The 112,891-nt window shown below is 61.0% G+C and carries 110 protein-coding genes and 1 tRNA gene (2 of these 111 running past the window's edge); 66 read left to right on the plus strand and 45 right to left on the minus strand.

Annotated features, from left to right (window positions below; all coding sequences use genetic code 11):
* Window positions 1-389, minus strand: the start of a protein-coding gene (locus C9990_RS05815; protein ID WP_106802741.1) for an ATP-binding protein. The gene continues 1,648 nt to the left of window position 1, outside the view; only the first 389 of its 2,037 coding nucleotides appear in the window; its start codon is at window positions 387-389; its stop codon lies off the left edge, out of view.
* A 46-nt stretch (window positions 390-435) separates the two neighbouring features.
* Window positions 436-1,353 carry a putative 2-dehydropantoate 2-reductase gene (locus C9990_RS05820; RefSeq protein ID WP_106802742.1) on the minus strand — a complete coding sequence of 306 codons (918 nt, stop codon included), beginning with the start codon at window positions 1,351-1,353 and terminating at the stop codon, window positions 436-438.
* Window positions 1,354-1,476: 123 nt separating this feature from the next.
* Here C9990_RS05820 and C9990_RS05825 point away from each other — a divergent pair, with 123 nt between their 5' ends.
* Together C9990_RS05825 and C9990_RS05830 are read left to right on the plus strand one after the other, a co-directional pair.
* The gene (locus tag C9990_RS05825) at window positions 1,477-1,962 is read left to right on the plus strand and encodes a YajQ family cyclic di-GMP-binding protein (protein ID WP_003193880.1); all 486 of its coding nucleotides are present in this window, start codon (window positions 1,477-1,479) and stop codon (window positions 1,960-1,962) included.
* Between the two features lie 134 nt (window positions 1,963-2,096).
* Window positions 2,097-2,939 (plus strand): mechanosensitive ion channel family protein, encoded by an 843-nt coding sequence (locus tag C9990_RS05830; protein WP_106802743.1) that lies wholly within the window; start codon window positions 2,097-2,099, stop codon window positions 2,937-2,939.
* 191 nt (window positions 2,940-3,130) lie between these two features.
* On the opposite strand, the gene C9990_RS05835 is transcribed toward C9990_RS05830, so the two are convergent.
* Window positions 3,131-4,429 carry an OprD family porin gene (locus tag C9990_RS05835; protein ID WP_106802744.1) on the minus strand — a complete coding sequence of 433 codons (1,299 nt, stop codon included), beginning with the start codon at window positions 4,427-4,429 and terminating at the stop codon, window positions 3,131-3,133.
* A gap of 741 nt (window positions 4,430-5,170) precedes the next feature.
* On the opposite strand from C9990_RS05835, the gene C9990_RS05840 reads away from it, so the two are divergent.
* Window positions 5,171-5,596 (plus strand): HIT domain-containing protein, encoded by a 426-nt coding sequence (locus tag C9990_RS05840; protein WP_065908824.1) that lies wholly within the window; start codon window positions 5,171-5,173, stop codon window positions 5,594-5,596.
* A gap of 3 nt (window positions 5,597-5,599) precedes the next feature.
* Entirely contained in the window at window positions 5,600-5,806 is a 207-nt protein-coding gene (locus C9990_RS05845) for a SlyX family protein (RefSeq protein WP_015885618.1), read from the plus strand.
* Window positions 5,807-5,876: 70 nt separating this feature from the next.
* Here the strand turns inward: C9990_RS05845 and C9990_RS32915 are convergent, their stop codons facing one another.
* On the minus strand, window positions 5,877-6,479 hold the full coding sequence (locus tag C9990_RS32915) for a cold-shock protein (RefSeq protein WP_065908829.1): 603 nt from the start codon (window positions 6,477-6,479) through the stop codon (window positions 5,877-5,879).
* A 430-nt stretch (window positions 6,480-6,909) separates the two neighbouring features.
* Here C9990_RS32915 and C9990_RS05855 point away from each other — a divergent pair, with 430 nt between their 5' ends.
* From C9990_RS05855 to C9990_RS05940, 18 genes are all read left to right on the plus strand, one after another.
* Complete coding sequence (locus tag C9990_RS05855; RefSeq protein WP_003193874.1) at window positions 6,910-7,383, plus strand: Dps family protein; 474 nt, start codon at window positions 6,910-6,912, stop codon at window positions 7,381-7,383.
* 180 nt (window positions 7,384-7,563) lie between these two features.
* On the plus strand, window positions 7,564-7,905 hold the full coding sequence (locus C9990_RS05860; protein WP_106802745.1) for a ribbon-helix-helix domain-containing protein: 342 nt from the start codon (window positions 7,564-7,566) through the stop codon (window positions 7,903-7,905).
* A 170-nt stretch (window positions 7,906-8,075) separates the two neighbouring features.
* Entirely contained in the window at window positions 8,076-8,297 is a 222-nt protein-coding gene (locus C9990_RS05865; RefSeq protein ID WP_048727052.1) for an FmdB family zinc ribbon protein, read from the plus strand.
* A gap of 107 nt (window positions 8,298-8,404) precedes the next feature.
* Window positions 8,405-10,180, plus strand: coding sequence for an aspartate--tRNA ligase (gene aspS / locus C9990_RS05870; protein WP_106802746.1), 1,776 nt, complete (start codon window positions 8,405-8,407; stop codon window positions 10,178-10,180).
* A 135-nt stretch (window positions 10,181-10,315) separates the two neighbouring features.
* On the plus strand, window positions 10,316-11,062 hold the full coding sequence (locus tag C9990_RS05875; protein ID WP_065908837.1) for a YebC/PmpR family DNA-binding transcriptional regulator: 747 nt from the start codon (window positions 10,316-10,318) through the stop codon (window positions 11,060-11,062).
* Window positions 11,063-11,232: 170 nt separating this feature from the next.
* Window positions 11,233-11,757: a crossover junction endodeoxyribonuclease RuvC gene (ruvC, locus tag C9990_RS05880; protein WP_065908840.1), complete on the plus strand. Its 525-nt coding sequence runs from the start codon at window positions 11,233-11,235 to the stop codon at window positions 11,755-11,757.
* A 67-nt stretch (window positions 11,758-11,824) separates the two neighbouring features.
* A complete protein-coding gene (gene ruvA / locus C9990_RS05885) occupies window positions 11,825-12,436 on the plus strand; it encodes a Holliday junction branch migration protein RuvA (protein WP_025854761.1) in 612 nt (203 codons plus the stop codon).
* On the plus strand, window positions 12,437-13,495 hold the full coding sequence (gene ruvB, locus C9990_RS05890; RefSeq protein ID WP_065908846.1) for a Holliday junction branch migration DNA helicase RuvB: 1,059 nt from the start codon (window positions 12,437-12,439) through the stop codon (window positions 13,493-13,495).
* 139 nt (window positions 13,496-13,634) lie between these two features.
* Window positions 13,635-14,090 carry a tol-pal system-associated acyl-CoA thioesterase gene (gene ybgC, locus C9990_RS05895; protein WP_065908849.1) on the plus strand — a complete coding sequence of 152 codons (456 nt, stop codon included), beginning with the start codon at window positions 13,635-13,637 and terminating at the stop codon, window positions 14,088-14,090.
* A 1-nt stretch (window position 14,091) separates the two neighbouring features.
* Entirely contained in the window at window positions 14,092-14,787 is a 696-nt protein-coding gene (gene tolQ, locus C9990_RS05900; RefSeq protein ID WP_015885609.1) for a protein TolQ, read from the plus strand.
* A 23-nt stretch (window positions 14,788-14,810) separates the two neighbouring features.
* Window positions 14,811-15,263, plus strand: coding sequence for a protein TolR (gene tolR / locus C9990_RS05905; protein ID WP_161793227.1), 453 nt, complete (start codon window positions 14,811-14,813; stop codon window positions 15,261-15,263).
* Window positions 15,263-16,336: a cell envelope integrity protein TolA gene (gene tolA / locus C9990_RS05910; RefSeq protein WP_065908851.1), complete on the plus strand. Its 1,074-nt coding sequence runs from the start codon at window positions 15,263-15,265 to the stop codon at window positions 16,334-16,336. The genes tolR and tolA overlap by 1 nt, the downstream gene beginning before the upstream one ends.
* Window positions 16,337-16,353: 17 nt before the next feature.
* Complete coding sequence (gene tolB, locus C9990_RS05915; protein ID WP_065908853.1) at window positions 16,354-17,634, plus strand: Tol-Pal system beta propeller repeat protein TolB; 1,281 nt, start codon at window positions 16,354-16,356, stop codon at window positions 17,632-17,634.
* A 55-nt stretch (window positions 17,635-17,689) separates the two neighbouring features.
* Window positions 17,690-18,190 carry a peptidoglycan-associated lipoprotein Pal gene (pal, locus tag C9990_RS05920; RefSeq protein WP_003209827.1) on the plus strand — a complete coding sequence of 167 codons (501 nt, stop codon included), beginning with the start codon at window positions 17,690-17,692 and terminating at the stop codon, window positions 18,188-18,190.
* A 6-nt stretch (window positions 18,191-18,196) separates the two neighbouring features.
* Window positions 18,197-19,036, plus strand: coding sequence for a tol-pal system protein YbgF (ybgF, locus tag C9990_RS05925; RefSeq protein ID WP_106802747.1), 840 nt, complete (start codon window positions 18,197-18,199; stop codon window positions 19,034-19,036).
* 164 nt (window positions 19,037-19,200) lie between these two features.
* A complete protein-coding gene (gene queE, locus C9990_RS05930) occupies window positions 19,201-19,848 on the plus strand; it encodes a 7-carboxy-7-deazaguanine synthase QueE (RefSeq protein ID WP_106802748.1) in 648 nt (215 codons plus the stop codon).
* Window positions 19,849-19,864: 16 nt separating this feature from the next.
* Window positions 19,865-20,539, plus strand: coding sequence for a 7-cyano-7-deazaguanine synthase QueC (queC, locus tag C9990_RS05935; protein WP_162946163.1), 675 nt, complete (start codon window positions 19,865-19,867; stop codon window positions 20,537-20,539).
* A gap of 63 nt (window positions 20,540-20,602) precedes the next feature.
* Window positions 20,603-20,678, plus strand: a tRNA-Lys gene (locus C9990_RS05940).
* A gap of 137 nt (window positions 20,679-20,815) precedes the next feature.
* On the opposite strand, the gene C9990_RS05945 is transcribed toward C9990_RS05940, so the two are convergent.
* From C9990_RS05945 to C9990_RS05955, 3 genes are all read right to left on the minus strand, one after another.
* Window positions 20,816-23,185, minus strand: a complete 2,370-nt coding sequence (locus C9990_RS05945) for a TonB-dependent siderophore receptor (protein WP_106802749.1) — start codon at window positions 23,183-23,185, stop codon at window positions 20,816-20,818.
* Window positions 23,186-23,272: 87 nt separating this feature from the next.
* Window positions 23,273-24,241 carry a FecR domain-containing protein gene (locus tag C9990_RS05950; RefSeq protein WP_177410324.1) on the minus strand — a complete coding sequence of 323 codons (969 nt, stop codon included), beginning with the start codon at window positions 24,239-24,241 and terminating at the stop codon, window positions 23,273-23,275.
* Window positions 24,242-24,244: 3 nt separating this feature from the next.
* Window positions 24,245-24,769 (minus strand): sigma-70 family RNA polymerase sigma factor, encoded by a 525-nt coding sequence (locus tag C9990_RS05955; RefSeq protein WP_106802750.1) that lies wholly within the window; start codon window positions 24,767-24,769, stop codon window positions 24,245-24,247.
* A 386-nt stretch (window positions 24,770-25,155) separates the two neighbouring features.
* On the opposite strand from C9990_RS05955, the gene C9990_RS05965 reads away from it, so the two are divergent.
* From C9990_RS05965 to nadA, 4 genes are all read left to right on the plus strand, one after another.
* On the plus strand, window positions 25,156-25,365 hold the full coding sequence (locus tag C9990_RS05965; RefSeq protein ID WP_106802751.1) for a hexameric tyrosine-coordinated heme protein: 210 nt from the start codon (window positions 25,156-25,158) through the stop codon (window positions 25,363-25,365).
* A 211-nt stretch (window positions 25,366-25,576) separates the two neighbouring features.
* Window positions 25,577-26,863 carry an OmpP1/FadL family transporter gene (locus C9990_RS05970; protein ID WP_106802752.1) on the plus strand — a complete coding sequence of 429 codons (1,287 nt, stop codon included), beginning with the start codon at window positions 25,577-25,579 and terminating at the stop codon, window positions 26,861-26,863.
* Between the two features lie 128 nt (window positions 26,864-26,991).
* Window positions 26,992-28,563 carry a lactate dehydrogenase gene (locus C9990_RS05975; RefSeq protein ID WP_256595062.1) on the plus strand — a complete coding sequence of 524 codons (1,572 nt, stop codon included), beginning with the start codon at window positions 26,992-26,994 and terminating at the stop codon, window positions 28,561-28,563.
* A gap of 221 nt (window positions 28,564-28,784) precedes the next feature.
* Entirely contained in the window at window positions 28,785-29,843 is a 1,059-nt protein-coding gene (nadA, locus tag C9990_RS05980) for a quinolinate synthase NadA (protein ID WP_016973251.1), read from the plus strand.
* Between the two features lie 131 nt (window positions 29,844-29,974).
* Here nadA and C9990_RS05985 read toward each other — a convergent pair whose 3' ends face one another.
* The 12 genes from C9990_RS05985 to arcD (C9990_RS06045) form a co-directional block, all read right to left on the minus strand.
* The gene (locus tag C9990_RS05985) at window positions 29,975-30,463 is read right to left on the minus strand and encodes an RDD family protein (RefSeq protein ID WP_106802753.1); all 489 of its coding nucleotides are present in this window, start codon (window positions 30,461-30,463) and stop codon (window positions 29,975-29,977) included.
* Between the two features lie 94 nt (window positions 30,464-30,557).
* Entirely contained in the window at window positions 30,558-30,770 is a 213-nt protein-coding gene (locus tag C9990_RS05990) for a cold-shock protein (RefSeq protein ID WP_027902257.1), read from the minus strand.
* A gap of 389 nt (window positions 30,771-31,159) precedes the next feature.
* Complete coding sequence (gene gcvT / locus C9990_RS05995; RefSeq protein WP_065908883.1) at window positions 31,160-32,284, minus strand: glycine cleavage system aminomethyltransferase GcvT; 1,125 nt, start codon at window positions 32,282-32,284, stop codon at window positions 31,160-31,162.
* A gap of 39 nt (window positions 32,285-32,323) precedes the next feature.
* A complete protein-coding gene (locus C9990_RS06000) occupies window positions 32,324-33,700 on the minus strand; it encodes an L-serine ammonia-lyase (protein ID WP_106802754.1) in 1,377 nt (458 codons plus the stop codon).
* A gap of 189 nt (window positions 33,701-33,889) precedes the next feature.
* The gene (gene gcvP, locus C9990_RS06005) at window positions 33,890-36,730 is read right to left on the minus strand and encodes an aminomethyl-transferring glycine dehydrogenase (RefSeq protein WP_106802755.1); all 2,841 of its coding nucleotides are present in this window, start codon (window positions 36,728-36,730) and stop codon (window positions 33,890-33,892) included.
* 10 nt (window positions 36,731-36,740) lie between these two features.
* The gene (gene gcvH, locus C9990_RS06010) at window positions 36,741-37,124 is read right to left on the minus strand and encodes a glycine cleavage system protein GcvH (RefSeq protein ID WP_065908891.1); all 384 of its coding nucleotides are present in this window, start codon (window positions 37,122-37,124) and stop codon (window positions 36,741-36,743) included.
* Window positions 37,125-37,505: 381 nt separating this feature from the next.
* Window positions 37,506-39,014, minus strand: a complete 1,509-nt coding sequence (locus tag C9990_RS06015) for a sigma-54-dependent transcriptional regulator (RefSeq protein WP_106802756.1) — start codon at window positions 39,012-39,014, stop codon at window positions 37,506-37,508.
* Window positions 39,015-39,198: 184 nt separating this feature from the next.
* Complete coding sequence (locus tag C9990_RS06020; protein WP_065908895.1) at window positions 39,199-39,561, minus strand: DUF5064 family protein; 363 nt, start codon at window positions 39,559-39,561, stop codon at window positions 39,199-39,201.
* Between the two features lie 18 nt (window positions 39,562-39,579).
* Window positions 39,580-40,509, minus strand: coding sequence for a carbamate kinase (gene arcC, locus C9990_RS06025; RefSeq protein ID WP_065908898.1), 930 nt, complete (start codon window positions 40,507-40,509; stop codon window positions 39,580-39,582).
* A 173-nt stretch (window positions 40,510-40,682) separates the two neighbouring features.
* The gene (locus C9990_RS06035) at window positions 40,683-41,693 is read right to left on the minus strand and encodes an ornithine carbamoyltransferase (protein WP_003220053.1); all 1,011 of its coding nucleotides are present in this window, start codon (window positions 41,691-41,693) and stop codon (window positions 40,683-40,685) included.
* Between the two features lie 68 nt (window positions 41,694-41,761).
* On the minus strand, window positions 41,762-43,018 hold the full coding sequence (arcA, locus tag C9990_RS06040; protein WP_065908901.1) for an arginine deiminase: 1,257 nt from the start codon (window positions 43,016-43,018) through the stop codon (window positions 41,762-41,764).
* Between the two features lie 24 nt (window positions 43,019-43,042).
* Window positions 43,043-44,470, minus strand: a complete 1,428-nt coding sequence (arcD, locus tag C9990_RS06045) for an arginine-ornithine antiporter (RefSeq protein WP_065908905.1) — start codon at window positions 44,468-44,470, stop codon at window positions 43,043-43,045.
* 446 nt (window positions 44,471-44,916) lie between these two features.
* On the opposite strand from arcD (C9990_RS06045), the gene arcD (C9990_RS06050) reads away from it, so the two are divergent.
* Window positions 44,917-46,344, plus strand: coding sequence for an arginine-ornithine antiporter (arcD, locus tag C9990_RS06050; RefSeq protein ID WP_106802757.1), 1,428 nt, complete (start codon window positions 44,917-44,919; stop codon window positions 46,342-46,344).
* Window positions 46,341-47,204: a DNA-3-methyladenine glycosylase gene (locus C9990_RS06055; RefSeq protein WP_106802758.1), complete on the plus strand. Its 864-nt coding sequence runs from the start codon at window positions 46,341-46,343 to the stop codon at window positions 47,202-47,204. The genes arcD (C9990_RS06050) and C9990_RS06055 overlap by 4 nt, the downstream gene beginning before the upstream one ends.
* A 103-nt stretch (window positions 47,205-47,307) precedes the next feature.
* Here the strand turns inward: C9990_RS06055 and C9990_RS06060 are convergent, their stop codons facing one another.
* From C9990_RS06060 to C9990_RS06090, 7 genes are all read right to left on the minus strand, one after another.
* Window positions 47,308-48,657 (minus strand): CoA transferase, encoded by a 1,350-nt coding sequence (locus tag C9990_RS06060; protein WP_106802759.1) that lies wholly within the window; start codon window positions 48,655-48,657, stop codon window positions 47,308-47,310.
* 40 nt (window positions 48,658-48,697) lie between these two features.
* Window positions 48,698-50,041: a HAMP domain-containing sensor histidine kinase gene (locus C9990_RS06065; protein ID WP_106802760.1), complete on the minus strand. Its 1,344-nt coding sequence runs from the start codon at window positions 50,039-50,041 to the stop codon at window positions 48,698-48,700.
* 67 nt (window positions 50,042-50,108) lie between these two features.
* Window positions 50,109-50,573, minus strand: coding sequence for a Spy/CpxP family protein refolding chaperone (locus C9990_RS06070; RefSeq protein WP_106802761.1), 465 nt, complete (start codon window positions 50,571-50,573; stop codon window positions 50,109-50,111).
* 247 nt (window positions 50,574-50,820) lie between these two features.
* Complete coding sequence (locus C9990_RS06075) at window positions 50,821-51,498, minus strand: response regulator transcription factor (protein WP_003193803.1); 678 nt, start codon at window positions 51,496-51,498, stop codon at window positions 50,821-50,823.
* A 7-nt stretch (window positions 51,499-51,505) separates the two neighbouring features.
* Window positions 51,506-51,913: a translation initiation factor 2 gene (locus C9990_RS06080; RefSeq protein ID WP_065908920.1), complete on the minus strand. Its 408-nt coding sequence runs from the start codon at window positions 51,911-51,913 to the stop codon at window positions 51,506-51,508.
* A gap of 107 nt (window positions 51,914-52,020) precedes the next feature.
* Window positions 52,021-52,320 (minus strand): YciI family protein, encoded by a 300-nt coding sequence (locus C9990_RS06085; protein ID WP_065908922.1) that lies wholly within the window; start codon window positions 52,318-52,320, stop codon window positions 52,021-52,023.
* Window position 52,321: 1 nt separating this feature from the next.
* Window positions 52,322-52,918 (minus strand): septation protein A, encoded by a 597-nt coding sequence (locus C9990_RS06090; RefSeq protein WP_065908925.1) that lies wholly within the window; start codon window positions 52,916-52,918, stop codon window positions 52,322-52,324.
* Window positions 52,919-53,005: 87 nt separating this feature from the next.
* Between C9990_RS06090 and C9990_RS06095 the strand changes: the two genes are divergently transcribed.
* From C9990_RS06095 to rluB, 6 genes are all read left to right on the plus strand, one after another.
* On the plus strand, window positions 53,006-53,869 hold the full coding sequence (locus C9990_RS06095; RefSeq protein ID WP_106802762.1) for a PHP domain-containing protein: 864 nt from the start codon (window positions 53,006-53,008) through the stop codon (window positions 53,867-53,869).
* Between the two features lie 13 nt (window positions 53,870-53,882).
* Window positions 53,883-54,512, plus strand: coding sequence for an L-threonylcarbamoyladenylate synthase (locus C9990_RS06100; RefSeq protein ID WP_065908929.1), 630 nt, complete (start codon window positions 53,883-53,885; stop codon window positions 54,510-54,512).
* Between the two features lie 120 nt (window positions 54,513-54,632).
* On the plus strand, window positions 54,633-55,331 hold the full coding sequence (locus tag C9990_RS06105; protein ID WP_169851199.1) for a ScpA family protein: 699 nt from the start codon (window positions 54,633-54,635) through the stop codon (window positions 55,329-55,331).
* 12 nt (window positions 55,332-55,343) lie between these two features.
* The gene (scpB, locus tag C9990_RS06110) at window positions 55,344-56,312 is read left to right on the plus strand and encodes an SMC-Scp complex subunit ScpB (RefSeq protein ID WP_106802763.1); all 969 of its coding nucleotides are present in this window, start codon (window positions 55,344-55,346) and stop codon (window positions 56,310-56,312) included.
* 126 nt (window positions 56,313-56,438) lie between these two features.
* Entirely contained in the window at window positions 56,439-56,630 is a 192-nt protein-coding gene (locus C9990_RS06115) for a DUF1289 domain-containing protein (RefSeq protein WP_044267786.1), read from the plus strand.
* A 144-nt stretch (window positions 56,631-56,774) separates the two neighbouring features.
* On the plus strand, window positions 56,775-57,998 hold the full coding sequence (gene rluB, locus C9990_RS06120) for a 23S rRNA pseudouridine(2605) synthase RluB (RefSeq protein ID WP_106802764.1): 1,224 nt from the start codon (window positions 56,775-56,777) through the stop codon (window positions 57,996-57,998).
* A 1,563-nt stretch (window positions 57,999-59,561) separates the two neighbouring features.
* On the opposite strand, the gene C9990_RS06135 is transcribed toward rluB, so the two are convergent.
* Complete coding sequence (locus C9990_RS06135) at window positions 59,562-60,521, minus strand: leucyl aminopeptidase (RefSeq protein WP_106802765.1); 960 nt, start codon at window positions 60,519-60,521, stop codon at window positions 59,562-59,564.
* Window positions 60,522-60,594: 73 nt separating this feature from the next.
* Entirely contained in the window at window positions 60,595-60,732 is a 138-nt protein-coding gene (locus C9990_RS32420; protein WP_003175756.1) for a hypothetical protein, read from the minus strand.
* 640 nt (window positions 60,733-61,372) lie between these two features.
* On the opposite strand from C9990_RS32420, the gene C9990_RS06145 reads away from it, so the two are divergent.
* The 4 genes from C9990_RS06145 (at window position 61,373) to arfB (ending at window position 65,669) form a co-directional block, all read left to right on the plus strand.
* Complete coding sequence (locus tag C9990_RS06145; protein WP_065908943.1) at window positions 61,373-62,794, plus strand: amino acid permease; 1,422 nt, start codon at window positions 61,373-61,375, stop codon at window positions 62,792-62,794.
* A 105-nt stretch (window positions 62,795-62,899) separates the two neighbouring features.
* Window positions 62,900-63,583, plus strand: a complete 684-nt coding sequence (locus tag C9990_RS06150) for a pentapeptide repeat-containing protein (RefSeq protein ID WP_106802766.1) — start codon at window positions 62,900-62,902, stop codon at window positions 63,581-63,583.
* 136 nt (window positions 63,584-63,719) lie between these two features.
* On the plus strand, window positions 63,720-65,138 hold the full coding sequence (locus tag C9990_RS06155) for a type III effector (protein ID WP_106802767.1): 1,419 nt from the start codon (window positions 63,720-63,722) through the stop codon (window positions 65,136-65,138).
* A gap of 117 nt (window positions 65,139-65,255) precedes the next feature.
* Complete coding sequence (gene arfB / locus C9990_RS06160) at window positions 65,256-65,669, plus strand: alternative ribosome rescue aminoacyl-tRNA hydrolase ArfB (RefSeq protein WP_065908949.1); 414 nt, start codon at window positions 65,256-65,258, stop codon at window positions 65,667-65,669.
* On the opposite strand, the gene C9990_RS06165 is transcribed toward arfB, so the two are convergent.
* From C9990_RS06165 to C9990_RS06175, 3 genes are all read right to left on the minus strand, one after another.
* Window positions 65,666-66,862 carry an MFS transporter gene (locus C9990_RS06165; RefSeq protein ID WP_065908952.1) on the minus strand — a complete coding sequence of 399 codons (1,197 nt, stop codon included), beginning with the start codon at window positions 66,860-66,862 and terminating at the stop codon, window positions 65,666-65,668. The genes arfB and C9990_RS06165 overlap by 4 nt on opposite strands.
* Before the next feature lie 103 nt (window positions 66,863-66,965).
* Entirely contained in the window at window positions 66,966-67,148 is a 183-nt protein-coding gene (locus C9990_RS06170; RefSeq protein WP_065908954.1) for a hypothetical protein, read from the minus strand.
* A 361-nt stretch (window positions 67,149-67,509) separates the two neighbouring features.
* Window positions 67,510-67,821: a DUF962 domain-containing protein gene (locus C9990_RS06175; RefSeq protein WP_065909861.1), complete on the minus strand. Its 312-nt coding sequence runs from the start codon at window positions 67,819-67,821 to the stop codon at window positions 67,510-67,512.
* Window positions 67,822-67,981: 160 nt separating this feature from the next.
* Between C9990_RS06175 and C9990_RS06180 the strand changes: the two genes are divergently transcribed.
* The gene (locus C9990_RS06180) at window positions 67,982-69,040 is read left to right on the plus strand and encodes an AraC family transcriptional regulator (protein WP_106802768.1); all 1,059 of its coding nucleotides are present in this window, start codon (window positions 67,982-67,984) and stop codon (window positions 69,038-69,040) included.
* Here C9990_RS06180 and C9990_RS06185 read toward each other — a convergent pair.
* The 6 genes from C9990_RS06185 to C9990_RS06215 form a co-directional block, all read right to left on the minus strand.
* Entirely contained in the window at window positions 68,997-70,451 is a 1,455-nt protein-coding gene (locus tag C9990_RS06185; protein ID WP_065908958.1) for a TrkH family potassium uptake protein, read from the minus strand. The genes C9990_RS06180 and C9990_RS06185 overlap by 44 nt on opposite strands.
* 226 nt (window positions 70,452-70,677) lie before the next feature.
* Window positions 70,678-72,021 (minus strand): imelysin family protein, encoded by a 1,344-nt coding sequence (locus tag C9990_RS06190; protein WP_106802769.1) that lies wholly within the window; start codon window positions 72,019-72,021, stop codon window positions 70,678-70,680.
* Window positions 72,022-72,150: 129 nt separating this feature from the next.
* On the minus strand, window positions 72,151-74,202 hold the full coding sequence (locus tag C9990_RS06195; protein ID WP_106802770.1) for a bifunctional diguanylate cyclase/phosphodiesterase: 2,052 nt from the start codon (window positions 74,200-74,202) through the stop codon (window positions 72,151-72,153).
* 582 nt (window positions 74,203-74,784) lie between these two features.
* A complete protein-coding gene (locus C9990_RS06205; RefSeq protein WP_003175739.1) occupies window positions 74,785-75,381 on the minus strand; it encodes a superoxide dismutase in 597 nt (198 codons plus the stop codon).
* A 178-nt stretch (window positions 75,382-75,559) separates the two neighbouring features.
* Complete coding sequence (locus C9990_RS06210) at window positions 75,560-76,159, minus strand: LysE/ArgO family amino acid transporter (RefSeq protein WP_065908966.1); 600 nt, start codon at window positions 76,157-76,159, stop codon at window positions 75,560-75,562.
* A gap of 5 nt (window positions 76,160-76,164) precedes the next feature.
* Window positions 76,165-76,566: an ACT domain-containing protein gene (locus tag C9990_RS06215; protein WP_065908968.1), complete on the minus strand. Its 402-nt coding sequence runs from the start codon at window positions 76,564-76,566 to the stop codon at window positions 76,165-76,167.
* Window positions 76,567-76,665: 99 nt separating this feature from the next.
* On the opposite strand from C9990_RS06215, the gene C9990_RS06220 reads away from it, so the two are divergent.
* The 10 genes from C9990_RS06220 (at window position 76,666) to C9990_RS06265 (ending at window position 88,022) form a co-directional block, all read left to right on the plus strand.
* A complete protein-coding gene (locus C9990_RS06220; protein ID WP_106802772.1) occupies window positions 76,666-77,562 on the plus strand; it encodes a LysR family transcriptional regulator ArgP in 897 nt (298 codons plus the stop codon).
* Window positions 77,563-77,653: 91 nt separating this feature from the next.
* A complete protein-coding gene (locus tag C9990_RS06225) occupies window positions 77,654-78,652 on the plus strand; it encodes an NAD(P)-dependent oxidoreductase (protein WP_106802773.1) in 999 nt (332 codons plus the stop codon).
* Between the two features lie 127 nt (window positions 78,653-78,779).
* Complete coding sequence (locus C9990_RS06230) at window positions 78,780-79,625, plus strand: ATPase (RefSeq protein ID WP_106802774.1); 846 nt, start codon at window positions 78,780-78,782, stop codon at window positions 79,623-79,625.
* Between the two features lie 243 nt (window positions 79,626-79,868).
* A complete protein-coding gene (locus tag C9990_RS06235; protein WP_106802775.1) occupies window positions 79,869-81,128 on the plus strand; it encodes an AGE family epimerase/isomerase in 1,260 nt (419 codons plus the stop codon).
* A gap of 104 nt (window positions 81,129-81,232) precedes the next feature.
* The gene (locus tag C9990_RS06240) at window positions 81,233-82,519 is read left to right on the plus strand and encodes an ABC transporter substrate-binding protein (RefSeq protein WP_106802776.1); all 1,287 of its coding nucleotides are present in this window, start codon (window positions 81,233-81,235) and stop codon (window positions 82,517-82,519) included.
* A 164-nt stretch (window positions 82,520-82,683) separates the two neighbouring features.
* On the plus strand, window positions 82,684-83,592 hold the full coding sequence (locus tag C9990_RS06245; protein WP_017253695.1) for a carbohydrate ABC transporter permease: 909 nt from the start codon (window positions 82,684-82,686) through the stop codon (window positions 83,590-83,592).
* The gene (locus C9990_RS06250) at window positions 83,585-84,430 is read left to right on the plus strand and encodes a carbohydrate ABC transporter permease (protein WP_106802777.1); all 846 of its coding nucleotides are present in this window, start codon (window positions 83,585-83,587) and stop codon (window positions 84,428-84,430) included. The genes C9990_RS06245 and C9990_RS06250 overlap by 8 nt, the downstream gene beginning before the upstream one ends.
* Window positions 84,431-84,432: 2 nt before the next feature.
* Window positions 84,433-85,593, plus strand: a complete 1,161-nt coding sequence (locus C9990_RS06255) for an ABC transporter ATP-binding protein (protein WP_106802778.1) — start codon at window positions 84,433-84,435, stop codon at window positions 85,591-85,593.
* Window positions 85,594-85,678: 85 nt separating this feature from the next.
* The gene (locus tag C9990_RS06260; RefSeq protein ID WP_106802779.1) at window positions 85,679-87,025 is read left to right on the plus strand and encodes a carbohydrate porin; all 1,347 of its coding nucleotides are present in this window, start codon (window positions 85,679-85,681) and stop codon (window positions 87,023-87,025) included.
* Between the two features lie 151 nt (window positions 87,026-87,176).
* Window positions 87,177-88,022: a D-hexose-6-phosphate mutarotase gene (locus tag C9990_RS06265; protein WP_065909008.1), complete on the plus strand. Its 846-nt coding sequence runs from the start codon at window positions 87,177-87,179 to the stop codon at window positions 88,020-88,022.
* Window positions 88,023-88,429: 407 nt separating this feature from the next.
* Here C9990_RS06265 and C9990_RS06275 read toward each other — a convergent pair whose 3' ends face one another.
* Entirely contained in the window at window positions 88,430-89,290 is an 861-nt protein-coding gene (locus tag C9990_RS06275) for a MurR/RpiR family transcriptional regulator (protein WP_169856377.1), read from the minus strand.
* Window positions 89,291-89,509: 219 nt separating this feature from the next.
* Here C9990_RS06275 and zwf point away from each other — a divergent pair, with 219 nt between their 5' ends.
* The 3 genes from zwf to C9990_RS06290 are packed head-to-tail and all read left to right on the plus strand — an operon-like array spanning window position 89,510 to window position 92,359.
* The gene (gene zwf, locus C9990_RS06280) at window positions 89,510-90,976 is read left to right on the plus strand and encodes a glucose-6-phosphate dehydrogenase (protein WP_065909010.1); all 1,467 of its coding nucleotides are present in this window, start codon (window positions 89,510-89,512) and stop codon (window positions 90,974-90,976) included.
* Window positions 90,963-91,676, plus strand: coding sequence for a 6-phosphogluconolactonase (gene pgl / locus C9990_RS06285; protein ID WP_106802781.1), 714 nt, complete (start codon window positions 90,963-90,965; stop codon window positions 91,674-91,676). The genes zwf and pgl overlap by 14 nt, the downstream gene beginning before the upstream one ends.
* 17 nt (window positions 91,677-91,693) lie before the next feature.
* Entirely contained in the window at window positions 91,694-92,359 is a 666-nt protein-coding gene (locus tag C9990_RS06290; RefSeq protein WP_026013852.1) for a bifunctional 4-hydroxy-2-oxoglutarate aldolase/2-dehydro-3-deoxy-phosphogluconate aldolase, read from the plus strand.
* Between the two features lie 92 nt (window positions 92,360-92,451).
* Here C9990_RS06290 and C9990_RS06295 read toward each other — a convergent pair whose 3' ends face one another.
* Together C9990_RS06295 and C9990_RS06300 are read right to left on the minus strand one after the other, a co-directional pair.
* Complete coding sequence (locus C9990_RS06295; RefSeq protein ID WP_106802782.1) at window positions 92,452-93,627, minus strand: aminotransferase class V-fold PLP-dependent enzyme; 1,176 nt, start codon at window positions 93,625-93,627, stop codon at window positions 92,452-92,454.
* A gap of 10 nt (window positions 93,628-93,637) precedes the next feature.
* Window positions 93,638-93,874 carry a DUF3820 family protein gene (locus C9990_RS06300; RefSeq protein WP_003213031.1) on the minus strand — a complete coding sequence of 79 codons (237 nt, stop codon included), beginning with the start codon at window positions 93,872-93,874 and terminating at the stop codon, window positions 93,638-93,640.
* Between the two features lie 207 nt (window positions 93,875-94,081).
* On the opposite strand from C9990_RS06300, the gene C9990_RS06305 reads away from it, so the two are divergent.
* Window positions 94,082-94,549: a PA2169 family four-helix-bundle protein gene (locus C9990_RS06305; RefSeq protein ID WP_065909014.1), complete on the plus strand. Its 468-nt coding sequence runs from the start codon at window positions 94,082-94,084 to the stop codon at window positions 94,547-94,549.
* A gap of 87 nt (window positions 94,550-94,636) precedes the next feature.
* On the opposite strand, the gene C9990_RS06310 is transcribed toward C9990_RS06305, so the two are convergent.
* Both C9990_RS06310 and C9990_RS06315 read right to left on the minus strand, forming a co-directional pair.
* Window positions 94,637-95,107, minus strand: coding sequence for a MaoC family dehydratase (locus tag C9990_RS06310; RefSeq protein WP_003175719.1), 471 nt, complete (start codon window positions 95,105-95,107; stop codon window positions 94,637-94,639).
* Window positions 95,108-95,164: 57 nt separating this feature from the next.
* The gene (locus C9990_RS06315) at window positions 95,165-96,109 is read right to left on the minus strand and encodes an alpha/beta hydrolase (protein WP_106802783.1); all 945 of its coding nucleotides are present in this window, start codon (window positions 96,107-96,109) and stop codon (window positions 95,165-95,167) included.
* A 210-nt stretch (window positions 96,110-96,319) separates the two neighbouring features.
* On the opposite strand from C9990_RS06315, the gene fadD2 reads away from it, so the two are divergent.
* Both fadD2 and fadD1 read left to right on the plus strand, forming a co-directional pair.
* Entirely contained in the window at window positions 96,320-98,008 is a 1,689-nt protein-coding gene (gene fadD2, locus C9990_RS06320; RefSeq protein WP_065909020.1) for a long-chain-fatty-acid--CoA ligase FadD2, read from the plus strand.
* Window positions 98,009-98,398: 390 nt separating this feature from the next.
* Complete coding sequence (fadD1, locus tag C9990_RS06330) at window positions 98,399-100,090, plus strand: long-chain-fatty-acid--CoA ligase FadD1 (protein WP_065909023.1); 1,692 nt, start codon at window positions 98,399-98,401, stop codon at window positions 100,088-100,090.
* A 175-nt stretch (window positions 100,091-100,265) separates the two neighbouring features.
* Here the strand turns inward: fadD1 and C9990_RS06335 are convergent, their stop codons facing one another.
* Entirely contained in the window at window positions 100,266-100,643 is a 378-nt protein-coding gene (locus C9990_RS06335; protein ID WP_003193739.1) for a hypothetical protein, read from the minus strand.
* 201 nt (window positions 100,644-100,844) lie between these two features.
* Between C9990_RS06335 and C9990_RS06340 the strand changes: the two genes are divergently transcribed.
* From C9990_RS06340 to def, 3 genes are all read left to right on the plus strand, one after another.
* Window positions 100,845-101,030: a CsbD family protein gene (locus C9990_RS06340; protein WP_016973106.1), complete on the plus strand. Its 186-nt coding sequence runs from the start codon at window positions 100,845-100,847 to the stop codon at window positions 101,028-101,030.
* A 168-nt stretch (window positions 101,031-101,198) separates the two neighbouring features.
* Window positions 101,199-102,149: a YihY/virulence factor BrkB family protein gene (locus C9990_RS06345; RefSeq protein ID WP_106802785.1), complete on the plus strand. Its 951-nt coding sequence runs from the start codon at window positions 101,199-101,201 to the stop codon at window positions 102,147-102,149.
* A gap of 3 nt (window positions 102,150-102,152) precedes the next feature.
* Window positions 102,153-102,692 (plus strand): peptide deformylase, encoded by a 540-nt coding sequence (def, locus tag C9990_RS06350; protein ID WP_065909029.1) that lies wholly within the window; start codon window positions 102,153-102,155, stop codon window positions 102,690-102,692.
* A gap of 136 nt (window positions 102,693-102,828) precedes the next feature.
* Here the strand turns inward: def and C9990_RS06355 are convergent, their stop codons facing one another.
* On the minus strand, window positions 102,829-103,647 hold the full coding sequence (locus tag C9990_RS06355) for a class I SAM-dependent methyltransferase (RefSeq protein WP_106802786.1): 819 nt from the start codon (window positions 103,645-103,647) through the stop codon (window positions 102,829-102,831).
* Between the two features lie 94 nt (window positions 103,648-103,741).
* Window positions 103,742-104,158, minus strand: coding sequence for a GNAT family N-acetyltransferase (locus tag C9990_RS06360; RefSeq protein ID WP_106802787.1), 417 nt, complete (start codon window positions 104,156-104,158; stop codon window positions 103,742-103,744).
* A 301-nt stretch (window positions 104,159-104,459) separates the two neighbouring features.
* On the opposite strand from C9990_RS06360, the gene C9990_RS06365 reads away from it, so the two are divergent.
* The 8 genes from C9990_RS06365 to C9990_RS06400 form a co-directional block, all read left to right on the plus strand.
* On the plus strand, window positions 104,460-105,389 hold the full coding sequence (locus tag C9990_RS06365) for a fatty acid desaturase (protein WP_106802788.1): 930 nt from the start codon (window positions 104,460-104,462) through the stop codon (window positions 105,387-105,389).
* Window positions 105,390-105,398: 9 nt separating this feature from the next.
* The gene (locus C9990_RS06370) at window positions 105,399-106,190 is read left to right on the plus strand and encodes a phosphate/phosphite/phosphonate ABC transporter substrate-binding protein (RefSeq protein WP_106802789.1); all 792 of its coding nucleotides are present in this window, start codon (window positions 105,399-105,401) and stop codon (window positions 106,188-106,190) included.
* Between the two features lie 108 nt (window positions 106,191-106,298).
* Entirely contained in the window at window positions 106,299-106,808 is a 510-nt protein-coding gene (locus C9990_RS06375) for a sigma-70 family RNA polymerase sigma factor (RefSeq protein ID WP_106802790.1), read from the plus strand.
* Window positions 106,805-107,743: a FecR domain-containing protein gene (locus tag C9990_RS06380; RefSeq protein WP_106802791.1), complete on the plus strand. Its 939-nt coding sequence runs from the start codon at window positions 106,805-106,807 to the stop codon at window positions 107,741-107,743. Before C9990_RS06375 ends, C9990_RS06380 begins: the two co-directional genes overlap by 4 nt.
* 211 nt (window positions 107,744-107,954) lie before the next feature.
* Window positions 107,955-110,597 (plus strand): TonB-dependent receptor, encoded by a 2,643-nt coding sequence (locus C9990_RS06385; protein ID WP_106802792.1) that lies wholly within the window; start codon window positions 107,955-107,957, stop codon window positions 110,595-110,597.
* 165 nt (window positions 110,598-110,762) lie between these two features.
* The gene (locus C9990_RS06390) at window positions 110,763-111,776 is read left to right on the plus strand and encodes an ABC transporter substrate-binding protein (protein ID WP_106802793.1); all 1,014 of its coding nucleotides are present in this window, start codon (window positions 110,763-110,765) and stop codon (window positions 111,774-111,776) included.
* Window positions 111,776-112,702, plus strand: a complete 927-nt coding sequence (locus C9990_RS06395; protein ID WP_106802794.1) for an aliphatic sulfonate ABC transporter substrate-binding protein — start codon at window positions 111,776-111,778, stop codon at window positions 112,700-112,702. Before C9990_RS06390 ends, C9990_RS06395 begins: the two co-directional genes overlap by 1 nt.
* A gap of 73 nt (window positions 112,703-112,775) precedes the next feature.
* Window positions 112,776-112,891: the 5' portion of an ornithine cyclodeaminase family protein gene (locus C9990_RS06400; protein WP_106802795.1), read on the plus strand. It continues 889 nt past the right edge of the window; 116 of the gene's 1,005 nt are visible here — the first part of the coding sequence; it begins with the start codon at window positions 112,776-112,778; its stop codon lies beyond the right edge, outside the window.

A 112,891-nucleotide genomic window follows, 5' to 3' on the forward strand; every position in this document is an offset into this window, starting at 1 on the left:
TTACTGCGAAATTCAGTCACCCGCCAGGCCTCGATATGCCGGTAGTTGTCCGGCAGGTGCAGGCGGTCGCCGTGTTGCATCTGCGCCAGGCGGTTGCCCTCGCCGTCGTACAGCGCTGCGGCGCGCAACGGCGAATAGCTGGTCAGCTCATTCAGCAGCGCGTCGGCTTTAGCGGGGGATTCGAGAGCCTCGGCGGCGAGGGCCGGGTTGGACACCAGCCGGCCGATGGCCTGCAGGGCCTGGGGCGCCATGCTTTCCTGCGAGATCCAATAGGCGGCGCTGATAAAGGTCAGGTTGGCCACCAGCAATACGGTGGTCAGCAACACCAGCAAGGCGGCGAGCAGTTTCTGCCCGACCGGTAGGTTTTCTAGACGCTGGCGCAGCGGCATCAGGGTTTTCCCAGATAATAGACAGGCGGGCAGGGTAGCGCGTGCCTCAGTTGCGGGGCAATCCGCGTGCAAGCAACTGGTCGACCAGGCGTACCTGCAGTTGTTGCACATGGGGCAGATTCAACTGGTGACGTGTTGCCGCCTGGCAAGCATAGCCCAACAAAAAGCTGATTTCGGTACGGCGCCCGTTGGCCACGTCCTGGTACATGGAGGAGTAGTTCGCGGCGGTGGCCTGGATCACGCGCTCGACTTCGTGCTGCAGGTCGAGCGCGGCAGCCGGTTGGCCGCAGCATTCGAGCAGTTCGCCGAGTTCGGCGCACAAGGTTGCGACTTCACATTGATGGCTCTGCAGTTCGCCGTTGCGGCACTGGTACAGCACGGTCAGCGGGTTGATCGCGCAATTGAGCGCCAGTTTGCGCCACAGGCGCGTAAGAATGTCGGTGCTCCATTCGTGGGGGATGCCGGCAGCGTGCAGGTCATCCAGCCACAGCGGCGGGGTTGGCTGGCTCACGTCGCCCAGCCAGGTGTAGCCATGGCCTGCGAACACCGCGCGCCAGTCGCCATCGCGGAACGCACCCTCGGTGCTGGAGGCAAAGATGCAGCGCGCCTGGGGCAGTTGCGCGGCCACCGCGTCCTGGCTGCCGAGGCCGTTCTGCAGCAGGATCAGCTCCGCGTCGGGTGCCAGTCGGTGCTGCAGCTGTGCGACGGCGCTCTGGGCGTCGTAGGCCTTGCACGCCACCAGCAGACGATGAATCGGCTCCGGACTGTGGGGCGTTTCTGCGCTGACCGGGTAGGTATGTGCTACGCCGTGTTCCACCAGGGTCAGCCCTTTGCTCGACTGATAGCTCGCCAGGCGTGCTTCATCACGCAGGATCAACCGCACGGGCACGCCGGCGCGCGCCAGTCGGGTGGCCCAGAGTGTGCCCAGGCTGCCGGCGCCGAGAATATGCCAGGTGGTCGACATCAGTTTTTGCTCCGTAGGATCGCTCACAGTGAACGGGACGAAAGAACCGCTATAATGCCCCGGCATTTTAGCTCGGGCGCGCTCCATCTCTACTGAGCCCGCCCCTTATATTGGAGATATGACATGCCTTCGTTCGACGTGGTATCCGAACTGGACAAACACGAAGTCACCAACGCCGTCGAGAACGCCGTCAAGGAACTGGACCGTCGCTATGACTTGAAAGGCAAGGGCAGCTTCGAATTCAAGGAAAAGGAACTGACCGTCAACCTGACCGCTGAAGCCGATTTCCAGCTGGAAGCGATGATCGAGATCCTCAAGCTGGCCCTGGTCAAGCGCAAGATCGACGTGCAGTGCCTTGAAGTCAAGGACGCCTACGCCTCCGGCAAGCTGATGAAGCAGGAAGCCGTGCTCAAGGAAGGCATCGACAAGGAGCTGGCGAAGAAGATCGTTGCGCATATCAAGGATGCCAAGCTCAAAGTCCAGGCCGCCATCCAGGGCGAGCAGGTACGCGTTACCGGCAAGAAGCGTGATGACTTGCAAGAGGCAATTGCTGCCCTGCGTGCGAAAACCTTCGATATGCCGCTGCAGTTCAATAACTTCCGCGACTGATGGCCCCTTGGGGAACCTGCGGGGGTTTTTGACGTCCCACGCCCCAGAACCTGCGCCTACTCTTGAGCCCTCCGGGGCTCAATTGCATTTTGGGCACTTACTACGCCGAACATCCGGTAACCAGGAGAATGTAGATGGATTTGAATGCTGAACTGGATCACTTGATCAAGACCTCGCAGTCTTGGATCCCGATGATTATGGAATACGGCAGCCGCGTGTTGCTGGCCGTGATCACCCTGGCCATCGGCTGGTGGCTGATCAACCGCCTGACCCACCGAGTGGGGCGCTTGCTGGCCATCCGTAACGCCGACCTGGCCTTGCAGCACTTCATCACCAGCCTGGCGAACATTGCGCTGAAGGTGATGCTGATTGTCAGCGTGGCTTCGATGATCGGCGTGGCGACCACCTCGTTCGTCGCCGCGATTGGTGCCGCTACCCTGGCTATCGGCCTGGCATTGCAAGGCAGCCTGGCGAACTTTGCCGGCGGCGTGCTGATCCTGTTGTTCCGCCCGTTCCGCATTGGTGACTGGATCGAAGCCCAAGGGACCTCGGGTACCGTCGACAGCATCCAGATCTTCCACACGGTGCTGCGGACCGGCGACAACAAGACGGTGATCGTCCCGAACGGCATCCTGTCCAACGGCATCATCACCAACACCAACCGTCAGCCAACCCGCAAGGTGGTGTTCGACGTGGGTGTGGACTATGACGCGGACCTGCAGAAAGCCCGTGAAGTGTTGCTGGAGCTGGCAAAAGATCCACGCGTACTGGCGGATCCGGCGGCGGCGGCCGTGGTGTCGACCCTGGGTGACAGCTCGATCACCGTGTCCCTGCGTTGCTGGACCAAGACCGCAGATTATTGGGACGTGGTGTTTATGCTTAATGAAATGGCACGCGACCGTTTGAAGGCGGCGAATATTGATATTCCGTTTCCACAGCGGGTTATTCGCGTGATGCAGGAAACGGCGTCTAAGTAAGCACAAACAACAGCGTCGAACTTGGCGGATAGGTCAGGTTCGATGCAGAAACTGCAATCTCGTTAGTTAGCTTGCTAGTTATTTTCCCGGTGAAACAAAACTGCAATAAAAAAGCCGCTCCCCTGCAAACAGGGGAGCGGCTTTTTAGTTAAGGCCGAGGCCTTAAGTCATCACTGTAATCAAACTGCCAATTACAAGATGTTCAACGGGTATTGCGCGATCAGACGCAGTTCGTCGATGGACGCCGAACCGTAGTACACGCCGTCAGACGAACGGTAAGTTGCTTGACGTACGCGCAGGCTCAGGTCTTTGGCTGGGCCGCTCTGGATCACGTATTTGGCTTCGATGTCGCGTTCCCACTCTTTACCGTTCGAGGTGCTGGCGGTGTTAGCGCCGCTACCGGTTACGTAACGAGTCATGAAGCTCAGGCCAGGAACGCCAAAGGTTGCCATGTTGATGTCGTAACGTGCCTGGTAGGACTTCTCGTCTTCGGCGTTAAAGTCGGAACGAGCGATGGAGTTGGCCAGGAAAACCGAGCCGCCGCCGTCGATGCCGTAGCCATAGTCGCCGTCGCCGGTAACTTTCTGGGCTGCCAGGGTGAAGGTGTGAGCGCCGATGGTGTAGGCACCCTGCAGGCTGAACGCACGGTTATCAAGCTTGGTAGTACCGTCTTTTTCTGCGCGTTGCAGGCCGGCACCTTCGCTCTTGGTGTCGTAGATGTTGAAGTCGAAAGCCAACGACTGGTCATCGCTGAGCGCGTGAGTCCAGTTGACGTTGGCGTAGTATTTGCGCCAGTAGTCTTCGACTTTCGAGTAGTACAGGCTGGTGGTGAACTCTGGGGTCCAGGAGTAGACGCCACCGACGAAGTTAGCTTCTTTCAGGCCTGTATGGCTTGGGTCGTTGCTGTCGCTGATACTGTCTTTGTAGGTTTGAGACTGTGCGACGATCGACGTGAAGTGACCGGCTTCGAGTTTCAGGCCCTTGATCTCGTTGCTCGTGATCGACACGCCCTGTGGCAGCTCAGGAAGCAAGCGGCTGTCGTCAGAGGCGAATACAGGAGCAGTGGTGTACTGGTCGCCAATTTTCAAGACGGTATCGGAGATACGGAACTTGATGGCTGCGCCGCCCTTGGAGTAGTCGTCTTGCGAGCGACCGTCAGAACCGGCAGGGAACAGGCCGGTACCGGCGCGACCCTTGCCGCTGTCGAGCTTGACGCCCAGCAGGCCAATGGCGTCGACACCCACACCGATGGTGCCTTGGGTAAAGCCCGACTGGTACAGGCCGTTGAAGCCCAGGCCGGTTTCTTCGCTACGGCTCTGGCCAGTGTCATTGTTGCGCTTGTCACGGCTGAAATACAGCGCGCGAGTATTAATGCTGAAAGTGCTGTCTTCAACAAAGCCCTTGGCGTCGTCCTGGGAAGAGGCCATTGCGAACTGCGAGGTGCCTGCTGAAACAGCCAGGGCGATCATGCTCCACTTCATCACGCGCATCGTGATTTGCTCCTTTGGTTTAGGAAGAGTACTGCCGTCCCACCTGTATTTTTATCTGGGCGGCTCTTTCTTTTTTGTGTCGGCGCAAAGTTATATCACGCAGACTCTATTGACGATACTTGCCCATCTATCCTTTCAGCTTCTTTACGAGGCTGTCGTAAATTGCTATCTCCGTGTCGCAAATTCACAGTCCACCTGTAACCGGACTGACAACTTCAATACTGTTTTCAAACCCGTTTCAAAGTTTGAAGTCTTCCTTGATGCGTATTGAAACGCTTGTGTTTTTATCGCGAAACACCTGCTTCCAAACGGGTGCCGTTGCCGACGATGTGGGTGTGAATGCAACAAGCGTGCACAAAGCGGTAACCGAATGTCATTTTTTCGTGAAAAACGTTACGGCCGTGTAAAAACCGCATAAGCACGGGCTTTTTACGTCGTTTTGTTTGGCCTTGACGCTTTGGTGTCACACCTGTGAGAAGGCACAAAAACACACGGTCCGGGCAAAACGTTACCGGTTCACCCCCATGAGTGGGTAATCGGCGGATCCCTTTGATGCACAAGTGGGTCATTTTGGTGCATCCCGCTCAGGCCCGGATTAGCGTAGCTCAAATATCTGGCTGCCTCGAAAGGGTGCGTCTTTTTCTCCACTTGCATCGCGGCTCGCCGCATTCGCCGTGAAGCCTTGAGCATTCGAAGGTATGCTGGGCGTCTGAAATCGACCTGCAAAAACGGAGTGCCCGCGTGTTCGCCTTAGATCAACGCCTGCAACAAGACACACTGGCCATTGGGGACTTCCCGCTCTGCCGCCTGCTGCTGTCCAATGATTCCAACTACCCGTGGTTCATCCTGGTGCCACGCATCAACGGTATCAGCGAAGTGTTTCAACTGGATGTCGCCGACCAGCAGCGTCTATGGCAAGAAACCACGGCGTTGGCGCAGTTGCTCAATGAGGGCTTGAACGCCGACAAGATGAACATCGGCGCCCTCGGCAATGTGGTCAGCCAGTTGCACGTGCATGTGATCGTGCGCAAACGCGATGATGCCGCCTGGCCTGCGCCGGTATGGGGCAAGCATCCGGCGCAGCCTTATACTGCAGAGCAGGTCGCTGCTATCCGCACCCGCCTGCGCGAGCTGTTGCCCGCCGACTTCATCTTTACCCAGGGCTGAATCATGGACCTGCAAGACCGCGTCACCGACCTGGAAAGCCGCCTGGCCTTCCAGGACGACACCATCGAGACCCTCAATGACATCCTCGTCACCCAGCAGCGGGCCGTCGAACGCCTGCAGTTGCAGATGACCGCGCTGCTCAAGCGCCAGGAAGAAATGGGCGGGCAGTTCGAAACCTCGGAAGAAGAAGCGCCGCCGCCTCACTACTAAATAGCCGGCAATAAAAAACCGCGATCCAGTCAACGCTGGATCGCGGTTTTTTTTGCTGCGAAGGCTGGGATCAGCGACGCGGCAGGGCAGCGATCACGTCTTCGGCTTGCAGGCCTTTATCGCGATTCATCACGGAGAACTCCACGCGCTGGCCTTCCACCAGGACGCGATGGCCTTCACCGCGAATAGCCCGGAAGTGGACGAAGATATCGTCGCCCGAATCGCGGGAAATAAAGCCGAAGCCTTTGGACGTGTTGAACCACTTGACGGTACCGGTATCCCGATTGGTCATGTCATAAGTTTGCGACGCGGCCGCCGGGGACGAACGGTAGAAGCTGATGGCCAGGTGAAGAACGATGGCGACCACAGCAATCACCAGGCTGAGCAGGATGGCCGGGTGGCCGCCCACTTCAGGCATAGGTGCCAGGAGGGTGAGGGTTTGTACGACAACGGTCAGAACCAGCAGCGCGCTGACCAGGTTTTGCAGTTGATGACGAGTGCCTTTGTTCCAGTAAGGGATCACCGGTGCCAGCGTCAGGTTAAGAAGGCCGAACAAGGCCAGGTACAGAGCGTCGTGTTGTTCCAGGTAGGGAGGGCTTCCCTGTTGCAAGCTCGGTATAAAGGACAGCAGCAAAGCTGCAACGCCCGTTAGCAGGTGGACGATTTTCAACATTTTGATTAACTCACGTTAAGACGGATCACAAGGAAGAGCTGACTGGCACGGTTCGCTTCTGAACAATGGGAGGCGTTGGGCACGTGCGCGGGTATCAGCCTATGCCGGCTGCCGCGGAAATTAACGGCAGCGACACGCCGCCTATTTAACAGCAAAGGCTGTGCCTACTCAAATCAAGCATTTCCGGGTGTTGCAAGGGGCACGGCATTTCTGCGTCAAACGCTTGTCCTAGACAGGTGCAGGGTTTTCAAGCGGCGTGCGGGGAAGTTTTCCCGATGCGTGCGAAGGCTTGCGCAGCACCGGCTGGCAGGTTACGCAGGGGCGATTTGCCGCACCTCACCTGGGCGTGTCGGGCTGCGCACCACCGGTACTCTTGCTAGAGTGGAGCTGCACCTGATCAATGAATGCTTGTCAATTGAAGGGGATAAACATGGCAATCGATATCGGTATCAGTGAAGAAGATCGTAAATCCATCGTCGACGGGCTTTCGCGACTGCTTTCCGATACCTATGTACTGTACCTGAAGACCCACAACTTCCATTGGAACGTCACGGGGCCGATGTTCCGTACGCTGCACTTGATGTTCGAAGAGCAGTACAACGAGCTGGCGCTGGCGGTGGACTCCATTGCCGAGCGTATCCGTGCCCTGGGCTTCCCGGCGCCGGGCGCCTATTCGATCTACGCGCGCCTGTCTTCGATCAAGGAAGAAGAAGGTGTGCCCAGTGCCGAAGAGATGATCAAGCAACTGGTGGCGGGTCAGGAAGCGGTCACGCGCACCGCGCGCGGTATCTTCCCGTTGCTGGACAAAGTCAGCGATGAACCGACTGCCGATCTGTTGACCCAGCGTATGCAGGTTCACGAAAAAACCGCGTGGATGCTGCGTTCCCTGCTCGAAAACCAATAAACGCCGGCCTTGAGTGGCGCCGTCCTGGCGCCGCTCGCTTGTTTCCGTGCATTTCCTGGCGTTGTCCTACGTCGATCAACTCCGCGTCTTCTGGCTGCCTGTCTCTGCCTGCTGTTTTATAGGGCCACTGCCCAATGGGAGAACCCGTGGGCTGCTGTTTGGCAATGGAGTGTCAGGTGTATGTCACGTGGAGTGGGTAACGGAGTAATGGAAACCGGTGGTTTTCACAGGATAACGGTCGACCCCTTTGCGAAGGGGTTTGATATGGGGCTGGCCAAGCCATTGTCGCGGTCGGTGCGCCTGAATGGGTTTTCCACTTGCCTGCGACTTGAGCAGGTGTATTGGAATATCCTGGCGGAAATAGCCAGGATCAACGCCTGCTCGGTCAGTGCGTTGCTGTCTTATGTCGATCGGGAAGTGCACTTGCGCCATGGCGGGGTGAAGAACTTCAGCGGGTTGGTCAGGGTGGTGTGTGTCGTTCACGCCTTGAAAGGCCGGGTGAGTACGCCGAACCCTGAGTAATCGGCCGGCGCCGGGGCTGGCCTGCCGTCGAGGTGGGCAGGGCCCTGGTCAGAAAGCCGGCTGCGCTGCCTCGATTTACCAGATATAATCCCGCGCTTTGCTGCGCATGCCGGGGCTTCATCCCTGGGGCAGGCGTGGCGCAGTAACGTTCTGATCGCCGAGACATCTCCATGCCCATGTACGACTATCAATGTGCTTCCTGTGGTCATCAGTTGGAAGCCATTCAGAAGATCAGCGCCGCGCCGCTGGTCGATTGCCCGGCCTGCAAGGCGCCAGAGCTCAAGAAGATGTTGTCCATGCCGGGCTTCCGCCTGAGCGGCAGCGGCTGGTACGAGACTGATTTCAAGACCGGCTCGAAGAAGAATCTGGCCGGCGGCGACAAAGCAGACTGAGTTGAACTCCATGCGCAGGCTCCTGCATTATCCGTCCCCTGCTTAAATGTACGGTGACGAGGCAGGCCTCCACCGAATTTCGAATTACGAGAAGTGAAACCACTACCATGATGCGCAGCCACTATTGCGGCCAACTGAACGAGACCCTGGATGGTCAGGAAATCACCCTTTGCGGATGGGTTCACCGTCGCCGCGACCACGGCGGGGTGATCTTCCTCGATATCCGTGATCGTGATGGTCTGGCCCAGGTGGTGTTCGACCCGGACCGCGCCGAGAGCTTCGCCGCCGCCGACCGCGTGCGCAGCGAGTACGTCGTCAAGATCACTGGCAAGGTTCGCCTGCGTCCGGCCGGTGCCGTGAACGCGAACATGGCCTCCGGCGCAATCGAAGTGCTGGGCTACGAGCTGGAAGTGCTGAACGAGTCGGAAACCCCGCCGTTCCCACTCAACGAATACTCCGACGTCGGCGAAGAAACCCGCCTGCGCTACCGCTTCCTGGACCTGCGTCGTCCGGAAATGGCCGAGAAGCTGCGCCTGCGTTCGCGTATGACCACCAGCATCCGCCGCTTCCTTGACGAAAACGGCTTCCTTGACGTCGAAACGCCAATCCTGACCCGGGCTACCCCGGAAGGTGCGCGTGACTACCTGGTGCCGAGCCGTACCCACGCGGGTTCGTTCTTCGCCCTGCCGCAATCGCCACAGCTGTTCAAGCAACTGCTGATGGTCGCCGGCTTCGACCGCTACTACCAGATCGCCAAGTGCTTCCGTGACGAAGACCTGCGCGCCGACCGCCAGCCGGAATTCACCCAGATCGACATCGAGACCAGCTTCCTCGATGAAAAAGAGATCATGGGCCTGACCGAGCAAATGATCCGCAACCTGTTCAAGGAAGTGCTGGACCTGGAGTTCGGCGAGTTCCCGCACATGACCTTCGAAGAAGCCATGCGCCGCTACGGTTGCGACAAGCCCGACCTGCGTATCCCGCTGGAACTGGTGGACGTGGCCGACCAGCTCAAGGAAGTCGACTTCAAGGTGTTCAGCGGCCCGGCCAACGACCCTAAATGCCGTATCGCCGCCCTGCGCGTGCCTGGCGGCGCGAGCATGCCGCGCAAGCAGATCGACGACTACACCAAGTTCGTCGGCATCTACGGCGCCAAGGGCCTGGCTTACATCAAGGTCAACGAGCGCGCCAATGGCGTTGACGGCCTGCAATCGCCGATCGTGAAAAACATTCCGCTGGACAACCTGAACGCGATCCTCGATCGCGTCGGCGCGGTCGACGGTGACATCGTGTTCTTCGGTGCCGACAAAGCCAAGATCGTCAGCGAAGCCCTGGGCGCGCTGCGGATCAAGCTGGGCCACGACCTGGACCTGCTGACCTGCAAGTGGGCACCGATGTGGGTTGTCGACTTCCCGATGTTCGAAGAGAACGACGACGGCAGCTTCAGCGCCTTGCACCACCCGTTCACTGCACCGAAGTGCTCGCCTGAAGAGTTGGAAGCCAACCCGGCAGGCGCGTTGTCGCGCGCTTACGACATGGTGTTGAACGGCACCGAGCTGGGTGGCGGTTCGATCCGCATCCACCGCAAAGAGATGCAGCAAGCGGTGTTCCGCCTGTTGGGTATCAACGAAGCGGAACAGGAAGAGAAATTCGGCTTCCTGCTCGACGCCCTGAAATACGGCGCGCCGCCGCACGGTGGCCTGGCCTTCGGCCTGGACCGCCTGGTGATGCTGATGACCGGCGCCCAGTCGATCCGTGAAGTGATTGCCTTCCCGAAAACCCAGAGTGCTGCGGACGTCATGACCCAGGCTCCAGGTGTGGTGGATGCCAAGGCTCTGCGCGAATTGCACATCCGTCTGCGCGAGACGCCGAAGGCTGAGTAAGGCCGCTGCGTGAAAGCGCACTGAGGTTTACGCAGTCTAAAAAGGCGCATCTTCGGATGCGCCTTTGCGTTACAAGGGTTGTATCCCACCTGGGGTGGGGTTGATAAGGTTTCTACAGAATTTCGGAGTTGTGTTATGGCTGGCCATTCCAAGTGGGCGAACATCAAGCACCGCAAAGAGCGTCAGGATGCCAAGAAAGGCAAGATCTTCACCAAGTGGATCCGCGAGCTGACCGTCGCTGCCCGCCAGGGCGGCGGTGACCCAGGTTCCAACCCGCGCCTGCGCCTGGCGCTGGACAAGGCGCTGGGCGCCAACATGAGCCGCGACATCATTGATCGTGCGGTGGCCCGTGGCGCCGGTGCAGCCGATACCGACGACATGGTCGAGCTGACTTACGAAGGCTACGGCCCGGGCGGCGTGGCCGTCATGGTCGAGTGCATGACCGACAACCGCAACCGGACTGCTGCTGCCGTGCGCCATGCGTTCAGCAAGTGCGGCGGCAACCTGGGCACTGATGGCTCGGTGGCCTACCTGTTCGAGCGCAAGGGGCAGATCTCCTTCGCGCCGGGTGTGGACGAAGATGCGTTGATCGAGGCTGCCATGGAGGCGGATGCCGACGACGTGGTGAGCAACGAAGACGGCTCCATCGACGTGTTCACCTCCTTTGCTGGCTTCTATGCCGTGCGTAACGCGCTGGAAGCTGCTGGCTTCAAGGGCACCGACGCGGAAATCGTGATGTTGCCGACCACCAGCGCCGAGCTGGACCTGGACGGCGCGCAGAAAGTGTTGAAGCTGCTGGATATGCTCGAAGACCTGGATGACGTGCAGAACGTGTACTCCAACGCCGACATCCCTGAATCTGTAGCCGAACAGCTCTCTTAAGATCCAAGACAATCCAGTGTAGGCGCTGGTTGCCTGCGAAAGCATCACCGCGGTGCCACTGACACACCGAGGCGCGCGCATCGCAGGCAAGCCAGCGCCCACAGGGTTCTATGCTGTTACACACGATGTGTGCCTGGCACATACCGCTGTAAATCCAACCCGCAGGCGTTATGACTTTAATCCTAGGTATCGACCCCGGCTCGCGCATCACCGGTTTTGGCGTGGTGCAGCAGACGCCACGTGGCTGCATCTACGTTGCATCGGGGTGCATTCGTACCGGTGCGGGCGAGCTGGCCGAGCGCTTGCAGATCGTCTATCGCGGCGTGCGTGAAGTGATCCAGACCTATGGGCCGGTGACCATGGGCATCGAAAAGGTCTTCATGGCCAAGAATGCCGACTCGGCCCTCAAGCTCGGCCAGGCCCGGGGCGCCGCCATCGTGGCCGGTGCGGAGGAGGGCATGGAAATCGCCGAATACACCGCGACCCAGGTCAAGCAGGCCGTGGTGGGTACCGGTGCGGCCAATAAAGAGCAGGTGCAGATGATGGTCATGCACATGCTCAAGCTCACCGCCAAGCCGCAGATCGACGCGTCGGACGCCCTGGCTATTGCGATTTGCCACGCGCATACCCGTTCCAGCCTGCTGCCCCACGGCCTCGGTACGGCACGCAGTCGTGGCGGGCGCCTGCGTCTCTGATAGCATCAGCGCAATCGTTATTTCCGGTCAGGCCATGCTCTGACCCCAAGCTTTAAGGATCTGAACCGTGATTGGACGCTTGCGCGGCACCCTGGCTGAAAAACAGCCGCCGCACCTGATTCTGGATGTAAACGGGCTGGGGTATGAGCTGGAAGTGCCCATGACCACCCTGTATCGCCTACCGTCGGTCGGTGAGCCGCTGACGCTGCACACCCATCTGGTGGTACGCGAAGACGCGCAACTACTCTATGGTTTCATCGGCAAGCGCGACCGCGATTTCTTCCGCGAACTGATTCGCCTCAATGGCGTGGGACCGAAACTGGCCCTGGCATTGATGTCGAGCCTGGAAGTGGATGAGCTGGTGCGTGCCGTTTCAGCCCAGGACACCTCGGCGCTGACCAAGGTCCCGGGGGTCGGCAAGAAGACGGCCGAGCGCCTGCTGGTGGAGCTCAAGGACCGCTTTAAAGCCTGGGAAGTGGTGCCGAGCATGTTTGCGCTGGTGCCGAACCAACCGGATATGCCGGCGGGCCAGGTCGCCAGCGCCGAAAGTGATGCGGTCAGCGCACTGATTTCCCTGGGCTACAAGCCGCAGGAAGCCAGCAAGGCCGTATCGGCCATCAAGGACAAGAACCTGAGCAGTGAAGACATGATCCGCCGCGCCCTGAAGGGAATGATTTAAGTGATTGAAGCTGATCGTCTGATCGCGGCCACTGGCCCTCGCGATCGTGAAGAAATCCAGGACCGCGCCATCCGCCCCCTGAGCCTGGCCGACTATATCGGCCAGCCCACCGTGCGCGAGCAGATGGAGCTGTTCATCCAGGCAGCGCGCGGGCGCAGCGAGTCCCTGGACCACACCTTGATCTTCGGCCCGCCGGGGCTCGGCAAGACCACCCTGGCCAACATCATTGCCCAGGAAATGGGCGTGTCGATCAAGTCCACCTCCGGCCCGGTGCTGGAGCGCCCAGGCGACCTGGCGGCATTGCTGACCAATCTTGAGCCCCACGATGTGCTGTTCATCGACGAGATTCACCGGCTGTCGCCGATCGTCGAGGAAGTGCTGTACCCCGCGATGGAGGACTTCCAGCTCGACATCATGATCGGCGAAGGCCCGGCAGCTCGCTCGATCAAGCTCGACCTGCCGCCGTTCACACTGGTCGGCGCGACCACCCGTGCCGGGATGCTGACCAACCCGCTGCGAGACCGTTTCGGCATTGTTCAACGTCTGGAGTTCTATAGCACCGCAGACCTGGCGACCATTGTCAGCCGTTCGGCGAGCATTCTCGGCCTGCCCCTGGACCCGGAAGGCGCGTTTGAAATCGCCCGCAGGGCCCGCGGCACGCCACGGATCGCCAACCGCCTGCTGCGCCGCGTGCGTGACTTTGCCGAAGTGCGGGCCAAGGGGCATATCACCAAGGCCGTGGCCGACCTGGCCTTGAACCTGCTGGATGTCGACGAGCATGGCTTCGATCACCAGGACCGGCGTCTACTCTTGACCATGATCGAGAAGTTCGACGGTGGCCCGGTGGGGGTCGACAGCCTGGCGGCGGCCATCAGTGAAGAGCGCCACACCATCGAGGATGTGCTGGAGCCGTACCTGATCCAGCAGGGCTACATCATGCGTACGCCAAGGGGCCGGGTGGTGACGCGGCATGCGTATCTGCACTTCGGGTTAAACATTCCGTCACGATTGGGTGAGATGCCTGTGGTAGACGAATTCCTCGATGCAGTGGACGATTAAAAGCTTCACGCAAGTCGATTTATTCGATGTTTGTGCTGTCCTAGTGGCTGGCGTCGTCATTCAGTCACTGGAAATGTTTCGGTGGATGAAAAAACAGTTGCCCAGCCGGATTGGCAACCTGAGGAGTAAGCACTAGAGTATGCGCGCGCAAAACGGGGATCAGTCGTTCGCACATCGCTGTCGCGTTTATTACGAGGACACCGATGCTGGCGGCATCGTGTATTACGTCAATTACCTCAAGTTCATGGAGCGGGCTCGAACCGAGCGGCTACGGGAGCTGGGCTTTGCCCAATCCGAGCTGGCAGGGGAGGACCTGTTGTTCGTCGTGCATTCCAGCGAGGCGCGGTATCACGCGCCGGCGCGGTTGGACGATGAACTGCTGGTCAGCGCTGAAGTAATCGAATTGAACCGTGCCAGCCTGCGTTTCAAGCAACAGGTCAGGCGGGCAACGGATGCAACGCTGCTCTGTGAGGGGCAGTTCCTGGTGGCGTGTGTGCGCACCAACAGTTTGAAACCTCGGGCCATTCCCGAAACTCTACGTGCGGCCTTTGCCGCCGTGAGCGGCGCGGGTAAACAATCAAAGCAGGAGATTTAGCGTGGAACCTACCGTCGTCGACCATTCCTCCATGTGGAGCCTGGTCAGCAATGCCAGTGTTGTGGTTCAACTGGTCATGCTGACCCTGGTAGCCGCATCGGTTACCTCTTGGGTCATGATTTTTCAGCGCAGCAACCTGCTGCGCGCCGGTCGACGTGCCCTGGAGAGCTTCGAAGAGCGCTTCTGGTCGGGTATCGACCTGTCCAAGCTGTACCGCCAGGCCGGCAGCAACCCGGACCCGGATTCGGGCGTGGAGCAGATTTTCCGTGCCGGTTTCAAGGAGTTCTCGCGCCTGCGCCAGCAGCCGGGTGTTGATCCGGAAGCCGTGATGGAAGGCGTGGCCCGTGCCATGCGCGTGGCCATCTCCCGTGAAGAAGAGAAGCTGGAGCAGAGCCTGCCGTTCCTCGCCACCGTCGGTTCGGTCAGCCCGTACATCGGCCTGTTCGGTACCGTGTGGGGGATCATGAACTCCTTCCGTGGCCTGGCCCAGGCCCAGCAAGCGACCCTGGCCACCGTGGCCCCAGGTATTGCCGAAGCCCTGATCGCCACCGCGATCGGCCTGTTCGCCGCTATCCCCGCAGTAATCGCCTACAACCGCTTTGCTGCCACCAGCGAAACGTTGATCGGCCGTTACTACACCTTCGCCGATGAATTCCAGGCGATCCTGCACCGTAAAGTGCACACCAGCGAAGAATAAGCAGGTAATTCCCAATGGCTTTAATCGCTCGAGCTCGCAAAAAGCGCAAGCCGGTCGCCGAGATGAACGTAGTGCCCTACATCGACGTGATGCTGGTGCTGCTGGTCATCTTCATGGTGACCGCGCCGATGCTCAACCAGGGCGTGAAGGTTGATCTGCCCAAGGTTTCCAGTGAAGCCTTGCCGCAAGACAACAACACACAGGTCCTGACCATTTCGATCAAGGCTGACAAGACCTATTACTGGAACCTTGGCAGCGAAGTCGACACTCAGAAACAGCAAGACAAGGCCTTGACCCTGCCGGCGATGACCGATGCGGTGACCAAGATCATTCGCTCCGGCAACGAAGGCGGCAAGCACACCCAGGTGTTCATCCGGGGTGACAAGTCGGTCGACTACGGCTCTGTCATGGGCGCCATGGGCGGGCTGCAGAAGGCCGGCGTCGGCAACGTTGGCTTGATTACCGAGGCGCCCTGATGCAGCAACAGCGAGAGCCGTCCGCCTCGGAAAGCTTCTTCTGGCCTAGCGTCTGGGCAATTGCCCTGCACGTCCTGGTGTTTGGCATGCTGTTCGTCAGCTTTGCCATGACCCCGGATCTGCCGCCAGCCAAGCCGATCGTGCAGGCGACCCTGTATCAGCTGAAATCGAAAAGCCAGGCCACCACCCAGACCAATCAGAAGATTGCGGGTGAGGCCCAGAAGTCGGCTGCGCGCCAGACTGAAGTCGAACAGATGGAACAGAAGAAGGTCGAGCAGGAAGCGGTGAAGGCTGCTGCGGAACAAAAGAAAGAAGAGGCGGCTCAAAAGGCCGAGGAATCGAAAAAGGCTGACGAAGCGAAGAAGGCCGACGAGGCGAAAAAGGCTGATGAAGCCAAGAAAGCCGAGAAAGCTGCCGACGCGAAAAAGGCCGAAGAGAAACAATTGGCTGATATAGCCAAGAAGAAAGCCGAAGACGAAGCGAAGAAAGCTGCCGAAGAAGAGGCCAAGAAAAAGGCCGCTGAAGACGCCAAGAAAAAGATAGTCGAAGACGCGAAGAAGAAAGCCGCCGAAGACGCCAAGAAAAAAGCTGAAGCAGACGAGGCGAAGAAGAAAATCGCCGACGACGCGAAGAAGAAAGCTGCCGCCGATGCCACCAAGAAAAAGGCCCAGGAAGCAGCGCGTAAATCCGCCGAAGAGAAAAAGGCCCAGGCCTTGGCAGATTTGCTCTCCGACACGCCGCAGCGTCAGCAAGCCTTGGCCGATGAGCGTGGCGATGAAGTCGCGGGCAGTTTCGACGACCTGATTCGGGCACGCGCAGCAGAAGGCTGGACCCGTCCACCTTCGGCACGCAAAGGCATGACAGTAGTGCTGCAGATCGGCATGTTGCCGGACGGTACGGTGACTTCGGTCAGCGTGGCCAAGTCCAGTGGTGACGGTTCGTTCGACAGTTCGGCGGTTGCCGCGGTCAAGAACATTGGCCGGTTGACCGAGATGCAGGGAATGAAACCAAGCGACTTCGCTCCCTATCGTTCATTCAAGATGACATTCACACCTGAGGATCTAGCCTTGTGAGAAACCTTCTTCGAGGAATGCTTGTCGTTATTTGCTGTATGGCAGGGATAGCGGCGGCGGATGAAAAGAACATCCTGGTCACCAGCGGTAGCGATCGGGCCACCCCGATCGCAGTCGTACCGTTCGGTTGGCAGGGCGGCAGCGTGCTGCCGGACGACATGGCCCAGATCGTCAGCGATGACCTGCGCAATTCCGGTTACTACGCGCCGATTCCGAAAGGCAACATGATCAGCCAGCCTACCCAGGCCAGCGAAGTCATCTTCCGTGACTGGAAAGCCGTCGGCGCCCAGTACCTGATGGTCGGCAACATCGTTCCGGCGGGTGGTCGCCTGCAGATCCAGTACACGTTGTTCAACGTGGCCACTGAGCAGCAGGTCTTGACCGGCAGCGTTTCGGGGACTGCCGAACAGCTGCGCGACATGGCCCACTACATCTCGGACCAGTCGTTTGAAAAACTCACCGGCATCAAGGGGGCGTTCTCGACGCGCCTGTTGTATGTCACGGCTGAGCGTTTCTCCGTAGACAACACTCGTTACACTTTGCAGCGCTCGGACTACGACGGTGCACGCGCCGTGACCCTGCTGCAATCGCGTGAGCCTATCCTGTCGCCGCGCTTCGCGCCGGATGGCAAGCGTATCGCCTACGTGTCTTTCGAACAGAAGCGTCCGCGTATCTTCGTCCAGCACATTGATACTGGCCGTCGTGAGCAGATCACCAACTTCGAAGGCCTCAACGGTGCACCGGCCTGGTCGCCGGATGGTTCGCGCCTGGCGTTCGTGCTGTCCAAGGACGGCAACCCGGATATCTACGTGATGAACATGGCTTCGCGCCAGATCACTCGCGCAACCAGCGGCCCGGGTATCAATACCGAACCGTTCTGGGGCAAGGATGGTTCAACCATCTACTTCACCTCTGACCGCGGCGGCAAGCCACAGGTCTATAAGGCGAACGTGAATGGTGGTGGTGCAGAGCGGGTTACTTTTATTGGTAACTACAATGCCAATCCGAAGCTTTCGGCTGATGAAAAGACGTTGGTGATGATTCACCGTCAGGATGGTTTCACTAATTTCCGGGTTGCGGCCCAGGATTTGCAGCGTGGAACGGTAAAAATCCTCACGGATACCAACCTTGATGAGTCAGCTACTGTTGCGCCCAACGGCACCATGGTAATCTACGCCACCCGCCAGCAGGGCCGGGGAGTCTTGATGCTCGTGTCCATTAATGGACGCGTAAGGCTCCCGCTTCCTACCGCTCAAGGCGAAGTCAGAGAACCGTCCTGGTCCCCTTACCTGAACTGACGCGGCGCTACAAAAAGAAGTACTTAACACACTGGGGTTCATTAGGAGTTTCACGATGGAAATGCTGAAGTTTGGTAAGTTTGCTGCTCTGGCTCTGGCTCTGTCCGTAGCCGTTGGTTGCTCGTCTAAAGGCGGCGACAATGCCGGTGAAGGCGCAGCTGTTGATCCAAACGCTGGTTACGGCGCTAACACTGGTGCAGTTGACGGCTCCCTGAGCGAAGAAGCTGCTCTGCGCGCTATCACCACTTTCTACTTCGAATACGACAGTTCGGACCTGAAGCCAGAAGCCATGCGCGCTCTGGACGTTCACGCGAAGGACCTGAAAGCTAACGGCGCTCGCGTTGTTCTGGAAGGTAACACCGACGAACGTGGTACTCGTGAGTACAACATGGCACTGGGCGAGCGTCGTGCGAAAGCCGTTCAGCGCTACCTGGTACTGCAAGGTGTTGCTCCAGGCCAACTGGAACTGGTTTCCTACGGTAAAGAGCGTCCAGTTGCTACTGGCCACGACGAGCAGTCCTGGGCTCAAAACCGTCGCGTCGAACTGCGTAAGTAATTCGTCATGCGAACGTGCCGTCGTGCTCTAACTGTATTGGCTCTCAGCCTCGCCCCGCTTGCGGTGTGGGCTGCGGTTCCTGTGGAAGATAGCAACTCTGGCTATAACAATAGCGGGAGCAGCTATCCGCCAGCAGGTTATGGCACGAACGGCGCCTATGCGGGGGGAGCGGCTACGTCCGCTCCCTCGGCACAGGGCGAACTGTTCAACCAGCTGCAACGCATGCAGGATCAATTGTCGCAGCAGCAAGGCACGATTGAAGTACTGCAAAATCAAGTGAACCAGCTGAAGCAAGAAGGCCTGGAGCGTTACCAGGATCTTGACCGACGTATAGGAGCCGGCGTTACACCTGCCGCTACTCCTGATAATTCTTCTACCGGTGGCGCGCCAAGCGCTGCTGCCGGTGGTGCAGCAGCAGGGGCTGCGGCTGCCGCCCCTGCCGCCCCTGCCGCCAGCAGCGAACCGGGTGATCCGGCCAAGGAAAAGCTGTATTACGATGCCGCTTTCGACCTGATCAAAGCCAAGGATTTCGATAAGGCCAGCCAGGCCTTTAGCGCATTCCTGCGCAAGTATCCGAACAGCCAGTACGCGGGCAATGCCCAATACTGGTTGGGTGAGGTCAACCTGGCCAAAGGTGATCTGCAGGGCGCCGGCCAGGCATTTGCCAAGGTCAGCCAACTGTACCCCAAGCACGCCAAGGTGCCTGATTCGCTGTATAAACTCGCCGACGTAGAACGCCGCCTGGGTCATACCGACAAGGTCAAAGGCATTCTGCAGCAGGTTGTCGCCCAGTATCCGGGGACTTCCGCTGCCCAGTTGGCGCAACGGGATCTGCAACGCTTGTAAGCGATGCTGTCCGTTTAGAAGAAACCCGCGCCTGTCGCGGGTTTTTTCGTTAGAATCCACGCCCTTTTATGAAACACGCTTTTTGGGGGCTGCGCGTTGGCGGGGTCCCTTGAAGTGCCTGACGGAGGCGGACAGCCTGTTTAGCTGTTACGCCCGTGGCGACTATGCAAGACACATTACGTATCACCGAAGTTTTTTACTCGTTGCAGGGTGAAACGCGCACCGCTGGCCTGCCCACAGTCTTTGTGCGGCTGACCGGTTGCCCGTTGCGTTGCCAATACTGTGACAGCGCCTACGCCTTCAGTGGCGGTACGGTGCGCACCCTCGAAGACATCCTTGAGCAGGTTGCCGGTTACCGGCCGCGCTACGTCTGCGTGACGGGCGGCGAGCCGCTGGCGCAACCCAATGCCATCCCGTTGCTCAAACAGCTGTGTGATGCCGGTTACGAGGTGTCCCTGGAAACCAGTGGCGCCTTGGATATCTCTGCGGTGGACCCGCGCGTGAGCCGCGTGGTCGACCTGAAGACCCCAGGCTCCAAGGAAGCGCACCGCAACCGCTATGAGAACATCGATCTGCTGACGGCCAACGACCAGGTCAAGTTCGTCATCTGCTCCCGTGAAGATTACGACTGGGCGAACTCCAAGCTGATCCAGTATGGCCTGGACCGTCGCGCGGGCGAGGTGCTGTTCTCCCCCAGCCACCATGACTTGAATGCGCGTGACCTCGCCGATTGGGTGGTTGCGGACAATCTACCGGTGCGCCTGCAATTGCAGTTGCATAAATACCTTTGGAACGACGAGCCAGGACGCTGATATGACTGAACACACCATGGATCAAAAACGCGCGGTAATCCTGCTTTCCGGCGGCCTCGACTCCGCCACGGTGGTGGCAATGGCGCAGGCTGAAGGTTACACCTGCTACACCATGAGCTTTGACTACGGCCAGCGCCATCGCGCCGAGTTGAACGCCGCTGCGCGTGTCGCGCGGGACATGGGGGTTGCCGAGCACAAGGTGATCGGCCTGAACCTCAATGGCATCGGCGGCTCGGCCTTGACCGACAGCAGCATTGATGTGCCAGAAGCACCGAGCGAAGGCATTCCGGTGACTTATGTGCCAGCACGCAACACCGTGTTCCTGTCCCTGGCCCTGGGTTGGGCTGAAGTGCTGAACGCCCGCGACATCTTTATCGGCGTCAACGCCGTGGATTATTCCGGCTACCCGGACTGTCGCCCAGAGTTCGTCGAGTCGTTCGAGCGCATGGCCAACCTGGCGACCAAAGCCGGGGTAGAAGGGCAGGGATTCCGTATCCTCGCGCCGCTGCAAAACCTCAGCAAGGCCGATATTGTGAAGGCTGGTGTAGGACTTGGCGTAGATTATTCGCTGACTGTTTCCTGCTATCAGGCAGACGATGACGGCCGTGCTTGTGGGAAATGTGACAGCTGCCGACTGCGCGCAGAAGGCTTCCAAGCGGCCGGAATTGCGGACCCAACGCGTTATTTCTGATTTATTTCAAATAAGGTGTTGAATAATCCTTAGAAATCAGTATTATACGCGCCACCACACAGCGGGTCGTTAGCTCAGTTGGTAGAGCAGTTGGCTTTTAACCAATTGGTCGTAGGTTCGAATCCCACACGACCCACCATTTTTGGCGGTTTAGAAAATCCGGAAGGCCCACGCAAGTGAGGATTTCCGGGTTTTTTTTTGCCCGCAAGAAACCCATTCTCTCGCAGTCCACCTTATGCACAGCCCTCGCCTGGCTAACAGGCGAGGGCCAGCGCCTTAGAAGTTGTACTTCAGGCTGGTCATGACATTACGCGGCGCGCCATACATCCCTTCTGAATAAACGCGCGCGTAGTACTCGCGGTCGAACACGTTGTTCAGGTTGACGGTGGCACTGAGGTTTCTCGAGAGGTCGTAACGCGCCATCAGGTTGGCCACGGCGTAGCTGCCCTGCTGGTAATAGTGCAAATCTTCGCCGGTCTTGGTCTGCCAATTGAACCCGCCACCCACCGTCACTTTATCCAGCATGCCTGGCAAGCGATATGAGGTGAACGTCTTGAACATATGCCGAGGCAGGGTGGTGACGATGCGTTTGTCGTCCGCATCGGTGGTGACGCTGTAGGCATAGCCGGCGGATGCCTGCCAGCCTTCGGCCAATTCACCATTGATTTCCAACTCGACCCCTTGGGTCTTGGCGCTTTGCTCGATGCGGTAGGCCTGGGTATCCGATTGCCAGACAGCGAGGTTGTCCTGTTCGAGTTGGAAAAGTGCCAGGCTGGCGTTCAACTGTTCGTCGTAGAAGCTGCCCTTGATCCCCACTTCATAGCCTTTGCCCTCCAGGGGCGGCAAGGCCTTGCGGTTGATGTCGCGCACGTAGGACGCCTGCGGATTGAAGATCTTGGTGTAGCTGGCATACAACGCCCAATTTTCATCCAGGTCGTAGACCACGCCGGCATAGGGAATAAAGACGCCTGTTTCGCGTTCCTTGACCGAGGAGGTGCCTTCGCCATACACGTTGGTGTCGGTGTCACGCTTCCAGTCGGTCAAGCGCCCACCGAGGATCAGGCTCAAGTCGTCAGTGATGTGCAGGCGTGATGTCAGGTAGGCGGCATATTGCTTCTCGCGGATGCTGCCCTTGCCGAGTACCGGCGTCGCCGGCTTTGGCGAGTCGCCGTTCCAGGTGCGGTAGTCCGGCACCTGGAAGCCATAGTCGCGTAGCCAATCCCCGTAGTTGGGGGTGTGTTCTTCGTAGTCGGTCGCGGTAATGCCGGTGATCAGCTCGTGTTCACGGCCGAATGCCGAGAACGGGCCGGTGAGGTAGGCGTCCAGGTTGTCCTGGCGTGGTGTGCCCGACCAACGTACAGGCAGCAGGGTGCCACCCGAACCAGTGGCCTGGTCGAGGCTGCCGATGGTAAAGGAGAAAAACTCGTCGAACTTGTTCTCAGTGTGGCCGTACTCGATCTTGCCGCTCCAGCCGTTATCGAATTGATGCTCGATGGAGGTGAAGTAGTTGGTCTGGTCGTGATCGTTGTAGGACCATTTCGGTGCGGTATTGAGCGAGCGTTGGGCATGGGTTTTCTCGCCGTTGCTGAACAGCGTCTGGTAGCCGCCGCGCAGGGGCGAATCAACTTGGGTCTTCTGGTAGCTGAAGCCTGCGGTCAACAGGGTTGAATCGCTGAGGTCGAACTCGGTGATGCCGTAGATCAATTGCGAGTCTTGCTTGAAGCGGTCGATCCAGGCCTGCTCGGTCTTGTAGTCCACCACCAGCCGGCCGCGAACAGTGCCGGTTTCAGTCAGTGGGCCGGAAACATCAACCCCCGTGCCATAGCGGTCCCAACTGCCGGCTTCTGCAGTGAGGCTGACCTGGGCCTGCGCTGTCGGGCGTTTACGGATCAGGTTGATCGTCGCCGAGGGGTTGCCCATCCCACTGATCAGGCCGGTAGCGCCGCGTACGATCTCTACCCGGTCGTACATCGCGGTGCTTTGAGTGTAATTGTCCATGCGCGTGGAGGTGGGCACGCCGTCAATCTCGAAGTTCTGGATCTGGAAACCCCGGGACCAGTAGCTGTCATTCTCGGTGCCCAGGCCCGCGCGAGTCACCGCGATGCCGGGGCTGGCTTCAAGCACGTCCGTCAGGTTGTTGAGTTTCTGGTCGTCCAGGCGCTGGCGGGTCATCACTGTGACCGATTGCGGGGTTTGCTTCTGGGTCAGGTTAAGCCGGGTCGAGCTGCTGGAGGAGTAGGCGGTGTAGGAACCGGTGCCTTCAGTGGTCGAGCCGGGGGCCTTGCCGGAGATGGTCGTGCTGCTCAACTCCAGTCGTGAGGCCTCGCTGGGCGCTGCCTGCAATTGGTAGCGTTGGCCGCCCAACTGCACCGCAGTGAGGCCCGTGTTCAGCAGCAATATCTGCAAGGCCTGCTCGATGGAGTAGTTGCCGCTGAGGGCATGGCTGGTTTTTCCGGCCGTCAGTGCGGCATCGGCAGCCAGGTAAATACCAGCCTGGGCTGAGAGCAGGTTCAATTGGGTCGCCAATGGCCCGGCGGCGATTTCGTAATGTTGCTCCTCGGCCCAGGCGATGGGGCTGACGCTGGCCAGGGCGAGGGCGGCCGAGCAGGCGAAAAGATGCAGCGGAAGATGAGGGCTGAGTGACATCTTGAGGGTCCTTGTAGAGGTGGCTCGCGGCCATGTCACTAGCTAAATCGAATGAGAATTAAAATCAGGAAGTGGCGTCGGAAAAAATTAGCGAGGCTTCACCGTCGTCCAGCCCGCAAAGGTCTGTTCGATACGAACCGGCAACACGCCTTCGAGCATCGCCAGGGCCTGGTCGGTGTCGTGCAGGGGAAATGTGCCCATCACGCGTAACTGGGCGACACGCGGGTCGACGCCCAGGTGCCCACGGCGATAGTTGGCCAATTCGTGAATAAATTCCTCCAGCGGCATGTCTTCTGCCGGCAACACCCCGCGCGTCCAGGCTTGGCGTTCAAGCTGCGCCGGTGTTGTTTCGCTGATGCGCTGCGTATCGAACCACAGGCGTTCGCCAGCCGCGGCCACACGTACCTGGGGCGTGTCGATGCACCGCGCCTGCACCGCCCCTTCATACACATTGAGTTGAGTGCGTGATGCCTGCTCACGCACGCTGAATCGAGTGCCCAGTGGGGTAAGGCTGCCCTGGGCGGTCGTCACTACAAACGGGCGAGCGTCGGCCGCGGTCGCGATCATTACCTCACCCTGATATAAGCGGATGTTGCGTTGCCCTTTATTCATATCAACGTCCAGCGCGGTGGCGCTGTTGAGCCAGATACGCGAGCCATCGGCCAGGCGGCGTTCGAGGATTTGCCCGGTGACGGTGCGATAGCCGGCCTGCCAGGCCAGCAGTTGCTCGGTCAATGCGCCATGGCGCCAGGCCAGTCCTCCCAGCAGCAGCCCGCCGCTGATGATCGACAAGCTGCGCAGCACCTGGCGGCGGGACCGGGGCGAATGTTGCAGTGATTGCAAGGTGCGGCTGGCGGTATCGGCATCACCCTGCAGCGACGCGAAGCGCTGGCTGACCCGCTCCACGTAGCGCCAGGCCTGCTGATGACTGTCACTGCGCGCCAACCAACGTTGCCAGGCTTCCAGCTGCGCAGCATCGTTGGGCGCGCTACTCAGGCGGGCGAACCAGTCGGCGGCTTCCTGCAGCGTGTGATGATCGGGCTTGGACACGGGCATGATTCAGCTCAGGGCCTCGTCCAGTTCTGCTTCGAGCAGCAGGCACTGAAACATGGCCTTGGCCATGTAATGGGTGACGGTCCGCGCGCTGACACCCAGTCGCTCACCGATGGCCTGGTAACTCAACCCCTGCAGTTGCGCGAGCAGGAATGCCTCGGCTACTTTCGACGGCAAGCGTTCCAACATGGCCTGGACCTGTTGCAGGGCCTCGAGCACCATCGCACGGTGCTCTTCCGATGGCATGCAATGCTCTGGGCGACTGGACAGCACCTCCAGCCACGCGCGTTCAACCCGTTGGCGCCGCCAGAAGTCCACGCAGACATGCCGCGACATGGCGCTGAGGTAAGCACGTGCATGGCCTTCACTGTCAAACGCCTTGGGCTTGCTCAGCAATCGCACGAATACATCATGCGCCAACTCGGCGGCATCACTCGAATTACCCAGCTTCTTGTTCAGCCAGGCGCGCACCCAACCGTGATGCTCTTGGTAGAGCCAGCCGACATTGGACAGATCTGGAGAGATGGGCATGACGCAAGCGCACTCCGTCGTCGGGTTCAGTACCCGAACGGACTAATGGGAATTATTCTCAATATTAACCTTGGCGGCGCGCCTTCACAACCGCCAGGTACAAAGGCGCGCAGGCTCGCGCTGCACCCTCCGCGACTTCAGGGGCACGCTGTGGGTATCTGCTCGATAAAGTACTCGCAGATCAGCCGATCTTCGCGCAAGCACTGTTCTGTGGCCGGACGGCCTGTCGCCTCGGAAAAGAAGCCCGCCATCGCCCACGCACTGCTCCTCGCGCACCACGCTGCCCACCGGGCAGGTGAAGTTGCGCACCATGACCCCTCCGTCCTCGGCCGTGGCGTGGCGAAAGCTGATCCACGGTGCATGCACCTATAAAAAGGCACACCCTGATGAGTTTGATACCGAACAATTCCCTGATCACCGCGACGCCTGAAGAAGGGCGCGAACGGGCCATCAAGGCCACGCAGCCCGACGAGGCGGTACGTGGCCGGTTGCGCGATGTGTACGCCAATGACGCGGCCATGCTGATCAGCATTGGCCAGGTGGTAGCCACCGAATTTGCGACGATTGCGGCGGCGAACAAATACTGGAATCCATAAGGTTGCCGGGCAGCCAATGGCCCGCGTTGGCTGCCCGGAACCGGTGGGTCAGATTCGGGTCGTGAGGTCAGAAACAGACGCGAAAAATCGACCAAAGTCTTTGAAATACCTAAGATTGTCTGACAATCCAGCAGATGAAAAACTCTTCATAAACCGCTCGCTCGAACGTTGGTAGCTTCCTCGTCGCTGCCCCATAATTCGAGTCCTAATAATGAATAACAAAACTCTTAAAGGCGCCTTGGCGCTCGCCGTTTCACTTGCCTCCACCCCGCTGTTCGCCGGTGGTTTCGCGCTCAACGAACAAAGCATCAGTTCAATGGGCACGGGCTACGCCGGTCGTTCCTCCTCTGCCGACGACGCCAGTACGGTGTTCGGCAACCCGGCCGGCATGTCCCGCCTCAAACAGAATGAAGTGAGCATCGGGGCGACCTACCTCGATGCCAAGACGAACATCAAGGATGCCAGCTCGAGCCAAGGCGGTGCCGACAACCCGGGTACCAACAAAGGCGATATGGTCCCTGGGATTGCCGTGCCGATGGGCTACCTGGTCACGCCGATCGATGAACACTGGGCATTCGGCCTCGGGATCTACGCGCCGTTTGGCCTGGTGACCGATTACGAACACAGCTTCCAGGGCAACGCCTTCGGCAACAAGAGCAAGGTCCAGGTCATCACCGTACAGCCGACGGTCAGCTACGCATTCAATGACAAGGTCTCGGTGGGTTTCGGGCCGACGTTCAACAAAATCAACGGCGAACTCGACTCCAAAGTTCCAGCGTTTGGCCTGGGCACCGAGGCGGTCAAGATCAAGGGTGACGACACTGCGACAGGTTTCAACGCCGGTATCCTGGTGCAGGCGCTGGACTCTACCCGCGTCGGCGTGACCTACCACTCGCAAGTCGTCTACCACCTGAGTGGCCATACCAATGCCTCGGGCGTGCTCTCTGATCTGTTGGACGGCGGTTCGCAGCGTTATGACGCCAAGCTGAACGTCACCACGCCGTCGTCCGTGGATTTCTCGGTCACTCACCAACTGACGGATGACTGGACCCTGTATGTGGGGAGCACCTACACCCGCTGGAGCCAGTTGAAGAAAATCACCGTCAACAATACCGGTGTATCGGACATCACCAGTGAGCTCGCCGGCCTGGACTCCATCACCGAACAGCAGCATTGGCACGACACCTGGTCCCATGCGATCGGCGCGGCGTATCGCGTCAACAAGCAACTGGTATTGCGCACCGGGTTCTCGGTTGACCAGACCCCGACCAACAACACCGACCGCTCCGTACGCATTCCTACAGGGGACCGTACGGTTTTCAGCCTGGGGGCCGGTTGGACGCCAGTCGACAACCTGACTTTCGATGTGGCGTATTCCTACTTGAAGGAAGAGCCGATCAAGGTTCGTCAGACCCAACCTGCACTGGGCCTGACCTACGACGCCAAGTATGAAAACAGCGCCAACGGGTTCGGCGGTTCAGTGACTTACCGCTTTTAATCCGCGCCAGACAGCAAAGAGTCAGATTAACGTCGTGGCTCTTTGCTACTAATTTCCCCGCTGTCCCTGTCAATCATCCTGCGTCTTTGCTTAAATCAGAGGGTAAACATTCGCAGACAGGGATCGTCATGAGTACGCTGTTACCTATCAGTTCCGCTAATTCGCTGCCGATTCGGCCAGTGGAACCGTCACCCGTCACGCCGCCGCAGAGCAGCATTGTCAGCACACGACCTTCGTCGGTGGTCAGCTTGGGCAACGTCGTGTCCGACACCCTTGCCGATACCTATTCCCGCCGCGGGCAATTGCCGGGCCAGGACATTGTGCGTGCCTGGGAAAGTGACAGTCAGGACACACTCAGCCGCGCGATCAATACCAACTTCAATTCGCCGTCCACTGCCAACCGTTTCAATGGCCTGGGCGCCAGCCTGGTTGAGCAGTTCGCCAAGAATGGCGCGGGCATTTCTCAGTCCGTGCTCTACGCGAGCGCCGATCGAGCGGACAGCGCCGGCGAGATCAAGACGGATCAAACTTTGCTGCACAGCAAAGCCGACAACCTGGTCAGCCTCAGTATCAAGACGGCCAGCGGCAAGACCGTGACCTTCAGCCTGTCCAGCCAGAAAGATGGCCTGGGTGTGCAGGCCAACGTCGAAGGCGGTGCTCTGAGCGCCGACGAACTCAAGGCGGTCGGCCAACTGGGCAGTGCCTTCCAGGCTGCGGTGGATGGGCTCACCGCTGTTCCGCCGAAACTCGACCTGGGCAACCTGACCCAATTTGACAGCAAAGTATTGGCGTCGGTGGACCTCAACACCACGCTCAAGACGCTGAACGGGCCTGACCTGAAACTGGCCTTTCACGCCGACAGCCAGAGCCGTACTACGCGCATGAGCAGCCTGAGCGGCGAGCTCAACTTGAGCGTCGACCTGAAAAACGCCTCGATCCTTGGCAATGCGCAGCAACAGGCCAAGGCGCTGAAAAGCTACCTGGCCCAGTTTGACCGTGCCCAGGAACGTGGCAGCGCCAAGGCCGAGCTGATGACCCAGTTCAAAGACGCCTTCAGCGCCCTGAACAGCAACTATCCACAGGGCGCGAGTCTCCCCGAGGCGCTGACCCGCAACCCGACGGACCAGGGCCTGTTGACGGGCCTGGCGGACTTCAAGGCGTCGATCAAGCAGGCGGTCGATTCGTCTAACCCGATGCGCCCCTCTGAAGTCGACAGCTTCGCCTATGACGTGTCGCAGAAGACCCGCGTCGGCGGCAAAAGCGCGCTGGACCGCAGCGTGAGCCAAGACCAGCAATCGAGTCTTTCCGCCAGCTTCCACAAGGGGCTCAAGGGTGGGAAGGCGCCTGAGCTGAGCGGCGATCCAAACTCGCAGAATTATCTCTATATACAGGTGGATGATAAGGCCCGCAGCTCTGCCAACATCGCCTACAAGGATGGCCTGCTGACCAACGCCTCGGTCTCGCAAACGGCCAGCCAGAACACCCGCACGCAGCAATACGTGATGGGCAAGCTCGTGGATGAGACCAACGTGCCGAAGGCAGCCACTGTCCAGCGTGACTACCTGGTGCTGCTGGAGTACGCGGCCAAGGAAAGCAAAAAATCCAAGGACGCCCTGGAAGAGTCCACGTTAAAGGACGCCCTGGCCAACATGCAGGCCTCGGTTCTGCTGCAGAACGATCCTTCCGCCCTCGTTCGCTGATCCTTGTGCACGAGCCGGCTTGCCGGCTCGTGTGCTGGAGGTGAATCGCGTCGTCATTCCCGCCCCAGATTAGGCTTTTGAATCCATTCGATATTCTGTAGCCTTGCGCAGCTTCACCCGTGCTTGATGAACACAATCACTTCGTCCGGCGGCGCCCGTAGGGTTCCAGAGCCGGTGGTACACTCGACTTTCGCGCAACTGCGCCTGCAGGTCTTGCGAACATGACGCAAATTTCCGAACGCCTACTGGTTCAAGCCCACCTCGACGCCAAGCAGCCTAAAGCCCTCAGCGCCGATGAGGAGGCGAGCCTGCGTGCCGCCATCGCCGCCGAGCTCAAGGCTCAGGACGCGGTGCTGGTTGCCCACTTCTACTGCGACCCGGTGATTCAGGCCCTGGCCGAAGAAACCGGTGGCTGTGTCTCCGATTCCCTGGAAATGGCGCGCTTCGGCGCCGCTCACCCGGCCAAGACCGTATTGGTCGCCGGCGTGCGTTTCATGGGCGAGACCGCGAAAATCCTCACGCCGGAAAAACGCATCCTGATGCCGACCCTGGAAGCCACGTGCTCCCTGGACCTCGGTTGCCCGGTGGATGAGTTTTCGGCGTTCTGCGACCAGCACCCCGAGCGGACCGTGGTGGTGTATGCCAACACCTCGGCGGCGGTCAAGGCGCGTGCCGATTGGGTGGTGACGTCCAGCTGCGCGCTGGAAATCGTCGAAAGCCTGATGGACAACGGCGAAACCATTATCTGGGGCCCGGACAAACACCTGGGCACCTATATCCAGCGCCAGACCGGGGCCGACATGTTGCTGTGGGACGGTGCCTGCATCGTCCACGAAGAGTTCAAGTCCAAGCAACTGGAAGACATGAAGGCGTTGTACCCGGACGCAGCGATCCTGGTGCACCCGGAGTCGCCGACGTCAGTGATCGAATTGGCCGATGCCGTGGGGTCCACCAGCCAGTTGATCGCGGCGGCCCAGCGTTTGCCGAACAAGACGTTTATCGTGGCGACCGATCGCGGCATCTTCTACAAGATGCAGCAGCTGTGCCCGGACAAGGTCTTTGTCGAAGCGCCAACCGCCGGTAATGGCGCGGCGTGCCGCAGCTGCGCGCACTGCCCATGGATGGCGATGAACACGCTGGAGCGCACCCTGCAATGCCTGCGTGAGGGCAGTAACGAGATCTTCGTCGAGCCTTCGGTGATCCCCCACGCCGTGCGCCCGCTCAAGCGCATGCTGGACTTCACCCAGGCCGCGCGCCTGAAACTGGCCGGCAACGCCTGATCTTGAGCTGGCACGGTTAAAAATGTGGGAGCTGGCTTGCCTGCGATAGCATCACCTCGGTCTGCTGGATAAACCGAGGCGCTTGCATCGCAGGCAAGCCAGCGCCCACATTTGATTTTCGTCGTTGCGGATTACTTCTTTTTCTTCGGAATCTGCACCAGTTGGGTGTCGGAATAGATGTCATGCCAGCTGCGCTTGCGCTTGTCGAACACCGACCAGATAAACCCCAGCCCCACGCACAACCACGACGCAATCGACACCACAAAGCGCAGCAGCGCCTGCCACAGGCTGATGCGTGAGCCGTCGGCGTTCTGCACGCGCACACCCCACACCTGCATGCCCAGCGTCTGCCCCGAATGGGTCCAGAACTTGGCAAAAAAACCGAACAGCACAAAAAACAGAATCGTCGACAGCAACGGATCCCCATCCAGCGCGCCGGACTCGGTGAGGGTGCGCATCTTGGCTTCGCCGATAAACGCCATCCACACCAGCTTGTAGATGAACGCCGTGACGATCAGCAGCGCCGTGCACAACAGGAAGTCATAGAACATCGCTGCCAGACGACGGCCCAGGCCAACGGCGGGGAATTCGCCTTGGGGGCTCAGCAAGGGTTTGGACATGGCAGGCTCTCTTGGGAAAAAAGCCATTTTACGAGCAAACGCACATAAAAAAGCCCCTGATGTCACCATCAGGGGCTTTTTGTCGCAGCAGGGATCAGGCTTCTGCTTGTACTTCGTCAGCCTGCATGCCTTTCTGGCCTTGCACGGCAACGAAGGTCACTTTCTGGCCTTCTTTCAGGCTCTTGAAGCCGTTGCCCTGAATAGCGCGGAAATGCACGAACAGATCCGGACCGCTTTCTGGAGTGATAAAACCAAACCCTTTCTCGTCGTTAAACCACTTGACGGTACCGCTCTGACGTTCAGCCATTTTCTTATTTCCTTGACGCTAAAAATTAATGACAGCCCCTTTCACATGAAAGAGTACTGGGCTGGGTTGCAGGAAAGTAAGAGACGTCGAACGGGTTGTAGCAAACTTTGGCTACTGCCCAGGTCCAGGTTCCAAGCGACCCATGCAAACACAGTGAACAAACTCTACGCCAACTACTGGAGAAAAAACAAGCCCCGGGCAAGCCCTTGGTTTTGCTTGGCTGTATGACACTTCGGTCAACATTTGGGATCTGACTTATTCGATAGAGTTGTTCACTTGTTATAGGCCGGTGCTGATAACAATGACTATCGTCAATGCACTGTTTTATGGCGGTTGCGTTACAGTTTAGTGCACGTTAACGCAACCGCGTTACTTATAGGAACAGTCAATCAGCCACGATAGTAACGCTGTGGCACAAATGGCATTTTGCTTACACGAAGTGGCACTTTTTTCCCACGTACCAGCGCGAATACTTGGGTGTCGAGTGCGACGAATGCACTGTCCAGGTAACCCATGGCCAGCGGACCGCCCAGTGTCGGGCCAAAGCCACCGCTGCACACACTGCCAACCACGGTGCCGTGTTCGTCGACGATCTCGGCGCCTTCACGCACCGGTGTGCGCTCTTGTGGCAGCAGGCCAACGCGTTTGCGCGTCACTCCGGCCTGCTGCTGGCTGAAGATGCGGTCGGCGCCGGGGAAACCACCGGCACGCGGGCCGTCGGCGCGGCGGGCCTTGGAAATCGCCCACAGCAGGCTGGCTTCGATCGGCGTGGTCTCGGTGTTCATGTCGTGGCCGTAGAGGCACAGGCCGGCTTCCAGGCGCAGTGAGTCACGGGCGCCCAGGCCGATTGGCTGCACTTCGGTCTCGGCCAGCAGGCTGCGGGCCAGGCTTTCGGCGCTGGCGGCGGGCACGGAAATCTCGAAGCCGTCTTCACCGGTGTAGCCGGAGCGGCTGACGTAGCAGTCCACGCCCAACAAACGCAGGGAGGCGAACTGCATGAAGGTCATCCCGGTGACTTCCGGTGCCAGGCGCGCGAGCACCTTGACCGCCGCCGGGCCTTGCAGGGCGAGCAGGGCGCGCGCCTCGAACAGTGGCTCGATGCTGCACTGGTCGCCGATGTGCTGGCGCAGGTGGGCCAGGTCCTGGTCCTTGCAGGCGGCGTTGACCACCAGGAACAGCTCGTCGTTACCCAGGTTGGCCACCATCAGGTCGTCGAGGATGCCGCCCTGCTCGTTGGTGAACATCGCGTAGCGCTGCATGCCCACCGGCAGGTCGATGATGTCGACCGGCACCAGGGTCTCCAGGGCCTTGGCGGCATTGGCGCCAGTGAGGCGGATCTGGCCCATGTGCGACACGTCGAACAGCCCGGCCTGGTCACGGGTGTGCAGGTGTTCCTTCATCACGCCGAGCGGGTATTGCACCGGCATGTCGTAGCCGGCGAACGGCACCATGCGGGCGCCCAGTTCGAGGTGCAGGGCATGCAACGGGGTTTTCAACAGGGTTTCGGTGGACATATTCAGCTCCTGAAAAACGTGCTGGCGCGCTTGTCGGCGTCAGCACTCGATAATGTTGACCGCCAAACCGCCACGGGCGGTTTCCTTGTATTTGCTTTTCATGTCGGCGCCGGTCTGGCGCATGGTGCGGATGACTTTGTCGAGGGAGACGAAGTGTTGCCCGTCACCGCGCAAGGCCATGCGCACCGCATTGATGGCCTTGACCGAGCCCATGGCGTTGCGTTCGATGCAGGGCACCTGCACCAGCCCGCCGATAGGGTCACAGGTCAGGCCGAGGTTGTGTTCCATGCCGATCTCGGCGGCGTTTTCGACTTGCGAGACGCTGCCGCCCAACACTTCGCACAGCGCGCCGGCGGCCATCGAGCAGGCCACGCCGACTTCACCCTGGCAGCCGACTTCTGCGCCGGAGATCGAGGCGTTTTCCTTGTACAAAATGCCGATGGCGGCGGCGGTGAGCAGAAAGCGCACCACGCCATCCTCGTTCGCGCCGGGGATAAAGCGCATGTAGTAATGCAGCACCGCCGGCACGATCCCGGCCGCACCGTTGGTGGGCGCGGTGACCACACGCCCGCCGTTGGCGTTTTCTTCGTTGACTGCCAGGGCGTACAGGTTGACCCAGTCCAGCACCGACAACGGGTCGCGCAGCGCCGATTCAGGGTACTTGCACAGTTGCCGATGCAGGGCCGCAGCGCGGCGCTTGACCTTCAAGCCGCCGGGCAGAATCCCCTCGTTGCGACAACCGGCGGCCACGCAGTCCTGCATCACTTGCCAGATCTTCAGCAAGCCGGCGCGGGTTTCCGCTTCCGGGCGCCAGGCGCTTTCATTGGTCAGCATCATCTGGCTGATGGACAACCCGTAGGTGGTGCAATGGCCGAGCAAATCCTTGGCGTGCTTGAACGGGAAGGTCAGGGGGGTGGCGTCTTCGACGATCCGGTCGGCGCCGGCGGCGTCTTCATCCACGACAAAACCGCCGCCGACCGAATAGTACTCGCGGCTGCGAATCTGGATGCCGGCCGCATCAAAGGCACGAAAGATCATGCCGTTGGGGTGGTAGGCCAGGGGTTTGCGAATCATCGCCAGGTGTTCTTTCTCGTTGAACGCGATGCTGTGTTCACCGAGCAGGTTCAAGCGGCCGTCGCTGCGCATCTGCGCCAGGCGCGCGGCCACGGTTTCGGTATTCACGGTGTCCGGGTGTTCGCCTTCCAGGCCTAGCAACACGGCTTTGTCGCTGCCGTGGCCTTTGCCGGTGGCGCCGAGGGAGCCATAGAGTTCCACCTTGATGCCGGTGGTGGCGCCCAGCAGGTCGTCACGGCGCAGCCCTTCGACGAAACGGGCGGCGGCGCGCATCGGGCCGACGGTGTGGGAACTGGAGGGGCCGATGCCAATCTTGAACAGGTCGAACACGCTAAGGGACATGGTTGTTCTCCGGTTTCTTATTATTGATCGGATGTACGCGGCCCAAATGTGAGCGCCGGGCTTGTGTGGGAGCTGGCTTGCCTGCGATAGCATCACCTTGGCCTACTAGAAGACCGAGGTGCTTGCATCGCAGGCAAGCCAGCTCCCACACAAGCCAGCTCCCACAAAGACCGCGTTGTAGCCGTCGGGTTACGCGTAGCTCTCGATCGACGGGCAAGCGCACACCAGGTTGCGATCGCCAAACACGTTGTCGACGCGGCCAACCGGCGGCCAGTACTTGCCTTCGATCAGTGAAGCAACCGGGTACACCGCTTGTTCACGGCTGTATGGGTGGCTCCATTCGCCGACCAGTTCCGCTGCGGTGTGCGGGGCGTTTTTCAGCGGGTTGTCGTCCTTGTCCAGGGTACCGTTTTCCACCGCGCGGATTTCTTCACGGATGGCGATCATCGCGTTGCAGAAGCGATCCAATTCTTCCTTGGATTCGCTCTCGGTCGGCTCGATCATCAGCGTGCCGGCCACCGGGAACGACATGGTCGGCGCGTGGAAGCCGAAGTCGATCAGGCGCTTGGCCACGTCATCCACGCTGATGCCGCTGCTGTCCTTCAGTGGGCGCAGGTCGAGGATGCACTCGTGGGCCACCAGGCCATTGCTGCCGGTGTAGAGCACTGGGTAGTGCTCTTCGAGGCGACGGGAAATGTAGTTGGCATTCAGGATCGCCAGCTGCGAAGCGCGCTTGAGGCCCGCGCCGCCCATCATGCTGATGTACATCCAGGTGATCGGCAAAATGCTCGCGCTGCCGAACGGCGCCGCGCACACCGCGCCTTCCTTGCGTTCCATGGCCGCATGGCCAGGCAGGAATGGCGTGAGGTGCGACTTGACGCCAATCGGGCCGACGCCCGGGCCGCCACCGCCGTGTGGAATGCAGAAGGTCTTGTGCAGGTTCAGGTGGGACACGTCGCCACCGAACTTGCCCGGTGCGCACAGGCCGACCATCGCGTTCATGTTGGCGCCGTCGATGTACACCTGGCCGCCGTTGTCGTGAATGATCGCGCAGATTTCGCGGATGCCTTCTTCGAATACGCCGTGGGTCGACGGGTAGGTGATCATCAGCGCGGCGAGGTGCTCGCGGTGCTCGATGGCCTTGGCGCGCAGGTCTTCGATGTCGACGTTGCCACGTGCGTCGCACGCGGTGACCACGACGCGCATACCGGCCATGTTGGCGGTAGCCGGGTTGGTGCCGTGGGCCGACGACGGGATCAGGCAGATGTCGCGACGTGCTTCGCCACGGCTCTGGTGATACGCACGAATCGCCAGCAGGCCGGCGTACTCGCCCTGGGAACCGGCGTTCGGTTGCAGCGAGATCGCGTCATAACCGGTGGCCGCGCAGAGCATGGCTTCCAGCTCGGACGTCAGCTGCAGGTAGCCGGCGCTTTGCGAGGCTGGGGCGAAGGGGTGCAAGGCACCGAACTCGGCCCAGGTCACCGGGATCATTTCGCTGGCGGCGTTGAGCTTCATGGTGCACGAGCCCAGCGGGATCATGGTGCGGTCCAGGGCCAGGTCCTTGTCGGCCAGCTTGCGCAGGTAGCGCATCAGCTCGGTTTCCGAGTGATAACGGTTGAACACCGGGTGGCTGAGGATTGGCGACTGGCGCAGTTGCGCGGCAGGCAGGCGGCTTTCCACCTTGGCGGCGAAGTCCGGCAGGGCCTTGCCATCGGCGAAGATCGACCACAGGGTCTCGATATCGGCCTGGGTGGTGGTTTCGTCGACCGACAGGCCGACACGCTCGGCATTCACCACACGCAGGTTGATGCGCTGGGCGCGCGCCTTGTCGTGCAGGGCCGCGGTTTGGGCGCCGGTGTTGAGGGTCAGGGTGTCGAAGAAGTGTTCCTGCTCGACTTTCAGGCCCAGGGCGGTCAGGCCGCTGGCCAGGATCGCGGTGAGCTGGTGCACGCGCTGGGCAATCTGCGTCAGGCCTTTGGGGCCGTGGTACACGGCATACATGCTGGCGATGTTGGCCAGCAGCACCTGGGCAGTACAGATGTTGCTCGTGGCCTTCTCGCGGCGGATATGTTGCTCGCGGGTCTGCATGGCCAGGCGCAGCGCCGGCTTGCCGAAACGGTCGACAGAGACACCGACCAGCCGGCCCGGCATATCGCGCTTGAACGCATCTTTGGTGGAGAAGTACGCCGCGTGCGGGCCGCCGAAGCCCAGCGGCACGCCGAAGCGTTGTGCGCTGCCGATGGCCACGTCGGCGCCGAACTCACCCGGCGGGGTCAGCAGGGTCAGGGCCAGCAGGTCGGCGGCCACCGCCACCAGGGCGTTGGCGGCGTGGAAGCGTTCGGTCAGCTCGCCGTAGTCGAACACGTCACCGTTGCTGGCCGGGTATTGCAGCAGGGCGCCAAAGAATGCGCTGACGTCGGTCAGTTCGCGCTCATCGCCGACCACCACGTCGATGCCCAGGGGCTCGGCACGGGTGCGCAGTACGTCGAGGGTCTGCGGGTGGCTGTGGATCGAGGCGAAGAAGGCATTGCTGCCCTTGTTCTTGCTCAGGCGCTTGCAGAAGGTCATGGCTTCGGCGGCGGCGGTGGCTTCGTCGAGCAACGACGCGTTGGCGATCGGCAGGCCGGTGAGGTCGCTGATCAGCGTCTGGAAGTTCAGCAGCGCTTCCAGGCGGCCCTGGGAAATCTCTGGCTGATACGGGGTGTAGGCGGTGTACCAGGCCGGGTTTTCCAGCAGGTTGCGCAGGATCGGCGACGGCGTGTGGCAGTTGTAGTAGCCCTGGCCGATGTAGGTCTTGAACAGTTGGTTCTGGCCGGCGATGGTCTTGATCTTGGCCAGGGCCTCGGCTTCGCTGAGGCCGTCTTCCAGGCCGAGCACGCTGGTGCCCTTGATGCTTTCCGGGATCACGCTGGCGCTCAGGGCTTCCAGGGAGTCAAAGCCCAGGCTCGCCAGCATGAGCTGCTCGTCTTCCTGGCGCGGGCCGATGTGGCGGGCGATGAATTCGTTGGCGGTGCTCAAATTAACAGTCATGGCGCGCTCCTCAGGCTTGGGCGTTGGCTTTGATCAGACGGTCGTACGCGTCCTGATCCAACAGTTTAGCGACCGCCTCGGCATCGGCCGGTTTAAAGCGGAAGAACCAGCCTTCGCCCATCGGGTCTTCGTTGACCAATTCCGGGCTGGCGTCGAGCTTGTCGTTCACTTCGAGGACTTCACCGTCCAACGGCATGTACACGCCGCTGGCGGCCTTGACCGACTCAACGGTGGACGCTTCAGCGCCCTTGTCGTAGGACTGCAGCTCCGGCAGTTGCACGAAAACCACATCACCCAGCGCATTCTGCGCGAAAGCGGTGATACCCACGGTGACGCTGCCATCGGCTTCGGCGCGCAGCCATTCGTGATCTTCAGTGAAACGCAACTCGCTCATGGAAACTCCTCGGGGCCAGATTCGTCTGGTGGACGGGATTGGAATAATGAGGAGTTGCTTAGCAATATCGCGGCCAACGTCATTAAGTCGTTATAAATCAATGAATTAATAAAATTGATGATGACAATATAAAAATCGGCTGTAGCGATTTCGCTACAGTGCGACGCCAGAAAAAAAGCCTATGTGGATCAAAGCCTTGCATGGCGCGCAAAAAACAGGGTTGTATCGATATCGTTACGCTGTAGCGCTTTCAGTACAGGTGGGCGTCGCTTTTGATATCAACGTTGGAATGCAATCACTGTGGGGCTGCTTGCGATAGCGGTGTTGACTGACCCACCGCTATCGCAGGCAAGCCAGCTCCCACTTGTTCACTACGTTCAGTCAGGGCTTGTTGGGAATGCCGTACTTGCGCAGGCGATGGGCGATGGCGGTGTGCGAGGTTTGCAGGCGGCTGGCCAATTGGCGGGTCGAGGGGTAGCTGGTATAGAGCTTTTCCAGCAACCCGCGCTCGAAATCTTCCACCGCTTGCTCGAGGCTGTCGACTTCACCATCGCTTTGGCGGGCGACCGAGGTGCCGGCGATGTCCAGGTCGCCGATATCCACCAGGCTGCTTTCGCAGATGGCCGCGGCGCGGAAGATCACGTTCTGCAACTGGCGCACATTGCCCGGCCAGCGGTTGCCCAGCAGCGCGGGATAAGTGCCGGGTGCCAGGCGGCACACCGGGCGCTGGATCTGTGCGCAGGCCTGTTGCATGAAGTAGCGCGCCAGCAGCAGGATGTCCTGGCCGCGTTCGCGCAGCGGCGGTACTTCGACGTTGAGCACGTTGAGGCGGTAGAACAGGTCTTCGCGGAAGGTACCTTCGCTGACCATCTTTTCCAGGTCGCGGTGGGTCGCGCTGAGAATGCGCACATTGACCTTCACTTCGCGGTCGCCGCCGACCCGACGGAAGCTTCCGTCGTTGAGAAAACGCAGCAGCTTGGCCTGCAGGTACGGCGACATTTCGCCGATTTCATCCAGGAACACCGTGCCCTGGTTAGCCAGCTCCATCAGCCCCGGCTTGCCGCCGCGCTGCGCACCGGTGAACGCGCCGGGGGCGTAGCCGAACAGTTCACTCTCGGCGAGGTTCTCCGGCAGCGCCGCGCAGTTCAGCGCCAGAAACGGTGCACTGTGCCGCGCGCTGATGGCGTGGCAGGCCCGCGCCACCAGCTCCTTGCCGGTGCCGGTTTCGCCCTGGATCAGCAGCGGTGCATCCAGCGCCGCCACCCGTTGTGCGCGTGCCTTGAGCGTACGGATCACCGGAGACTCGCCCAGCAGCGCGTCAAAACCCTCGGCGTGGTCATGGTGCAGCGCCGACAGTTGTTCACCGATGCGGTTGGGCTGATAGAGGGTGAGCAGGGCGCCGGCGTCGGTGATCGGCGTGGCGTCGAGCAGCAAGGTCTGGCCGTTGACGCTGATCTCGCGCAGCGGCAGGCGGAAGCCGTGTTCCAGCAAGGTGTCGAGCAGCGGCGGGTCATTGAACAGCTCGGCGATGCTTTCCCCGGCCGGTTCGCGGCCGTACAGCGCGATCAACGCCGGGTTGGCCAGCAGGATCTTGCCCGCGCTGTCCAGCGCCAGTACCGGGTCGGTCATGGCCGCCAGCAGGGCGTCGAGTTGCAAGTGGCGGCGTTGGCCGGGAAGGATGTCCACCACGGTCACTGCCTGCACGCCATGCACGCTGAATAGCGCGTCACGCAGCTCTTCAAGCACCTCGGCGCTGAGGGTCGGCGCATCGATGTACACGTTGGGCGGGACCATCTCCACGGCATCCAGGTTGAGGTTGCGCCCACCGAGCAAGGCCAGGACTTCCTGGGTGATACCGACGCGGTCGATGAAGCTGACGTGGATACGCATGGGGCGAATGTTGGTTCTGGCGTACTGAGGGTGGCCAGTATGCCTGACAGGTGATGGAGATCAAAAATGTGGGAGCGGGCTTGCTCGCGAATACGGTGCGTCAGTGAAAAAAATGCTGACTGATACACCGCATTCGCGAGCAAGCCCGCTCCCACATTTGAGTGTTGGTGCCGGGGGCGTCGGGTTATTCCAGGTGTTCAGGTTTGATCGGGTCCCCGGGCTTCACATCCAGCTGATGCCGCACGTCCTCGAACATCAAGTCGTACTGCTTGTGCATCGAGCCGTTCAACACCGCGATCTTCGGCATCCCGTATTTCTGCGCGATGTTCATCGCATGCCGGGCAAAATCAAACGCTTGATCCTTGGGCAGGAAGAACTCTTCCTTGAGGTCCTTGCCCTGCACCGAACCGTGCAGCTTGAAGAGCATTCCCTTGCCTTCCTTTGGGTCCTGGCTGACCTCGTAGTCGATGCACAGGTTGTAGCTGTAGTCGTCCTTGTTGAGCGCGTGGCGTTCGACATGCAAGTGACCGGGTTCAAAGGTGGCCATAGGCGTTTCTCCTCTACTTCACTGGTAGGTGATGCCAGGTGTTGCCGTGCTGATGCGCGTACCGGCGCTGCCCTGGACGATGGCTTCGATGTCCGAGAGTGAACCGATCACTGCGGTTTTGCCAGTCTGGCGGGCGAACTCGCAGGCGGCTTGCACCTTGGGTCCCATGGAGCCGGCGGCGAAGCCGAGCTTTTCCATGGCGTCAGGATGGGCCTGGCCGATGGCCTTCTGGCTGGGCTTGCCGAAGTCGATGAAGGCGGCGTTGACGTCGGTGGCGATCACCAGCAGATCGGCGTCCAGCTGCGAGGCCAGCAGTGAGGAACACAGGTCTTTGTCGATCACCGCTTCAATGCCGCGCAGCTTGCCGTCTTCGCCATACATCGTCGGGATACCGCCACCGCCGGCGCAGATCACGATGGCGCTTTTTTCCAGCAGCCACTTGATCGGGCGGATTTCAAAGATGCGTTTGGGGCGCGGGCTGGCGACCACGCGGCGGTATTTATCGCCGTCCGGGGCGATGGCCCAGCCTTTTTCGGCGGCCAGTTTTTCCGCTTCGGCCTTGGCGTATACCGGGCCGATGGGCTTGGTGGGGTTCTGGAAGGCCGGGTCCTTGGCGTCCACTTCGACCTGGGTGAGCAGGGTGGCGAACGGCACTTCGAAGTCCAGCAGGTTGCCCAGTTCCTGTTCGATGATGTAGCCGATCATGCCTTCGGTCTCGGCGCCCAGCACGTCCAGCGGGTACGGCGAAACGCTGGTGTAGGCGGCCGCCTGCAACGACAGCAGGCCGACCTGCGGGCCATTGCCGTGGGCGATCACCAGTTCGTTGCCGGGGTGGATCTTGGCGATCTGTTCGGTGGCGATGCGGATGTTGGCGCGTTGGTTGTCCGCCGTCATGGGTTCACCACGGCGGAGCAGGGCGTTACCGCCCAGGGCTACGACGATGCGCATAAACAATGTCCTTCTAGAGTGCTATGTTGCGAACACAGGACCAAAGTGGGAGCGGGCTTGCTCGCGAAAGCGGTGGATCAGTGGATACATGTGCGGACTGACACACCGCATTCGCGAGCAAGCCCGCTCCCACAGTTTTGATCGCGTTTCAACAGTGGGAACGGTGTCGAGGGTTAGATATCCGCCAACGCCGACACCAGGATCGCCTTGATGGTGTGCATGCGGTTCTCCGCCTGCTCAAACGCGATGTTGGCCGGCGACTCGAACACTTCCTCGGTCACCTCCACGCCATTGGCCAGGTTCGGATAGCGCGCGGCGATGTCCTTGCCGACCTTGGTTTCGCTGTTGTGGAACGCCGGCAGGCAGTGCATGAATTTCACCCGTGGGTTGCCCGAGGCTTTCATCATCTTGGCATTGACCTGGTACGGCAGCAGTTGCTCGATGCGCTCGTCCCACGCCTCCACCGGCTCACCCATCGACACCCAGATATCGGTGTGGATGAAGTCGACGCCCTTGACCGCTTCTTTCGGGTCTTCGGTGATGGTGATGCGCGCGCCGCTTTCCTCGGCGAATGCCTGGCACTGCTTGATGAAATCAGCGTGCGGCCACAGGGCTTTCGGCGCGCCAATGCGCACGTCCATGCCCAGCTTGGCGCCGATCATCAGCAGCGAGTTGCCCATGTTGTAGCGCGCGTCGCCCAGGTAGGCGTAGCTGATGTCATGCAGCGGCTTGTCGCTGTGTTCGCGCATGGTCAGGGTGTCGGCGATCATTTGGGTCGGGTGGAATTCGGCTGTCAGGCCGTTGAACACCGGCACACCGGCGAACTTGGCCAGCTCTTCGACGATTTCCTGTTCGAAGCCACGGTACTCGATGGCATCGAACATCCGCCCGAGTACGCGGGCGGTGTCCTTCATGCTTTCCTTGTGGCCGATCTGCGACGACACCGGGTCGATGTAGGTGACGTGCGCGCCCTGGTCATGGGCTGCGACTTCGAAGGCGCAACGGGTGCGCGTCGAGGTTTTCTCGAAGATCAGCGCGATGTTCTTGCCTTTCAGGTGCGGACGCTCGGTGCCGGTATATTTGGCGCGCTTGAGGTCGCGGGACAGGTCCAGCAGGTAGTGCAGCTCGCGGGTCGTGTGGTGCATCAGCGAGAGCAGGCTGCGGTTGCGCATATTAAAAGCCATGATGGATCTCCTTGGGTTTCGGTTATCCCCCTGGCCACTGCCGGATAAGCAGTGGCCAAGGCCAAAAATTAATAGTCGATAGGGTCGCGGATGATCGGGCAGGTCATGCAGTGGCCGCCGCCACGGCCACGGCCGAGTTCACCGGCGCTGATGGTGATGACCTCCACACCGGCCTTGCGCAGCAGGGTGTTGGTGTAGGTGTTACGGTCGTAGCCGATCACCACACCCGGCTCCACGGCCACTACGTTGTTGCCGTCGTCCCATTGTTCGCGCTCGGCGGCGAAGCTGTTGCCACCGGTCTCGACCACGCGCAGCGCCTTGAGATTGAGGGCCGCAGCGACGGTCTCGAGGAAGTTGGTTTTCTCGCGTTGGATATCGATACCGTGCGGCTTGCTTTCATCGGGACGCAGAGTGAACGGTACGATCTGGTTGACCACTTCAGGGAAGATGGTGACCAGGTCGCGGTCGCAGAAGCTGAACACCGTGTCCAGGTGCATTGCCGCACGGGATTTCGGCAGGCCGGCAACGATCACGCGTTCCACGGCTTTGTTTTTGAACAGGTTGCGCGCCAGTTGGCCGATGGCCTGATGGGACGAGCGCTCGCCCATGCCGATCAACACGACGCCGTTGCCAATCGGCATGACGTCGCCGCCTTCCAGGGTGGAGGCGCCGTGTTCCTGGTCGGGGTCACCGTACCAAATCTGGAAGTCGGCGTTGGTGAACTCCGGGTGGAATTTGTAGATAGCGCTGGCCAGCAGGGTTTCCTGGCGTCGCGCCGGCCAGTACATCGGGTTCAGCGTCACGCCGCCGTAGATCCAGCAGGTGGTGTCGCGGGTGAACTGGGTGTTGGGAAGCGGCGGCAGGATGAAGCTCGAGTGGCCGAGGAAGTCGCGGAACATTTCGATGGTCTTGCCGCCGAAGCTGCTCGGCAGGTCCTCGGCCGACACGCCACCGATCAGGAACTCACTGATTTTGCGCGGCTCCAGGCTGCGCAGCCACGAGCTGACTTCATCGACCAGGCCCAGGCCCACCGTATTGGCAGTGATCTTGCGCTCCAGGATCCAGTCCAGCGCTTCGGGGATGGCGACGATGTCGGTCAGCAGGTTGTGCATTTCCAGCACATCAATGTCGCGCTCGCGCATCTTGGTGACGAAGTCGAAATGGTCGCGCTTGGCCTGGGCGACCCACAGCACGTCATCGAACAGCAGTTCATCGCAGTTATTGGGGGTCAGCCGCTGGTGGGCCAAGCCTGGGGAGCACACCATGACTTTGCGCAGTTTGCCGGCTTCGGAATGTACGCCGTACTTCACTTTTTCCGTGGTCATTACAGATCCTCCAGTGAACAACAGTTACAGAGTCAGGAAGCCGTCGTAGAGGCCATAGGCAGCCACCAGGGCGCCAACGACTACCGCGGCGAAAATCAGCTTCTCGACATTGGTGAAAATCGGTTTGCCCAACTCATGCTTGGCCTTGGCGAACAGAATCACGCCGGGGGCATACAGCAGGGCGGACAGCAGCAGGTATTTGACGCCGCCGGCGTAGAGCAGCCAGACCGCGTAGATCAGCGCAACGGCACCGATGAACAGGTCTTTCTTGCGCTCGCGCAGGGCGTTTTCGTAGGTCTCGCCGCGCACCGCCAACAACAGCGCGTAGGCGGCCGACCACAGGTACGGCACCAGGATCATCGAGGTGGCGAGGTAGATCAGCGACAGGTAAGTGCTGGCGGAAAACAGCGTGATCACCAGGAAAATCTGGACCATGGCGTTGGTCAGCCACAGAGCGTTGGCCGGCACATGGTTGGCGTTTTCCTTACGCAGGAACTCCGGCATCGTGTGGTCCTTGGCGGCGGCGAACATGATCTCCGCACACAGCAGCACCCACGACAGCAGCGCGCCCAGCAGGGAAATGATCAAGCCGACGCTGATCAGCACGGCGCCCCAGTGGCCCACCACGTGTTCCAGCACGGCGGCCATCGACGGGTTTTGCAGCTTGGCCAGTTCCGGTTGGGTCATGATCCCCAGGGACAGCACGTTCACCAGCATCAGGAACAGCAGCACGGTGATAAAACCAATCACCGTGGCCTTGCCGACGTCGGAGCGTTTTTCCGCACGGGACGAGAAGATGCTCGCGCCCTCGATGCCGATGAACACCCACACGGTGACCAGCATCATGTTGCGCACCTGGTTCATCACACTGCCGAGGTCAGGGTTTTTCACGCCCCAGATGTCAGCGGTGAAAATCTCCAGCTTGAACGCGAACAGCGCGATCAGCACAAACAGCAGCAGCGGCACCACCTTGGCAACGGTGGTCACCAGGTTGATGAACGCGGCTTCCTTGATCCCGCGCAGCACCAGGAAATGCACGGCCCACAACAGCACCGAGGCACCGATCACCGCTGCCGGGGTGTTGCCTTCGCCGAAGATCGGGAAGAAGTAACCCAGGGTGCTGAACAGCAACACGAAGTAACCGACGTTGCCCAGCCAGGCACTGATCCAATAACCCCAGGCCGACGAGAAACCCATGTAGTCGCCAAACCCGGCCTTGGCATAGGCGTACACGCCGCCGTCGAGGTCAGGTTTGCGGTTGGCGAGGGTCTGGAACACGAAGGCGAGGGTCAGCATGCCGATGGCGGTAATCACCCAACCGATCAACACCGCACCGACGTCGGCGCTGGCGGCCATGTTTTGCGGCAGTGAGAAGATCCCGCCGCCAATCATTGAGCCGACGACGAGTGCAACCAGTGCGCCCAATCGAAGTTTTCCGGGAGATTCAGACATTGCATGACTCCAATGCAGGAGAAGAGAGACCACAGAATAATTCCGTGCGCTAATCAAACAGCTGACTCAGATCACTTCATTGGCACATTCCATTGTGAATTAATGACTTAGGGGTAAAACACCCGGGCAATACTTTTCCTCGCAAAGGCGCTTTCCAGAGCGGTCTCTGCGTTGTGGTTAATCATTTAGTCAGGGGTATGGACGTTTGAAGCTAGTCCGTATTCCTGAATGTGCAAACTTTTCCCGACGCGGGGCGAAGTAGCACGGCAAACGTTAAGTGCCAGCGGTATTTAAATTCTAAATAAGCCTGAACGTTATAAATTGTCATGCGATTGCGTTATGAGCGTGGCGGTTTTATCGCGGTCTTTAATAAACGCTACACTCGCTGAGATAATTAGTTGAGTGCACGGTTGTCAGCTCAATTTAATAATTATCCAGGAGTATTCATGTCTCAACCGGCCCAGAAACTTAGGCTTGGCGCCCTGATTGCCCTGGTGGTGGGCTCGATGATCGGCGGCGGGATTTTCTCCTTGCCGCAGAACATGGCCGCGCGGGCCGAGGTCGGCGCGATATTGATCGGTTGGGCGATCACCGCCGTCGGCATGCTGACCCTCGCCTTCGTGTTCCAGACCCTGGCCAACCGCAAGCCGGAGTTGGATTCCGGGGTGTACGCCTACGCCAAGGCCGGATTCGGCGACTACATGGGGTTCTCGTCGGCCTGGGGTTACTGGATCAGTGCGTGGATGGGCAACGTCGGTTACTTAGTGTTGCTGTTCAGCACGCTCGGCTACTTCTTCCCGGTGTTTGGCCATGGCAACACGCCGGTGGCCATCGGCTGCGCGTCCTTGCTGTTGTGGGCCGTGCATTTTCTGGTGATGCGCGGCATCAAGGAGGCGGCGTTCATCAACCAGATCACCACGGTGGCGAAGATCGTGCCGTTGCTGATGTTTATCGTGATCGCCGGCGTGGCGTTCAAGGCCGATATCTTCACCCGCGATATCTGGGGCCTGGGCAACCCGCAGTTCGGCAGCGTGGTCGACCAGGTGCGCAACATGATGCTGGTCACCGTGTTCGTGTTTATCGGCATCGAGGGCGCCAGCGTGTATTCGGCGCGGGCGGAGAAACGCGCGGACGTGGGCCGCGCCACGGTGATCGGCTTTCTCGGCGTGCTGGCACTGCTGGTGCTGGTGAATGTGCTGTCCCTGGGGATCATGAGCCAGGCGCAGTTGGCGCAATTGCAAAATCCGTCCCTGGCCGGTGTGCTGGAGCACATCGTCGGGCCCTGGGGTGCGATGGCCATCAGCATCGGCCTGGCCGTGTCGTTGCTCGGCGCCTTGCTGTCGTGGGCGCTGCTGTGCGCGGAAATCCTCTACGCCACCGCCCATGACAAGACCATGCCGGCCTTCCTGAAAAAGGAAAACGCCAACCAGGTGCCGGTCAATGCGCTGTGGCTGACCAATGTGATGATCCAGGTTTTCCTGGTCATCACGCTGTTTTCCCACAGCACCTACACCACCCTGATCTACCTGGCTTCCTCGATGATCCTGGTGCCGTACCTGTGGTCGGCGGCCTATGCGGTGTTGTTGAGCGGGCGCGGCGAAACCTATGAGGGCGCCCAGCGCCAGCGTTTCAAGGATTTGCTGGTGGGCCTGGTCGCCCTCGGCTACGCGGTGTGGCTGCTGTACGCCGGTGGCTTGAAATACCTGCTGCTTTCGGCGCTGCTGTACGCGCCCGGTGTGGTGCTGTTTGCACTGGCCAAGCGCGAGCAGGCCCAACCCTTGTTCACCCACGTGGAAAAAGGCATCTTCAGCTGCGTGATCGCCGGCGCCAGCCTGGCGGCGTATGGGCTGTACAGCGGGGTGTTGTCGTTGTGAAAGTGGTGTATCAGCCGCCCTATGACTGGGCGGCAATGCTGGGTTTTTTATCGGCGCGGGCGATCACCGGGCTCGAGACGGTGGTGGCTGGCGTGTACCGGCGCAGTATCAGCGTGGATGGGCGACACGGCTGGATCAGTGTCGCGCCGGGTGACGGCTATTGGCTGGAGGTGAGCGTCGATTTTCCCGAGCCGGCGGCGTTTCCCGAGATCGAGCGGCGCTTGCGCCGGATGTTTGACCTGGACGCCCAACCGGCCTTGATCAACCGGCAATTGGCGAAGGACCCGTTGATGGCGCAGTTGGTTGCCGCGCGGCCAGGGCTGCGGGTGCCGGGCACTTGGGATGGCCTGGAACTGGCGATCCGTGCCGTGCTCGGTCAGCAGATCACAGTAGTCGCGGCGATCCGCCTCGCGGGCAAGTTGGTTGCACAATATGGCCAGCCCCTGGATACGCCGCACGTCGGCATCACCCACGCGTTCCCGACGCCGCAGGTGTTGGCGGCGGCGGACCTGGCTGCGCTGGGCATGCCCAAGGCGCGCGGTCGCACCTTGTCCGGCATGGCCCAGGCATTACTGGATGATCCGCAGGTGTTCGAGCCCAAGGCCAGCCTCAAGGACGGCGTGGCGCGGCTGGTCGCGCTGCCGGGGATTGGCGACTGGACGGCGCAGTACATCGCCATGCGCCAACTGCGCGAGGCGGATGCGTTTGCGTCGGGGGACATCGGCTTGATCAATGCGCTGGCGGCGCTGGAAGGCGGGCCGGTTTCGGCGCGGCAGCTGTTGGCGCGGGCCGAGGCGTGGCGGCCGTTGAGGGCGTATGCGGCGCAGCATTTGTGGACGTCGCTGCAGCGGGCGGATTGAGGGGGCGGGCAGGGCCTCTTCGCAGGCAAGCCAGCGCCCACATTTGAGGGTGTCTACCACTCAAATTGTGCAAGCTGGCCTGCCTGCGATAACGCTCGAAAGGCTACCACTGCGGCCGATGTGAGCCCAATTCCCCGGCCGGCAAATCCCACTGCAACGGCGTACCGCTGATGGTCACCGGCGCCAGCAGCCGATGGGCCTGACCCCAGGCGGTCTGTTCCACCACCAGCCCTTGATCGCCGGGTTCCTCAGCCCGCAACGCCACCTGTTCCGGCACCTGACCCGCCTCCACCAGCAACTTGGCCGTACGCGCCAACGACAACTGCGCCGATCCGCCACGCCCGGATTTCAACCGCTCACTCAAGGCTTGAATCGCGCTGGCCGCCATCAGATAGCCGGTCGCATGGTCGAGCGCCTGCAACGGCAGCGGCACCGGTTGATCCGCGTGTTTCCAGGCCATGCCCGCGTCGGCAATCCCGCTGCTCATCTGCACCAGGCTGTCGAAGCCGCGTCGATTGCGCCACGGGCCGCTCCAGCCATAAGCGTTGAGGCTCACGTCGATCAGGCCGGGCGCGATGCTTTGCAGCTCGGCGGCGCTATAACCCAGCTGTTCCAGGGCATCGGCACGGTAACCGTGGAACAGGATGTCGGCGTCCTTGAGCAATGCTTCGAATACCTGCCGGCCTTCGGACGTTTTCAAGTCAAGGCGCGCGCAGCGTTTGCCGAGGGTCATTTCCGGCACCACGCCCGGCTCGTTCCAGGTCGGTGAGTCGATGCGCAGTACATCGGCGCCCAACCCGGCGAGAAAACGACTGGCGACGGGACCGGCCAATACGCGGGTCAGGTCCAGCACCTTGATACCCGCCAGCGGGCGCGCTACCGAGCCTGTCCAGGTTTTTGCGGTGGTGGTGGCAAAGGTCTGGCGCTGCACCAGCGGCTCGGCATTCACCGCCAGCCCTTGCGGATGTTGCTGCCAGGCTTGCCACGAACGCATCTGTGCCGCACAGCCGCCGGCGTCGACAATCGCCTGTTCCAGCTCGGCGGCGTTCCATGCGGCGACCTTGCTGGCCATTTCGGCGCGGTCGGCGACCTTGCCCAGCACTTGCTCGGCGGCGGCCCGGTGGTGGGGCGCATTGGTGTGCAGGCGAATCCAGCCGTCGGCACTGGCGTAGTCGCCGGCCACCGGGTCCCACAGCGGTGGGGTTTGCCAACCCACCGGACGCAGGGACGACGAGAACCAGAAGGAGGCGAGGCGTCGGTCCACGCTCACGGCGGGCAAGCGGCCGGTCATTGCCAGCACCAGTTGGGCCACGGCCTGGCCGGCGGCACCGATACTGGCACTGGCCAGGTCGGTGACGGCGAAGGTCGAGGGCAGGGCGCCGGCCTCGGTCACGGTCAATGGAGTAGGCGGTAGATCGAGTGCGGCTTGGATGGGAGTCAGCAGGTCAGTCATCAAAGGCCCTCCTTAAGAGAAGGGCCACTATAGAAGATCATCAGGCCGATGTGGCAACCCCGGGCTCCAATGGCAGGTCGATGCTGGCGATAAACCCGCCCTCAGGATGATTGGCCAGGATCAGGCTGCCGCCATGGCGTTCCGCCGCACGCCGCGCAATCGCCAGGCCCAGGCCGTGACCCTGGGCGGTCTGGCCGGGGGCGCGGTAGAACGGCTCGCCCAATTGGCTGAGGTGTTCGGCATCCACGCCGGGGCCGTGGTCGCGCACGCTGATAAGGATGTGCTCGCCGTGGAGATGGGCGTGCAATTCGATCGGCTGGCCCTTCGGGTTGAAGCGCTGCGCGTTGCGCAGCAGGTTGTCCACCGCGCGTTCGATCATGGTCGGCCAGCCTTTGAGGCGCAGGTCGGGTTGGGCGGTGAGTTGCACCACCTGCTCCGGCGCGCTGAGCTGGGCGTCTTTTTGCAGGGTCTTGAGCAGGCTGTTGAGGTCGACGTCTTCGGCGCTGGCGTTATCGGCATCGACGCGCGCCAGCACCAGGATTTCACTGATCAACGCTTCCAGGCGATCGCATTCGCGGGTCAGGCGCGGCCAGAGTTTTTCGCGTTCTTCGGGGCTGGCGCGTTCGGCCAGGGCCAGCGCGATGCGCAGGCGGGCCAGCGGCGAGCGCAGCTCGTGGGAGACGTCGCGCAGCAACTGGCGCTGGCTGCCGATCAGGCTTTGCAGGCGGGCGCCCATGCGGTTGAAGTCAGTGGCCAGCACGCCGAACTCATCGCGGCGGTTGGCCAGGCGCGCCAGGCTGTTCTGCTGGTACGTGGCCTGGCCGAGGTCATGCACCGCGCCACGTAGACGGCTGAGGGGGCGGGTGATGGACAGCGTCACCAGCAGGCTGAACAGGGTCAGCACCACCAGGGCGATGGCCAATGCGCTCAACGGCCACAGCAGGCTGCTGCGGTGCCAGGCGTCCAGCTCGGGATGGGGGATGCGATAGATCAGCAGGTAGGTGTCGCCGGTTTTTTCGCTGGTGTACTCGGCGGTCAGGCGTCGCCAGGGCAGGTGGCCGTCCTGGCTGTCATTCTGGCGGGCTTCGAATGCGGCGGCGCGGCGCGGAAAGGTGCCCCGCACGACCGGCTCGCCGCTTTCGTTGAGCACTTGCACGTCGATGTGGTACTGGCGCTTGCGCTGTTGCAGCAAGTCCTGGGCGGCATCCTCGCCTTGGGCCTCGTAGAGTTGAGTCCACTCTTCGGCGAGGTTATTGAGGCCGGGGTGGCGGCTGAGAATCCAGGCATCTTGATTGAGCATGTGCCCAAGCAGGATCGACAACCCGGCAACCAGGGCGATGGCCAGCCAGAAACTGGCCAGGATGCGCCAGAACAATGAACGCACAGGAAACCCTCAAACAGGAAAAGCCCAGCGGCGCGAGCCACTGGGCTGGGGGAGTGAAGCTAGAACATTATTGCGCTTTTTGCGGCTGTTGCGCTTTCCAGGCCTGGAATTCCTTCCACTCGGCGCGGCGCTCGGCTTGCTTCTTGACGATCTCGTCGAACTTCTTCTGCTGGTCAGGCTTGAGGACTGCACGGATATCCGCCTGGGTTTTCTGCTTGCCGGCGGCGATTTCATCCTGCATGGCTTTCTGGTCGGCGGCCGGGAGTTTGTCCAGGTACTTTTTGACCAGGTCTTTGCGAGCGTGCCATTGGTCGCCCATCAGCTTGCCGATCTGCTGGCGCTGTTCCTTGCTCAGGTCCAGCTGGCTGAAAGGGCCGCCTTTGCCACGCGGACCGTGTTCACCGCAGTGGCCTGGGCCACCCATCATGTGGCCGGAAGGTTCACCCATCGGGCCTGGGCCGTCTGGCATGGCGGCCATGGCAACGGTCGGCAGGGCGGCGGCGAACATCAAAGCGATAAGGGTCTTGCGCATGGTGATTCTCCTGTCTCTATTCCGGTGAGTCCGGATGTGAGTAGATTACGGAGATCAAGGTCAGCGGCGGTCAGGTGTGGGTAAAGCTTGGGTAAAGAGGGTTTTGTTGCGAACTGACAAAACTGTGGGGATTTGGGTATTCAAATGTGGGAGCGGGCTGGATCGCGCATGCGGTGCGCCAGCCTATGCATGTGCTGACCCACCGCATTCGCGAGCAAGCCCGCTCCCACAGGAGAGTGCGTGAAACTCAGAGGCTGTAGTAATAGCCGCGGCTGCGCAACGCGACGATCCGTGGCCGTCCGTCCGGGTGCGGGCCGATCTTTTTGCGCAGGTTGCTGACGTGCATGTCCAGGCTGCGATCGTAAAGGGTCAGCTTGCGGCCCAGCGCGATCTGCGCCAGTTCCTGTTTGTCCAGTGGTTCGCCGGGCTGGCGCAGCAAGGCTTCGAGCAGGCGGCTTTCGGAAACGGTGAGGGCGAATTCCTGTTCGTCGATACTGACCACGCCGCGCACCGGGCTGAAGCACAGGTCGCCGAGTTCCAGCTGGGTGGACACGGCGGCCGGATGGCTGCGGCGCAGCACGGCGCGCAGGCGCGCGGTCAGCTCGCGCGGGTCGCAGGGCTTGGCCAGGTAGTCGTCGGCACCGAGTTCCAGGCCGAGGATGCGATCCAGCGGTTCGCCGCGGGCCGAGAGCATCAGCACCGGCAGCTCCGGGTGGTCGTTGCGCAGTTGCTTGAGCAGCTCCAGGCCACTGCCGTCGGGCAGCATCACGTCCAGCACCACCGCTGCCGGGGCGCTGTCGGCCAAGGCTTTGCGGGCGCTCAAGCCATCGTGGCAGGCGCGCACCTGGAAACCTTCCTGGCTCAACCAACTGGTCAGCAGCTCGCAGAGCTCCTGGTCATCATCTATCAGTAACAGCTCGCTCATGACTCACTCAATTTAGCCATTGTCGACGGCGACGGTGCCCACCGCTGGCGAAGATCCCGCACAGCAAGGCGATCAGGGCGACCGCCCCGCCGGTGACAAACCATTGCTGTTGCTCGGTCAGCCATCGGGTCAAGGCACCGCCTTGTGTCTCTTTGAGTTGCTGGGCCAGGCGTTGGTTCTCTTGGCGAAGACGACTCAATTGGGCGCTTTCGCGCGTCGCATCCGCACCCTGCAGTTGCTTGCTCAGTTCTTCCCGCAGCCGTTCGCTTTCTTTCAAGCGTTGCTGCAACTCGGTGATCTGGGCGCCGGCACTCAAGGACAGGGGCGTGGAACTGCCGGTGTTCGAGGTTTCTTCAGCGTGGGCCGTAGCCCCGATCATTACCACTGCCAACAGACACAACTGACGTAAGCGCATCGGAACTCCTGATTCCACACGAATATTCAGAACGTTGTCGGCAGGTTACCGAGAATAATGAGCAATTAGGAGTGTGCCGCACGTATTAGGTTCGACACACGCCTGGGTCAAGGCAGGACTTGCTTGAATGGCTTGATCACGACATCGGCGTAGACGCCTGCCGCAACATACGGGTCAGCCTTGGCCCAGGCCTGTGCATCGGCCAGGGAGGCGAACTCGGCAACCACCAGGCTACCGGTGAAACCGGCGGCGCCCGGGTCGTTGCTGTCGACGGCCGGGTGCGGGCCGGCGAGTACCAGGCGACCTGCGGCTTGCAGCTCGTTCAGGCGCTCCAGGTGTGCCGGGCGCACGGACAGGCGTTTTTCCAGCGAGTTGGCAACATCGGTGGCAATGATGGCGTAGAGCATGTCAGTCCTCGGTTTTTGGCGTAGTAGGGTCGGTGTCATGCAGGTGGCGCGACAGGTAGATACCCTGGCCGATCAGGAACAGCACGGTCATGCCCAGGCTGCCGAAGACTTTGAAGTCGACCCAGTAGTCCTGGAAGGTAAAGGCCACGAACAGGTTGGCAGCGCCGCAGAACAGGAAGAACACGATCCAGGCCACGTTCAAACGTGTCCAGACCGGCTCCGGCAGGGTCAGTGCGTGGCCCATGATCCGCTTGATCAGCAGGCGATCGCCGATGAAGTGGCTGCCGATGAAGGCCAGGGCAAACAGCCAGTTCACCACCGGGGCTTTCCATTTGAGGAAGGTCTCGCTGTGGAAGGCCAGGGTCAGGCTGCCGAATACCAGGCAGGCGACGAGGGTCAGCCATTGGCTTTTTTCCAGTTTGCGCTGGGAGATGAAGAGGGCGCCGTAGACTACGATGGAGCTGATGATCAGCACGGCGGTGGCGCTGTAGATGCCCCCGACGGTCAGTTCATGGCCGGCAATATCGATGACCCTGGGGTCGAGTTTGTAAACGATGAAAAACAGCAACAGCGGGATGAAGTCGATGAATTGTTTCACAGTAAGAGCCAGAAGCTGGATGTGGCGGCATAATAACAAACATCCTTGGTAGCGAAAGCGCCAGCTGACTTGAGGTTACACACTCCCGTGAATGTTGATTTGCACTGCCACAGCACGGCCTCCGACGGCGCCCTGGCGCCCGCGGTACTGGTTGCGCGTGCGTTTGAAAAAGGCGTGCGAGTCCTGGCGTTGACCGACCACGACACCCTCGAAGGCCTCGATGAAGCCCGCGCAACCGCGCATGCCCTGGGCATGCAACTGGTCAACGGGGTGGAATTGTCCTGTACCTGGGGTGGCGCCACCATTCATGTGCTGGGCTATGGATTCGATCAAAACGCCCCGCCCCTGGTCGAGGCCATCGCCCAATTGCACGATGGCCGCTGGCTGCGGTCCGAAGAAATAAGCCGAAAACTCGCCCTCAAGGGCATGCCCAACGCGCTCGACGGCGCCCGCGCCATCCAGCAGGAACTGGGCGACAGCGGCAATGCGCCGGCCCGTCCGCACTTTGCCGACTGGATGGTGCGCGAAGGTTTCGTCAAGGACCGCGCCGAAGCCTTTCGCAAATGGCTGGGCGCCGGCAAGTTGGGTGACGTCAAGCAACACTGGCCGACCCTGGAGGACACCGTCGAGACCCTGCGGGCATCCGGGGCCTGGGTCAGCCTGGCGCATCCCTGGCATTACGATTTCACCCGCAGCAAGCGCCGCAAGCTGATTGGCGACTATATTGGAGCGGGCGGCCACGCGATTGAGGTGGTCAACGGCTATCAACCCGCCGAACAGGTGGGCAGCTTGGCGATTCTTGCCCGCGAATTTGGTCTGCTGGTCAGTGCCGGCAGTGATTTTCATGGCCCAGGCGGCTGGTCCGAGATCGGCGAGTATCGCCCCGTCCCGGAAGACTTGCCGCTCTTGTGGGGGCGATTCAAGCATGACCCCATTATTGCCACCGTCTGAACAGGTAGAACACGTGAGTCAATTCTTCCAGATTCATCCGGAAAACCCCCAGGCGCGCCTGATCAAACAGGCCGTGGAGATCATTCGCGCCGGTGGCGTGGTGATCTATCCCACCGATTCGTCCTACGCCATCGGTTGCCAGATCGGCGACAAGGGCGCGGTCGAGCGTGTAAGACGCCTGCGCCAGCTGGATGACAAGCACAATTTCGCGCTGATCTGCAGCGACCTGTCCCAGCTGGGCCTGTTCGCCAAGGTCGACACCGGCACCTTCCGCCTGCTCAAGGCCCACACGCCTGGGCCCTACACCTTTATTCTCAACGCCACCCGCGAAGTGCCGCGCCTGTTGCTGCACCCGAAGAAACGCACCATCGGCCTGCGCGTGCCCGAGCATCCCATCGCCCTCGCACTGTTGGCCGAGTTGGGTGAGCCGCTGATGAGCGTGTCGCTGATCATGCCCGGCGACGCCGAGCCCCTGGAAGACCCGTACGAAATGCGCCAACTCCTGGAAAAACAGGTGGACCTGATCATCGACGGCGGCTTCGGCGGCGGCAAGGCCTCCACCGTGATCAACCTGGCGGACGGCGAACCCGAAGTGATCCGCGTGGGTTGCGGCGATCCGGCCCCCTTCATGGCCGAGGCCTGAATGTCGGCCGTGGAAACCGTCGACAGCCAGGCGGGCGCCCAGCAGGAACTGCCGTTTGCCATGGTGTATGGCCAGGCGGTCATGGAAATGCCGCTGGACCTGTACATCCCGCCGGACGCGCTGGAAGTCTTCCTTGAAGCCTTCGAAGGCCCGCTGGACTTGCTGCTGTACCTGATCCGCAAGCAGAACATCAACATCCTCGACATCCCGGTGGCGGAAATCACCCGTCAGTACATGGGTTATGTCGAGTTGATGCAGTCGGTGCGCCTGGAGTTGGCCGCCGAGTACCTGGTGATGGCCGCCATGCTGGCCGAGATCAAGTCGCGCATGCTGCTGCCGCGCTCGGAGACGATCGAGGCCGAAGAGGACGACCCGCGCGCCGAACTGATCCGCCGCCTGCAGGAGTACGAGCGCTTCAAGGCCGCCGCCGAAGGCATCGACGGCTTGAGCCGCGTGGGCCGCGATGTGGTGGTGCCCAAGCTCGATGCCCCCGAGGCCCGGGCGCGCAAATTGTTGCCGGACGTGAGCCTGGAAGAATTGCTGATGTCCATGGCCGAGGTGCTGCGCCGTGGCGATATGTTTGAAAGCCACCAGGTCAGCCGCGAGGCCCTGTCGACCCGCGAACGCATGAGCGATGTACTCGAACGCCTCAAGGGCGGCGGGTTTGTGCCGTTTGTCGAGCTGTTCACTGCCGAAGAAGGGCGCCTGGGCGTCGTGGTGACCTTTATGGCGATCCTCGAACTGGTCAAGGAATCCTTGGTCGAGCTGGTCCAGAATGAGCCTTTTGCGGCTATCCACGTGCGGGCGCGAGCCGAATAAAGAGCTGAATCGATGAATCTGACTGAACCCCGCGAACTGGCGCCGCTGCTGGAAGCCTTTCTCCTGGCCTCGGGTAAACCGCAATCCCTGGAGCGCCTGTTCGAACTCTTCGAGGAAGCCGAGCGCCCGGAGCCGCCAGTCTTCAAGAAAGCCCTGGAGATCTTGCGCAAGTCCTGCGATGGCCGCGCCTTCGAGCTGCGCGAAGTGGCGTCGGGTTATCGCCTGCAGATTCGTGAGAAATTTTCCCCGTGGGTGGGCCGACTGTGGGAAGAGCGCCCGCAGCGTTATTCACGGGCGATGCTCGAGACGATGGCGCTGATCGCCTATCGCCAGCCGATCACCCGCGGCGAAATCGAGGATGTGCGTGGCGTGGCGGTCAACAGCCATATCGTCAAGACCTTGCTGGAGCGCGAGTGGATCCGCATCGTCGGCTATCGCGATGTGCCCGGCAAACCGGCGATGTTCGCCACCACCAAGGTGTTTCTCGACCACTTCAACCTGAAGAACCTCGACGACCTGCCGCCCCTGGCCGAGCTGCGCGAAATGGAAGCCGAGCCGGTGCTCGACTTCGACGACGCGCCGGTCCCGGCGAGCCTGCAGGAACTGGCCGACGCCAGCGCCGAGCCGGAAGAACCCAAGGACGAAACCAGTTTCCACACCCTGTTGCTGGAACTGGACGACATGGAGCAGGGCATCAAGACCGACTTCGACGACTTGCTGCGTGATGGGGCTGCCGAGCCGCAAGCCCAAGTGGACGTTGATGTTGAGGCTGAAGCCCAAGTGAACGTTGAAGTTGAGGCTGAAGTCGAAGCAGAAGCTGAGCCTGAACCCGAAGAAGACATCCTCGGTGTCGCCGAAGCTCGCGAGAAGCTCCTGGCCGCCGTCGCCGCCCTCGAACAACCGTCGCTGAGCGACGAAGAAGCCGAAGCCCAGGCGCTGGCCGAAGCCATCGAAGCCGAGCGCCGCCAATTCGAAGACTGACGCCGCTTCAAAATGTGGGAGCTGGCTTGCCTGCGATGCAGGCGACTCGGTCTTTCTGCTATAGCGAGGTGATGCCATCGCAGGCAAGCCAGCTCCCACAGAAAACCAGTGCCTGGGAGGATTTCAATGAGTTCCACCAAAGACCCGTGCATCAGCATCTGCAAATTCAACGACGACATCTGTGTCGGCTGTGGCCGCAGCAAGCGCGAGATCCGTGCCTGGAAGAAACTCGACAAAGCCGACAAGCGCACGGTGCTTGCCGAAGCCGAGCTACGCCTGCTGGCGCTGGGGGCCACCGGTCGGCGGAAAAGCAAATGATGGCGGCCCAATCGACTAGTCTCTGATGCGCAACGCGCGCCATGCGCGTATGATTCGCGACCCTTTGGCGCGCTATTGCCCCAAAGCCCCGCTTTCAACACTCTTCAGGCCACGCCTGAATCGACCCACCGGGAGGTGCTTAAGATGAACGACCAAGACCAGAACGACAGCCAGGAAATCGGCCCAGCAGGCGAAAAACTGCAAAAGGTGCTGGCGCGTATCGGCGTGGGCTCGCGCCGCGACGTCGAAGCCTGGATCACCCAGAAGCGCATCAAGGTCAACGGCGTCGAGGCCACCCTCGGCCAGCGCGTCGACCTGCACGATGCAATCACCATTGATGGCAAGGTCATCAAGCGTGAAGAGGCCGCCGAATCGGTGCGCCGCGTGATCATGTACAACAAGCCCGATGGCGAGATCTGCACCCGTGACGACCCGGAAGGCCGTCCGACCGTGTTCGACAAGATGCCCAAGCCCAAGGAAGGCCGCTGGATCAACATCGGTCGCCTGGACATCAACACCACCGGCTTGCTGATGTTCACCACCGACGGTGAACTGGCCAACCGCCTGATGCACCCGTCCTACGAGATGGACCGTGAATACGCCGTGCGTGTACGCGGTGAAGTCGACGACGAGATGATCGAACGTCTGAAGGCCGGCGTGGTGCTGGAAGACGGCCCGGCCAAGTTCACCGACATCAAGCAGGCACCGGGCGGCGAAGGTTTCAACCACTGGTACCACTGCGTGGTGATGGAAGGCCGTAACCGTGAAGTGCGTCGTCTGTGGGAATCCCAGGGCCTGGTGGTCAGCCGCCTGAAGCGCGTGCGTTTCGGTCCGGTGTTCCTCAACTCCGACCTGCCGATGGGCCGCTGGCGCGAAATGAGCCAGTACGAAGTCGACATCCTCAGCGCCGAAGTCGGCCTGACGCCGGTCGCGATGCCGCAGATGAACGCCAAGAGCAAAGACAAGCTTGAGCGTATGCAGCGTAAATCCTCGCGTCCTGTTGCGCGTACCGAGCGCGTGGCGCGCACCTTGCGCCCGGCCCTGAATGCGCCGGCGACCGGCGGGCGTATCTCCCGTGAGCCGCACATCGAAGGCGAGCGTCGCCCGACGGCGCCGTCGCGTCAGGAAGGCGAGCGTGCTCCACGTGCGCCGCGTCCGGCCCGTGGTGAAGCGCCGAGCGGCGGTCGCAGCAACCGTGGTGAAGCCGATCGCCCAGCGGATAACGCCAGCACCAAGCGTCCAGCCAAGCCGGCGGCAAACAAGCGCCCCGGGCCGAAACTGGTCGCGGACGAGCCGTCCGGCAAGCGCCGTGGCGCCCCGGCCGGTTCGGGTCAGCGTCCAGGTTTTGGTCGCAAGAAGCCGCAGTGATACGCTAAGCGCTGCACACAAACGCCAACCCTAGGGTTGGCGTTTTTTTTTGGTCTGGATTTGCTGACCCGTTCCAATGTGTGTGTGGGCTTGCTCGCGAAAACGCTGTGTCAGTCGCTGGAGAAGTTGGCTGGTCTGCCGCATTCGCGAGCAAGCCCGCTCCCACATTTGGGGTGTATTTCAAGGTTGGAACCGAGTTGTACCGTCCGCTCAAATGCCGATGCAGCACCCCGAATCCCAAGCCCAACAGCATTCAAAACTGTGGGAGCGGGCTTGCCCGCGAAGCGGTGGATCAGTCAACCATGATTTAGCTGATCCACCGCCTTCGCAGGCAAGCCAGCTCCCACACTGATTGGTGTCTGGACTGAATGCTGTGCCTGGCTCAACTCCCACATTTGGGGTGTATTTCAAGGTTGGAACCGAGTTGTACCGTCCGCTCAAATGCTGGTGCAGCACCCCGAAGCCCAAGCCCAACAGCATTCAAAACTGTGGGAGCGGGCTTGCCCGCGAAGCGGTGGGTCAGTCAACCATGATTTAGCTGGTCCACCGCCTTCGCAGGCAAGCCAGCTCCCACACTGATTCGTGTCTGGACTGAATGCTGTGCCTGGCTCAACTCCCACAGTTTTGGAGGGGCTGGCCTGATTCCTGTGTCTGGCGCAGTTCCACTGTGGGAGCGGGCTTGCTCGCGAAAGCGGTGGGTCAGTTTCTGGAGAGGGTGGCTGGTCTACCGCCTTCGCGAGCAAGCCCGCTCCCACATTTGGGATGTATTTCAAGGTTGGAACCGAGTTGTACCGTCCGCTCAAATGCCGATGCAGCACCCCGAATCCCAAGCCCAACAGCATTCAAAACTGTGGGAGGGGGCTTGCCCGAGAAGGCGGTGGGTCAGTCAACCATGATGTAGCTGATCCACCGCCTTCGCAGGCAAGCCAGCTCCCACACTGATTTGTGTCTGGACTGAATGCTGTGCCTGGCTCAACTCCCACAGTTTTGGAGGGGCTGGCCTGATTCCTGTGTCTGGCGCAGTTCCACTGTGGGAGCGGGCTTGCTCGCGAAAGCGGTGGGTCAGTTGCTGGAGAGGGTGGCTGGTCTACCGCCTTCGCGAGCAAGCCCGCTCCCACATTTGGTATGTATTTCAAGGTTGGAACCGAGTTGTACCGTCCGCTCAAATGCCGGTGCAGCACCCCGAATCCCAAGCCCGAACAGCGATCAAAACTGTGGGAGCGGGCTTGCCCGCGAAGGCGGTGGGTCAGTTGCTGGAGAAGGTGGCTGGTCTACCGCCTTCGCGAGCAAGCCCGCTCCCACATTTGGGGTGTATTTCAAGGTTGGAACCGAGTTGTACCGTCCGCTCAAATGCCGGTGCGGCACCCCGAATCCCAAGCCCGAACAGCGATCAAAACTGTGGGAGCGGGCTTGCTCGCGAAAGCGGTGGGTCAGTCAACCATGATTTAGCTGATCCACCGCCATCGCAGGCAAGCCAGCTCCCACACTGATTTGTGTCTGGACTGAATGCTGTGCCTGGCTCAACTCCCACATCTGGATCTCCAGTGTGTCTGGATTTTGTGATCAGAACGCAAACCGTCCATCAAACACCGGCTTGTCATCCAGCGCCAAGACCCCGCTGGCGAAAATCAGGTCCAGGTGATGACTGCCTTTCTGCCCGCCGCCAAGGCCCAGGTGCAGCCCGCAATGGCGCTCTTCAAACCCGGCGTTGCGCGCGTACAGGTCCTTCACGCCTTCATTGGTGCCGATCCCCAACTCCTCCACCCGCCGGTTGGACGGGTTGGCGTTCAGGTATTTGTTGAAGTCATCCGCCAGCCCCGGCACGTCGCTGGCCACGCTGCAGATGGTTGAGTTCTCGATCCACAGCTCCAGCGGCGACTGCAGCACGCCGTACTTGCGCGCAAACGGGATGGTGCTCAGGAAGGTGCCGACAAAGCGCACCTGGCCACTGATGGCCTCGCTGTGGGTGGCGATCTCGCCGGGTGCCAGGTCGTGGTTGCCGATGCCGTTGATATTGGTCCACTTCTTGATGCTGCTCAGCGGCGCCTGCAGGCGTGAGCCGTGCTTGTCGGTGAAACTCAGCACGTTGGCCTGGGACATGCGCCGGATCAGCGTGGCGTTGAGGTCGGCGATGCGCTGCGGCTCGACGCTGAAGGTGTCGTAGAAATAGTCGCCGTAATCCTTGAACAGCAGGGACTTCTGCCAATGTTCGGCCATCACGCCGTGCAGTGCGCGGATAAAATCCGGGCCTTCGGCGCGTGGGTTGGGCAGCGTGGAGGCATCGTAGAGGAACAGGTACAGGTCGCAGCCTTCAATGGCCTGGGCCAAGGTGTCACTGGCGGCCAGGTCGAGGCGCTGCACCTGGAAATTGAAACGGGCGGCGCTGCTGTGGGTGATCGCCTGGGCAATGGCGTCGTAGCGCTCGGTATGGCCCAGTAGCACGGTAGGCTGGCTCAGCCCGCTGAGGGCCGGGTGGTGGGCGAGGTAGTAGAGAAAGTGTTCGACGGCGCGGGCCTTGTCCATGACGAGTGTCCTTCTGTGCCTTGGGTAAGGGAGCAGGTGCCGTGCACAGCACCTGCCGGTTGCCTGCCGGGTGTCAGAATGGCCACATCGCCGTGCCGAAGGGCACGACGGCGTCGGCTTGCATCATCTCTACGGCGGCCTCGTGGGTCGGCGCTTCAAACCAATCGTCGAGTTGCAGTTCGGTTTCCAGGTCGTTTTCCAGTGCTTGCATGGTGTATCTCCTAGAGGACGTTGTTTGAGGACGGCTTGCCAACGGGCTTCGCTGGGCAAGTGGGATGAACCTAGGAGAGAGTGTTTCAGAACGCAAAATATTTATTGACACCGTTGCATTTGGATTTTTTCTTCTGTTTTTCCGGCCTGGTTTTTTCTTGAGCAAATACAAGCAGCTGGCGATGCTGATGATGGAGAATTTTCCTACCGACAATTTTTCTTCACCGAACAGCTGTAACGCGAATTTTCCATGCTGTAACGATTAATTTACGACAATGTCGCGGCATTATTGACCCCTTTCCCGCTGTAAGGATTACCTGACAGATCGTCGCACGCCGGCTGAAGGGGCGGCCCCAAGCTGTCGAGCGGTGTACAATGCGCCGCGTTTTACTGTGACCCCCCTTGCGTAACCACGCAAAAGGCCAAGACCTCGGGGTTTACCTACCCTGATCACTCCGCCTGGCCACGAGCCGGACGGGTTCGATTTCGTCACAGATAAAAACAAACAGGTGACGCATGACCGTTAGAAAGACGCTGTACTCCTGGTGCCTGCGCTGGGGTTTGAGCGGCGCTGCTTGAGTCGGTAATTCAAGGCAGCAACCTGCAATCAACATCATCAAACCTTGCGTGAGACCCTTTTCATGAGTGGACCCCATTCCTCTTCAGGCGAGCTGAAACGCGGCCTGAAAAATCGGCATATCCAGTTGATCGCCCTCGGTGGCGCCATCGGCACCGGCCTGTTCCTCGGCTCGGCCGGGGTGCTCAAGTCCGCCGGCCCTTCGATGATCCTCGGCTACGCCATTTGCGGCTTCATTGCCTTCATGATCATGCGCCAGCTCGGCGAAATGATCGTCGAAGAGCCGGTCGCCGGCTCCTTCAGCCACTTTGCCCACAAGTACTGGGGCGGTTTCGCCGGCTTCCTGTCGGGCTGGAACTGCTGGATCCTGTACATCCTGGTGGGCATGTCGGAGCTGACCGCCGTCGGCAAATACGTGCACTACTGGTGGCCGGAGATCCCGACCTGGGTCTCGGCAGCGGCGTTCTTCGTGCTGATCAACCTGATCAACCTGGCCAACGTCAAAGTCTTCGGTGAAGCCGAGTTCTGGTTCGCCATCATCAAGGTCGTGGCCATCGTCGGCATGATCGCCCTGGGCAGCTACCTGCTGGTCAGCGGCAGCGGCGGACCACAAGCCTCGGTGAGCAACCTGTGGGATCACGGTGGGTTCTTCCCCCATGGTGTCAGCGGGTTGGTGATGGCCATGGCAATCATCATGTTCTCCTTCGGCGGCCTGGAAATGCTCGGCTTCACTGCCGCCGAAGCCGACCAGCCACGCACCGTGATCCCCAAGGCAATCAATCAGGTGATCTACCGCATCCTGATCTTCTACATCGGTGCGCTGGTCGTGCTGTTGTCGCTGACGCCATGGGACAGCCTGCTGGCGACCCTTAACGCTTCCGGCGATGCCTACAGCGGCAGCCCGTTCGTCCAGGTGTTCTCCATGCTGGGCAGCAACACTGCCGCGCACATCCTCAACTTCGTGGTGCTGACCGCTGCGCTGTCGGTGTACAACAGCGGCACCTACTGCAACAGCCGCATGCTGCTGGGCATGGCCGAGCAGGGCGATGCGCCGAAGGCATTGGCCAAGATCGACAAGCGCGGCGTGCCGGTGCGTTCGATCCTCGCGTCGGCGGCGATCACCCTGGTGGCGGTGCTGATGAACTACCTGATCCCGCAGCATGCGCTGGAACTGCTGATGTCGCTGGTGGTGGCCACGCTGGTGATCAACTGGGCGATGATCAGCTTCTCGCACTTCAAGTTCCGCCAGCACATGAACCGCACCGGCCAGGTGCCGTTGTTCAAGGCGCTGTGGTACCCCTACGGCAACTACATTTGCCTGGCGTTCGTGGCGTTTATCCTGGTGATCATGCTGATGATTCCAGGGATCCAGGTGTCGGTGTACGCGATCCCGGTGTGGGTGGCGTTCATGGCGGTGTGCTACTGGATCAAGAACAAGCGCAGTGCCGAAGCGGCGCTGGGTACGGCGAGTGCGGCGTTGAAGTAAGCCGTCCCACCCAAACGGAAAACCCGGCTGCGTGCCGGGTTTTTTGTGGGCGCCGACGGGGTAGACTCGCGCGTCGTGTTTAAACGTTCCAGGAGCGCAGACCCCATGCAACTCACTGATATCGACGGCGGCGCCTTGCAGCGTGACGCGCTGGAAGACCTGATCGACCAGCACGGCGGGCCCCTGCGCCTGATTGGCGTCGACCTGAGTGGCGCTGACCTCTCGCGCATGGCGCTGGATCACTGGGTATTCGAACGCTGCATCCTGGTCCAGACGTCTTTCCTCGGTGCGCGCCTGGAAGGCACGCAGTGGAAAAGCTGCCGGGCCGGCCACGCGATTTTCGAGGCGGCGAACCTGTTGGAGGCGCAGTTCCACAGCTGTGACCTGAACAACACCCGTTGGCAGCGCAGCAAGCTGTCCCAGGCGAATTTTGAACACTGCAAATTGACCGGCGCCAACTTCACCCATTGCGCCTCCCTGGGGCTGAGCTTCAGTGAAACCCGCCTGAACAGCGCGTTTCTGTCCGGGTTATCGTTTGCGCGCACCGTGTTGAATAACCTGGACTTCTCCGACAGCGATTTGTCGGAGGCTGATTTTCGCAAGGCCGAACTGATCGACTGCAGCCTCGCCCATGCCCGTATCCACGGCGCCAATTTTGCCGGTGCCGACTTGCGCGGCGCGGATTTGAGCGGGTTTCGCCTCAATGATGCCAAACTGTTCAAAGGCGCCGTGATTTCCAAAGCCCAGGCGTCGATGCTGTTATCCGAGTTGGGCTTGTCCGTTGCCTAAGGTTTTATGAGGGACGTGCCTGCTTTTCGAGGCCCCGCGTGTATCACGATGAATCAGAAAGCGACTACAGAAAAAAATGCTTTAGGGGCATTCACTCAACATTGAGATTTCATCTGTTCTCAATGAGGAGTTCGCCATGATCGAGATGCCACATCCTGCGCAACAGACTTTCAATGCGCCGGTGCTTTCCCCCGGCGTCCTTCAAAACAACAACGTCGCCGAAAACAGCCGGATTGAAGCCAACTTGGGACGGCTCGCCAGTGAAAGCGCTGCGGCCCATAAAACCATTGATGGCTTGCTTGCCAGCCTGATCAAGCTATCTACGTTGGTCGAGGGCAATGAACTCAAAGCCACGGCCAACCTGTTAAGCAGCTACTCCTCGGATCAGCCTCGCTTCGGCGTGATCGGTCAGTTAGGGGCCGGAGGCTTCAGTCGTATCCTTGATGAAGCACGACAGGGCGGCCCACGTGCCCACCGTTCGGGAGACGAGCCTCTGACATTGCGTGAAAAGGCCACGGCTTTTTTCAACTTGAGTAACTCGGCTTATTTTCGAGAAACCCTGGAGCGCATTCACAGTTCAACTGAGCTGAAAGAGCGTGTCGCACCGATTGTCGACGTGCCTTATTTGGAGTCCAAGCAGTTCGGACCTGCCCGAGGCGGCACTAAAGAGCATCCCTTGCCGGAGCAACTCGCGCTTTATACTTTTAGTAATGAAAACACTCAGGATGCCTCGCAGAATTGGCATCTTTATGAATCCATCAAGGATGTAAACGGGCGGCCTGTGCTGAGCAACCCAGCACGCGTGGGTGCCAGCCTGACTAAAGTACAGAACGACTTCCGTGAAGCAACTTCGCAGGGCAGCAACGTCTGGGTGTCGGCCGCGGACCTGAAAGCCGACGACCGGCTGAGTTCGCGGGAGCTTGATTTTGCGCGCTTTAACCCACGCAACCGTGTGGATCGAGATGATGGCCAGTTTGGCTATCAAGGACCGATAAAAAGCCAGGCGGCGCTGCCCTTGGAGCATACCGTGATCCCCCGAGGTAACGGCTTCGCCGTTTGGCAAGTCAAGCAAGGCACCGGCTTTGCCAAGGACGCGGCTTTGCAGCAAAAACCTGTCGTGGCGGGGCCTTCTGGAACCACGGACCGATTTATGACCGCAGCCCGGTTGCTGGGCACTGGGCTGGTCAATACGTTGGGGCTTAACCAGCCAAAGGCTGGCGAGTCGAATGAGCAGGCCGAAGTCAGGGCCCAGCGGGAAATGAAAGAGTTGGTCCGTTGGATGGCTACCGGTTACCTGGTGGATGACAATCATCACTCCATGGTCGAGGTCAACCTGGGTGCCGCCAACCATGGCCTCCCTACCCAGTGGGGGGAGTCGCTCTACCGTGAACCGTTCTCCGGCCCGATTGCAGCCCGCGATTTCACTATTTCCAATTCAGAGGTTATGAATGCCCTGAACAAGCAGGCGCCCGTGAGCACTCATTATGAAAAATTTCGTCATGACCTGCAGGGGGGGAGCCGAGCGAAGGTAATGCCGGACGGGCGGATCATTTGATATCGGGCGCTATAGGCCCTTTAGTCGGCTCAATGGGGTCATCGCAAGCGCCGGTTTACCGCGAGGGCCTTGTTTTGTTCGAGTATGCTGGCCGTTCTGAACAACGGACCTGTCCCAATGCTGGTAATTTCCAACAACGTGCACCTGCCCGATGCCGAAATCGAGCTGACCGCCATCCGCGCCCAGGGCGCCGGTGGGCAGAACGTCAACAAGGTGTCGAGCGCGGTGCATTTGCGCTTTGATATTCCGGCCTCGTCGCTGCCGGAGTTCTACAAGGAGCGGCTGCTGGCGCTGCGCGACAGCCGTATCACCAGCGAAGGCGTGTTGATTCTCAAGGCCCAGCAATACCGGACCCAGGAGCAGAATCGCGCGGATGCGCTGGAGCGTTTGGTGGAGCTGATCCTCAGTGCCACCAAAGTCGAGAAGAAGCGCCGCCCGACCAAGCCGACCCTCGGCTCGAAAAAGCGTCGACTCGAATCCAAGACCAAGCGCGGCAGTATCAAGGCCGGGCGTGGCAAGGTCGACTTCTAGGCGTCGCGCGCTTCGCGGGCCTTCGGCGCCTGGCGGTACAGGTACACGCTGAGCAGCAGGCCACCGAGGGCGGCGAGGGCGGCGAACAGGAAGATCGATGCAAAGCCGAAACCTGCCGCCACCGCTCCGGCCAGCGGCCCGGTGATGCCCAGCGACAGGTCGATGAACAGCGAGTAAGCCCCCACCGCCGACCCGCGGCTGGACGCCGGCACCAGATTGACCGCCTCGACTCCCAGCGCCGGAAACACCAGGGAAAAACCGAAGCCGCTCAACGCCGCGCCGGCCAGGGCCAAGTTCGCATCCGGTGCCAGCCACAGCAACAGCAACCCGAGGATTTCCACCGACAGGCACGCAATCGCCACGCGAAAGCCGCCAATCCGGTTGATCAAGTTGCCGAACAGCAGGCGCGCACCGATAAAACTGGCGCCGAACAGGCTCAGGGCCCACACCGCGTTATCCCAATGCTGGGTGGTGTAATACAAAGTGATAAAGGTGGCGATGGTGCCAAAGCCGATCGAGCCCAGGGCCAGCGCGCAGCCGTGCGGCAGGACCCGGCCCAGCACATTCATGAACGGCAGGCGCACGCCGGCCACGATCGGCGCCGCTTCCTTGTTCCAGGCCAGCAGCAGGCCGATCACCGCCAGCAGGATGATACTGACGCCCATGCTCCACAGCCCCAGGTGGCTGACCAGCAGCACCCCGAGTGGTGCGCCAACCGCCAGCGCGCCGTAGCTGGCGATGCCGTTCCAGGAAATCACCTTGGCCGTGTTCGCCGCCCCCACGCGGCCGATGCCCCAGCCGATGGCGCCCGAGCCGACCAGGCTTTCCGCACTGCCGAGCACCAGGCGGCCGATCAGCAGGCTGCCCAGGCTCACGGCCGGCAAGCTGGAGAACCACGCCGCGAGCAGCATGAACACGCCGCTCAGGCCGCAGCCCACCAGGCCGATCAGCACGGCGCGCTTGCTGCCCAGGTTGTCGATGATTTTGCCTGCGTACGGACGGCTCAGCAGCGTGGCCAGGTATTGCACACTGATCACCAGGCCGGCGATGACCGCGCCGTAGCCCAGCTCACTGTGGACATAGCCGGGCAATACGGCCAGCGGGATGCCGATATTCAGGTAGCCGATAAAGGTGAACAACACGATGGAAACGACTTGCAGCGTGACCGCCATGGGGCGCTGGGTATCTGGCATGGGAGAGGTCCACTGTCGCAGCAGGTAAAGATAGGCGGCTAATGATACCGGGCTTGGGCCGGCGCAGGGCGCTAAAACGCAAAAACGTCAGGTTGGCACTGCGTCAGGCTTGGGAAGGGGCCAGCAATTGCGTGGTAACCAGGGCCGCCAACGCGTTTTCCTGGGTGCCAAAGCGCTTGAGCAGCTTGGCTTGCTTGTCCGCGCTGAGGCGGTTCCACACTTCGACCATCTGCAAGGCAGCGTCGAGTACGGCGGCGTCCGGGGTGTCGGGGAGGGTATCGGTCATGGCAGGTATCTCGGGTGATTCAGGCAGTGTGGAAAGCGCTCAAAGCTGCGCTTTCCACACGGTCTGGTACGGCGTCAGTCCTGGCTTTCGCTGTCGACTGGTGGTGCTTCTTTGGCCTCAGGCTGCTGGTCGCTGGCCTGCTGCGGTGTTGGCTGCTCAGTAGGGTGCAGGCTTGGGAAGGGGAGATTAGGTATCTCGTGCATCGTCGTCGCTCCTCGCAAAGTCTGTTTTTTCAATCGCAGGTGATTCCGCGCTCTCAAAAAGCCTTGGCAGGATACAGCACTGAAAATGACAAAAAGAATTTAATCTCGACCAATGAACGAACTTTCATTGTTTTACGCAAGTGACACGGGGTCACACCTCAGAAGGGCACCTTGCCGAGAATCATGTCGCGGTACATCACAAAATCCCCCAGCAAGCTGTAGAACGGGTGCTGGAAGGTTGCCGGGCGGTTCTTTTCAAAGAAGAAGTGGCCGACCCAGGCGAAGCTGTAGCCGGCAATCGGCACGGCCAGCAGCAAGCCCAACGAGCCTCTGCCGATGGCATACGCGAGGATGCCGATCACCAGGGTGGTGCCGATAAAGTGCAGGCGCCGGCAGGTGCTGTCGGCGTGCTCAGTCAGGTAATACGGGTAAAACTCGGCAAAGCTGTTGAATCGCTTGACGTTTTCCACGGTGACCGGCCCTTTGATTGTTGTGCCGCCCAACAGATGTTCGGCGGGGAGCTTATTTGAGTCTAGAGTGATCAGTGGTAACAGCCAGTGACAATAGATGCCACTTTAGTATCCTTGGCTTCCTGGCTGCCGTTTGAGCCTGCTTTATTAAGAAGACGCCATGAGCGAACGAACAACTTCTGCAAGCTGGGCGATGGGGATAGTCAAGGCGTTGGAAATGGACGGCCTGGATTGCCGCGCCTTGTTCAAGCAACTCGGCCTGGACTACGCCGCGCTCAGCGACCCCGATGCACGCTTCCCACAAGATTCCATGACCCGGCTGTGGCAGCGGGCGGTGGAGGTCTCGGGCAACCCGGCGATTGGCCTGAACATGGGCAAGGTCGTGCGTCCGGCATCGTTTCATGTGGCCGGGTATGCGTTGATGTCCAGCAACACCCTCGCCGAAGGGTTTATGCGCCTGGTGCGCTACCAGCGGATCATCGCCGAAAGCGCCGACCTCAGTTTCCGCCTGCTCCCCGAAGGTTACGCGCTGATCCTCACCGTGCATGGCGATCACCTGCCGCCCACCCGGCAAAGCGCCGAAGCCTCGCTGGCGAGTGCCCTGGCGCTGTGTGGCTGGCTGACCGGGCGCACCCTGCAACCGCGCAAGGTGCTGCTGCAAGGCGATCAACCGGTGGACCTGGCGCCCTACAAACAAGCGTTCCATGCTCCGCTGGAATTCAATGCGCCGTATGACGCGCTGATCTTCGAACGCGCCGACATGGACGCGCCGCTGCCCACGGCCAACGAGGCCATGGCGCTGCTGCACGATCGGTTTGCCGGTGAGTACCTGGCGCGTTTCTCGGAAAGCCGTGTGACGCACAAGGCGCGTCAGGTGCTGTGCCGCCTGTTGCCACAGGGCGAGCCCAAGCGTGAAGTGGTGGCCCAGACCCTGCACCTGTCCCAGCGCACGTTGCAGCGGCGCTTGCAGGAAGAGGGCACCAGTTTCCAGACCCTGCTCGATGACACCCGCCGCGAATTGGCCGAGCAGTACCTCGCACAGCCGAGCATGACCCTGCTGGAAATCGCCTACCTGCTGGGGTTTGCCGACCCGAGCAACTTCTTTCGCGCGTTTCGCCGCTGGTTCGATGCCACGCCCGGCGAATACCGGGCGCGGTTGCAGGATGCGTCGACGGTCAGTGACGCCAAAATGCCGGAATGCACAGAACAAAGACTGTAATGATCTCCAGTCGGCCCAGCAGCATGCCCAGCGACAGGATCCATTTGGCCGCATCCGGCAGGCTGGCGAAATTGCCCGCCGGGCCGATGGTCTCGCCCAGCCCCGGGCCGACGCCGGACACGGTGCTGGCGGCGCCGGTCAGCGCCGTCATCCAGTCCAGGCCCAGCAGCGACAAGGCCAGGGCGATGGCGCAGATGGTGATGGCGAAGAAAAACGAGAACGTCAGGATCGAACGCACGATCTCTTCGTCGAGGCGGTGGCCGTTGTACTTCTGCTTGATCACCGCCCGTGGGTGAATCAGCTGGTTCAAGTTGGCCTTGAGCAGGATGTAGGCGACCTGGAAACGGAAGATCTTGATCCCGCCCGCCGTGGAGCCGGAGCAGCCGCCGACAAATCCCAGGTAGAAGAACAGCATCAGCGAGAAGTTGCCCCAAATGCTGTAGTCCCCCAGTGCAAAGCCGGTGGTGGTGACCACCGAGGTGACGTTCACCGCCACATGGCGCAGCGCGTCGAGCCAATGCAAATCGGTGGTCCACCAGTACCAGGTGCCGAGCACCAGCCAGGTCACCACCAGCAAACCGAGCAGGCCTTGCACCTGCTGGTCCTTGATCAACGCACGGCGGTTGCCGCGCAGGGTCGCCACGTACAGGGTGAACGGCAGGCTGCCGAGGATCATCACCACCACCGCGACCCAGTGCACCGCGGGCTGTTTCCAGTGGGCCAGGGATTCGTCGGAGGTGGAGAATCCACCGGTGGAAATCGCCGACATTGCATGGTTGATCGCGTCGAACAGGCCCATGCCGGCCCACCAGAACGCCAGGCTGCCAAGGATGGTGATGCCCACGTACGCCGCCACGATCAGCCGCGCCACCATGTGCGAGCGGGGCATGACTTTTTCCGAGCGGTCCGAGGATTCGGTCTGGAACAGGCGCATGCCGCCGATACGCAGCAGCGGCAGGATCGCCACCGCCATGCCGATAAAGCCGATGCCGCCGAGCCAGTGCAGCAGCGAGCGCCACATCAGGATGCCCGGGGACATGGTGTCCAGCCCGCTCAGCACAGTGGAACCGGTGGCGGTGATGCCGGACATGCTTTCGAAGAACGAGTCTGTGTAGCTGATGTGCTGGGTCAGCAGAAACGGCAGCGCGGCGAACACGCACACCACCACCCAACTGCTGACCGTGAGCAAGTACATGTCGCGCGGGCGCAGGTGCACATGTTCGGGGCGGCCGGGAATCACCAGGGCCAAACCGGCAATAAAGGTGATCAGGCTGGCCCAGAGGAACGAGGGCAGGTCACTGGTGCGTTCGAAGATCACCAGGGTGGCCATTGGCACGACCATGGCGATCGCGAGGGTGATCAGGAAGATGCCGATGATGAAACCGATGATGCGTAGGGTCGGCAACGCCATGAAGTTCGCTCGGGGGTTGAGGGTGGCGCCATTCTACCTGCGGTGCAGTGCATGTAAACCGGGGTACGCGCCGCAACGCGGTTCAACGGTGGAAGCTGGCTTGCCTGCGATAGTCGTGTATCAGTCGATCAAGGGATGACTGGCCCACCGCTATCGCAGGCAAGCCAGCTCCCACACGGGTATAAAAAAGGCGACCCGAAGGTCGCCTTTTTCACCACCGCACTGATCAGAACTCGTGATCAGCGTTATCCGGGTTCAGGTCGCTGATGCCCAGCTTGCCTGCGGCTGCTTCAATCGAACCGGTCTGCTTGACCAGTGCGGCGATCGCTTCACGCACGATCTGGTTGCCGGCTTCGTTGCCAGCGGCGATCAGTTGGTCGTAGTGCTCGCCGTTTTTGGCGTGGTCAACCATGACCTGGATCTTCGCTTCGGTCGCCGCCAGGTCCGCCTTCAGGGCGGTGTCGGCAGCTGGATCAGCCTTGGCCACCAGGGACGACAGGCTGGCGCCGGTCAGCTTGGTGCCATCGACGCGGGTGTACTCGCCCAGGTAGACGTTGCGGATGCCCTTGGCGTCGTAGAAATGCGAGTTGTGGGTGTTATCGCTGAAGCAATCTTGCTCGTCTTCCGGCGAGTTGGCTTCCAGCGAAACCTTCATGCGTTCACCGGCCAGCTCGCCCAGGGACAGGCTGCCCATGCCGAACAACATTTTGCGCAGGCCGTCGGTGGCAGGTTCTGCCTCCAGGGTGGCGCGGTAGTTGTCTTCGACGTTGGGTTTCCAGTTGCCGACCATTTCTTCCAGGTCGCTGACCAGCAGTTGGGTCACGGCGCTCAGGTAGGCGCGGCGACGCTCGTTGTGGCCGCCGGTGGCGCCGTCACCTGTCAGGTAGTCCGAGGCAGGACGGTTGCCGGCGCCAGGGCCGGTGCCGTTCAGGTCCTGGCCCCAGAGCAGGAATTCGATGGCGTGGTAGCCGGTGGCGACGTTGGCTTCGGAACCGCCCAGCTCATTGAGGCTGGCGAGTTTTTCCGGGGTGATGTCCTTCACGTCGACCTTGTCTTCGCCGACCTGGATCTCGGTGTTGGCGATGATGTTGGCAGTCGCACCCGGGTTACCCAGGGCGTGTTCGTAGGATTTGTCGACGTAGTCGATCAGGCCTTCGTCCAGCGGCCATGCGTTCACCTGGCCTTCCCAGTCATCAATGATGGTGTTGCCGAAGCGGAACACTTCGCTCTGCAGGTACGGCACGCGGGCGGCGATCCAGGCGTCGCGCGCGGCTTTCAGCGTGTCGGCGTTCGGCTTGGCGAGGAAGGCGTCGATGGCGGTTTGCAGGGTCTTCGCAGTGGACTCGGCATCGCTGTAGACCGCGAACACCATGTCTGCGTAATGCGCGACCACGGCCTTGGCGGCCGCTTCGTCGACCTGGCCGGCAGGGGTGGCAGCCGCTGGAGCGGTGGTGCTGGCAGCCGGGGTCGGCGCCTGGGGCGCTGCGGCCTTGTCTTTACCTTCGCCGCAACCGGCGAGAGAAATGGCAATGGCCAGCAGACTGGCGGTGGCCAGGGGCATACGAATCATGGCGAACATCCTGCTTCGGTTGTTGATAGGGCGCGCGGGGGAGCGCAAAAAAGCTGCGACATAATGCGAAAGATTTGCATTTTGTGTAAAGGGTTATACGAGGGAAATATTTAGTATCGATTCGAGCGCTCAGAGAATCACTTCGCTATTACGCTCCGACTGCTTCAAAAAAGCCGCCAACTCCCGGGCCTGCAAGGGTTTGCTGTAGTGATAGCCCTGACCTTCATGGCAGCCTTCGGAGATGATGTAGGCCTCCTGCTCGGCGGTTTCCACGCCTTCGGCGATCACTTGCATGCCCAGGCTTTTGCCCAACTGGATGATGGCCCGCACGATGGTGGCGTCGTCGTCATCGTCCAGCAGGTCCTGGACGAAGCTCTTGTCGATCTTGATTTTGTCCAGCGGCAGGCTCTTGAGGTAGCTCAGGGATGAATAGCCGGTGCCGAAGTCATCAATCGCAATCAACGCTCCGGAACGGCGCAGGCTCAGCAAGTGCTGGGCAGCGGTGCTGATGTCTTCCATCAGGCCGGTCTCGGTGACTTCCAGTTCCAGGCTGCGCGGCGGCAGGCGGTAGATCTGCATCAGGTTGTTGACCACCCGTGGCAGCTCGGCGTGGTGCAACTGCACGGTGGACAGGTTGACCGCCATGCGCAGGCCGATGAAGCCCAGGTCGTGCCATTCGCGCAACTGGCGGCAGGCCTGGTCCAGCACCCATTCACCAATCGGGATGATGGTGCCGTTCTGCTCCGCCAGCGGGATAAACAGGTCGGGCGGCACCAGGCCGTGTTCCGGGTGTTGCCAGCGGATCAGTGCTTCCACGCCGACCACGCGGTGGTCGCGGTAGCTGATCTGCGGCTGGTACACCAGGTGAAACTGGTCGCGACTGAGGGCGTCGCGCAGGTCTTTCTCCAGCTCGCGGCGGCGGCGCATTTCACTGTCGACGCTGGCGATATAGAACTGATAGCGGTTGCGCGAACGGCTCTTGGCCAGGGTCATGGTCTGTTCGGCTTTCTGCAGCAACTTCTCGGTGCTGTCGCCATCTTCCGGGAACAACGTGATACCGATGGTGGCGCGCAGGCGGATTTCCTCGTGATCGAGGGCGAATTCCGCCTCCAGGTCATCGAGGATACTTTGCGCCAGCTCCGCGGCTTCGTAGGGCTGGTCGATATCGGCCTGCACCAGGGCGAACTGGTCGCCACCCAGGCGGGCCAGGGCGCCGAGTCGGCCGCTGTGGGCGCGCAGGCGATCAGCCAGGGCCAGCAGCAATTTGTCGCCGGCCTGATAGGTGAACTGCTCGTTGATGCTTTTGAAGTCATCGAGGCCCACGCACAACACCGCCACGCGGCGTTGGCGACGACCGGCATCGATCAGGATTTTGTCCAGTTGCTCCTGCAGTTTCTGGCGATTCGGCAGGCCGGTGAGGAAGTCGTACTGGGCCATGCGCAGCAGGCTGCTTTCCGCTTCATGGCGCAGGTGGGTATTGCGTTCGATGGATTCGAGCAATTGGTTGGCGGTATTGATCCACAACCCCAGTTCGTTGCGCTCATGGCCCTTGAGCTGCGGGATCTTGTGCTCGCTGGGCCGGTCGGGGTTGATCGAGGTCAGGTGTTCGATAATCCGCGACAACGGTTTGGTCAGCAGCCAGTGATAGACCAGGTACAGCACCAGGCCCATGGCCAGGGCGCGCAGCACCCCGGAAATGAAGATGATCACCGAATTGACGATAAACCCCTGGCCATAGGTGGCGGTGTCGAGGGTGATACTGAGGTCGCCGTAATACTCGCTGTAGGGGCCTTTGCCGACCAGGGGCGTGGTGAAGGTGCGTTCCTGGCCCAGGATCAGGTCGGTAAGCCAGCGGCTGGGGGCCTGCTGCAGGGCGCGGCTCTTTTCGGCCAGCATGGTTTCGTTGGGGTGGCCGATGGACGCCATGCGCACCGCGTCGTCCTGGAACAGCCCCTCGATGACCTGCATGCCCATCTCGCGGTCCAGGCTGTAGACGGCCTGCGTCGAGGGGTCGCGAAACATGTCGAGGATGCGCTGGGCATCGCCGGCCACGGCCTGGCGCGTCTTATAGGCATCGAAAACGATCTGCGCCACGCTCAGCGCCACGCCCACGATCAATGCCGACAGCAGCACAACCCGTAGCAACTTCACCGACAAGCTGTTCTTGAGTTCCAGCTTCAAAGGGTCATTCCTTGTTCCATGCGGGTGGCCTCAATATGCCATGAGTATTGGCAATCCCGTGAGGGCAGTCAAAGGGACATTGCGGCTGACGGTACTTTGCGGCGTTGAGGGAGCCAGGGGCGGGGGATGTTGGCGGGTGCGAGGGGAAATGGAAGGCGGTCAATCAGGCGAGTGACGGGGACGGGGAGGGGCTGCGTTTTTCGCCTCCCTGGAAGCCCAGGGAAGCGAGCGCTGCGGCCTTTACCCGGCGGGTACCTGGTTTGGGTTGTCTTTTTGGGCGTCTGTCATGGATTGAGCCAGCGACGAGGCTGTATTCATTAACGTCCCCACGGCTTTGGTCCCGAGGTCTATTGCCATCGGGGCGGCGGTTGCGATTAGGGGGGCCGCCAATGCTGCTGCACCTACTCCTGCGATTGCCATGATTACACTCTCCAACATCAATCAAGAGGGACATTCCTCCTGCCGCCTGGGTGGTCATTGCGTGTCGTTGAGTTCCATGGGGCTTTGCCTGCCCTTGCGCTTGAACCAACGGCCACAAAAAAGCCCGGCACAGGGCCGGGCTTTTTCTACTGCAAGGGTTGCTTAGGCAGTGAAGGTCTTGCCTTCGAACTGCTCAGCCACGAACTTCCAGTTGACCAGGTTCCAGAACGCTTCCACATACTTCGGACGCACGTTGCGGTAGTCGATGTAGTAGGCGTGTTCCCAGACGTCGCAGGTCAGCAGCGGGGTGTCGCCGTTGGTCAGCGGGTTGCCGGCGCCGATGGTGCTGGCCAGGGCCAGGGAACCGTCAGCCTTTTTCACCAGCCAGCCCCAACCGGAACCGAAGGTGCCGACGGACGTCTTGGTGAACTCTTCCTTGAACTTGTCGAACGAACCGAAGGCTGCGTTGATGGCTTCAGCCAGTGCGCCGGTCGGTTGGCCACCGGCGTTTGGCGCCAGGCAGTTCCAGTAGAAGGTGTGGTTCCAGACCTGAGCGGCGTTGTTGAAGATGCCGCCCGAAGAGGATTTGACGATCTCTTCCAGGGTCTTGCCTTCGAACTCGGTGCCAGGCACCAGGTTGTTCAGGTTCACGACATAGGTGTTGTGGTGCTTGTCGTGGTGGTATTCCAAGGTTTCCTTGGAGATGTGCGGCTGCAGGGCATCGTGTGCGTAGGGCAGCGGCGGCAATTCGAAAGCCATGATGATTCTCCTAATCAGGTCAGTTGCGGTGAGCGCAAGGCCGATCACGGGCGGCCAAACAAGCGCCGGGGAGTTTGTACTCTTTGCGGCGCAGGGTCCGGATCATAGCACCGGGGGTGCGGCAAAACCACGCAACAACTGTGTGGGATAGAGGTTCCAGAGCGTTTTGGAATATTCCTCAAGCGCTGATCAATTGGTAGGCCACGCTGAACATCATCACCGCCACCAACAGGTCCAGCAGGCGCCACGTCGCCGGGCGTGCCAGCCAGGGCGCCAACCAGGCCGCGCCGAGTGCCAGCGTGGCGAACCACAGGAATGAAGCACTGGCGGCGCCGGCCACGTAGGCGCCCGGTTCGGTTTGTTGGGCGCCCAATGAGCCGATCAGCAGCACCGTGTCCAGGTACACGTGGGGGTTGAGCAATGTCACGGCCAGGGCGCTGAGCAATACCGCGCGTAACGAGCGCATCTTGACGTGATTGCCTTGCTCCAGGCTTTGCCTGGAAAACGCCCGACGCAGCGCCAACGTGCCGTACCACAACAGGAATGCCGCGCCGCCCCAGCGGGCGATGGCCAGCAGCAGCGGGTTTTGCGCGAGCACCGTGGCCAGGCCGAAGACACCGGCCGCAACCAGGATGGCATCGCATACGATGCAGAGCGCTGCTACGGGCAGGTGATGTTCGCGGCGCAGGCTTTGCGCGAGGACAAAGGCGTTCTGCGTCCCGATCGCCATGATCAGGCCGAGCGCCACCAACAGGCCATTCAGATAGCTTTGCCACATACGCTTTACTCCGCGTCCGTCGCCAACTGGCGCAGTACATTCATGGCGCGCTCGGCATCCGCGCGGCCGACAAACAGGTGATCGTGGTAGTAGCCGGCAATCACGTTGCAACTGATCCCGGCCTTGCCCAGGGCGCTGGCAAACGCGGCAGTCAGGCCCACGGCTTCGAGCGCCGAGTGCACATTCAAGGTGATCCACGCCGCCACATAGTCGAAGGCCAATCCTGCCGTTTCGGCCTGCTGGCGTTCCAGGATCAGCGTCAGGCCTTCCTGCTCGCGGAAGCTGCCAATCACCTCGCAACCCGCGGGGATGCGGTGATCGGGCAGGGTGCAGAATACGTAGTCACCCTCGTTCAGGTGCGGGCTCATGCTGCGCAACAGTGTTGCTAGGGCGGTTTCGCCGGCCATGGGAGGTTTCCTTATAAAGAGAGAAGCGATGCTGGCTATTCTCATGGCGCAGGCTGTATAAGAAAAACCAATATTGCTGATCGCTCATTAGAGAAACTGATGTTCGACTATAAATTGCTCTCCGCCCTGGCGGCGGTGGTGGAACAGGCCGGCTTCGAGCGCGGCGCACAAGTGCTGGGGCTCTCGCAGTCGGCGATTTCCCAGCGGATCAAATTGCTTGAGGCACGCATCGGCCAGCCGGTGCTGGTACGGGCCACGCCGCCGACGCCCACGGATGTCGGGCGGCGGCTGCTCAACCATGTGCAGCAGGTGCGGCTGCTGGAGCGCGATCTGCAGAGCCAGGTGCCGGCGTTGGACGAGGAGGGCATGCCCGAACGTCTGCGCATCGCGCTGAATGCCGACAGCCTGGCCACCTGGTGGGCCGAGGCGGTCAGCGGGTTTTGTGCCGAGCAGCACTTGTTGCTGGACCTGGTGGTGGAAGACCAGACCGTCGGCCTCAAGCGCATGCGTGCCGGCGAAGTGGCCGCCTGCATCTGCGCCAGCGAGCGCCCGGTGGCCGGTGCGCGCAGCCTGTTGCTCGGTGCCATGCGCTATCGGGCGTTGGCCAGCCCGGCATTTATTGCGCGGCATTTTCCTACGGGCGTACGCGCCGACCAGTTGGCGCGCACGCCCGCGCTGGTGTTTGGCCCGGATGATTTTTTGCAGCATCGCTACCTGGCGTCCCTCGGTGTGGACGGCGGTTTCGAACACCATTTATGCCCCTCGTCCGAAGGCTTTATCCGCCTCACTGAAGCCGGGCTTGGCTGGGGCCTGGTGCCGGAATTGCAGGTGCGCGACCAGTTGGAACGGGGCGTGCTGGTGGAGTTATTGCCAGATAAGCCCATTGATGTGCCGTTGTACTGGCATCATTGGCGCAGTGGCGGGCAGCTGTTGGGCCTGCTGACCGACCATCTGGCCCAGGCATGTGGGCAATGGTTGGTGCCCTATCAGCAGTAGCTGGCGTCAAGCTGCAAGAGAAAAGCTTGCAGATCGTATTTAATTTGCAACTGATAGCTTGAAGCTTGCAGTTGCATCCGTAGGAGGCTCCATGAAAGTTCTGGTCACCGGCGCAAGCGGCTTCATCGGCGGGCGCTTTGCGCGTTTCGCCCTGGAGCAGGGCCTGGACGTGCGGGTCAACGGGCGACGCGCCGAGGGTGTGGAACACCTGGTCAGGCGCGGCGCCGAGTTTATCCAGGGTGATTTGAATGATGCCGACCTGGTGCGCGACCTGTGCCGCGATGTCGAAGCCGTGGTGCATTGCGCCGGCGCCGTCGGGCTGTGGGGCAAATATCAGGATTTTCACCAGGGCAATGTGCTGGTCACGGAAAACGTGGTCGAGGCGTGCCTCAAGCAACAGGTCGGGCGCCTGGTGCACCTGTCCTCGCCGTCGATCTACTTCGATGGGCGCGACCATCTCGGGCTGACCGAAGAGCAGGTGCCCAAGCGCTTCAAGCATCCGTATGCCGCGACCAAATACCTGGCGGAGCAAAAAGTCTTCGGTGCCCAGGAGTTCGGCCTCGAAGTCATCGCGCTGCGCCCGCGTTTTGTGACCGGCGCCGGCGACATGAGCATTTTCCCGCGCCTGCTGAAAATGCAGCGCAAGAACCGCCTGGCCATCGTCGGCGACGGCCTCAACAAGGTCGATTTCACCAGCGTACACAACCTCAACGAAGCGCTGCTTGGCAGTTTGCTCGCGCCCGGTTCGGCGTTGGGCAGGGCCTACAACATCAGCAACGGCGCTCCGGTGCCGGTGTGGGATGTGGTGAATTACGTCATGCGCCAAATGCAGTTGCCCCAAGTGACGCGTTATCGCTCCTACGGCCTGTCCTACAGCGTCGCCGCGCTCAATGAAGCCTTCTGCGCGATGTGGCCGGGTCGACCGGAACCGGCGTTGTCGCGCTTGGGCATGCAGGTCATGAACAAAGATTTCACCCTCGACATCAGCCGCGCCAGGCATTATCTGGACTACGAGCCCAAGGTCAGCCTGTGGACTGCCCTCGACGAGTTCTGCAGTTGGTGGAAGGCCCAGGAACCGGGGTTGAAGTAAGCTCACAACCAGCAACACATCGGGAACCGAATTCGTGGTTCCGGGTCGATCAGTGCGGCGGGCCTGCGGTTTATACTCCCCACGCTCGGCTCCCCCGCTAGCCACCTCACCGATTCAGGGTTGATTCATGCGCAACGATGCCAACGACGACTTCGACAACGTTCCCAGCCTGCGGGCCGATCACGGGGATGACGATGATTTCGAACCGACTCCCGCCACCTCGGTGCGTTCGCGCAACACGCCCGTGGTCAAGGTCAAGAGCGCCAGCACCGGCCCGTTGTGGGCATTGATCGGCGCCCTGCTGATCGCCTTCGCCGGCCTGGCGTGGTGGAGCTTCCAGCAGATCTCATTGATGGGCCAGCAACTGGTCGCCACCCAGGAAAGCTTTGCGCGCATCAGCGAAGAAGCGGCAGGGCGGCTGCAGGATATTTCCGGCAAGGTCGTGGCCAGCGAGGCCAGCGTGAACAACGGCAGCGAAGCGCTCAAATTGCAGATCAAGCAGCTGGAAACCCAGTTGCTGGAGCAGGGCAAGCAGCAAGTGGGCGTGGCCGGCCAGGCCACCGAGCTGGACAAACGCCTGGCACAGATGACCGCGAGCACCACCGACCTGTCCAACGCCAACACCCGGCTGCAAGGCCAGGTGCAAGCGCTGACCGATGCCGTGGCGACGCTCAAGGCGGCGCAGGGCGATACCGGCAAGCGTGATGCCGAAATCAAGGAGCTCGCTGCGGACGTCGCGGCGCTGAAAAAGCAGGGCAGCCCGAGCGCCGCCATCGCGCGTATCGAGCAGGACCTGGTGGTGCTCAAGAGTGCCCAGGACAATCAGCCGGCCAACAGCGATGCGCCGACCAATAAAGAGTTCGACGTGTTCCGCATCCAGACCACGCGCAACATCACCACCCTGCAGAGCCAGGTGCAGAACCTGAACCAGCGCCTCAACGCGCCGGCGACTGCCACACCGCTCGGCCAGTAGACACCACCAGGGCTGGTCGGTTGTGAAACGGTTAAAACTGTAGGAACGGGCCTGTCAGCGATGGCGGTGCATCAGGGACCCGCCACCCTGCAGGCAACCCGGTTCCCACCGTCCATGCATGGGCTGATGGCTACCTCCGTGAATGTCACCACTTGGTGACATTTCCCTTCCCCTTCGTTACTTGCCCGTCCGTCACCCTTGTTTAGACTCCGGTCATCCCATAAAAAACAATAAGGGCCACCCATGAACACGCAACCACTGCCTGCCAGCAGTTGGCTGAATGCACCTGCCCATCACGCCTGGCTTGCCGCCGAAGGCCAGCGCCTGCTGACATTCGCCAAGGCCTCTCGCCTGCCCGAGGGTTTTGGCAACCTGGACGACAACGGCCAACTGCCGGCCAACGCCCACGCCGAAACCATGAACACCGCGCGCATGACCCACAGCTTCGCCATGGCCCATGCCCAGGGCCTGCCGGGCTATGCCGAACTCGTCGAGCACGGTGTCGCGGCCCTGAGCGGCCCGCTGCGCGACAGCGAGCACGGTGGCTGGTTCGCAGCGCCCGGTGCCCTCGATGGCAACCGTGGCAAGGCCGCCTACCTGCATGCGTTTGTCGCCCTGGCAGCCAGCTCGGCGGTGGTGGCCGGTGCTCCGGGTGCACAGACCTTGTTGAACGACGCGATCCACATCATCGAGCAGTTTTTCTGGAGCGAAGAAGAGGGCGTGATGCTCGAGTCCTTCGCCCAGGACTGGAGCGGTGTCGAAGCCTACCGCGGCGCCAACAGCAACATGCACGCCACCGAGGCCTTTCTCGCCCTGGCCGATGTCACCGGCGACACCCGCTGGCTTGACCGCGCCTTGCGCATCGTCGAGCGGGTTATCCACATCCACGCCGCCGGCAACCAGTTCATGGTCATCGAGCATTTCGACGCGCATTGGCAACCGTTGCTCGGCTACAACGAAGACAACCCCGCCGATGGCTTCCGCCCCTACGGCACCACTCCCGGCCATGGTTTTGAATGGGCGCGGCTGGTGCTGCACCTCGAAGCTGCACGCCTGTTGGCCGGGCTGGCCACGCCGGACTGGCTGGTGAGCGATGCCAGGGGCCTGTTCGCCAGCGCCTGCGAATATGCCTGGGCCGTGGATGGCGCGCCGGGCATCGTCTACACCCTGGACTGGAACCTGCGCCCGGTGGTGCGCGAACGCCTGCACTGGACCCACGCCGAAGCCAGCGCGGCCGCCCAGGCCTTGCTCAAGCGCACGGGCGAACTGCATTACGAAATCTGGTACCGACGTTTCTGGGAATTTTGCGAAACCCACTTCATCGACCGTGTCCACGGCAGTTGGCACCACGAACTCAACCCGCATAACCAACCCAGCAGCTCGATCTGGGGTGGCAAGCCGGACCTGTACCATGCCTGGCAAGCGGTATTGCTGCCTGCGCTGCCGTTGGCGCCAAGCATGGCCAGTGCCATCGGGGCTGGGCGCTATGTCACCAAGTGGTGACATTTGTCCATCCCTTTGTTACCTGCGTTTAAAACATCCATGTTTAAACTCCGTGCAGCGCAAGCTCTAGACTTGCATGCATAACAACAAGAAAAGGTACTCAGATGAACGCGATTAATCGCCTCGCCGTAGCTATTTCCGTTGCCTCGTTGTTTCCCCTCAGTGCTTTTGCCGCCGACTCGAAAGGGACGGTTGAAGTTGTGCATTGGTGGACCTCGGGCGGTGAGAAAGCGGCTGTAGATGTCCTGAAGGCCCAAGTCGAGAAAGACGGTTTCACCTGGAAAGACGGTGCCGTTGCAGGTGGCGGTGGCGCCACGGCCATGACCGTGCTGAAAAGCCGCGCGGTTGCCGGCAACCCGCCAGGCGTCGCCCAGATCAAAGGTCCGGACATCCAGGAATGGGCCTCCACCGGTCTGCTCGACACCGACGTGCTCAAAGACGTCGCCAAAGAAGAGAAGTGGGACTCGCTGCTCGACAAGAAAGTCTCGGATACCGTGAAGTACGAAGGTGACTACGTTGCCGTCCCGGTCAACATCCACCGCGTGAACTGGCTGTGGATCAACCCGGAAGTCTTCAAGAAAGCCGGTATCACCAAAAACCCGACCACCCTCGAAGAATTCTATGCCGCCGGCGACAAGCTGAAGAAAGCCGGCTTCATTCCGCTCGCCCACGGTGGCCAACCGTGGCAGGACAGCACCGTGTTCGAAGCGGTAGTCCTGTCGGTGATGGGCGCCGATGGCTACAAGAAAGCCCTGGTTGACCTCGACAACGGCGCCCTGACCGGCCCGGAAATGGTCAAGACCCTGACCGAGCTGAAGAAAGTCGCGACCTACATGGACGTCGACGGCAAAGGCCAGGACTGGAACCTGGAGGCGGGCAAGGTCATCAACGGCAAGGCTGGCATGCAGATCATGGGTGACTGGGCCAAGTCCGAATGGACCGCGGCCAAGAAAGTCGCCGGCAAGGACTATGAGTGCGTAGCCTTCCCAGGCACCGACAAGGCCTTCACCTACAACATCGACTCCCTGGCGGTGTTCAAGCAGAAAGACAAAGGCACTGCTGCCGGCCAGCAGGACATCGCCAAAGTCGTGCTGGGTGAAAACTTCCAGAAAGTCTTCAGCATCAACAAGGGCTCGATCCCTGTTCGTACCGACATGCTCAATGAAATGGACAAGCTCGGCTTCGACTCCTGCGCCCAGACCGCTGCCAAGGACTTCCTGGCAGACGCCAAGACCGGCGGCCTGCAGCCAAGCATGGCGCACAACATGGCCACTACCCTGGCCGTGCAAGGCGCGTTCTTTGATGTCGTGACCAACTACATCAATGACCCGAAAGCCGACCCGGCCGACACCGCCAAGAAGTTGGGTGCTGCGATCAAGTCAGCCAAGTAACGCCTGGGAGCGGTTTTGTGGGAGTCGGGCTTGCCCGCGATGCAGGCAACTCGGTGTATCGGTTACACCGAGGTGATGCTATCGCAGGCAAGCCAGCTCCCACATAAACCGCGCTCGACAAGAGACTCACCCTGTAGTCCTTTTTCCCTGTATTGGATTTCCCCATGAGTTCTGTTGCTGTGTTCAGCAAAGCCTCGCCGTTCGATGCACTGCAGCGCTGGCTACCCAAACTGGTGCTGGCGCCCAGCATGTTCATCGTGCTGGTGGGCTTCTACGGCTACATCCTGTGGACGTTTGTACTCTCGTTCACCAATTCCACGTTCCTGCCGAGCTACAAATGGGCGGGCCTTGCGCAATACGCGCGGTTGTTCGACAACGACCGCTGGTGGGTAGCGAGCAAGAACCTGGCTGTTTTCGGCGGGATGTTTATCGGCATCACCCTGGTGATCGGCGTGACCCTGGCGATTTTCCTCGACCAGAAAATCCGTCGCGAAGGCTTTATCCGCACCATCTACCTGTACCCGATGGCGCTCTCGATGATCGTCACCGGTACCGCCTGGAAATGGCTGCTCAACCCGGGCATGGGCCTGGACAAACTCCTGCGTGACTGGGGCTGGGAAGGTTTCCGCCTGGACTGGCTGATCGACCCGGACCGCGTGGTCTATTGCCTGGTCATCGCGGCCGTGTGGCAAGCCTCCGGTTTCATCATGGCGATGTTCCTCGCCGGCCTGCGCGGCGTTGATCAATCGATCATCCGTGCCGCGCAGATCGACGGCGCGAGCCTGCCGCGCATCTACTGGAGCGTGGTGCTGCCCAGCCTGCGTCCGGTGTTCTTCAGTGCGGTGATGATCCTGGCGCACATTGCGATCAAGAGCTTCGACCTGGTGGCGGCCATGACGGCCGGCGGCCCGGGCTACTCGTCCGACCTGCCGGCGATGTTCATGTACTCGTTCACCTTCAGCCGCGGCCAGATGGGCATGGGCTCGGCCAGTGCAATCCTGATGCTCGGTGCGATCCTCGCGATCATCGTGCCTTACCTCTACTCCGAGCTGAGGACCAAGCGTAATGACTAGTCTCGCTTCCAAACCTGCCATCAGCCTGAGCCGCGTCGCGATCTACGCGGTGCTGATCTTCGCCGTGCTGCTGTACCTGGTACCGCTGGTGGTGATGCTGCTGACCAGCTTCAAGACCCCGGAAGACATCAGCACCGGCAACCTGCTGAGCTGGCCGACCGTGGTCACCGGCATCGGCTGGGTCAAGGCCTGGGCCACGGTGGACGGTTACTTCTGGAACTCGATCAAGATCACCGTGCCTGCCGTGCTGATCTCCACCGCCATCGGTGCGTTGAACGGCTACGTGCTGTCCTTCTGGCGGTTCAAGGGTTCGCAGCTGTTCTTCGGCCTGCTGTTGTTCGGTTGCTTCCTGCCGTTCCAGACCGTGCTGCTGCCGGCGTCGTTCACCCTCGGCAAGATGGGCCTGGCCAGCACTACCACCGGCCTGGTGTTTGTCCACGTGGTCTACGGATTGGCGTTTACTACACTGTTCTTCCGTAACTACTACGTGAGCATTCCGGATGCGCTGATCAAGGCCGCACGCCTGGATGGTGCGGGATTCTTCACCATCTTCCGTCAGATCATTCTGCCGATGTCGACCCCGATCATCATGGTCTGCCTGATCTGGCAGTTCACCCAGATCTGGAACGACTTCCTGTTCGGTGTGGTGTTCTCCAGCGGCGACTCCCAGCCCATCACGGTGGCGCTGAACAACCTGGTCAACACCAGCACCGGGGCCAAGGAATATAACGTGGATATGGCGGCGGCGATGATCGCCGGGCTGCCGACCCTGCTGGTCTATGTGATCGCAGGCAAGTATTTCGTGCGCGGCCTCACGGCCGGCGCGGTCAAGGGGTAATCATGGCTACGCTTGAACTTCGCAATGTAAACAAGACTTATGGCGCCGGCCTGCCCGACACCTTGAAGAACATCGAACTGTCGATCAAGGAAGGCGAATTCCTGATCCTGGTCGGCCCTTCGGGTTGCGGCAAATCCACGCTGATGAACTGCATCGCCGGCCTTGAGACCATCACCGGCGGCGCGATCATGATCGGCGACCAGGACGTGAGTGGCATGAGCCCCAAGGATCGCGACATCGCCATGGTGTTCCAGTCCTACGCGCTGTACCCGACCATGAGCGTGCGCGAGAACATCGAGTTCGGCCTGAAAATCCGCAAGATGCCCCAGGCGGATATCGACGCTGAAGTGGCGCGCGTGGCCAAGCTGCTGCAGATCGAACACTTGCTCAACCGCAAGCCGGGCCAACTGTCCGGCGGCCAGCAACAGCGCGTGGCGATGGGCCGTGCCCTGGCGCGTCGGCCGAAGATCTACCTGTTCGACGAACCGCTGTCCAACCTCGACGCCAAGCTGCGCGTCGAGATGCGCACCGAAATGAAACTGATGCACCAGCGCCTCAAGACCACCACGGTCTACGTGACCCACGACCAGATCGAAGCAATGACGCTGGGCGACAAGGTCGCGGTGATGAAGGACGGCATCATCCAGCAGTTCGGCACGCCGAAAGAGATCTACAACAACCCGGCCAACCAGTTCGTGGCGAGCTTCATCGGTTCACCGCCGATGAACTTCGTGCCCCTGCGCCTGCAACGCAAGGACGGTCGCCTGGTAGCCCTGCTCGACAGCGGCCAGGCCCGTTGCGAGCTGGCGCTCAACGTGACAGATGTCGGCCTGGAAGACCGCGACGTGATCCTGGGCTTGCGTCCGGAGCAGATCATGTTGGCGGCAGGCGAGGGCGACGCTGCCTCGAGCATTCGTGCCGAAGTCCAGGTGACCGAGCCTACCGGCCCGGACACCCTGGTGTTCGTGCAGCTCAATGACACCAAGGTCTGCTGCCGCCTGGCGCCCGACGTGGCGCCGCAGGTGGGCGAGACCCTGACCTTGCAATTCGATCCGGCCAAGGTATTGCTGTTCGATGCCAAGACGGGCGAGCGCCTGGGCACTGCTGCTGCGTTGCCAGCACAGGGGCATGCCGACAACGTGGCCCAGTTCAAGGGTCGGTGAAAAATATAAGTTGTTGTTTTTGTTAAAAAAAGTAAACCGCGTTAGATAAAAACAGTTTAATAACAATAAAGACGAGGATGTAGGGATGAAAAAGCAGCACAACAACACTCGGCTGATCTGCCAACTGTCAGCAGCAGCAGCCCTTGTATTGTCCGCCAATGCGATGGCGGCCGATGCATTCAGCGCCGATTCCAAGTGGATGACCGGTGATTGGGGCGGTGAGCGTACCAAGCTGATCGAGCAAGGTATCGACATCAAGGCGGATTACGTAGGGGAAGTCGGTGGCAACCTGCACGGTGGCTACAACAACGACAAAACTGCCCGTTACGCTGACCAGTTCGGTCTGGGCGTAGCACTGGATCTGCAAAAGCTGTGGGGCTGGGATAACACCCAGGCCAAGATCCAACTGACCAATCGTAATGGCTACAACATCTCCAATGACCGCATTGGCGATCCGCGTGCCGGCACCTTGAGTTCGTCTCAAGAAGTGTATGGCCGTGGCCACATGGTGCGTCTGACCCAGTTCTGGATCCAGCACCAGATGTTCGACAACAAGCTGGATGTGAAGCTCGGTTACTTCGGTGAAGGCGAAGACTTCAACACCTTCCCATGCGACTTCCAGAACCTGTCGTTCTGTGGCTCCCAGGTCGGTAACTATGTGAACACCTGGTACAACTGGCCCGTCAGCCAGGCTGCGATCCGCGTGAAGTACAACATCACGCCTGAGCTGTATGCACAAATCGGTGCCTACAACCAGAACCCATCGCAGCTGGACCACGGCAACGGCTTCAAACTCAGCGGCAGCGGCACCAAGGGCACCGTGATTCCGGTGGAATTGGTCTGGTCGCCGAAGGTCAATAACCTGCCGGGCGAATACCGTGTGGGTTACTACAAAAGCGCCGCCGATGCGCCGGATGTCCGTGAAGACATCAATGGCAACGACGCTGCAACTACTGGCCAGCCGTACCGTACCCGCAGCAGCAAGAAAGGCTACTGGTTCGTTGCGCAACAGCAACTCACCACCCATAACGGCGACGCCTCCCGTGGCCTGAACATCGCGGCCAACGCGACCTTCCACGACAAGGAAACCAACCTGGTCGATAACTACCAGTCGATCATGCTGGTGTACAAGGGCCCATTCGACGCGCGTCCAAAAGATGACGTCGGCATTGGCGCTGCGCGTCTGCACGTCAACAATGACGTGAAGAAAAACGCCGAGCTGCTGAACGAAGACGGTGGTTTCACCGACTACAGCCAGGCCGGTTACTCGCCACTGCGGACCACCGAGTACAACTACGAAATCAACTACGGCTTCCACGTGACCAACTGGCTGACCGTGCGTCCCAACCTGCAATACGTTGCCCACCCGGGTGGCGTGGACAAAGTCGACAACGCGTTGGTAGCCGGCCTGAAAATCCAGTCTACGTTCTAACGCTGTTGCGATAAGCTCCTTCTCTCTGTGCGCATTTTGCGGGTAGCCATGGCTATCCGCTTTTTTTTGGGAGATGGCACCTGTAGGCGCCGGCAAGCCAGCGCCTCCAGGCAAGGGCGCATTTCAGACATGATTTTCAGGACCGTGGCACATGCATGAGCATCCGCTGCAACGTTTTTTCAAATCCCTGCGCGAACGTCCGGTGTTCGCCTGGGAGCGCTTTCAGATGCGCGACGTGTTGGTGATCGACCATCCGCTGTGCCAGGCGGTGTTCAGTCGCCAGGGCGCGCAGCTGTTGCATTTTCAGCCGCGCGGCCAGAAGCCCTGGCTGTGGTGCGCGGCCAAGTGGCCGCAAGTCGGTGCCATCCGTGGTGGTGTGCCGGTGTGCTGGCCCTGGTATGGCCGGCATCCCAGTGAGAACGCGTGGCCGTCCCATGGCTGGGCGCGGTTGATCGACTGGAAACTGCTCGACAGCAGCACCGACGACGACGGCGTGCGCCTGCACTGGCAATTGCAGTTGTGCGACTGGCAGGTCGACCTGCACGCGCACCTGGGCGACACCCTGGAACTGCGCCTGAGCACCGAGCATCAGGACGAACTGCCGTGCCAGCTGAGCCATGCTTTGCATGCTTACTGGCGTATTGGTCACGTCGATGAGATAGCGCTGTCTGGGCTCGACGGTGCGCACGGTTACGACCAACTCAATCGCCAGGTGTGCCAGCAGGAGGGCGAGTTGCGGGTGGAGGGCGGATGCCAACGGGTGTTCCAGCACGAGGGCGAATTGCACCTCAAGGACCACGCCTGGCAGCGCGAACTGTGCATCGACACCGGCGACAGCGCCGACACCGTGGTGTGGCACCCAGGCAGCCGGCCGCTTTTGGGCGTGAGCTTCAACGAGGCGGCGGGGTTTGTGTGTGTGGAGTCGGCGATGGCCGGGGCCAGCCTGGCGCCGGGGGAGCGGGCGCATTTGAGCCTGCAGGCCAGGGCTGGGGCCTGAAGTGAGTGCGGGTGTGTTCGTGGTGAGCTGACTAATTGTGGTGAACAGGTTTTTTAAGGTGAGCGTGCTTGTAGTGGTGAACAGGCTTCTTGTGGTGAGCGGGCTTGCCCCGCGTTGGGGCGCGAAGCGGCCCTAAAACCTGAGAACCTGATCTACCTGAAGGATCGCGGTGGTCTTGCTGGGGCTGCTGCGCAGCCCAACGCGGGGAAAGCCCGCTCGCCACAAGGAGCCCACATGCCACAGCAGTCCCACATGCCACAAGAAGCCCACATGCCACAGCAGTCCCACATGCCACAAGAAGCCCACATGCCACAGCAGTCCCACATGCCACAAGAAGCTCACATGCCACAGCGGTCCCACATGGCACAAGAAGCTCACATGCCACAGCAATCCCGCGGGTGCAGGCCTTAGTTGAACTCATCCCCCACCGGATACCGGCTGTCATTCAAGCTTTCTTTGATCTTGCGCAGGTGCGGTTGGAAATCCACCCCGCGACGCAAGGTCATGCCAGTAGCCAGCACATCCAGCACGGTCAACTGAATGATGCGCGACGTCATCGGCATGTAGATGTCGGTGTCTTCCGGCAGGGGAATGTTCAGGCTCACCGTACTGGCCTTGGCCAGGGGCGAGTTCTCGGCCGTCACGCCCAGCACCGAGGCGCCGTTTTCGCGGGCGATACGCGCCACTTCCACCAACTCGCGGGTGCGCCCGGTGTAGGAAATGATCACGAACAGCTCGCCTGTGTGCGCCACCGAGGCGATCATGCGTTGCATCAGCACGTCGGCATGGGCGGTAACGGCCAGATTGAAGCGGAAAAACTTGTGCAGCGCATCCATGGCCACCGGCGCCGAAGCGCCCAGGCCGAAGAAGTGGATCTGCCGCGCCTGGATCAACAAATCCACGGCCTTGCTGATCAGGGCCGGGTCCAGCGCCTGGCAGGCGCTGTCCAGGGACGCAATGGCACTGCCAAAGATCTTCTGGGTGTAGGCCTCAGGGTTATCATCGGCCTCCACGGCGCGGCTGACGTAGGCCGCGCCGCTGGCCAGGCTTTGCGCCAGTTGCAATTTAAGTTCAGGGTAACCACTGACGCCGAATGAACGGCAGAAGCGGTTGACCGTCGGTTCACTGACCGAGGCGGCCTGGGCGAGGGCGGCGATCGAGAAGCGGGTGGCCTGCTGCGGGTTGAGCAGGATGACTTCAGCGACTTTACGCTCGGCCTTGTTCAATTCTTCGAGGCGGTTCCGGATCTGTTCCAGAAGATTTCGCACGCGGTCCATTCAGTCTTTCCTTCGGGCGACGATGCAAATAAAGGGTGGCAACCAATCGACGAGTGGCCCTTTGCGGTGGCCTATCCTACTGAGGGTAGCTGAACACCACCACTCGGAATGCGTATTTCGGGAAAATGTTGTGGTTATTACTACATTTTTCCTTGAGTGATGCCTTGAAAAAAGGTATTTGTAGCTTAACTTGATAAAAGAACAAACATCATGCCTTCGATAACCGTAGAACCCTGCACCTTTGCCCTGTTTGGCGCCTTGGGTGATCTGGCGCTGCGCAAGTTATTTCCTGCCCTCTATCAACTCGATGGCGCCGCGCTCCTGCACGACGATACGCGCATCCTGGCCCTGGCCCGTGAAGCCGGTTCCGAGCAGCAGCACCTGGCCCACATCGAAAAAGAATTGCGTAAATATGTCGGCAAGGAACTGGACGAGAGCATCGCCCAGCGTTTCCTGGCCCGCCTGACCTATGTCCACGTCGACTTCATGAAGGCCGACGACTACGTGGCCCTGGCTGAAATCGCCGGCACCGAGCAGCGCCTGATTGCCTACTTCGCCACCCCGGCAGCGGTGTATGGCGCGATCTGCGAGAACCTGTCCAAGGTCGGCCTGGCGGAAAACACCCGAGTGGTGCTGGAAAAGCCGATCGGGTCGGACCTGGAGTCTTCGCGCAAGGTCAACGATGCCGTGGCGCAGTTTTTCCCGGAAAACCGCACCTATCGCATCGACCATTACCTGGGCAAGGAAACCGTCCAGAACCTGATCGCCCTGCGTTTCGCCAACAGCCTGTTCGAAACCCAGTGGAACCAGAACTACATCTCCCACGTGGAAATCACCGTGGCCGAGCAGGTCGGTATCGAAGGCCGTTGGGGTTACTTCGACAAGGCCGGCCAGCTGCGTGACATGATCCAGAACCACTTGCTGCAGCTGCTGTGCCTGATCGCCATGGACCCGCCGGCCGACCTGTCTGCCGACAGCATCCGTGACGAGAAGGTCAAGGTGCTCAAGGCCCTCGCGCCGATCAGCCCGGATGGCCTGACGACCCAGGTGGTACGTGGCCAGTACATCGCCGGCTACAGCGCGGGCAAAGCAGTGCCGGGTTACCTGGAAGAAGAGAACTCCAACACCCAGAGCGACACCGAGACCTTCGTCGCCCTGCGTGCCGATATACGCAACTGGCGTTGGGCCGGCGTGCCGTTCTACCTGCGCACCGGCAAACGCATGCCGCAGAAGCTGTCGCAGATCGTCATCCACTTCAAGGAACCGTCCCACTACATCTTCGCCCCCGAGCAGCGCCTGCAGATCAGCAACAAACTGATCATCCGCCTGCAGCCGGACGAAGGTATTTCCTTGCGCGTGATGACCAAGGAGCAGGGCCTGGACAAGGGCATGCAACTGCGCAGCGGCCCGCTGCAACTGAATTTTTCCGACACCTATCGCAGCGCCCGCATTCCGGATGCCTACGAGCGGTTGTTGCTGGAAGTGATGCGCGGCAATCAGAACCTGTTTGTTCGCAAAGATGAAATCGAAGCCGCGTGGAAGTGGTGTGACCAGTTGATCGCCGGGTGGAAAAAGTCCGGCGATGCGCCCAAGCCGTACGCGGCCGGGTCCTGGGGGCCGATGAGCTCGATTGCACTGATCACGCGGGACGGGAGGTCGTGGTATGGCGATATCTGAATTGAAACTGCCTCAGGGCGTGACACCCCATGAGTTCCGCACCCCGGTGCTGCTGGCCGAAGGCCTGGCGCTGGACGTGGCCGAGCAACTGCGCGCGGCCCTCAGTGCACGTGGCGCGGCGACCCTGGTGGTCTCCGGTGGCCGCAGCCCGGTGGCGTTTTTCCAGCACCTGGCCAAGCAGGGACTGGACTGGTCCAAGGTCACCATCACCCTCGCCGATGAGCGCTGGGTGCCGGTGGAGCACGCCGACAGCAATGCCGGCCTGTTGAAGCAGCACTTGCTGCAAGGCCCGGCGGCCAAGGCCAGGTTCCTCAGCCTGTACAGCGCCGCCGCCAACCTCGAAGACGCTGCCGAGCAGGCCGATCGCCTGCTGGCCGAATTGCCAGCGATTGATGTGCTGGTACTGGGCATGGGCGATGACGGCCACACCGCATCGCTGTTTCCCAATAGCCCGAACCTCAGCGAGGCCCTGCAGGCCAACGGTACCCGCCGTTGCTGGCCGATGCTCGCGCCGACCGTGCCACACCAGCGCCTGACCATGAGTCGCGCGTTGCTGGCCACGGCCCACTACACCGTACTGTCGATTTCCGGCAGTTCGAAATTGACCACCTTGAGCGCCGCGCTGGCCAGTGACGACGTTGCTGCCATGCCGATTCGCGCGTTTTTGCAACCTACATTAGAGATTTACTGGTGCCCATGAGCCAAGGATCAGCCGCTATGAAAAGCCCTCAACCGACCGTGTCCATGGCGGATAAAGTTGCCCTGATCGACAGTCTCTGCGCCAAGGCGCGGATCCTGCCGGTGATCACCATCGCCCGCGAACAGGACATCCTGCCGCTGGCCGATGCCCTGGCAGCCGGTGGTTTGACCGCATTGGAAGTGACCCTGCGTTCCGAGTTCGGCCTCAAGGCCATCCAGGTACTGCGCGAGCAACGTCCTGAATTGTGCACCGGTGCTGGCACCGTGCTCGACCGCCATATGCTCGAAGCGGCCGAAGTGGCTGGCTCGCAATTCATCGTCACGCCCGGCATCACCCGTGACCTGCTGGAAGCCTCGGTGCACAGCCCGATCCCGCTGCTGCCGGGCATCAGCAATGCCTCCGGGATCATGGAAGGCTATGGCCTGGGCTATCGCCGCTTCAAGCTGTTCCCGGCCGAAGTGAGCGGCGGCGTGGCTGCCATCAAGGCCTTGGGCGGCCCGTTCGGCGAAGTGAAATTCTGCCCGACCGGCGGCGTCGGCCCGGCCAACATCAAAAACTACATGGCGTTGAAAAACGTGATGTGCGTGGGCGGTAGCTGGATGCTCGACCCGGAGTGGGTCAAGAACGGCGACTGGGCGCGTATCCAGGAAGTCACCGCGCAGGCGCTGGCGCTGCTGGATTGATCTGATTCATCGAATCGTTGTTGCTGTGCTTAACGGCATTTTTGCGGTGCACTTGGTCGGTGTACCGCTTTTTTTTGCCTGCAGATTGGCTCCTATTGTGTGTCCAGCTCGGTAATGGCGTTGACCAGCACATGGATGTCCGCCGCCGACGTCACCAGCCCCGGCGTGACCCGGATGCAGGTACCAAATGCCGCGCCCGTGCGCGTGGTGGTAAACAGGCCGTAGTCCTGGAGAAATCGATCCGCCATCACCTGCTGGTCCCGCCCGACAAACTTGAAGGCCGTGATCCCGCAATACAGCCGTGGATCATCCGGTGTCAGCACCTCGATTCCCGGCAATGGTCGCACCTGGCTCACCCATAAATCCCGCAGGTAATTGACCCGTGCGCCCTTGGCCGCCGCGCCGCCGAGGGCCTGATGTTCCTGCAGCACCAGCGGCAGGGTCATCAGCGCCGGAAAGTTCGGCGTGCTGTAGGGCGTACGCGCGCGAATGTCGGTGGCGGGGTAGTGGAATTCGCCCATGTCCGGGTCGATATCGGCCAGGCGCTCGGGGGCGATGTACAGGAAGCCCAGCGTCAGTGGCGCACCGATCCATTTATGCAGGTTGAAGCCGGCGAACTGGATGCCCAGTTGGGCGAGGTTGAACTCGATCTGGCCCAGGGCATGGGCGCCATCGAGGATCACATCGACCGCATGCTCGCGCGCCGCCTTGGCAATGGCTGCGACCGGCATCACCAGGCCGGTGCGGTGGGTGACGTGGGTGAGCGCCATCAGCTTGAGGCGCGGATACTGCTCGAACGCTTGGCGATACGTCTGCAGCAGGCTGTCGAAACTGGCCGGATGGGTGTGGGAAAGCTCGATCACCTCCACGCCCCGGTAGCCGGCCAACCAGCGCATCGCGCCTTTGACCGTGTCGTACTCCAGGTCACTGATCAGGACCTGGTCGCCCGGTTGCAGGCGGTTGTAGTTGCGGATCAACGACTGCAAGGCTTCGGTGGCGTTGCGGGTGAAGGCGATTGCCTCCGGGGCGGCGTCGATCAACCCGGCCAGTTGGCGTCGGATCTCGTCGTTCTCACCGCTCTCGAAGCGTTGGCGCACATGCAGCGAATTGCTGCGATTGATAAACGCCACGTGCTCCAGGTACTGCCCCCGCACCTCGCGGCTCATGCGCCCGAAGTAGCCGTTTTCCAGGTTGATCGGACCGGGCTCCAGCTCGTAGCGCTGGGCGATGGTGTGCCAATGGTGTTCGTTGTCGGCATTCCTTGGCATGGCGAGGCTCTTAGTGGCGAGGGGCGGGTTTGCCGTGTTTGGCGCGCAGCGGTTCGAGCAATTCGGACAGGCCGTTGTGGTCGATTTCCTGCATCAAGGCCAGCAGCCCGCCCAGTTCGCCGTGGGGAAAGCCTTCACGGGCGAACCAATTCAGGTAGGGGCCTGGCAGGTCGGCGATGATCCGGCCCTTGTATTTGCCGAAGGGCATTTCGCGGGTGATCAGCAGTTCGAGTTTTTCGGGATTCATGGGATCGGCGCGGCGTAAGTCGAGACCTTGGAAAATACAGGCATTCTGCATGAAGGCCAAATGACAGATCATGCAAATAACGTACATACAGATGGTTCAATAATTTTCAAGCTATTGAAAATAAAGGGAAAAGTTATTTTTCATAACCTGGCACGGGCGCTGCAATCATTCATGCAACCTTCTTAAACCCGCACAAGGAAATGGAAAATGACTGACATCAATAAAGAATCGATCTCCGTACTCAACGACCTGATCGAGACCAGCAAAGACGGCCAGAAAGGTTTCGCAACTTGTGCCGAAGACATCAAGCACCCAGAACTCAAAGCCCTGTTCGTCAAGCGCTCCGCTGATTGCGCCGCTGCTGCAGCAGAACTGCAGACTGCAGTGAAAGCCCTGGGCGGCGATCCGGAAAAATCCGGCAGCGTTGCCGGCGCCCTGCACCGTGGCTGGGTCGACGTGAAGTCGCTGGTCACCGGCAAAGACGAAGAAGCCGTGCTGAACGAAGCCGAGCGCGGTGAAGACCACGCACTGAAGGCTTACAAGGAAGCGATCGAGAAGATCAACAAGCACAACCTGCTGGGGATTCGTGACCTGGTAGAGCGTCAGTTCCACGGCGCACAGCGCAACCACGACCAGGTGAAAGCCCTGCGTAACCAGGCTCGCGCTCAGTCGTAAGCCCTGCGCTGTACAGGCTGTAAAAAAATGTGGGAGGGGGCTTTTGCCCCCTCCCACATTTGCATTGTGTCGACGCTGTAACGGCTATCAGCCAATGCTGATCGGCGGCAACTCAGTCAAGGTCACGACCTGCTGCTTGCGTGGCGCGAGGATCTCCGCCTCACCGTCCACCACCAACTCATCGCGCTGGTTGAACACACGGGTGGCGATGCGCACGCGAAACTTTGGCAGCTTCTCGAGAATTTCCAGACGCACGGTCAGGGTGTCGCCGATTTTCACCGGCTTCTGAAAGCTCATCTGCTGGCCGATGTAGATCGTGCCGGGCCCAGGCAGCTCGCAGGCCACCGCCGCGCTGATCAGCGCGCCACTGAACATACCGTGGGCAATGCGCTCCTTGAACATGGTCGCCTTGGCGTACTCGGCATCCAGGTGCACCGGGTTGTGGTCGCCGGACATCGCGGCGAACAGCTGGATATCGCGCTCTTCGACGGTCTTGCTGTAGCTGGCGGTCTGGCCGACTTCGAGGGCTTCGTACGGGGTGTTGGTTACCTGGGTCATCTAAAGGTGCATCCTGTGGCTAATCGGTAATTTAACTTTCTGATTTTAAACGAAAAATTATTCGCAGCGGGTCGGCCGACGCGAGGTCAGGGCCTGGTCGAGCCACGTCAGCACATCCGCGGTGACTTGGTCGCGGTTGGTTTCGTTGAACACTTCGTGTCGCGCCTGGGGGTAAATGATCAGGTGCAGGTTCTGGCTGCCGGCCTCACGCAGAGCTCGGGCCAGGCTGTTGAGACGCTTGCCCTCACTCACCGGATCACATTCGCCGCCGATCACCAGGATCGGCAGGCCCGGATCGATCTGCGCGAGATTGGACGCTTTGCTGATTTGCTGCAAGCCGCCGAGCAGGTCGATCCACAGCTGGTTGGTGCAGCGGAAGCCGCAAAGCGGGTCGTTGATGTAGAGGTCGACTTCAGCCGGGTCGCGGCTGAGCCAGTCAAATGCAGTGCGATTGGGTTTGAACGCCTTGTTGAACGATCCAAACGAGAGGAAATCGATCAGCGCACTGCGCCCGCGCAACCCCTGGCGCAGGCGTTCGATGCGGGCGATCACCCGGGCGGCGCGGTACAGCGCCACCGGTTGGAAATTTGAACCGCTGAGAATCACCCCATTCAGGCTGGCGCTGTGATGCAGCAAGTAGGCCTGGGCGATGTAGCTGCCCATGCTGTGGCCCAGCAGGAGGATCGGCAACCCCGGCTGCTGCTGGCCGATGTGCTGGTTGAGGCTGGCCAGGTCGCCGACCACTTTGTTCCAGCCATCGCGCTCGGCGAACAGCCCCAGGGTGCCTTCGTCGGCGGTGCGGCCGTGGCCACGCTGGTCCAGCGCGTACAGGCCGTAGCCGGCGGCGCACAAGGCTGCGGCCAGGCGCGCATAACGACCGCTGTGCTCGGCCATGCCATGGGACAGCATCACCAGGGCCTTGGGCGGGCCTTCGGGCATCCATTGATTGACGTACAGGCGGCTGCGGTCATTCGCGGTCAGCCAGAAGGTGCTGTGGTTCATGGCGATTCCTTTGCTCAGGGTCGTTGCAGTGTATAGCTCATCCTCGAGGTTGCGTCTGATCAGTGCAGGCCCTTGTAGGAAGATTCACGCAATTAATGACGCTCTTTCCCTTATTTGCCTGTTTAGCCATAGCTGCTAACGTCCCCAAAGCTCCGCTTTCTATCGCAACACGAAAGTGGCCGGACACACTCAGGTAAGAGGACAAGAATAATGCAACCTGATTTCTGGAATGACAAACGCGCGGCGGGCGTCCCCAATGACATCGACCTGACGGCCTACAAGTCGGTGATCGAAGTCTTCGAGCGTTCCTGCAAGGCCTTTGCCGACCGTCCGGCATTCAGCAACATGGGCATCACCCTGACCTACGCCGAGCTTGAGCGCCAGAGTGCGGCGTTCGCCGGCTACCTGCAACAGCACACCGATCTCAAGCCGGGCGAGCGCATCGCGGTACAGATGCCCAACGTGCTGCATTATCCGATTGCCGTGTTCGGGGCGTTGCGCGCCGGGCTGATCGTGGTCAACACCAACCCGCTGTATACCCCGCGCGAGATGCGCCACCAGTTCAAGGACGCCGGCGTGCGTGCGCTGGTCTACCTCAACCTGTTCGGTTCGCGCGTGCAGGAAGTGTGCAGCGACACCGAGATCGACTACCTGATCGAAGCCCGGATGGGCGACTTCATGCCCGCCGCCAAGGGCTGGCTGGTCAACACCGTGGTCGACAAGGTGAAGAAGATGGTTCCGGCCTACAGCCTGCCACGCGCGGTGTCGTTCAAGCGCGCGTTGCGCCTGGGTGCCGGCCTGGGGGTGACCCGGCATCCGGTGACCCTCGATGACATCGCCGTGCTGCAGTACACCGGTGGCACCACCGGGTTGGCCAAGGGCGCGATGCTCACCCATGGCAACCTGGTGGCGAACATGCAGCAGGTGCGCGCCTGCATGTCGCAGACCGGCGAGGACGGCCATCCGCTGATCAAGGAAGGGCAGGAGGTGATGATCGCGCCGCTGCCGCTGTACCACATCTATGCCTTCACCGCGAATTGCATGTGCATGATGGTGTCGGGCAACCACAACGTGCTGATCACCAACCCGCGTGACATCGGCGGCTTTATCAAGGAACTGAAGAACTGGCGCTTTACCGGGCTGCTGGGGCTGAACACGCTGTTCGTGGCGTTGATGGACCACCCGGACTTCAAGAGCCTGGACTTTTCCCACCTCAAGCTCACCAACTCCGGCGGCACCGCGTTGATCAAGGCGACGGCCGAGCGTTGGCAGCAGCTCACCGGTTGCGCCATCGGCGAGGGCTACGGGCTCACGGAAACCTCACCGGTGGCCAGCACCAACCCGTATGGCAATAAATCTCGCCTGGGCACCGTGGGCATCCCGGTGCCGGCCACGGCAATGAAAGTGATCGATGACCAGGGCGTCGAATTGCCGCTGGGCGAGCGCGGCGAGCTGTGCATCAAGGGCCCGCAGGTGATGAAGGGCTATTGGCAGCAACCGGCTGCCACCGCCGAGGCGCTGGACGCCGAGGGTTGGCTCAAGACCGGGGACATTGCGGTGATCGATGACGACGGCTTTGTGCGCATTGTCGATCGCAAGAAAGACCTGATCATCGTCTCGGGTTTCAACGTGTACCCCAACGAGATCGAAGACGTGGTCATGGCCCACCCGGCGGTGGCCAACTGTGCCGTGATCGGCGTGCCGGACGAACGCACGGGCGAGGCGGTGAAGCTGTTCGTTGTGGCGCGTGCCGAAGGGGTGAGCCTTGAGGAGTTGAAGGCGTACTGCAAGACCAACTTCACCGGCTACAAGGTGCCCAAGCACATTGTGCTGCGGGAGTCGTTGCCGATGACGCCGGTGGGCAAGATCCTGCGGCGGGAGCTGCGCGACATCGCCTGACGATGAATTGAAATGCAATCAAAAATGTGGGAGCGGGCTTGCTCGCGAAAGCGGTGTAACAGTCGAAGTATCAAGTGACTGTAACACCGCTTTCGCGAGCAAGCCCGCTCCCACATTTGCAGTGTATTGGTCTGAAAGCCTTATTCCAGAGCCTTTGGCGCGGTAGTTTTAGCTTTGTTTAAACCGTGACCAATTATTGTAGGACAGTCGTGATTATGACCGCGGGGCCCTCTTTTGGCTCTAGGCGGCCCTTGGCAAAGCTGCTACTCTCGGCGCGCTTTGTGACGTCTAGGCCTGCTTGAAAGCGCCAGATTCACCTAAAAAAACATACACCAATAATAATCGCATCAAATGCGATGATGAATTCGCGTCGCTGAGGAGTGGGCTTCCATGAACGAAGACTTTTGGAAGGATAAGTACCCCGCCGGGATTGCTGCAGAAATCAATCCAGACGAGTATCCGAATATTCAGGCGGTATTGAAGCAGTCCTGCCAGCGCTTCGCCAACAAACCGGCTTTCAGCAACCTGGGCAAGACAATCACCTACGGTGAACTGTACGAATTGTCCGGTGCCTTCGCCGCGTACCTGCAACAGCATACCGACTTGAAGCCGGGCGATCGAATCGCCGTGCAACTGCCCAACGTCCTGCAATACCCGGTCGCCGTGTTCGGCGCCATCCGTGCTGGCCTGATCGTGGTCAACACCAACCCGCTGTACACCGCGCGGGAAATGGAACACCAATTCAACGACTCTGGCGCCAAGGCGCTGGTCTGCCTGGCCAACATGGCCCACCTGGCGGAAAAGGTCGTGCCCAAGACCGCCGTCAGGCATGTCATCGTCACTGAAGTCGCCGACCTGCTGCCGCCACTCAAGCGCCTGCTGATCAACAGCGTCATCAAGTACGTGAAGAAAATGGTCCCGGCCTATCACTTGCCCAAGGCGATCAAGTTCAACGACGTGCTGGCCAAGGGGCACGGCCAACCGGTCAGCGACGCCAGCCCGGACAGTGGCGATGTGGCCGTGCTGCAATACACCGGCGGCACCACCGGCGTGGCCAAGGGCGCGATGCTCACCCACCGCAACCTGGTGGCCAACATGCTGCAGTGCAAGGCCCTGATGGGCTCCAACCTCAATGAAGGTTGCGAGATCCTGATCACGCCGCTGCCGCTGTACCACATCTACGCGTTCACTTTTCATTGCATGGCGATGATGCTGATCGGCAACCACAACATCCTGATCAGCAACCCGCGCGACCTGCCGGCGATGGTCAAGGAACTGTCGAAGTGGAAGTTCAGCGGCTTTGTCGGCCTCAACACCCTGTTCGTGGCGCTGTGCAACAACGAGGCGTTCCGCAAGCTGGATTTCTCCGCGTTGAAAGTCACCCTGTCGGGCGGCATGGCCCTGCAACTGGCCGCTGCCGAGCGCTGGAAGGCCGTGACCGGCTGTGGCATCTGTGAAGGCTACGGCATGACCGAGACCAGCCCGGTGGCCACGGTGAACCCGATCCAGCATATCCAGATCGGCACCATCGGCATTCCGGTGCCTTCCACCGTGTGCAAGGTCATTGCCGATGACGGCACCGAGCTGGCGCTGGGCGAGACCGGTGAGCTGTGCGTCAAGGGCCCGCAAGTGATGAAAGGCTACTGGCAGCGCGAAGACGCCACTGCCGAGATGCTCGACAGCGAAGGCTGGCTGAAGACCGGTGACATCGCGATCATCCAGCCTGATGGCTATATGCGCATTGTCGACCGCAAGAAGGACATGATCCTGGTTTCCGGTTTCAACGTGTATCCCAACGAGCTGGAAGACGTGCTGGCAGGCCTGCCGGGCGTGCTGCAGTGCGCCGCCATCGGTGTGCCGGATGAAAAGTCCGGGGAGCACATCAAGCTCTTTATCGTGGTCAAGCCAGGCGCGACCCTGACCAAGGAGCAGGTGATGGAGCATATGCGCGCCAACGTCACCGGCTACAAAGTGCCCAAGGCCGTGGAATTCCGCGATGCACTGCCGACCACCAACGTGGGCAAGATCCTGCGCCGTGAGTTGCGTGATGAAGAGCTGAAAAAGCTAGGCCTGAAAAAGTAACCCTAAAAAACCCCGCGAATGCGGGGTTTTTTAATGCTTGCTGATTAGCGGGGGTGAAATGCAATCCAAAGTGTGGGAGTGGGCTTGCTCGCGAATGCGGTGTATCAGCGACTGATCATGCGACTGACACTCTGCATTCGCGAGCAAGCCCGCTCCCACATTTTAAACCGCATTCCTACAGTGCGAATTGCGCAAAGCTGACGCCGGCCCCGGCTGGACGTACATCCTTGAGGAACGAATCCTTGTCCGCGCTCAGCTCCAGGGTGATCTCCGGCTTGCGCTTGCCGGCATTGCGCACCACCAGGCCTTCGAGTTTTTCACGCAGGAACACCGTCGGCACCTTCAGGTGCAGCAACTGGTCGGTGTCGGCGTTATGCATCAACAGGTGAATCCACTCGTACTGGCCCACGGCAATCCGACCCACTGGCAGGTCGAACCACCAGATGTTGCGTTTGCGGTCCAGGTCAGTGAAGTGGCAGTTGTTGACGCCGAGTACGGCACCGCCCAGTTCCTGGTTTCTGCGGGCGATGGCCTGTGCTTTATTGAGTTTCATAACCTTCCTACGGGATCTGTTATTCAGCGTTATAGCCTGAATGTGCCGGGCATTCTCATGGGTTGGCCGCAAAACATAAAGCCAAACCTGCGGCTGGCGATGAAATGCTCGCGCAAAAATAATTGAAACTCTGCCGAACCGCCTCGGGTCAATCTTTACGTAATGACCAAAACCCTTTGATTGTTCTTTCGGAGAAATACCATGGGCAGCACAGCGGATAAGGCAAAAGGTTTGAAAGACGAAGCCGTCGGCAACATCAAGCAAGGCGTCGGCAAAGTCACCGGCAACGACAAGCTGCGCGCTGAAGGCGTGGTGCAGGAAAAGAAAGGCCAAGTCGAGAAAGCCGTCGGCGACACCAAGGACGCGGTCAAGAAAGCGACCAAGTAATACGGCGCTCGCGCAGTCTGACGGCCATCCACGGATGGCCGTTTTTATGTCACACCTCGTGATTAAAGTTTCGAAATTGTTTCGAGGTCGCCAAATAGGCTACCTTGATGTAGAAAACGGCCCCTGAGTCGCCCACGAACTCAACCTTTTGCGGCGAAAGGAGACGCTATGATTTTTCCGGTACTGCAAGGCCTCAAGCTTCATAAAGTGCTGGTGCGCACCGTCAAGGAATTCGTTGATGACGAGATGCCCACCTACGCCTCGGCACTGGCCTACCAGATGCTGTTTTCGCTGTTTCCCTTCCTGCTGTTCCTCATTGCCCTGATCGGTTTCCTGCACCTGCCGGACTTTTTCACCTGGCTGCGCATGCAGTCGGAGCTGGTGTTGCCGCCCCAGGCGCTGGAGCAGGTCAACCCGGTGATCGACCAGTTGCAGCAATCCAAGGGTGGCCTGCTCTCGGTGGGTATCGTGATCGCGCTTTGGACGGCTTCCGCCGGCGTGCGCCTGATGATGAGCGCGATGAATGCCGCCTACGACGTGGTCGAAGGTCGCCCGATCTGGAAGCGCTTCCCGCTGTCGATTTTCTACACCGTCGGCATTGCCGGCATGCTCCTGGCCGCCGCCGCGCTGATGGTGCTAGGCCCGCAGGTGATGGAGTGGCTGGCCGGGCAGATCGGCATGCAGGAATTCGTGGTCACCCTGTGGACCATCCTGCGCTGGCCGTTGATTGTGATCTTGCTGATGTTCGCCGTGGCCCTCATGTACTACGTGATGCCTGACGTCGAGCAGAAATTCCGCTTCATCACGCCTGGCTCGGTGCTGGCGGTGGTGGTGTGGATCGTCGCCTCACTGGGGTTTGGCTACTACGTCAAAACCTTCGCCGACTACAACGCCATGTATGGCAGCATCGGTGCGATCATTGTACTGCTCCTGTACTTCTACATTTCCGCCGCCGTGCTGTTGCTGGGCGCGGAGATGAATGCGGTGATCGAGCACATGTCCGCCGAAGGCAAGGACCCAGGCGAAAAGGAGTTCGACGAAGCGGGCGCCGCCGATGAAAAACAGCATGTCTCCGGCCTTGGCCGGGACCACTCCAAGCCCACTAACGACGAAGTCTGATCGATGATCCGTGAAATCCTGAAAATGGGCGACGAGCGCCTGCTGCGTATCGCGCCCCCGGTGCCGCCGGAAATGTTCGACAGCCCCGAGCTGTGGCAATTGATCGATGACATGTTCCAGACCATGGAGCATGTGGGAGGCGTCGGCCTGGCTGCGCCGCAGATTGGCGTCGACCTGCAACTGGTGATCTTCGGGTTCGAGGCCAGTGAACGCTACCCCGACGCGCCGCCAGTGCCGCAGACCATTCTGATCAATCCGTTGATCACACCGCTGAGCCCGGTGCTGGAAGAGGGCTATGAGGGTTGCCTGTCCGTGCCCGGCCTGCGCGGCGCCGTGGACCGTTACCAGCAGATTCGCTACGAAGGTTTTGATCCCAAGGGCGAGCCGATCGTGCGCTTTGCCGATGGCTTCCATGCGCGCGTGGTACAGCATGAGTGCGATCACCTGATCGGCCGGCTGTACCCATCGCGGATTACGGATTTCAGCAAGTTCGGGTTTATCGAAGTGATGTTCCCGGACATGGATCCTGCGGCTGACGAGTAAACCCCTGGCACAACCCATCAAAACGGTGGGAGCGGGCTTGCTCGCGAATGCGTTTTATCAGTCGATACATGAATGACTGATACACCGCCTTCGCGAGCAAGCCCGCTCCCACAGGTTGATGGCATTTCACGTCAGGTTATTGGGCGGGTTTGACGAACCGCAGGGTCATCCGATCCGACTCGCCAATCGCCACGTACCTGGCCTTATCCTGTTCTCCCAGCTTCAACGTCGGCGGCAAGGTCCAGACTCCGCCGGGATAGTCCTTGGTGTCCTTCGCATTGGCATTCACCTCACTTTGTCCCGCCAGCTTGAAGCCTGCATCGGTCGCCAGCTTCACCACTTGCGCAGTGGTCAGGTAACCGCTGTCCTTGATCGCTTCCAGGTCCGCGCCATCCTTGGCCCGGTGATCTTCCACGCCCAGCACGCCGCCCGGTTTCAGCACCGTGTAGAACGCACGGAAGGTGGCGTTGGCAGTGTCGGCCGCCACCCAGTTATGCACATTGCGGAAGGTCAGCACGGCGTCGGCTGAACCGGATTTGCCCAACACCGGCGCCTTGGGGTCGAACTCGACCACTTCAGCCTTGGCATAGCGCGCCGGGTCGGCAGCGAATTTCTTCTTCAGGTTCTCTTCCGAGGTCCGCGCATAGGCACTGCTGCTCGCCGCCTGCACGGCGGCAATGTAATGCCCGTGATCCTTGAGCAGCGGCGCCAGCAGTTCGCTGTACCAACCGCCACCCGGGGTGATTTCGATCACGGTTTGCCTGGCGCCGAGGCCAAAGAACTCCAGCGTCTGCTGCGGATGACGATAGCCGTCACGCGCACTGTTGGCGGGGTCGCGCCAACTGCCGGCGAGTACGCTGGCGTACTGCTTGGCGCTGATCGGTGCGTCGGCGGCCTGGCTGAAGGTAGGGGCGAGGAGGGCGGTGAGGGACAGCGCTGCAAGCGTCGTTTTCATGATCATCCTGTAGAGGGCTAGGGTGCCCCCGAGGCTAGCATGGGCCCTCTGCCGGCCGATCACACATTATCTGCGGTGAACCGCACCAAAGGTTCTAAGCACCGATTTTCAAGCCCATGGCGATCATCGGCTTGTTGCGTTTGTACCGCATCAGTCGTTCGCTGAGGGACTGCGGCAGCCGCGTGTCCTGGGTGAAGCCGATGCGCTGATACAGCCCTTCCAGGTCCGGATGGCACAGCAACCAGACCGTGCCGTCCACATCTGCCACGGCCTGTTCAATCAAGCGCGCCGCCAGCCCCTGGCCGCGATACGCCGGGTCGACAAACACCCCCGTCAGCCACTGCCCGCCGACCACCGGCGTGAGGCACAGGCCGGCGACAATCTCGCCATCGCGCGCCACCCACAAACGGCCGCCCTTGAGTGCCTTCATCGACGAATCGTGGCGGCGGTAAAACTTGTTCAGCAGCGGCCACAGCGGCTCTGCCAGCGGTTCGAGGTGCAGTTGGGGCATGGTGTTCGCGCAACATAATCCAGGGCCGGAGATTATAAGCGCCTTCTGTGGGGCAATAGGTGGTATACCCAGTGTTACATCCCCTGTAAGTGGAGCATGCATCATGGCCAAAGGTATGGATTCAAAGAAAGCCGCGAAGAAAAAACCGGCAAAGACCGCCGATGAAAAACGCGCTGACAAGAAAGCCAAGAAGTCCGAGACCGGCCTGTTCGGTCACTGAGTTACAAGCTTAGAACCAAACGATCTGCAAGATTTTTGCGCCTCATTGCACAGAGCAGGAAACACCTGCTCTGAGCTGCCGATGGCCAACTACCTTGATGAGACCCAACGCCGGGAAATCGAAGCTCTGGCGCACAGTTTTACCGCCCGCACCGAATGGCCGACCTGGCTGTTGTTGCTCGGCGTCTACGCCGGCTGGTTCGCCGTGGTCCTCGCCAGCCACTGGCTGGGTGTGGGGCTGAGTATCGTGCTGCTGATTCCCATTGTGACGCTGTGGCTGTCCGTGCAACACGAGCTGCTGCATGGCCATCCCACCCGCTCGCGCCGGCTCAACAAACTCCTCGGTTATGCCCCGTTCGCCGTGTGGTACCCCTACACGCTGTACCGCGACAGCCATCTGCTGCACCACAATGATGACGACCTGACCCTGCCCGGCATCGACCCGGAAAGCCGTTACCTCAACCAGCAACAATGGGACAACAGCTCACTGTTCGAACGTGGCGTGCATTGGCTGACCAAAACCGTGCTCGGTCGTTTTCTGCTGGCCGCGCCCTTGGCGATCACCCGCCTGGCGCGCCATGAATGGCAGCGCCTGCCACAGGTCTGGCCGATGTGGCTGGCCCACGGCGCGGTGACGCTGCTGATGCTGAGTTTCATCGCCCACTACAGCGCGCTGTCAGTCGTGCAGTACCTGCTGCTGGTCAGCGTGCCGGCCTTGTCGCTGGCGTCGATCCGTTCCTACTATGAGCACCGTCCGCATCCGCAACCGGAGCAGCGCACGGTGCTCAACGAGGCGTCGTGGCCGTGGACCTGGCTGTTTTTGAACAACAACCTGCACCTGGTGCACCACGACTTGCCGCAATTGCCCTGGTATTTGCTGCCCACCGTCTACCGCGCCCGTCGCGAGCAGTGGGTGGCGCGCAGCGGCGGGTTCCTGGTGCAGGGCTACGGCCAGTTGATCAGCCGCCACGGGCTCAAGGCCATCGACAGCCCGCGCCATCCCTTTGCCTGAGAGGCCCGCATGAGTGATCACTACGCCGAGCTGCTGATGTATGTCGCGCCGGACCCCATCCAACAGGCCAACCAACAGTGGTTGACGCGAATCCTGGAGCGCCTGGGCCTGGGCCGGCGCGACGCCGCGCATCTGGACCTGCTCGGCCTGTGGCTGGCCCCTGAACTGCTCGTTACCCAGACCTGCGGCTACCCGCTGATGACCCAGCTGCGCGGTCAGGTGCGCGTCATCGGCCGGCCACGTTATGAATTGCCGCACAGCAGCAACGGCGCCCATTGCAGCCTGCTGCTGGCCCGCGAGGACAACCCGCACACCGACCTGGCGCAGTTCTACAACAGTCGTGGCGTGATCAATGGCCACGACTCCAACAGCGGCATGAACCTGCTGCGCGAACGCTTGGCGCCGTTGCAGCAGGACGGTCGGTTTTTTTCCAGCGTCGGCATCAGTGGTGCCCATCGCGAGAGCCTGCGCTGGTTGCGCGAGGACCGTGCCGACCTGGCCGCCATCGACAGCGTCACTTACCACTACCTGGCCCGTTTCGCCCCGCAGGAAGTGGCGGGGCTGCGCGTGGTGAGCCACAGCGCGCCGAGCCCGACCTTGCCCTACATCGGCCCGCACAGCTTGAGTGAGGCGCAGGTTGCAACGATTCGTGCGGCCATGAACCTGGCGTTGCAGGACTTGCCGCACGTGGTGGAAACCCTCGGCTTGCATGCAGTGCTGCCGGCCAGCGAAGACGACTATCAGGTACTCCTCGGCTACCAGCAGTACGCGGCCCGCCTTGGCTACCCGGTGCTTGAATAAGGTTATATAAAAATACTTTTTAAATATTATTAAAGAATAAGCAGCCTTGCTAGGATCGCCCCACCGGAACACCGGACATAACGCGCAACCTACTCAGATGGAGCCACTATGTCCGGCGCCGACACTTCTCACAGCGATTACGTGGGCGGATTATTCCGCAGTCATTACGACTGGCTGTGCGGCCGTTTGCACCGCCACCTCGATTCGCGCGCGCACGCCGAAGACATCGCCGCCGACACCTTCGTCCAGCTCCTGAGTTCGCCGTCGGTGGAGCCGATCCGCCAGCCCCGCGCCTTGCTCACCACCATCGCCCAGCGCCTGATGTACCAGCTGTGGCGCCGTCGTGACCTGGAGCGCGCCTACGTCGACGCCCTCGATACCGACGACACCTGCACTGCGCCGTCGCCCGAAGACCTGGCGCAAATGCTCGAAGCCCTGCAAGCCATCGACCAGTTGCTCGACGGCTTGCCGGCGAAGGTCAAGGCGACCTTTCTGCTGTCGCAACTCAATGGCCTGACCTACCCGCAAATCGCCGCCGAGCTGGGCATTTCCCAGCGCTCGGTCAGCGACTACATGACCCGCGCCTTCAATCGATGCCTGCGGCTGTGCCTGGAATGAACGACGAACTGATCGACAGCGCCACGCAGTGGTACGTGTTGCTGCGTTCCGGCCAGGCCACGGCGCAGGATTGGCAGCGTTATCACCAATGGCGCGCGGCCGATCCCCGCCATGATGCCTTGTGCCGGCAGTTGGAAACCCGCCTCGGGGTGTTCCAGGTGCCGCAGGCGCAAGGGGTCAGCGGCAAAGTCGTGCAGCAGGCGTTGGAGGCGCCGTCCAGTCGCCGCCAGGTATTGCAGATCGCCCTGGCCGGCGCCGGCGTGGCCGTCGGCGCCGTGCTGCTGGCCAAACCCATGGGGCTGTCGGAGCTCACGGCGGATGTGCGCACCGGCACCGGCGAGCGGCGCACCGTGACCCTGGATGACGGCAGCGAATTGCTGCTCAACGCCCAGAGCGCGGCCGACATTCAGTTCGACCCGCAACGGCGCCTGGTGCGCCTGCGCGAAGGTGAACTGCTGGCCAAGGTCGCCAGTGATCGCCTGCGGCCGTTTCTGATCCAGACCGACCAAGCGCGCCTGCGTGCCTACGGCAACCGCTTTCTGGTGCGTGAGCGTGAAGGGCAGGGCCAGGTCGTCGCGCTCAACGGCGCCGTCGAAATCGATGGGCAGAACGGCGAGCGCCTGCAACTGGCCGCCGGCCATGAAGTGCATTACGACCGCACGGGCTTCGGCCCGATGCAGGCCAGTTCTTCCGGCGCCACTGCCTGGGTGGACGGCTTCCTGCAAGTGCGCGACCGCCCGCTGGCTGAAGTCATCGACGCGCTGCGCCCCTACCACCAGGGCGTGCTGCGCCTGGATCCGGCCGTGGCCGAGTTGCGCGTGAGCGGCCTCTACCGCCTGGACAACCCCCAGCAGATCCTCGACACCCTGGCGCGCACCTTGCCGATCCATATCACCCGCCGCACCGGCCTGTGGGTGACCGTTAGTGCGGCCTGATTTGCTGTGGGCGTTGGCTTGCTTGCGATGCCTGCCCGTTACAGCGCATCGATGCCATCGCAGGCACGCCAGCGCCTACAGGGTTTGCGCTTCGAAAGTGGGTTCTAAGGACATAACCAAACGATCTGCAAGTTTTCCCGCGGCCGTCCCACATCACTCCCGTAAGCGCTGCGGGGAGCAGCGTTCTCGAGTTTCCTTGGGGGGAGCCAAAGTGAATCAGTTCAACCGTGTGCCGCTGCGAACCTTTGCCCTGGTGCCGTTGGCCAGTCTGTTTTTTTCGTTTGCCGCCAGTGCCGAAGAGGCGCGCCAGGTCTACCACATCGCGCCCGGCCCGCTGGATGAGGTGCTGCTGGACATCAGTCGCCAGAGCGGCCAGGTGATTTCGTTTACGCCGCAACTGGGCAATTATTCCTCGGCCCGTGTCGACGGTTCGCTGTCGGCGCAACAGGCGGTCGACGCCGCGCTCAAGGGCACCGGCCTGCACGTGCAGGTCAGCCCGGACGGCGCCTTTGTGATCAAGGAAGGCGCGGCCAAAAGTGCCCAGGCCACCAGCAGCGTCAAGGCCCAGACCAGCGCCGCCCAGGCACCGACCCTGGACCGCGTGGTGGCCATCGGCACCCGCCGCAGCGACGCCACCGCCCTGACCAGCGCGGCGCCGGTGGACGTGATCAACGCCGCAGAACTCAAGCAAACCGGCGCCACCAGCCTTAACCAGGCACTGTTCCAGTTGCTGCCCTCGTTCAACTTTCCGCAGAACAACAGCGCCACGCGCGGGCAGGATCCCAAGGGGGCTTCGCTGCGTGGCCTGTCACCCGACCAGACCCTGGTGCTGATCAACGGCAAGCGCCGGCACACCTCGGCGGTGGTGAATATCTCCGGTGGCGTGCCGTTCATTGGCGCGCAGCCGGTGGACCTGGACATGATCCCCATCAGCGCCATCGACCATGTCGAAGTGCTGCGTGATGGCGCCTCGGCGCAGTACGGCTCGGATGCGGTGGCCGGGGTGGTCAACATCGTGCTCAAGGAGCGTGACAGCGGCGGTGGCATCAACACGCAATTGGGCAAGTACGCCCAGGGCGATGGCTTCAGCAAGACTACCGACGGCTGGTACGGCATCGGTTTGCCGGGGGATGGTTTTCTCACGCTGAGCTTCAACACCCTGAACAACAAGCCCGACGATATCGGCGACAAATACGTCGCCGACGGCCAGTTGCAAGACCCGCGTTGGGGCGGGGCCGGGCGCGACAAATACAACCTGGCGGCGAATGCCGAGATCGGCCTGAACGATCAATGGCGGCTCTACAGCTTCGCCACCTTCGGCCAGGACACCTCGGTCAACAACACGCCGCCGCTGTTGGCCAGCAGCCCGAACAACGTCGCGTCGATCTACCCCGGCGGCACGATTCCCAAGTACCGCTACCGCTATGAAGACGGCGCCGTCACCGTGGGCACGCGCTATGAAGACGAATCCATCGGCCGCTTCGACCTGAGCGCGACGTATGGCCGTGACGAGCACGACGAGTTGGCGTTCAACACCGTCAACCCGAGCTATGGCGCCAACAGCCCGACCAAATTCAACGTCGCGACGCTGGTCAACGATCAGACCAACATCACCCTCGACTACGCCAAGGACCTCGACGTGAACTGGTCCAGCCACCCGCTGACCGTCTCCGCTGGCGTGGCCTACCGGCACGAGCAATATCGTCTCGAGGCCGGGGACTATGATTCCTACTCCTACGGCGGTATCGACAACGTGCAGGTGGGCGCGGTGCAAGCGTCGGGCTTGACTCCGGACGATGCCGGCACCTTCAAGCGCGATGTCGGCGGCGTGTATTTCGGCCTGGAAAACCAGGTCACCGACAAGCTGCAAGTCGGCGTTGCCGGGCGCACCGAGCACTACTCGGACTTCGGCTCCGCCACCACCGGCAAGCTCTCGGCGCGTTATGACTTCACCCCGCAAGTGGGGCTGCGCGGCACGATCAACAATGCCTATCACGCGCCAAGCCTGGGCCAGATCGGCACGTCCTGGACCACCACCACCAACCTCGATGCCAACGGCAACCCGGTGCTGACCCGCATGCTGCCGGCCGACAACCCGGCAGCGCGGGCCCTCGGCGCACAGCCGCTCAAGCCGGAGAAGTCCACCAACTACTCGCTGGGATTGGTACTGCGTCCTACCGAGCATGCCTCGCTGACCATCGACGCCTACCAGATTTCGATTCGCGACCGCCTGTTGTTCAGCGGCGGTATCTCGGGGCCGTTGGCTGAGCAGATCCTCACCAATGCCGGCTACGGCCAGTACTCCTGGGCGCAGTTCATGACCAACGCCGCCGACACCCGCACCCGGGGCGTCGACATCGTCGGCAAGTACAACCTGGACCTGGCGCAGTTCGGTGACCTGAACCTGTCGGCCGGCTACACCAAGGCGCGCACCACCATCGAGAAAGTCCACGAGAACCCCAACGGTTTCGAGGTGCTGACCCGCGAAGCCCGGGGCTTTATCGAGCACGGCTACCCCGAAGACAAGCTGGTGTTCGGCGCGGTGCACACGCTCAACCAATGGACCATCGCCCTCAACCAGACCCGTTACGGCAAGTACCGCAAATACGCGGCCGCCGAAGCCAACGCCCAGTACGACCAGGTGTTCAGTGCGCAATGGACCACCGACCTGGACGTGAACTATGCGTTCACCAAACAGCTGCGGGTGTCGGTCGGTGTGAACAACCTGTTCGACAGCAAACCCGATGACTTCAACAGCCGCCTGCGTCAGACGCCGGGGCAGCAATACAGCTACCTGTCGCCGACCGCGCCGGAAGGGGCGTTCTACTACACGCGGCTCAGTTATGACTTTTAAACCCTGATCTTGAAGGGTGTGGAGATCAACTGTGGGAGCTGGCTTGCCGGCGATTGCATCACCTCGGTCTTCCTGAAAAACCGAGGTGTCTGCATCGCAGGCAAGCCAGCTCCCACACTGACACTGCCCACTCTGGATCTGTTTTGAATCTCCAAGAGGCTACTCATGAGAACACTAAAAAACCTGCTCGGTGGCTCGCTATTGGCACTCACCGTCCTGGCACAATCAGCCACGGCCGCCGAACCTGCCAAACCCATCCACTTCGGTGACATCACCTGGGAAAGCGGCAGCCTGATCACCGAGGTCCTGCGCCTTATTGTCGAGAAAGGCTACGGCCTGCCCACCGACACCTTGCCCGGCAGCACCGTGAGCCTGGAAGCGGCCCTGGCCAAGGACGATATCCAGGTGATCGGCGAAGAGTGGGCCGGGCGCAGTCCGGCGTGGGTCAAGGCCGAAAGCGAAGGCAAAGTGTTCGGCCTGGGCGACACGGTCAAGGGCGCGACCGAAGGGTGGTGGGTGCCGGAATACGTGATCAAGGGCGACGCGGCACGCGGTATCAAACCGTTGGCGCCGGACCTCAAGTCGGTGGCCGACCTGGCGCGCTACAAGGATGTGTTCCGCGATCCCGAAGACCCGACGCGTGGGCGTTTCCTCAACAGCCCAACCGGCTGGACCTCGGAGATCGTCAACAGCCAGAAACTCAAGGCCTATAAGCTCACTGACAGTTTCGTCAATTTTCGCACCGGCTCCGGCGCGGCGCTGGATGCCGAGGTCGCGTCGTCGATCCGGCGTGGCAAGCCGGTGTTGTTCTACTACTGGTCGCCGACCCCACTGCTGGGGCGTTTCAAGCTGATCAAGCTGGAAGAACCGCCGTTCAACGCCGAAGCCTGGAAGACGTTGTCCGACGCGAAAAACCCCAACCCGATCGGCACCCGTTCGATGCCGGCGCGCCTGGCGATTGGCGTGTCCGCGCCGTTCAAGACGCAGTACCCGCAACTGGTGAGCGTGTTTGAGAAGGTCGACCTGCCGATTGATCTGCTCAACGGCATCCTCGGGGACATGAGTGAGAAACGCACCCCGCCCCGCCAGGTGGCGGAAGCCTTCCTCAAGGACCATCCGCAGGTCTGGCAGCAATGGGTTCCGGCGGATGTCGCCGCCAAGGTCAAGGAGGCGCTGTGATGCTGAAGATGTTTGCTGGCGTCGTCCTCTCGTTGATCGCCGGCCAGGTGTTGGCCGCCGAACCCGCCACCTTGCGCATCGGCTACCAGAAAAGCTCGGTGAGCATGGTCCTCGCCCGTGAGCACAAACTCTTCGAAGCGGCGTTGCCGGGCACCCAGGTGCAGTGGATTGAATTCCTCGGCGGCCCGCCGCTGATCGAAGCCCTCAACGGCGGCAGCCTGGACATCGGCAATATCGGCGACATCCCGCCGATCTTCGCCCAGGCCGCCGGCATCGAATTGCAGTACTTTGCCGTCGAGCCCAACGAGGGCAAATCCGAAGCCGTGCTGGTGCCCAAGAACAGCAACGTGCAGAGCGTGGCCGAACTCAAGGGCAAGCGCGTGGCGTTGCTCAAGGGCTCCAGCGCGCACAACCTGTTCCTCAAGAGCCTGCTGCGCGCCGGCTTGCAATGGAAGGACGTCGACGTGGTGTACCTGTCGCCCTCGGATGGGCGCGCCGCCTTTGAACAGGGCAAGGTCGACGCCTGGGTGGTGTGGGATCCGTACTATTCGGCGGCGGTGGTCGACGGCTCCGCCCGCGTGCTCGGCGATGGCCAGGGCCTCAATCCTGCGGGCACGTTCTTCGTCGCCAGCAGCGCGTTTGTGAAACAGCACCCGCAAGCCATCGGCCCGATTATCCAGACCCTGTCCAAGGCGCAGCGCCTGTCCCTCGACCAGCCCGAGGAAAGCATCGCGCTGATGGCCAAGACCCTCGGCCTGCCACCGGCGGTGGTCAAGAGCTACTTCGAACACCGTTCGTCGACAGCGATCCGCCCGCTGCAAGCCAGCGACATCGCCACTCAGCAACGCACCGCCGACCTGTTCTTCGCCAACGGCCTGATCCCGAAAAAGGTCGATGTGCAGCAAGTCGTCTTCAAGGCCCCATGACCTTGCAGGGGCCCGGAAAACCGGGCTCCTACGCAGGCGGGCAGGCGCTATTCCCATTATCAGTGAGCAGACCATGCAACCGATCTACATCGACTTTCTCAACGGCCTCGACATCGACGAGCTGGGCCTTACTAACGATGAAATCCTCGCCGCCATCGAAGCCAGCCTGGGTATCCAGGGTCGGGGCGA

The organism is Pseudomonas sp. S5D5, from assembly GCF_003013355.1.
GTDB classification, from domain to species: domain Bacteria; phylum Pseudomonadota; class Gammaproteobacteria; order Pseudomonadales; family Pseudomonadaceae; genus Aquipseudomonas; species Aquipseudomonas aylmerensis.

What these genes read in the sequence shown, in the direction of transcription:
- C9990_RS05820 (WP_106802742.1), bottom strand. Translation starts at nt 1,353, where the DNA reads ATGTCGACCACCTGGCATATTCTCGGCGCCGGCAGCCTGGGCACACTC.
- C9990_RS05825 (WP_003193880.1), top strand. Translation starts at nt 1,477, where the DNA reads ATGCCTTCGTTCGACGTGGTATCCGAACTGGACAAACACGAAGTCACC.
- C9990_RS05830 (WP_106802743.1), top strand. Translation starts at nt 2,097, where the DNA reads ATGGATTTGAATGCTGAACTGGATCACTTGATCAAGACCTCGCAGTCT.
- C9990_RS05835 (WP_106802744.1), bottom strand. Translation starts at nt 4,429, where the DNA reads ATGCGCGTGATGAAGTGGAGCATGATCGCCCTGGCTGTTTCAGCAGGC.
- C9990_RS05845 (WP_015885618.1), top strand. Translation starts at nt 5,600, where the DNA reads ATGGACCTGCAAGACCGCGTCACCGACCTGGAAAGCCGCCTGGCCTTC.
- C9990_RS32915 (WP_065908829.1), bottom strand. Translation starts at nt 6,479, where the DNA reads ATGTTGAAAATCGTCCACCTGCTAACGGGCGTTGCAGCTTTGCTGCTG.
- C9990_RS05855 (WP_003193874.1), top strand. Translation starts at nt 6,910, where the DNA reads ATGGCAATCGATATCGGTATCAGTGAAGAAGATCGTAAATCCATCGTC.
- C9990_RS05860 (WP_106802745.1), top strand. Translation starts at nt 7,564, where the DNA reads ATGTCACGTGGAGTGGGTAACGGAGTAATGGAAACCGGTGGTTTTCAC.
- C9990_RS05865 (WP_048727052.1), top strand. Translation starts at nt 8,076, where the DNA reads ATGCCCATGTACGACTATCAATGTGCTTCCTGTGGTCATCAGTTGGAA.
- aspS (WP_106802746.1), top strand. Translation starts at nt 8,405, where the DNA reads ATGATGCGCAGCCACTATTGCGGCCAACTGAACGAGACCCTGGATGGT.
- C9990_RS05875 (WP_065908837.1), top strand. Translation starts at nt 10,316, where the DNA reads ATGGCTGGCCATTCCAAGTGGGCGAACATCAAGCACCGCAAAGAGCGT.
- ruvC (WP_065908840.1), top strand. Translation starts at nt 11,233, where the DNA reads ATGACTTTAATCCTAGGTATCGACCCCGGCTCGCGCATCACCGGTTTT.
- ybgC (WP_065908849.1), top strand. Translation starts at nt 13,635, where the DNA reads ATGCGCGCGCAAAACGGGGATCAGTCGTTCGCACATCGCTGTCGCGTT.
- tolA (WP_065908851.1), top strand. Translation starts at nt 15,263, where the DNA reads ATGCAGCAACAGCGAGAGCCGTCCGCCTCGGAAAGCTTCTTCTGGCCT.
- tolB (WP_065908853.1), top strand. Translation starts at nt 16,354, where the DNA reads ATGCTTGTCGTTATTTGCTGTATGGCAGGGATAGCGGCGGCGGATGAA.
- pal (WP_003209827.1), top strand. Translation starts at nt 17,690, where the DNA reads ATGGAAATGCTGAAGTTTGGTAAGTTTGCTGCTCTGGCTCTGGCTCTG.
- ybgF (WP_106802747.1), top strand. Translation starts at nt 18,197, where the DNA reads ATGCGAACGTGCCGTCGTGCTCTAACTGTATTGGCTCTCAGCCTCGCC.
- queE (WP_106802748.1), top strand. Translation starts at nt 19,201, where the DNA reads ATGCAAGACACATTACGTATCACCGAAGTTTTTTACTCGTTGCAGGGT.
- queC (WP_162946163.1), top strand. Translation starts at nt 19,865, where the DNA reads ATGGATCAAAAACGCGCGGTAATCCTGCTTTCCGGCGGCCTCGACTCC.
- C9990_RS05945 (WP_106802749.1), bottom strand. Translation starts at nt 23,185, where the DNA reads ATGTCACTCAGCCCTCATCTTCCGCTGCATCTTTTCGCCTGCTCGGCC.
- C9990_RS05950 (WP_177410324.1), bottom strand. Translation starts at nt 24,241, where the DNA reads ATGCCCGTGTCCAAGCCCGATCATCACACGCTGCAGGAAGCCGCCGAC.
- C9990_RS05955 (WP_106802750.1), bottom strand. Translation starts at nt 24,769, where the DNA reads ATGCCCATCTCTCCAGATCTGTCCAATGTCGGCTGGCTCTACCAAGAG.
- C9990_RS05965 (WP_106802751.1), top strand. Translation starts at nt 25,156, where the DNA reads ATGAGTTTGATACCGAACAATTCCCTGATCACCGCGACGCCTGAAGAA.
- C9990_RS05970 (WP_106802752.1), top strand. Translation starts at nt 25,577, where the DNA reads ATGAATAACAAAACTCTTAAAGGCGCCTTGGCGCTCGCCGTTTCACTT.
- C9990_RS05975 (WP_256595062.1), top strand. Translation starts at nt 26,992, where the DNA reads ATGAGTACGCTGTTACCTATCAGTTCCGCTAATTCGCTGCCGATTCGG.
- nadA (WP_016973251.1), top strand. Translation starts at nt 28,785, where the DNA reads ATGACGCAAATTTCCGAACGCCTACTGGTTCAAGCCCACCTCGACGCC.
- C9990_RS05985 (WP_106802753.1), bottom strand. Translation starts at nt 30,463, where the DNA reads ATGTCCAAACCCTTGCTGAGCCCCCAAGGCGAATTCCCCGCCGTTGGC.
- C9990_RS05990 (WP_027902257.1), bottom strand. Translation starts at nt 30,770, where the DNA reads ATGGCTGAACGTCAGAGCGGTACCGTCAAGTGGTTTAACGACGAGAAA.
- gcvT (WP_065908883.1), bottom strand. Translation starts at nt 32,284, where the DNA reads ATGTCCACCGAAACCCTGTTGAAAACCCCGTTGCATGCCCTGCACCTC.
- C9990_RS06000 (WP_106802754.1), bottom strand. Translation starts at nt 33,700, where the DNA reads ATGTCCCTTAGCGTGTTCGACCTGTTCAAGATTGGCATCGGCCCCTCC.
- gcvP (WP_106802755.1), bottom strand. Translation starts at nt 36,730, where the DNA reads ATGACTGTTAATTTGAGCACCGCCAACGAATTCATCGCCCGCCACATC.
- gcvH (WP_065908891.1), bottom strand. Translation starts at nt 37,124, where the DNA reads ATGAGCGAGTTGCGTTTCACTGAAGATCACGAATGGCTGCGCGCCGAA.
- C9990_RS06015 (WP_106802756.1), bottom strand. Translation starts at nt 39,014, where the DNA reads ATGCGTATCCACGTCAGCTTCATCGACCGCGTCGGTATCACCCAGGAA.
- C9990_RS06020 (WP_065908895.1), bottom strand. Translation starts at nt 39,561, where the DNA reads ATGGCCACCTTTGAACCCGGTCACTTGCATGTCGAACGCCACGCGCTC.
- arcC (WP_065908898.1), bottom strand. Translation starts at nt 40,509, where the DNA reads ATGCGCATCGTCGTAGCCCTGGGCGGTAACGCCCTGCTCCGCCGTGGT.
- C9990_RS06035 (WP_003220053.1), bottom strand. Translation starts at nt 41,693, where the DNA reads ATGGCTTTTAATATGCGCAACCGCAGCCTGCTCTCGCTGATGCACCAC.
- arcA (WP_065908901.1), bottom strand. Translation starts at nt 43,018, where the DNA reads ATGACCACGGAAAAAGTGAAGTACGGCGTACATTCCGAAGCCGGCAAA.
- arcD (WP_065908905.1), bottom strand. Translation starts at nt 44,470, where the DNA reads ATGTCTGAATCTCCCGGAAAACTTCGATTGGGCGCACTGGTTGCACTC.
- arcD (WP_106802757.1), top strand. Translation starts at nt 44,917, where the DNA reads ATGTCTCAACCGGCCCAGAAACTTAGGCTTGGCGCCCTGATTGCCCTG.
- C9990_RS06060 (WP_106802759.1), bottom strand. Translation starts at nt 48,657, where the DNA reads ATGACTGACCTGCTGACTCCCATCCAAGCCGCACTCGATCTACCGCCT.
- C9990_RS06070 (WP_106802761.1), bottom strand. Translation starts at nt 50,573, where the DNA reads ATGCGCAAGACCCTTATCGCTTTGATGTTCGCCGCCGCCCTGCCGACC.
- C9990_RS06075 (WP_003193803.1), bottom strand. Translation starts at nt 51,498, where the DNA reads ATGAGCGAGCTGTTACTGATAGATGATGACCAGGAGCTCTGCGAGCTG.
- C9990_RS06080 (WP_065908920.1), bottom strand. Translation starts at nt 51,913, where the DNA reads ATGCGCTTACGTCAGTTGTGTCTGTTGGCAGTGGTAATGATCGGGGCT.
- C9990_RS06085 (WP_065908922.1), bottom strand. Translation starts at nt 52,320, where the DNA reads ATGCTCTACGCCATCATTGCCACCGATGTTGCCAACTCGCTGGAAAAA.
- scpB (WP_106802763.1), top strand. Translation starts at nt 55,344, where the DNA reads ATGAATCTGACTGAACCCCGCGAACTGGCGCCGCTGCTGGAAGCCTTT.
- C9990_RS06115 (WP_044267786.1), top strand. Translation starts at nt 56,439, where the DNA reads ATGAGTTCCACCAAAGACCCGTGCATCAGCATCTGCAAATTCAACGAC.
- rluB (WP_106802764.1), top strand. Translation starts at nt 56,775, where the DNA reads ATGAACGACCAAGACCAGAACGACAGCCAGGAAATCGGCCCAGCAGGC.
- C9990_RS06135 (WP_106802765.1), bottom strand. Translation starts at nt 60,521, where the DNA reads ATGGACAAGGCCCGCGCCGTCGAACACTTTCTCTACTACCTCGCCCAC.
- C9990_RS32420 (WP_003175756.1), bottom strand. Translation starts at nt 60,732, where the DNA reads ATGCAAGCACTGGAAAACGACCTGGAAACCGAACTGCAACTCGACGAT.
- C9990_RS06145 (WP_065908943.1), top strand. Translation starts at nt 61,373, where the DNA reads ATGAGTGGACCCCATTCCTCTTCAGGCGAGCTGAAACGCGGCCTGAAA.
- C9990_RS06150 (WP_106802766.1), top strand. Translation starts at nt 62,900, where the DNA reads ATGCAACTCACTGATATCGACGGCGGCGCCTTGCAGCGTGACGCGCTG.
- C9990_RS06155 (WP_106802767.1), top strand. Translation starts at nt 63,720, where the DNA reads ATGATCGAGATGCCACATCCTGCGCAACAGACTTTCAATGCGCCGGTG.
- arfB (WP_065908949.1), top strand. Translation starts at nt 65,256, where the DNA reads ATGCTGGTAATTTCCAACAACGTGCACCTGCCCGATGCCGAAATCGAG.
- C9990_RS06165 (WP_065908952.1), bottom strand. Translation starts at nt 66,862, where the DNA reads ATGCCAGATACCCAGCGCCCCATGGCGGTCACGCTGCAAGTCGTTTCC.
- C9990_RS06170 (WP_065908954.1), bottom strand. Translation starts at nt 67,148, where the DNA reads ATGACCGATACCCTCCCCGACACCCCGGACGCCGCCGTACTCGACGCT.
- C9990_RS06180 (WP_106802768.1), top strand. Translation starts at nt 67,982, where the DNA reads ATGAGCGAACGAACAACTTCTGCAAGCTGGGCGATGGGGATAGTCAAG.
- C9990_RS06185 (WP_065908958.1), bottom strand. Translation starts at nt 70,451, where the DNA reads ATGGCGTTGCCGACCCTACGCATCATCGGTTTCATCATCGGCATCTTC.
- C9990_RS06190 (WP_106802769.1), bottom strand. Translation starts at nt 72,021, where the DNA reads ATGATTCGTATGCCCCTGGCCACCGCCAGTCTGCTGGCCATTGCCATT.
- C9990_RS06205 (WP_003175739.1), bottom strand. Translation starts at nt 75,381, where the DNA reads ATGGCTTTCGAATTGCCGCCGCTGCCCTACGCACACGATGCCCTGCAG.
- C9990_RS06210 (WP_065908966.1), bottom strand. Translation starts at nt 76,159, where the DNA reads ATGTGGCAAAGCTATCTGAATGGCCTGTTGGTGGCGCTCGGCCTGATC.
- C9990_RS06215 (WP_065908968.1), bottom strand. Translation starts at nt 76,566, where the DNA reads ATGGCCGGCGAAACCGCCCTAGCAACACTGTTGCGCAGCATGAGCCCG.
- C9990_RS06220 (WP_106802772.1), top strand. Translation starts at nt 76,666, where the DNA reads ATGTTCGACTATAAATTGCTCTCCGCCCTGGCGGCGGTGGTGGAACAG.
- C9990_RS06225 (WP_106802773.1), top strand. Translation starts at nt 77,654, where the DNA reads ATGAAAGTTCTGGTCACCGGCGCAAGCGGCTTCATCGGCGGGCGCTTT.
- C9990_RS06230 (WP_106802774.1), top strand. Translation starts at nt 78,780, where the DNA reads ATGCGCAACGATGCCAACGACGACTTCGACAACGTTCCCAGCCTGCGG.
- C9990_RS06235 (WP_106802775.1), top strand. Translation starts at nt 79,869, where the DNA reads ATGAACACGCAACCACTGCCTGCCAGCAGTTGGCTGAATGCACCTGCC.
- C9990_RS06240 (WP_106802776.1), top strand. Translation starts at nt 81,233, where the DNA reads ATGAACGCGATTAATCGCCTCGCCGTAGCTATTTCCGTTGCCTCGTTG.
- C9990_RS06245 (WP_017253695.1), top strand. Translation starts at nt 82,684, where the DNA reads ATGAGTTCTGTTGCTGTGTTCAGCAAAGCCTCGCCGTTCGATGCACTG.
- C9990_RS06250 (WP_106802777.1), top strand. Translation starts at nt 83,585, where the DNA reads ATGACTAGTCTCGCTTCCAAACCTGCCATCAGCCTGAGCCGCGTCGCG.
- C9990_RS06255 (WP_106802778.1), top strand. Translation starts at nt 84,433, where the DNA reads ATGGCTACGCTTGAACTTCGCAATGTAAACAAGACTTATGGCGCCGGC.
- C9990_RS06260 (WP_106802779.1), top strand. Translation starts at nt 85,679, where the DNA reads ATGAAAAAGCAGCACAACAACACTCGGCTGATCTGCCAACTGTCAGCA.
- C9990_RS06265 (WP_065909008.1), top strand. Translation starts at nt 87,177, where the DNA reads ATGCATGAGCATCCGCTGCAACGTTTTTTCAAATCCCTGCGCGAACGT.
- zwf (WP_065909010.1), top strand. Translation starts at nt 89,510, where the DNA reads ATGCCTTCGATAACCGTAGAACCCTGCACCTTTGCCCTGTTTGGCGCC.
- pgl (WP_106802781.1), top strand. Translation starts at nt 90,963, where the DNA reads ATGGCGATATCTGAATTGAAACTGCCTCAGGGCGTGACACCCCATGAG.
- C9990_RS06290 (WP_026013852.1), top strand. Translation starts at nt 91,694, where the DNA reads ATGAAAAGCCCTCAACCGACCGTGTCCATGGCGGATAAAGTTGCCCTG.
- C9990_RS06295 (WP_106802782.1), bottom strand. Translation starts at nt 93,627, where the DNA reads ATGCCAAGGAATGCCGACAACGAACACCATTGGCACACCATCGCCCAG.
- C9990_RS06300 (WP_003213031.1), bottom strand. Translation starts at nt 93,874, where the DNA reads ATGAATCCCGAAAAACTCGAACTGCTGATCACCCGCGAAATGCCCTTC.
- C9990_RS06305 (WP_065909014.1), top strand. Translation starts at nt 94,082, where the DNA reads ATGACTGACATCAATAAAGAATCGATCTCCGTACTCAACGACCTGATC.
- C9990_RS06310 (WP_003175719.1), bottom strand. Translation starts at nt 95,107, where the DNA reads ATGACCCAGGTAACCAACACCCCGTACGAAGCCCTCGAAGTCGGCCAG.
- C9990_RS06315 (WP_106802783.1), bottom strand. Translation starts at nt 96,109, where the DNA reads ATGAACCACAGCACCTTCTGGCTGACCGCGAATGACCGCAGCCGCCTG.
- fadD2 (WP_065909020.1), top strand. Translation starts at nt 96,320, where the DNA reads ATGCAACCTGATTTCTGGAATGACAAACGCGCGGCGGGCGTCCCCAAT.
- fadD1 (WP_065909023.1), top strand. Translation starts at nt 98,399, where the DNA reads ATGAACGAAGACTTTTGGAAGGATAAGTACCCCGCCGGGATTGCTGCA.
- C9990_RS06335 (WP_003193739.1), bottom strand. Translation starts at nt 100,643, where the DNA reads ATGAAACTCAATAAAGCACAGGCCATCGCCCGCAGAAACCAGGAACTG.
- C9990_RS06340 (WP_016973106.1), top strand. Translation starts at nt 100,845, where the DNA reads ATGGGCAGCACAGCGGATAAGGCAAAAGGTTTGAAAGACGAAGCCGTC.
- C9990_RS06345 (WP_106802785.1), top strand. Translation starts at nt 101,199, where the DNA reads ATGATTTTTCCGGTACTGCAAGGCCTCAAGCTTCATAAAGTGCTGGTG.
- def (WP_065909029.1), top strand. Translation starts at nt 102,153, where the DNA reads ATGATCCGTGAAATCCTGAAAATGGGCGACGAGCGCCTGCTGCGTATC.
- C9990_RS06355 (WP_106802786.1), bottom strand. Translation starts at nt 103,647, where the DNA reads ATGAAAACGACGCTTGCAGCGCTGTCCCTCACCGCCCTCCTCGCCCCT.
- C9990_RS06360 (WP_106802787.1), bottom strand. Translation starts at nt 104,158, where the DNA reads ATGCCCCAACTGCACCTCGAACCGCTGGCAGAGCCGCTGTGGCCGCTG.
- C9990_RS06365 (WP_106802788.1), top strand. Translation starts at nt 104,460, where the DNA reads ATGGCCAACTACCTTGATGAGACCCAACGCCGGGAAATCGAAGCTCTG.
- C9990_RS06370 (WP_106802789.1), top strand. Translation starts at nt 105,399, where the DNA reads ATGAGTGATCACTACGCCGAGCTGCTGATGTATGTCGCGCCGGACCCC.
- C9990_RS06375 (WP_106802790.1), top strand. Translation starts at nt 106,299, where the DNA reads ATGTCCGGCGCCGACACTTCTCACAGCGATTACGTGGGCGGATTATTC.
- C9990_RS06380 (WP_106802791.1), top strand. Translation starts at nt 106,805, where the DNA reads ATGAACGACGAACTGATCGACAGCGCCACGCAGTGGTACGTGTTGCTG.
- C9990_RS06390 (WP_106802793.1), top strand. Translation starts at nt 110,763, where the DNA reads ATGAGAACACTAAAAAACCTGCTCGGTGGCTCGCTATTGGCACTCACC.
- C9990_RS06395 (WP_106802794.1), top strand. Translation starts at nt 111,776, where the DNA reads ATGCTGAAGATGTTTGCTGGCGTCGTCCTCTCGTTGATCGCCGGCCAG.